Origin of the sequence: Faecalibacter bovis, from assembly GCF_017948305.1 — a bacterium.
Classification (GTDB): domain Bacteria; phylum Bacteroidota; class Bacteroidia; order Flavobacteriales; family Weeksellaceae; genus Empedobacter; species Empedobacter bovis.
Genome location: NZ_CP072842.1, coordinates 1973186 through 2088528, shown reverse-complemented (window position 1 = coordinate 2088528; position 115343 = coordinate 1973186). Strand labels below are relative to the sequence as shown.

Genomic DNA, 115343 nt, shown 5'->3' with positions numbered 1-115343 from the left:
CTTTAGCTGCATCTCCAGCAATGGTTGCTTCAACACAATGGTTTGAAAGAACTTTAGATGACTCTGCTAACAAACGCTTAGCGATTCCACAAGCTTTCTTAGCGATTGATGCAATTTTAATTATTTGGAATAACATTTTAGATGGATTAGTGGTTTATCCGAAAATCATCGAAAAACATATTATGGAAGAGTTACCATTTATGGCTACTGAATACATAATTATGGAAGGTGTGAAAAATGGTGGTGACCGTCAGGAATTACACGAAATTATTCGTACACACTCGATGGAAGCTGCTAGACAAGTTAAAATGGAAGGTAAACACAATGACTTAATCGAACGTATTATTGCGGATGACGAAGTTAAAATTGACAAGGATAAATTAGTTGAATTACTTGATCCGAAAAACTTTATCGGTTTTGCTGAAGAGCAAACTGAAGATTTCTTAAAAGATTTAGTAGACCCTATCGTCGAAAAATATAAAGAGTTTTTAGGTACTAACACAGACCTAAAGGTTTAAAATTAACAACAAACTACGTGAGGAACACAAAAAAAGCATCTCTTTCGAGATGCTTTTCTATTATATTAAAATTCAAGTTTTTTAAATTTGTAAAATAAATTCAGACTAATTGATGATGTTTCACCTTTCATATACTCGCCTACGTCAAATTTAGAATTTATATTATATCTAGCTTTAACACCAATATTCTTCCATTGATATCCTGCACCTAAACTAAAAGAAGAAATATTATCAATATCTGTTTTACTAGATTCTGAATACACCACTTCTGTATAATTAGAATTAGCTAAATCTAATTTAATATTATAAAATGCTCCTACAAATAATTTATGATCTGTATCATTCATGACATAATATTGTAAACCAAGAGGAATTTCAATAATCTTACGTTCAACCGCTAATCCAAATCGAGAATTTGCTTGAACATCTTGACGTTTGAAGTGAAAATAATTAGCTTCCATCGCTAACGCATAACGATTCTGTAAAAATGGAAATTGATATTCCGCGTTAATACCAAAAGTTGGAGATACCGCTGAAAAATTATGAGAAGCTTCATAAACAGGATAATTAACATAATTTTTCTCTGAACGAATTCCTGCTTGAATTCCAAATTCAATTTTATTTTTTGTAATTACATCTTGCCTATGCTGAAATTCACCATTTGTAATACAAGAATTATAATCAATAAAATATTTTTCTAACGAATTTTTACTGTAGTTTACTTTGTTCAAATTCACATCACCACAATAAACATTAGATCTTAATTGATTCTTAAATTGTTCATTTTTTTTTGTTGTAGTTTGATTATCTCTATATATTTTATAAATTAATGGTTTAATATCACCATCTTCTTTACTAAAAAAATATGTAATAGTTGTGTTATTATCATGTACATATAATTTAGAAGGCCCATTTACGGTAGTTTTTAGAAAGGTAGAAATTTCAACCCATTCTGGTTGTTTGATTTCTGAAATTCGATTATAAAATTGGCTCGATTTATCAATATTCCCATTATAGCTTACGTAGTTAATCCCATTGTCTAAACCAAACTCTTTGATTGTTTTTGGTGTATATTTTTTAATTTCCCCATTATGTTTAACCTCAATCTCATTTGGATTCCTTGCCCAATCTTGATAAGATATTTCAACTGGAATAGTTTTGTTATTTAAATCAATAATATATCCTTTTTCATATTTATTTTGAGCAGCTAATGGAAATGTAACTAAAGTAAGTAGTAAGTAAAATTTTTTATTCATTTGTAAGGTTATAAATTACTATTAATATATAAATCAAAAATATGTTCAATTTCTGGATTTATACTTCTTGTTACAAAATCCATAGGTTGTGGCGCATTATGCATTAAAATATCACCTTTTGGTGAGATGATGATAAAACGTGGAATAAATTTAACTTTATAATCTAATCCAAAGCTACTGCTGGTAACACCTGCATACAATTGCTCTCCAGACATTTCTTCATCCTTAACCATTCTTATCCATTTCTCTTTGTTTTTTTCAGGATCTATAGATACACTAAGAAATACAATTCCTTTATCGCTATATTTTTTTTCTAATTCTTTTATTGCTGGTATTTGAACACGGCATGGCCCGCACCATGTTGCCCAAATGTCCATGTAGATTAATTTACCTTTATAATCACTTAAAGATTTCTTTACACCATTATTATCGAACAACGTAAAATTAGGAGCTTTTTCTAAGGCGATGTCTTCAAATTTCGTGTCGTTTTCAATATGTACTGAATTTACATTTTCAATATTTTCATCAATTAAATCTTTCGTTTCAGTAGTATTACAACTTATAAAAAATATAAACATAATACCTCCAATAAGTAAATTCTTCATGATCCAAATATACATAATCTGGCATTATCATATAATTAACGCCTCAAAACTTGACAAAGGGGTATCTGAGATTGTATATTTGTAAAAAAATTTGCGATTATGAAAATGAAAACCTCCGATTTCGATTTTAATTTACCTGAAGAATTATTAGCGGAACACCCAGCTGAAAATAGAGATGAAGCTCGTTTAATGGTTGTTCACCGTGATACCGGAGAAATTGAACATAGATTATTCAAAGACGTAATCGAATACTTCGACGAAGGTGATGTTATGATTCGTAACAACACAAAAGTTTTTCCTGCTCGTTTAATGGGTAATAAAGAGAAAACTGGGGCTAATATCGAAGTTTTCTTATTAAGAGAATTAGATGCAGAGACTCGTTTATGGGATGTTTTAGTAGATCCAGCTCGTAAAATTCGTATCGGAAACAAATTATTTTTCGATAATGACGATACATTAGTTGCGGAAGTTGTTGATAATACTACTTCTCGTGGACGTACTTTACGTTTCTTATTTGATGGATCTTACGAAGAATTTCGTGCAAAATTAAAAGAACTTGGAGAAACTCCACTTCCTAAATATATTTTACGTGACGTTGAACCAGAAGATGCAGAGCGTTACCAAACAATCTACGCAAAACACGAAGGTGCTGTTGCAGCTCCAACGGCTGGTTTACACTTCTCTAAACACTTATTAAAACGTTTAGAAATTAAAGGTGTTGATTTTGCTGAATTAACTTTACATATTGGTTTAGGTACTTTTATCCCAGTTGAGGTTGAAGATTTATCTAAACATAAAATGGAATCTGAGCAGGTAATTATCCCTCAAGAATCTGTTGATTTAGTTAATAATGCAATTGACAATAAAAAGAAAGTTTGTGCTATTGGTACAACAACAATGCGTTCTATTGAGTCTTCTGTTTCTGCAGATGGTCATTTAAATGCATACGATGGTTGGACAAACAAATTTATCCACCCACCATACGATTTCTCTATTGCAAACTGTATGATTACGAATTTCCATACGCCAAAATCTACTTTAATTATGATGATTTCAGCTTTTGCTGGTCACGATTTAACGATGAAAGCGTACAACGAAGCGGTAAAAGAAGGATACAAGTTCTATTCTTACGGTGATGCAATGTTAATCTTATAATCTAAGATTTGGATACAAAAAAAGACATAAGAAGATTATCACAATCTGAAATTGAAGAATACTTCAAATCAATTGGAGAAAAATCATTCCGTGCAAAACAAGTGTACGAATGGTTATGGAAAAAAAATGCGCATCAATTTGATGACATGACGAATATTTCTAAAGCTTTACGCGAACAATTAGGAAATTCTTTCCAAATCCAACCCGTTGAAGTGGATCTTTTACAAAAATCAAACGACGGTACCATCAAGAATGCAGTTAAGCTTCATGATGGGAACGTTGTTGAATCTGTATTAATTCCTACAGATACAAGAACTACTGCTTGTGTATCATCTCAAGTTGGTTGTAGTTTAGATTGTACGTTTTGTGCAACTGCGCAAATTAAGCGTATGCGAAATCTAACAGCTGCTGAAATTGTAGATCAAGTAGTTATTATTGACGAAGAAAGTAAACGTTATTTTAACCGACCTTTAAGTAATATTGTTTTTATGGGGATGGGTGAACCTTTATTAAATTATAATGAAGTAATTTCAGCCATCAAAAAAATTACATTACCCGAAGGTTTAGGAATGGCTCCTCGTAGAATTACAGTATCAACTTCTGGAATTCCGAAGATGATTGAGAAACTAGCCGATGAAGATTTACGTGTGAATCTAGCAGTATCTTTACATTCTGCTCGTGAAGAAGTTCGTAATGTTATTATGCCATTCTCTGTTAAATTTCCGTTGACTGATTTAATTGAATCTTTACAATATTGGTATCAACAAACTGGTCTTCGAATTACTTTCGAATACATTGTTTGGGGAGGCGTTAACGATAAAAAAGAGGATATTGATGCCTTAGTTAAATTTTGTAAAAAAGTTCCATCTAAAGTAAATATCATTGAATATAATTCGATTGATGATGGTATTTACAAACAAGCTTCCGATAAAGCTATCGACGATTATATCAAAGCATTAGAAAGCAATAATATTGTTGTTAATGTAAGACGTAGTCGAGGAAAAGATATTGATGCAGCTTGTGGTCAATTAGCCAATAAAACAGGCGATAATTAATCAAAGTAAATAATGAAATTTATACCTACACTCCTATCTATTTTAGTATTCTTACAATTAAGTTGCGCACAACAAACAATGGTAAAAGATACCATTTCTATTGATGATATAAAACTTAATTCTGTTGAATTACCTAAGCAATTAGACGAAATTTCAGCTTTAGCATACGAAGATCAAGATAAGAGTGTAGTTTCTTTTTGGGGACTTAATGATAGTGGGAATGGATCTGATTTAATCCGTTTTGATCAAAGTGGAAAAATCATTCAAACTATAACAATAGATAATGCTCCAAATATTGATTGGGAAGAAATTGCAATGGACGAAACGCGTCTATTCTTCGCCGATTTCGGAAATAATTTAGGTAAAAGACAAGACCTATCTATTTACTACATTTACCGAAAAGACATTGATCTAAATAAAACAAACCAAAACTTAGTTGCCAAGAAAATTGAGTTTTTCTATCCAGAACAAACCACATTTGGATACAAAAATTTAACTACAAATTGGGATGCTGAAGCTTTCTTTATCTACAACGATAAGATTCATATCTTAACCAAAGAATGGGGAAATAAAGCTACAACACACTATGTAATTCCAATTGATTCTTCTACAAAACATGCGGCTAAAAAATTAGAAGCATATCAAACTGATTTTATGGTTACTGGTGCGCATATCAGCACAAATAAAGCGAATATAGGTTTGTATTTAATCGGTTATACTTTAGAAACTATTGCAATCTTACAATGGTTTGATTTACCTAATGATAATTCGGATTTTATATTTTCTAAGAGCAATAAAACAATTACTTTACCATTAGGTTTTACTACACAATTAGGACAATTAGAAGGAATTTCATTATCTTCACACGATCAAAATCAAATCTGTATAAGTGGGGAAGAATTTAAGTTTAAAGGTTTTCATGCCAAACAAATACTTCACTGCTTCAAGAATTTCACAAATTAAAATTAAATTCCATTGAGTAACACAGTAGACTTAATTAAAGCTCCCATTGCTGAGGAGATGAAGTTGTTTGAAAACAAGTTCTTCGAATCCATGAAGAGTAACGTCTCGCTTCTCGATCGTATCACTCATTACATCGTTCGCCGCAAAGGAAAACAAATGCGACCAATGTTTGTTTTTTTATCTGCCAAAATGTTGGGCGAAATGCAAGATAAAACATATCGTGCGGCATCATTCATCGAATTAATTCACACTGCAACATTGGTTCACGATGATGTGGTAGATGATAGCCAATTACGCCGTGGGTTTTTCTCGCTAAACGCTATTTGGAAAAATAAAGTTGCTGTTTTAGTTGGTGATTATTTACTTTCTAAAACTTTAATTATATCTACTAAAAATAAAGATTTCGATTTATTAGAAGTAGTTTCTGTTGCAATTCAAGAACTTTCTGAAGGAGAACTTTTACAATTAGAAAAAGCACGCAAATTAGATATTACGGAAGACGTTTATTACGAAATCATTCGTATGAAAACTGCAACACTTATTGCGGCTTGTTGTAAAGCCGGTGCGTTATCAGTTGGTGTAGACGAAGAAACAGCAAATAAAATGCATCGCTTTGGTGAATTAGTTGGAATTGCTTTTCAGATTAAAGATGATTTATTTGATTATACAACTTCAAATGCAATCGGAAAACCTGTCGGAATCGATATTAAAGAACAAAAAATGACTTTACCTCTTATTTATTCATTAAATAAAGTAAGTGATAAAGATCGTAAATGGTTAATCAATTCGGTTAAGCGCTATAATAACGATAAAAAACGTGTTCGTGAAGTTATTGAATTTGTAAAAGCTAACGGAGGAATTGAGTATACAAGAAATATGATGCAGAAATATGCGAATGATGCATTAGATATCTTAAAAGAGATGCCAGACAACGAATATCGTAAATCATTAGAATTATTAGTAAATTACGTGATGACAAGAGATAAATAAAACAATCAATTATAATTTTAAAGCTCAACTTTTTAGTTGGGCTTTTTTAATGAATAAATATATTACTTTTACAAACATAACAGATTATCAGTTAATAAAATGATATATAAACTTATAATTATAAGTACGGGACTATTTTTACATTCTTGTAAAATTGATTATAAACATATTAAAGAAAAAGAATTAAATTATTCATTAAATATAATTTCTAATAAAAACTATAAAGATGATAGATTCCAGCCTCCTTTTTTTTCAATTGTAGGAAAAAATCCAGAAACAAATAAAATAGATACGTTTGAGGATGGAAGATGGTTTTCTAGTATTAGTGATTCAATAGAAATAGGAGACACTGTTTATAAAAAGAAAGGAGATAATTTCTTTTTAATTAAAAAAAAGAACCTTATTTTAAAAGTAAAAGATAAATCAAATAAAAAAGGAGAATTTATTGAAATACTAAACAGATAGATCAAAATATTTTTTAAAAATTTATACCACAATACACACCAAAGACCATAATTATGACATTAAGATATATCCTATTAGGATTAGATTACGATACTTACATTAAAAACGATAATGAATTTCAATATCATACTCGTTTTATAAGTAACTATTTTTCAAAAGCAATTAGAAAATATAAATTTGATACTAATGGTATATTTAATATGATTTCCATTGCCTTGTTACCTGATAATAAAAAAGAAAAAACTAAAATAACAGCAATAAATGTACTTGAAACCTATTTGCCATTTGACCAAAAGCGTTATGTACAAATAAAAGGAACAGAGGATTGTAGTTATTATTTGGAATTGTTGGAACAAGGTTTTAAAAAGGCTTCGGAATTTAAACCAATACCATTGGATACACTTTTAAATTTAATTGAGGAATTTAAAAAAGGAGGGTGTAAAAATGAATGGTTACATAAGAAAAAACGTTTTAAAGAGAAAGATTTAGAGGTTGTTTTGACTTGTGAGTTTACTACAAATTATTTTCAGTTGATAGCAACAATAAATCAAATATCAACTAAAAAAGAATTAACTAAAGGGCTTGTAATTAAAACAAAACCAGATGAAATCCATTTTGACAAAATGTTTAAGGATATTTTGATAGATGATAATTTTATTATCATCACAGACGCAAGCGATAGTGCAAGAGTGTTAATCAATATTGAAGATGCAAAAAAAAGCTTTTTTAATAGAATGTTTGCACCTTACATTTATAGTGACAACTATACACAAGAAGAAAATTTAAAATATGAAACTACTCATAATGAAGTAATAAAAATATTATCTTATGATGGAAGTGGTTATTGAAATACAAGAAGATAAAGAGATAAAAGAAATTTCTTACATTATATAATCAATAATAGCACTAAAGGTAATGTATCAGATATGTATTGCAAATTAAATAATTTAAAATACCACAATTAGCTAATTAGTCTGTCATTCTGAACGAAGTATATACAAGTAAAAAAGTTATTCAAGTGCTTAAATGATAGATTAATCATTTTAAATGTATCGAGAAATTAGACATTAAATATTGTCAAGCTGAACACGTTTCAGCTTCGCATACAACTTTATTACACCATACAGTTAAAAACGTATCACATTAAACTCAAAACGTATTACGTAAAGTATAAACACAAAAAATCCCCAACCAATTAAATGATTGAGGATTCTTTTTAAAAACTGGCGGCGACCTACTCTCCCGCAATAGCAGTACCATCGGCGCTGAAAGGCTTAACTTCTCTGTTCGGAATGGGAAGAGGTGAGCCCTTTCGCTATAACCACCCTAATTTCTTAGATATTTTTAATTAGGTTTAATTCCTAATATATTATCAACATTATTAGATACTTGAATACAAGTGTTTGTTTTATTTATTTTGATACAATCCAGTACACAATTCAAATAAGATTAACTAACCTTCTCTATGACGGTTAAATTAATATTTGAAAAAGTTTATGGGTAATTAGTACTACTCGACTATGACATCACTGCCTTTACATCTATAGCCTATCAACGTGGTAGTCTGCCACGACCCTTTAAAGAAGTCTAATCTTGCGGCGAGTTTCGCACTTATATGCTTTCAGTGCTTATCTCATCCAAACGTAGCTACTCAGCGGTGCACCTGGCGGCACAACTGATACACCAGAGGTTTGTTCAACACGGTCCTCTCGTACTAGAGTCAAGTCCGCTCAAACTTCTAACGATCACAACAGATAGAGACCGAACTGTCTCACGACGTTCTGAACCCAGCTCGCGTGCCACTTTAATGGGCGAACAGCCCAACCCTTGGGACCTTCTCCAGCCCCAGGATGTGACGAGCCGACATCGAGGTGCCGAACCTCCCCGTCGATGTGAGCTCTTGGGGGAGACTAGCCTGTTATCCCCGGAGTACCTTTTATCCTTTGAGCGATGGCCCTTCCATACGGAACCACCGGATCACTATGTCCTGCTTTCGCACCTGCTCGGCTTGTTGGCCTCACAGTCAAGCACCCTTATGCCATTACACTCTACGCACGGTTACCAAGCGTGCTGAGGGTACCTTTGAAAGCCTCCGTTACTCTTTTGGAGGCGACCACCCCAGTCAAACTACCCACCATGCACTGTCCTCCCGAAGGGAGTTAGGCTCCAAGTAAATAAAGGGTGGTATTTCAACAATGACTCCACAACACCTAGCGATGCTGCTTCATAGTCTCCCACCTATCCTACACATTATTTACCCGAAGTCAATACAAAGCTATAGTAAAGGTTCACAGGGTCTTTTCGTCCCGTTGCGATTAACCGGCATCTTCACCGATACTACAATTTCACCGAGCTCATGGTTGAGACAGTGCCCAGATCGTTACACCATTCGTGCAGGTCGGAACTTACCCGACAAGGAATTTCGCTACCTTAGGACCGTTATAGTTACGGCCGCCGTTTACTGGGGCTTCAGTTAAGAGCTTCGCCGAAGCTAACCCCCTTCCTTAACCTTCCAGCACCGGGCAGGTGTCAGACCCTATACGTCATCTTTCGATTTTGCAGAGTCCTGTGTTTTTGATAAACAGTCGCCTGGGCCTTTTTACTGCGGCTGACATTACTGCCAGCGTCTCTTCTCCCGAAGTTACGAGACTATTTTGCCTAATTCCTTAACCATGACTCACTCGAGCGCCTTAGGATACTCTCCTCGACCACCTGTGTCGGTTTACGGTACGGGCTGCTTCTCTCGCTATTTCTAGGGACAATGTTCAGTGGATTATCACGCCACCCGAAGGCTTTGTGTACTATCCTTAGTTTACCTAAGTTCAACGTACTATTCCGTCAGTACGCACCACCTACGATCATCCGTCACTTTTGTTGAGAGCAGGTACGGGAATATTAACCCGTTTGCCATCCACTACCCCCTTCGGGTTCGTGTTAGGTCCCGACTAACCCTAAGCTGATTAGCATAGCTTAGGAAACCTTAGTCTTACGGCGAATAAGTTTCTCACTTATTTTATCGTTACTCATGCCTACATTTTCTTTTCTATAAACTCCACCACCCATTACCAGGTGACTTCGACGTCGATAGAATGCTCCCCTACCAGTAGTACTAATGTACTAATCCATAGCTTCGGTAATATGCTTATGCCCGATTATTATCCATGCCGGATCGCTCGACTAGTGAGCTGTTACGCACTCGTTAAATGAATAGCTGCTTCCAAGCTAACATCCTAGCTGTCTATGCAATCCAACCGCGTTTTTTCAACTTAGCATATATTTGGGGACCTTAGCTGATGGTCTGGGTTCTTTCCCTCTCGGACATGGACCTTAGCACCCATGCCCTCACTGCCTAGAAACATATATTAGCATTCGGAGTTTGTCAGGAATTGGTAGGCGGTGAAGCCCCCGCATCCAATCAGTAGCTCTACCTCTAATATACTTCACTAAACGCTGCACCTAAATGCATTTCGGGGAGTACGAGCTATTTCCCAGTTTGATTGGCCTTTCACCCCTACCCACAGGTCATCCGAAGACTTTTCAACGTCAACCGGTTCGGTCCTCCACTTTGTGTTACCAAAGCTTCAACCTGCCCATGGGTAGATCACAAGGTTTCGCGTCTAATACCACTGACTGCATCGCCCTATTCAGACTCGCTTTCGCTTCGGCTCCGTACCTGAAGTACTTAACCTTGCCAGTGACATTAACTCGTAGGCTCATTATGCAAAAGGCACGCCGTCACACTTTCGTGCTCCGACCGCTTGTAGGCGTACGGTTTCAGGTTCTATTTCAACTATCTATTCGATATGCTTTTCACCTTTCCTTCACAGTACTAGTTCACTATCGGTCTTTGAGGAGTATTTAGCCTTGGAAGATGGTCCTCCCATATTCGGACAGAATTTCTCGTGTTCCGCCTTACTCGTTATCAACTATATAACCTTTTCGCTTACAGGACTATCACCCTCTTCGGTTAACCTTTCCAGGTTATTCTGCTAAAATTATAAAGTCTTTAGGGCTAATCCGCGTTCGCTCGCCACTACTTACGGAATCTCAATTGATTTCTTTTCCTATTGGTACTTAGATGTTTCAGTTCCCAACGTTCGCTCTCACTTACGTGAGTGACATGTCTTCAACATGCCGGGTTGTCCCATTCGGAAATCTACGGATTAATGCGTATGTGCCGCTCCCCGTAGCTTATCGCAGCTTATCACGTCCTTCATCGCCTCTCAAAGCCTAGGCATCCGCCGTACGCCCTTAGTAACTTTTTTCATAATTTAACCGTCATATTAATGAGCGGTTATGTTAATCTTACTCGTTTTTTGTTTAATTGTATACCTTCAATGCCGAATTAAATCGTTTATTTATTTAATTCTATATTGCTTTGATTAATTTCTTAATCTCTGTTTGATTGTATGTCGTTAACAATTTTCTTGTTATCTTTTTCTAATAATGTCAATGAACTCTTCTGCTTTTCACGAAGTTCGAATTTCGAGTTTCGTTTATAGCTTGGTGGAGAATATCGGAGTCGAACCGATGACCTCTTGCGTGCAAGGCAAGCGCTCTAGCCAGCTGAGCTAATCCCCCTCTTTATTTCTATTAGTAGTCTCAGGCAGACTCGAACTGCCGACCTCTACATTATCAGTGTAGCGCTCTAACCAGCTGAGCTATGAGACTCTTTAATACTCTTAAAGAGTGGTCTTTGTAATATATATCTTTGAAATCAAATCCGACAGTAAATAAAACCGAATAAAACAGTCAATCTTCTAATTTAATAGAAGAAAATTCGTCGTTCTCTAAAAATGAGATGTTCCAGCCGCACCTTCCGGTACGGCTACCTTGTTACGACTTAGCCCTAGTTACCAGTTTTACCCTAGGCAGCTCCTGTTACGGTCACCGACTTCAGGTACCCCCAGCTTCCATGGCTTGACGGGCGGTGTGTACAAGGCCCGGGAACGTATTCACCGCATCATGGCTGATATGCGATTACTAGCGATTCCAGCTTCATAGAGTCGAGTTGCAGACTCCAATCCGAACTGAGATAAGTTTTCGAGATTCGCATCTTGTTGCCAAGTAGCTGCCCTCTGTACTTACCATTGTAGCACGTGTGTAGCCCAAGACGTAAGGGCCGTGATGACTTGACGTCGTCCCCACCTTCCTCTCAACTTGCGTTGGCAGTCTCATTAGAGTCCCCGTCTTTAAACGCTGGCAACTAATGATAGGGGTTGCGCTCGTTGCAGGACTTAACCTAACACCTCACGGCACGAGCTGACGACAGCCATGCAGCACCTTGCATTCTGTCCGAAGAAATATCTGTTTCCAAATACGTCATTATGCATTTAAGCCTTGGTAAGGTTCCTCGCGTATCATCGAATTAAACCACATGCTCCACCGCTTGTGCGGGCCCCCGTCAATTCCTTTGAGTTTCATTCTTGCGAACGTACTCCCCAGGTGGGATACTTATAACTTTCGCTTAGCCACTGAATCCGAAAATCCAACAGCAAGTATCCATCGTTTACGGCGTGGACTACCAGGGTATCTAATCCTGTTCGCTCCCCACGCTTTCGTCCATCAGCGTCAGTTGAGGCTTAGTGACCTGCCTTCGCAATTGGTGTTCTGCGTAATATCTAAGCATTTCACCGCTACACTACACATTCCAGCCACTGCAACCTCACTCAAGACCAACAGTATCAATGGCAGTTCCATCGTTAAGCGATGGGCTTTCACCACTGACTTATTGGTCCGCCTACGGACCCTTTAAACCCAATAAATCCGGATAACGCTTGCACCCTCCGTATTACCGCGGCTGCTGGCACGGAGTTAGCCGGTGCTTATTCATATGGTACCTTCAGCTACTCACACGTAAGTAGGTTTATCCCCATATAAAAGAAGTTTACAACCCATAAGGCCGTCATCCTTCACGCGGGATGGCTGGATCAGGCTTTCACCCATTGTCCAATATTCCTCACTGCTGCCTCCCGTAGGAGTCTGGTCCGTGTCTCAGTACCAGTGTGGGGGTTCACCCTCTCAGGCCCCCTAAAGATCGTTGACTTGGTGAGCCGTTACCTCACCAACTATCTAATCTTACGCATGCCTATCCTACTGCGATAAATCTTTCAAGTGTATCTGATGCCAGAATCACTGTTATAAGGTATTAATCTTCTTTTCAAAAGGCTATCCCTTTCAGTAGGGCAAGTTGCATACGCGTTACGCACCCGTGCGCCGGTCTCTCTGTAGCAAGCTACAAATACCCCTCGGCTTGCATGTGTTAAGCCTCCCGCTAGCGTTCATCCTGAGCCAGGATCAAACTCTCCATTGTAAATAAATATTGTTTGAAGCGTTAGCTTCTATGTTTTACAACTTCGAATTTCCTTTAGCTCTATTATTTAAGGATTGACCGTTAATTTATATTCGGCTTTTATTTCTTCTGTCTATATTGTAATTTCAAATGAACTTCTCGTTTCAAGCAAACTTCTTTCGTTGTTTGCGGTTGCAAAGGTAAGACTTATTTTTAAACTAAAAAATCTTTTTTGAATAAATTTTAAAGTTTTTATTTTTGTTTACTTCTTCGCGATTTCAAGTTTCAATACTACTCGTCTTTCGTATTGAGAGTGCAAATATAAGACAAGATAATTCAGCTTTCCAAATCGTTTTATGAATTATTTTCAGTTTTATCCTTAACTAACTGAACAGAAGCGAAATATTTTTTGAATTAAATTTAGATATGTGTTTTGGTGTAGCTTTTCCTGTAGAATTAGGTAGTTTTCTAAATTATATATAGTATACTTTCATTTTTGTCTTGACACAAAACATTTGAAATTAAAAGGAGAAGCCACAGTGTGGCTTAGGTAAAATAATTACAAACAGTATAATCTTATTTATATATCAATACTTTTTTCTTGATAAAAAAGTATTCAAAAAAGTCAAGACTGTAAATCATTTTCGCTAAAAAACCTCTTGATTACGGGAATGAATTAGATGTCATTTTATTTCTGAAAGATTAATTGATACCTCTGAATAAAAAACTAGTAATTATATAATTAAGATGCAATTCTGAAACGAGTTCAGAATGACGAAATGGAATGAATATATAAAGTTGTAACATTATTTAAGAAGTTTTTTGCTTGGATATAGCTTTAAATATTATAATGATTAAAGAAACATATGTTCATTTTTTTCGTCAAAAAAACGAACCAAAAAAGACATTGCTAAAATCTTCGACTAAAACTAAATTGATTTCGAGGAATGATTTAAATGATTCGCTATCGCTCACTAAATCATTCTTATCTCTACATCAATTTAGTTTCTTAACGTTTACGATTTTCAGGCAATATTTTTCATAATGCAGAAGATTTATAAATAAGATTTTACTATCGTATTAATTATTACGATGCGATTCTGAAACGAGTTCAGAATGACGAAATGGAGATAAATATGTAAAGTAAAAATGGAAGTGATAGCTGGAATTGATTATTTTGTAATGGATGCTTCTTTAAAAAGCAGACGTTACAAAATACTTTGGAGAACGGACTCGTGAAAATGAGTTGCGAAGCAATGAAGGTTTTAAAATAAAAGAATCAAAACTATATTCATTAAATATAAATGACAGAATTGTATATTTACGAAAACACAAAATAATGTACAAAGCAAAATATCCACAAAGAATAATTTGTTTAACAGAAGAAGGAACTGAAATTTTATACTCAATAGGTGAACAAAATCGTTTAGTTGGGATTAGCGGATTTACATACCGACCGCCACAAGCAAGAAAGGAAAAACCAAAAGTATCTACTTTTTTAGATGCTAAATTTGATGAAATTATTGCTCTAAAGCCTGATTTGGTAATTGGTTACTCGGATTTACAGGCTGATTTAGCAGCAGAATTAATACGAAGAGGAATTGATGTCTATATTTTTAATCATCATACTGTTGAAGGAATTTTAGATATGATTTTGAAATTTACATCATTAATAGGGTGTAAACAAAAAGGCTTGAAATTGATTGATCAATATAACCGAAATTTAGATTCAGCCAATGAAATTGGAGCAAATTTAGATTTTAAACCAAAAGTACACTTTGAAGAATGGTATGAGCCGATCATGTCTGGATCGACTTGGGTGATGGAGCTGATTGAAATTTGTGGTGGAGATTTATGTTTCCCTGAATTAAAAAAAGAGTTTCATGCGAAGAACAGAATTGTGCTTGAAGATCAAGTAGTGCATGCAAATCCTGATTTGATAATTGGATCTTGGTGTGGGAAAATGTTTAAGCCTGAAATTGTAAAGACTCGTGTTGGATTTTCTGAAATTAACGCGATAAAAAATAATCAATTATTCGAAATCAAATCAGAATTTATTTTACAACCCGGAGCAGCCGCTTTATCTGATGGATTGCTACAATTACAAAAGATAATTAGTGAATGTAGCAAATTTTATTCGCGAATTTAAATCGATATAAAAGAATAAAGGAACCCAAATTGGATTCCTTTTTTTTATTTAAAAAATCATGTTTACTTCACGTTCTAAAGTAACACCAAATTTTGATTGAACATCTTGAATAATATTTTCAGACAAATCGTAAATTTCTTTTCCGGTTGCATTTCCATAATTCACCAATACTAACGCTTGTTTATCATGAACACCCGCATCTCCGAAGCGTTTTCCCTTCCAACCAGCTTGTTCTATTAACCAACCAGCCGCTAATTTAACGCCATTTTCTGCTGGATAATTCACAATTGTAGGATGTTGAGCAAAAACTTTTTCAAATTCCGAATTAGAAATTACAGGATTTTTAAAGAAACTTCCCGAATTACCAATTTGAGCTGGATCTGGCAATTTTGATTCACGAATACGAATTATTGCTGCTGAAACATCTTGAATTGTAGGATTTGAAATTCCTTCAACCTCTAATTCTTGCTGAATCGCTCCATAAGAAGTTTTTAATTGATGATTGCGTTTCGATAACCTAAATGTCACAGAAACCAAAACATATTGACCTTTAAGCTCGTTTTTGAATACAGATTCTCTATAACCGAACTTACACTCTTCATTACTAAAAATTCGCTCATCACCCGTTTCCAAAGATAAAGCTTGCACTTCCACAATTGTATCCTTCGCCTCTACTCCATACGCACCGATATTCTGAATAGGAGCTGTACCTACATTTCCAGGAATTAAAGATAGATTCTCTAATCCTCCGAAATTTTGAGTTAAAGTCCATTGAATAAACTGATGCCAATTCTCACTTCCTTGTGCTTTTACTTCTACATAATCATCATTTTCATTGATAATTTCAATTCCTTTCAGATTAAGTTTTAAAGCCAATCCATTAAAATCATTTACAAAAAGCATGTTACTTCCACCACCAATAAACAAAATAGGTAAATTGTTTTGACGACGAAAAACTAGTGCTTTCTTTAATTCGGTGAAATTAGAAACTTCGGCAAAATATTTTGCCTTCGCATCAACTCCGAAAGTATTGTATAATTTTAAAGAATAATTTTCGATGATATTCATCCTTCAATATTTTTATAAGCATTGTTTAGTTAAATTTTCAACCAAACAATGCTAATTTCATTTTGTAAATTATCTTGTTGTACCAGGATACTGCTCTAAAGCTTCTTTTAAAATTTCAACTGAACGAATTAAATCTTCAGATTTTAAAACATAAGCTAAACGAACTTCTTGTAATCCTGAATTTGGAGTACTATAGAAACCAGCACCTGGCGCTAACATTACTGTTTCTCCGTTAGAGTTGAAAGATTCTAATAACCAAATTGCAAATTTTTCTGCATTATCTACTGGTAATTGAATCATACAATAAAATGCACCTTTTGGATTAGGAACTACAACACCTGGAATTTCTTTTAGTCCATTTACTAAAACATCACGACGTTTTAAGTATTCCGCACGACAATCTTCGAAATAAGTTCCAACATTATTATGAGCTAAAGTTGCCATATATTGAGACAATTCAACCGGACTTAAACGAGCTTGAGCAAAACGCATTGCAACACCCATGAAATCTTGATTACGTGTAACAATAGCACCCGAACGAGCACCACATAAAGAAAAACGTTTAGATTCAGAATCAATTACGATTGCATGATTTTTCAGTTCAGGAAAACTTAAAATTGAAGTAAAAGGCTCTTCTGTATATAAATATTCAGCATACACTTCATCAGCAATTAAATAGATATCATGCTCTAAAACAATATCACGTAATTGCTCTAATTCCTCTTTCGAGTAAACATAACCTGTTGGATTTCCTGGATTACAAATTAAAATCGCTCTAGTTTTATCTGTAATTTTCTTCGCAAATTCTTCTACTGGTGGTAAACCAAAGTTATTTTCAATAGAAGATGGAACTGGAACAATATTTACATCATTTTCACATGTAAATCCATTGTAATTTGCATAAAATGGTTCTGGAATAATAATTTCGTCACCAGGATTTGCAATAATTCCGAAGATAAATAATAAAGCTTCTGATCCACCTAAAGTTGCAATAAAATCAGACGAAGTAACATCGATCCCTCTATTATTATAATAATTTGCTAATGCTTCTCTATACTCTAAAGTTCCTTCAGAATGCGTATAAGAAATTATATTAGAAGGAAAATTCTTTAACCCTTCTAATACTGCTTTAGGAGACTCAATGTCTGGTTGTCCAATGTTTAAATGATAAACTTTTGTACCTCTTTGTTTTGCTGCATCTGCGTAAGGAACTAACTTACGAATTGGTGACGCAGGCATGTTTTGTGATTTATTTGATAAAACTAACATTTTTAAAATAATTTGTTGTTTGCTTACCTTATTTGGTATTGTTTTTGTAATTTTAGGTTGTAAATATACAATTCGTTTAATCTATAAAAAAAACTTTATTATGAGTAAATCAAATAATGCCGTAAAATTATTAGCAGGTTTAGCTATCGGTACAGCAATTGGAGCAGTAGTTGGATTATTATATGCACCTGAATCTGGAGCTGACACAAGAAAAAAATTAAAAAAAGAAGCTGATAAATTAAAGAAAGAAGCTGATAAATATGCTGGAGATTTTTCTGAAAAAGCGAAAAAAGCAAAAGCTGAATTAGAAGTTAAACTTGAAGAAATTAAAGCTAAATTAGCTGAGCAAAAAGACGAGTTAATTGCAAAAGCTGAGGAAGTTTCAGGTAAAGCTAAAGACAAGGCTAAAGATGTAAAAGACGAATTCCAAGAAAACGTTGGAGTTTAATAAATAATTTTTGTAATCTAATTTTTTCATTTCTAGCCATACTCTATTATGTTTTCAGACTTAAAATCATATGTTAATCAGCGAATAACGTTAACAAAATACGAATTTGTTGACTCTATGAGCAATATGTTCGCAAGTGGTATTTTTGCAATCATTGTAGCCGCTGCGTTTCTATTTTTAATCCTTTTAGGAAGCTTAGCTACTGGTTTTTTGTTAGGTGATTATTTTAATAATTATGGATATGGATTTTTAGCTGTTACAGGTTTATATTTTTTATTTCTAATACTTTGTCTGATTTTTAGAAAAAATCTTAAAAACTTACTTGCTGATATCGCTGTAGAAAGTGCTATGATTGCAATGTCTAACCAAGATGAAGATGATGATGAAGAATAATCAGAAACCGATTAAAAATCTTAATGATTTAAGGTTAGCAAAAAAACGTTTAAAAGCTGAAATTAGAATTTCAGAAAAAGCGAATGATAATTCTGTCGTGAACAAAGCATTTGGACTTGTTTCTAACTTTACAAGAGATCAAAATTTTGCATCGAGTAAAGTTGAATCTGCATTGCATTGGATTGGAGATAAAGCTAGTAACAAATATCCGATGAGAGGTTTTAGTAAAATTCTTGTTTCAGGATTAATTGTAATTGCTGTTCCAATTATTACAGAAAAAATTCAGGATTACATCAAGAAAAAATTATAAAATATTTTGAATAAAAAAGGCACTCATTTAGAGTGCCTTTTTTATTTATATCATTTCTTTAAATTCATTAAATGCTAACTCAAAATCTTCTAATGGAATAAAATGTCCAAGATCTTCATTAATACATAAAGTAACCTTATTTGTTTCTAGATTTATTTTATTAAAAAAATCTAATTGTAAATCCGAATTAACAATTTCATCTTTTAAACCTACCAAAACATATATTTGACTTTTAGGTTTTAATTCCCAAGCTTTATTCGGTATGTATTTTTTAACTTGATCTAAGACTGTAACAGCTGGGTTTAACACTAAACAAGGTACTTCTAACAATAGCGCTAAGTGATAAATTAACAACCCTCCTAAACTTGTACCAGAAACGAAGTCCAAATTTTTATCTTTAAATTGATCGTATAAACTATATAATATTTCCGGCTCATTGTCATAATCAATATTTGGTGCGTAAATAGTTCCGTAATTTCCTAAGAAATTTTTCTTTTCATCAGTTACATACCCTTGATACCCGTGTAAATATATCCCGTTTAACTTTTTACTATTCATAAAAAAAATCCATAATCTTGATGATTATGGATTTTAAATGTATGAATTTTAATCTAATTAAGCTTCTTGTTCTTCTGCTTGTTCTTCAGATTTCTTCGCATTAGGTAATTCACCTTTAAATAAGAATGAAATGATTTCTTTATTAACCGTATCTAACATACGTTGGAAAATCATGAAAGATTCTTGTTTGTAAATTACTAATGGATCTTTTTGCTCGTAAACCGCATTCTGAGATGTACGACGTAAATCATCAACATCACGTAAATGCTCTTTCCAGTTGTCATCAATTAACGATAAAACAATAGATTTTTCGAAATCTTTAGTAATCGTTTTACCTTTTGATTCGTAAGCTTCTTTCAAATCACAAACAACTGTCATTTGACGGATACCATCTGTAAACGGAACTTGGATACGAGAGAACATGTGACCTTGATTTTCATAAACACCCGCAATAACAGGGAATGCCGTTTCAGCAACATATTCCATTCTAGCTTTGTAATCAGCTAATGCAGCTTGATAAACAATATCTAATAATTCTTTAGCTGAAGTCGATTTAAAAGTTGCTTCATCAACAGGAGTTCCCATTGTAAAGTATTTAATTAAATCTAATTCGAAACGACCAAAATCTTCAAATTCTTTATTTTCTTTAACGATTGAAGCAGCAACATCGTAAATCATGTTTGCAATATCAACCTCTAAACGATCTCCAAATAACGCATTACGACGACGTTTGTAAATTACTTCACGTTGCTTATTCATAACGTCATCATATTCTAATAAACGTTTACGAACACCGTAGTTATTTTCCTCAACTTTCTTCTGAGCACGTTCGATAGATTTTGTAATCATTGAATGTTCGATTACTTCACCATCTTTGTGTCCCATACGATCCATTAATTTTGCAATTCTTTCAGAACCGAATAAACGCATTAATGAATCCTCTAAAGAGATATAAAATTGAGAAGATCCTGGATCACCTTGACGACCTGCACGACCACGTAACTGACGATCGACACGACGAGAATCATGACGCTCTGTACCAATAATTGCTAAACCTCCTAAGTCTTTAACTTCTTGCGTTAACTTAATATCGGTACCACGACCTGCCATATTAGTTGCAATAGTTACCGCACCTGGCTGACCAGCTTCTGTTACAATATCTGCTTCTTTCTTATGTAATTTCGCATTTAAAACGTTGTGTTGAATTCCACGTAATTTTAATGCTTTAGATAATAACTCAGACACCTCTACATTCGTTGTTCCAACTAATACTGGACGTCTGTCTTCTTGAGATAACTTAGTAATTTCTTCGATTACAGCTTTATATTTCTCACGATTAGTTTTAAATACAACATCGTTTCTATCATGACGTAAAATTGGACGGTTTGTTGGAATAGAAACAACATCTAATTTGTAAATTTCCCAGAACTCACCAGCCTCCGTTTCAGCAGTACCAGTCATACCTCCTAACTTGTTGTACATACGGAAATAATTCTGTAATGTAACAGTTGCGAAAGTTTGTGTAGCCGCTTCAATTTTTACATTTTCTTTGGCCTCAATCGCTTGGTGTAATCCATCAGAATAACGACGACCATCCATGATACGACCAGTCGATTCGTCAACGATTTTTACTTCACCATCAACTACAACATATTCATTATCTTTTTCAAATAAAGTATATGCTTTTAATAATTGAGACATTGTATGGATACGCTCAGATTTAATAGAGAAATCACGGAAGAATTCTTCTTTCATTAAAGCAATTTCTTCTTTTGCTTTTCCAGAATTTTCAATCTCGGCAATATTAGTAGATACATCAGGTAAAATGAAGAAATTTTCATCTTCCATACCTTTAGATAAATACTCGATTCCTTTATCTGTTAAATCTGATTGATTTGATTTTTCATCAATTGTAAAATATAAGTGTTGATCCACTTTAGGCATTTCACGATTATTATCTTGAATGAAATACGCTTCTGTTTTTTGTAACTGCGCACGGATTCCATCTTGAGATAAGAATTTAATTAAAGGTTTATATTTTGGTAAACCACGATAAACTTGGTATAATTTAAACCCACCTTCTTTTAAATCACCTGCTTTAAATAATGCTTTAGCTTCATTTAATACTTTACCTAACATTTCACGTTGAATGTGGTATAAAGTATCAATTTTTGGTCTTAAAACATCAAATTCGTGACGATCTCCTTGAGGAACTGGACCAGAAATAATTAATGGTGTACGAGCATCATCAATTAATACAGAATCCACCTCATCGACAATAGCAAAATTTAACTCACGTTGTACTAAAGCACTTGGTTCGTTTGCCATATTGTCACGTAAATAATCAAAACCAAACTCGTTATTCGTACCATAAACGATATCAGATGCATAAGCATTTCTACGTCCAGCAGAATTAGGTTGGTGATTATCAATACAATCAACAGTTAAACCATGGAAATTAAATATTGGTCGCATCCACGCCATATCACGTTTTGCTAAGTAATCATTTACTGTTACTAAGTGAACTCCACGACCTGTTAATGCATTTAAATAGATTGGCAATGTAGCCACCAAAGTTTTACCCTCCCCTGTTTGCATCTCTGCAATTTTACCAAGGTGTAAAGCAGAACCTCCGATGAACTGTACATCATAGTGTGCCATATCCCATTTTACTTTACGACCTGCAGCATCCCATTCGTTGTACCAAATAGCAGTGTTTTCGTCTTTTAAGGTAACGTAGTCAACACCTAAATTAGCAAGTTGTTTATCGTAATCAGAAGCAGTAACTTCTAATTGTGCATTATTTGTAAAACGCTTACCTGTTTCGCGTAAAACCGCGAAAGCTTCTGGTAAAATATCAATTAAGATTTTTTCCTCTATTTGGTAAGCTTCTTTATTTATTTTATCAATTTGAGCGTATAAAGCTTCTTTTTCAGTAAAATCAGAAGTAGCTTCAACTTTTTCTTTCAACTCATTAATTTGAGCTGTAAAATCAACAGTAGCCTCTTTTAATTTTTGTTGGAAACTTTTTGTTTTCCCTCTAAGTTCGTCAATAGTTAACGCCTCCAAAGCAGGACCAAAACTATTGGCTAAATCTACGTATTTACGTAATTCTTTTACATCTTTTTCATTCTTATTACCTAAGAATCCCTGTAAAATTTTATTAATAATATTCATATTGTAGCTCGTTCTTATCCAAACCACTAAAGGAACAAACCTTTATTAGTTTTCGATGTAAATATACATCAACTATGTTTTATATAGATGTTATAGAATTGAAAAAAGCCCCAACTTGGGCTTTTTTATATTAATATTCGTCTTCGTTCCAAAGGAAATCGTCATCCGTTGGATAGTCAGCCCAAATTTCTTCAATACTTTCGTAAGAATCTCCTTCATCTTCGATAGATTGTAAGTTTTCCACTACCTCTAATGGAGCTCCAGTACGAATTGCGTAATCAATTAATTCATCTTTTGTTGCTGGCCATGGTGCATCACTTAAGTAAGATGCCAATTCTAAAGTCCAATACATAGTTATATCTTTTTATTATTAGTAGAGACTATTTAACTCTCTATTATCGATTCAAAACCCGAAAATTCCAAATCAAATAATTTGCCAAAGTCAAACTGTCAGTCTTTTCTTTAAATTTATCCTTTTTTCTTAGATTTATTTATCTATTTTTAGCAACTAAATATAAGAAAATGGACACGAATATAACAAAATTATTTTCAATAAAACACCCAATTATTCAAGGAGGAATGATTTGGAATAGTGGTTGGCGTTTAGCTTCTGCTGTTAGTAACGCGGGAGGACTAGGTTTAATCGGTGCTGGAAGCATGTATCCGGACGTTCTTAAAGAACACATTATCAAATGTAAAGCCGCTACTGATAAGCCTTTCGGAGTTAACGTACCAATGTTATATCCTAATTTAGAAGAAATCATAGAAATTATAATTGAACAGGGCGTAAAAACAGTATTCACGTCAGCAGGAAACCCAAAAATTTGGACAGAAACGTTGCAAAAAGAAGGAATAACTGTTGCACATGTTGTAAGTAGCACCAAATTTGCTCAAAAATGTGCCGATGCAGGTGTAGATGCTGTCGTGGCAGAAGGGTTTGAAGCTGGTGGACATAATGGCAGAGATGAGACGACCACTTTATGTCTTATTCCTAATGTAAGAAAGCAAATAGATATTCCATTGATTGCTGCGGGCGGAATTGCAACCGGATCACAAATGTTAGCAGCTATGGCTTTAGGTGCAGATGGAGTACAAATAGGATCGCGTTTTGCTGCTACTGTTGAATCTTCTGCTTGTGATGCTTTCAAAAATGAAATTGTTAAAGCACAAGAAGGTGATACTATGCTTACTTTAAAAGAATTAGCTCCAGTTCGTTTGATTAAAAATCAATTTTATAACGAAGTGCAGGATTTATACATCAAAGGAACAACGGCTGAAGAATTAAAAAATCATTTAGGAAGAGGGCGTTCGAAAAAGGGAATGTTTGAAGGTGATTTAGTCAATGGAGAATTAGAAATTGGACAAGTTTCAGCCTTAATTGATTCGATTCCTACTGTGCAAGAAGTTTTTGATGAATTAATTTTAGATTTTGATAAAGCCAGAGAGTTAATTAATAAATTATAATTCATTAAAATAAACTAATTTTATAAGGATGTCATAAATGGCATCCTTTTTTAATTTAAACCTATGAAAGCTGAAGAAAATTATATAGAAATTAATAAAAATTCATGGAACACTAAAACTGAATTTCATCTAAAATCTGAATTTTATGACATGGAAAATTTCAGAAAAGGTAAAAGTTCTTTGAATGAAATTGAGCAAGAACTTTTAGGCGAATTAAAAGGAAAAAAAATACTTCATTTACAATGTCATTTCGGTCAAGATACAATTTCCTTGCAAAAATTAGGCGCAAATGTTACGGGTGTAGATTTATCTGATAAAGCAATTAATTATGCAAAAGAAATTGCTAAAGAGCTAAATGCTGAAGCTGAATTTATATGTTGTGACATCTACGATTTACCAAACCATTTACATCAGAAATTTGATTTGGTTTTTACCAGTTATGGCGTGATTGGATGGTTACCTGATTTGGACAAATGGGCGAACATTATTTCGCATTTTCTAAAACCTGAAGGAAAATTAGTTTTTGTCGAATTTCATCCAGTGGTTTGGATGTTTGATGATAATTTTGATAAAATTGGTTATAATTATTTTAACCGAGGCGCAATAAAAGAATCTTTTGAAGGAACGTATGCCGATAGAGAAGCGCCAATAAAACAGGAATATGTTATGTGGAATCATGGTATTACTGAAGTTTTGAACAGTTTAATCAAAAATGGATTAGAAATAAACCTATTTAATGAATATGATTATTCGCCTTATAACTGCTTTCAGCACACGATTGAATTTGAACCAAAAAAATTCAGAATTAAACATTTAGAAAATAAAATTCCAATGGTTTATGCCATTCAAGCTACAAAAAAATAACAATGAAAAATATACTTATTCTTACATTTTTAATCTTATCTCCTATTCTACTTCAGGCGCAAAGAATTGAAAAACATAATGCTGGAGAAATAATAAATTGGAAAGAATTTGAAATTAATAATAACAAATGGGGAACGTATAAAATTAAAAAAGGCACCTACGATCAAACCATTTATTTGGAAAATGATCAGCCTGGTTGGAAATGGAAAACTCCTGGAAAATCTTATGGCGTTTTGGGTTATCCGATGATATTTTTAGGAACTAGTGCATGGAACAATTTAGTAAATGTAAACACTGAGAATTATTTTAAAAATTTAAATGAGATTAAAACGTTTGAAGTTAAATATGATACTAAATTAATTGTTAATGATAAGAAATATAATCTAGCATTTGATTTTTGGCTTCACAATTCTCCAAAAGTTGCATTTGAAACTATTGACACCGAAGTAATGATTTGGGAAGATTACAATAAATTTAATCCCTTTGGAAAAAAACAAGGAAAACTTACAACTTCTACTGGTCAATACGAAGTATATGCTGGTAAAATCTTTAAAAAAGAATTGAATAAAGGTTGGAATTATATCGCATTCCTTCGCCTGAATAAACGTAAAAGCGGAAAGTTGAATTTAATGGAATTTATAACTTATATGAAGGAAAATAATATGATTAAAAACAATCATTATTTGTCTTCGTTTGAATTTGGAACTGAGATTTTAACCTCAACTGGCGAAATAAAAATAGTTGAGTATAACGTAAACATTGAATAAAAAAGGGTGCTTGAATTCAAGCACCTATTTTCACTAACTGACTATGAATTGTCTGAAATTAAATCTAATCTTAAACAGTAGATTTACAATCATTTCGACATAAAAAAAGCTGTCAAAACTGACAGCTTTTTATTTAAATTCTTCCTTGTTCTTTTAATTTCCAATAACGCAGTAATCCGTTAACTGACATCCAACTTGGATTTGCATATTCATAAGTTTGAATTTCTTCGTCAGATAATCCTTTTTCTTTGAATTGATTTTTCGTATAATTCATAAAAAGTGGAACTATTGTATCCGCTGGAACTTGATCATCATAAAATGGTTTGATGTAGTTTGCCCAATCGTGTAGTATCAATTCTAAATCATTCAATAATTCAATAGGATTTTCTTGGCGATCAAAATGTGTTAAATACAATGCTGTTGGATTTTTACTCTTAATTTTTTCAATAGATTCTTTCCAAAGCTTAATATTAATATCTGGCGGAGGACAAGGTGGAACCACCGGACCTTTACCGATTCTAACACCTGCTACATCGCCTGTAAAAATTACATCATCTATTTGATATGCGTTATGATGCACAGCATGACCAGGCGTATACAACACATCGATCACAACATCGCCAAACTCAATTTTATTTCCATCCGCAACACCAACTAATTGATCTTCAGGAATAGGTTTCATCTCTCCCCACAAACGATTCATATCATCTCCGTAAATCTGAGCAGCAGAATTCCATAACTTTTCAGGATGGTGTAAATGTGGAACACCTATTGGATGTACAAAAATTGTAGCGCCATGTTCAGCAAATTTCCAAGCTGCACCTGCATGATCAAAATGAATATGTGTAACCAAAACATTTTCAATATCACTTAGTTGAAAACCAAGATTTTCAATCCCTTTTTGTAAAGTATCGAAAGTTGACATCGGACCGGTTTCAATCAAAATAGGACCTTGAGCAGTTTCTATTAAATAAGCAGCAATCGAATGATCCTCTTGCTGAAAATTTAAATCAATTGTGTGTATTTGTGGCATTTTATAATATTTCTTCTATGGTATATTCTACTCCGTTAAATTCTAATGTATCACCTTTAATATTTCCTTCCAAAGATTTATAAATCGGTGCATTTGTACTAATCCCAACAAATTTTACTCCATCAAGTTCAAACTGTTGAAAAGCTAAACCGATTACCATATTTACTTTATTTGTAAATACTACATTTCCTTCAGTAATTCCTGGAACTAATTCTGGTTTTAGTATTATAAATGATTCTAATTCTTTCTTAGCTTCATCTAATCTTATTTTAGTTGCAAAAGCATCATCTGTCGAACGACTTTGTTGTACTAAATCATCAACCTCAACACTTGAATCTTCATCCAAATCCAAACTTTCTGTTTGCATTTTATGAGTTTCTTCTAAAGTTTTTATTTCTTCTTCCCTTAGGTAAATCAAATGATCAATAACATCTTTTCTTGTAAACTTTTTACTCATTTTATCAGGTTTTAATTTAGCTCAATTTACAAAATAAAAAAGACTCTTAGCTATAATTCTAAGAGTCTTGATATATTAAAATAAGTTTAAATTAGATTATTGAGCAAAACTGTATCTTGCACCACCAGCGGCAAACAATGATAACATTCTAGTTTTTTGTCCGTTTGTAAACATGTTCATTCCACGATCATCAGTATAATCCATATAATTCATTGTCATTTCGACTGGCGAACCTGAACAAGTACTGTAATGAGGATAAGTTGGAACTCCGTAATTTGCAGTATTATGAGTTGGAGTATCTGCTACTAAATCAGTTCCACATGTTGCATCACCCCAAATGTGACGTAAATTTAACCAATGACCAACTTCGTGCGTTGCAGTTCTACCCAAATTGAATGGATAAGTTGCAGTACCAGTTGTTCCTAAATATTTAGAATCTACCACTACACCATCAGTTGAAGAAGAACCTCCAGGAAATTGAGCATAACCTAAGATTCCATTTCCAATGGTACAAACCCAAAGATTCAGCTTTGTAGTTGGCGTTAATGGTGTTAAACCAGTTGATTTCTTCATTAAATCTGTTGTTCCCCAAGAGGTACGATTTACATACTTACGTCGTACTTGATCTAACTCAAATCGGATACCGACATTTGCTTTAACTCCTGAGAAAATAGTTGGGACAGATGAAAAATCAGAATTCTGAGCATTAAAATCTTTATTTAAAACATCTATTTGAGATTGAATTTGTGTAACTGAAATATTTTCTGCAGTCGTTCTGTATAAAACATTAACAACAACTGGAATTACAATTTGACCGTTAACTAATCGAGCTTCGGATAAATCAAAATTATTTGCAAACTCATCTATTTGTTGCATACGAGCAGCTAAAGATGGATCGGCAGCTAATTGTTCTTTAAAAACTTCATCTGTTGCACAACCACGACGAGCTAAATCTTCAACTGTATCTGTTGGCTGATCGATCACAGATGCATCGTCTTCAGAACAAGCTGTAAAAAACAAAACAGCTGATAATAAAAAAATTAATTTCTTCATAATTAGTAATTTATTAGTGTTAAACACTTAAAATTAACAAATAATTTTGAAACTGTATTATATTTATTTTAATATTTTACCGAAATGTTTAAAATTAATTTAAAGAAATATCAATTATTATGCTTTTTTAATAACCAAAACCCTCTATTAATAAAGACTTGTCAAATTTTAGGATAAAAAAAACACTCAATAAATTGAGTGTTCGATATCTTTAAACGATAAATTACTTTTTCACTTTAATTGTACAACCAATTGCAACAGTCGAAGTAACTTTTATTGGTTTATTTCCTAATAATGCATTAACCGCATCTTCTACATAACGCTCCGATACATCATTCGCGTCCTCATAGTTATTATCAATCGCACCGATATATTTTACAATATTTTTATCTTTTTCCTTTTGTAGCAAAAATACATGTGGCGTTTTTGTTGCTCCATATTGAGGATAAATCTTTTGACCTTCATCTAATAAATAAGGGAAAGTAAATCCTTTTTCTTTGGCACGAATTTTCATTTCTTCGAAACCATCCTGTGGCTGAACTTCAGGATCATTCGGATTAATTGCAATTACTGGATAACCTTGTTTTTTATATTTTTTGTCTAATGCAACGATTCTATCTTCGTATGCTTTTGAATAAGGACAATGATTACAGGTAAAAATTACGATGAAACCTTTTGCATCTTTAAAATCTTTCAGAGATACAAATTTGTTATCAATATTTTTCAGACTAAAATCTGTTGCCACATCCCCAACCTTGTATTGCGCGTTTACTGCAACACCAAACAAGATAAGACAAGTTGTAATAAATAATTGAATATACTTTTTCATATTAATGTGATGTTTTAAAAACTTTAATATTTTCTTCTAATTCAGATTTGCTCATTTCCTGACCAACGAAATGAACTTTTTCTCCGTTTTGGTAAAAAACTGTTACTGGTATATTTCCTGTCCAAGATTTATCAATTGCCGGAATCCATTCGTTCATACGTTTGTTATCATCTAATAAAACAACTTCAGCATTAATTTTAAAATCATTAATAAACTGCTTTACTTTATCTAATTGCTTGACACGATCCATAGAAACAAACAAAAATTTTATTTTTGAATTGTCTTTATTTTGTTCATCAACTTCAACAAAGTGTGGCATTTCTTCCACGCAAGGTCCGCACCAAGTCGCCCAGAAATTTACAATAATTAACTGATCTGTAGGTTGTTTTACCATCTCAAATAACTCTTCATATTTAATCACTTTTACATCTTGTGCATTGATTTGATTAAAACTTAAAATGGCAAGTAGTGAGAATATTTTTAAAAAATTCATTTTGATTATAATTTGAAAATAAAAGTAAGGTTTTTTAAAAAAATAGGATGAGGATTTTACTGATTTTAACTCAATTTTTGTAATTCCGTCTAAATTAACGAATTTTGTAAAAAATTGTTGACTTGTACTCAAAAGAAGAAGCTTTTCAGAAAAAAAAGGATTTTTGGGTTTCGTATGGTGGATATATGAAACTACAAATGAATGCAGAAGGAGAACGCATTAACTGGATTAATTATAAAACTGGTGTAAAAGGAATTTACTTTCGAACGAATGTAGATAGAAAATTTGCTGAAGTTATGATTCAAGTTGATCATCCGGATCCAGATTTTAGACAAATGATTTGGGAACAATTAGAAGAATACGAAATTGTTTTGCAAGGTTATCTTGGTGAAGATTGGATTTGGACTGCACAGGATTTTGACGATGATGGAAAAGAGATTTCTACCATTAAAATCAGACTAGAAAATGTGAGTATTTTTAGAGATACAGATTGGCCAACAATCATTACTTTCTTAAAAGAACGTATGATTAATTTGGATGAGTTTTGGTGTGATCACAAAGAAAGTTTCGAAATATTTAAATAAAAAAAAGCTCGGTAAAACCCGAGCTTTTTTATTTATTCAATAACACATTCTATTATTTCTATTGATATTAATTCGTTTGCTTCATTTACTAATTCATCTACAAATTCATTAGAAAGACTCAGCGATTTTAAATATTCTTCTTTCAGTAAAATGTCTTTTACTAAAATGCATCCTGCATCCATTAAAACTTTTTGTTGATCTTTGGTTAAAGATGTTAAACAAGTAATTGGATAAATTGCAAGATTATCAATTAGATATTTTAAACTCATTTTATCTGGATAATTCCACGAAATCATACCTATTTTATAATATTCGGCCCAATCGATAGAATCTGTTGTTAAGTACGCATTGGTTATTAAAAAACCTTTTGTTGGTTGTAACGTTTTATTGAAGTAGGTATATTCTTTATCCCTCACATCAATCATTCTCGACATGAAATACATTGGTGTCGTTACGCTGATTTTCGCGTCAATATCATTTCTAAATTTACATTCACAAAAAAATAAAACATCGTCTTTCTGTGCAACTACATCAATTTCGTGCGTAACAGCATTTCCCTGAACCGTTTGTCCATTAACGGCATTAAAACCGACTGTTTCCATTAATCTTTTGATGTATTTTTCAAAATAATATCCTTCTGGACCTAAATCGCGAAGCGCTTTTTTCAAACTATAACGAGCAGCATACGAACTTCTATATTTTTTTAAACTTTCAAATGCTAAGTTGTACAAATCTTGTGTTTTTATTCCATCGTAAATTTGTGGACTCATTAATTCAAACACTTCTTCCACTTCATCCTTGGTAGCTCCGGATTTAGTTAATGAAATTTTTAAGGCTTTAGGATTATAATCAACTAATTCTCCATTGAATTTAGATACTTTCATATTGTTTATTTAGGAAGATTAAATTTAGATAATTATTCGATTATTATACAGTAAAATGCATAATTAATAATAAATCTTATCTTTGCACAACCAAAAAATTAAATACATGAAATTAGATACTCTTTTACAGGAACGAAGCGGAAATCAATGTGAATTAAGCGGAGAAACTGAAAATCTAAAAATTTACGAAGTCCAGCCAGATGCTACGAGCAATCCTGATCGTATCGTTTTAATCACAGAAAAATGTTTAGCACAAATTGAAAAAAGAGAAGAATTGGATGCTGCTTTTTGGGAGCCAATTTTATTATCTTCTATGTGGAGCGAAGTTCCAGGTGTACAAGTTTTATCTTGGCGAATGCTAAATCGTTTTCGTAATGAAAGCTGGGCTGCTGATGCGATAGATATGATGTATTTAGATGATGAAATGTTAGAATACGCAAAAGCTTCTGGTGATCATATTGGTGATGGAGCTGTACAATTACACAAAGATTGCAACGGAAATATTTTAGCGAATGGTGATACAGTTACATTAACGAAAGATTTAGATGTAAAAGGTTCGTCATTAAATGCTAAAATTGGAACTGCTGTTCGTAATATTCGTTTAGTACATGACAACCACGAACAAATTGAAGGAAAAGTTGAAGGACAATCTATTGTGATTTTAACTAAATATGTAAAAAAACAAGCATAATTACGCTTCATATATATAAAAAGGGAATCTTTATGATTCCCTTTTTTATTGATTTAAACTAAATTTATCAAGTGATAATTTTAAACAAAGTTGACTTCCTTCACTCATTCCTTTATCTAAATATTCTTCGCCATTTTTTTCCTCGTCTTTCATTACATAATACGAATACATTAAACCATAACCGTCTGGATTATTAAGATCTATAACACGTTGTGCGATATTTTTTAACTGATCAAACTCTATTGCATTTTTATCTACTGTTTGGTAATCGTGATTTAATAATTGAAGTGTGAGATAGGAGAAATTTTGAATGCAACCTAAATCAAATCCTTCATCGCAAAGCATTTTATTTTCAAGATTAATCTGTTCAAAATGCAAGGGCAAAAGTCCATCATCCATTAATTTTGAAAGTTTTGATTGCGAATTATTTAAATAAAATCGTTTTAACCAATAGGCGCGTTGACTAGGTTCAAAAGTTATATCGTCATTCTTTTCAGCTTTCGAAACCAATTTTAGATTCTCGTTCTTTTGCCATTTGGTAATTCCTTTTATATTTCTTTTTTCAATCAAATAAATTGAAACATTCATATCTACAAATACAAACAAACTGTCGTTTTCATGGTAATATTCGGCTGGAATTTCTTTATTAATTACTGATTTTCCATTGCCAAATAGCTCGATTCGATTGTATGTATATTTTGAATTTCCTGCATAAATACCTTTAAGATCGTTACGCGGTTGAGCCGAAGCATTCGAAAAAAAACAAATAAACAATAGTAGAAGAACAGATAAAAAATATTTCATATTTAACTATATTTCAATTAAATATAAAAAAAGAGAATCAAATAAGATTCTCTTTCTATCATTAATTTTCAATATCATCTTTTATATCTTCAACTAATTGATCAATTTCTAGACTGAAACAAAGATTACATCCTTTTTCTAATCCTATATTTTTATAATAATTGAATTTTTCGTTATCACGTAAATACAAATAATAATTCGCTAATAAACCGTAACCTTCTGCATTGCCTAAATCAATAATCTTATGTCCTAAATATTCAAGATTTTTGTCTGGATTAACGATTAAATTTTCAATTTCGTTGGTATCAAAAATTTTTGTAACTCCACCTAAATTCTCCGAAAATTTCAAAATAAACACTTGCACGCAAGCCAAATCAAAATCTTGTTCGCATGCTACATTATTCTTTATGATGAGATCATTTATAAATTGATTATAATCTAAATTTTCGTCAAAAACTTGATTAAATGTATTTTTAAAGTTAATATCATAATAATTGGCTAATAATTGTGCTCTTTTATTTGCTGTAGGAGAATCTTGAGTATAGACGAACGACTTACTATCACTTTTAAAGATTTCATCATTAATCCAATATCCGATACCTTTAAGTGAATTATTTTTATGCTTTTTTAAAATAAATTGTGTACGATCAACAAAAATCACAATAGAATCGTTGCGTTCAAAATAATCATATAAATTAGAATCAGAAATCTTTACTTTTCCTTTTCCATCAAAATCTAATGTAGAATAAAGAGATTTTTTAGATGTATTTTTAAACAATCCTGACAAAGTGTTAGTAGGATTTTGGCCAAATGAAAGCAAGGCTATTTGGCATAAAATAATTGAGAGTATTTTTTTCATAATTTTTTGGTAGGTTTCAATAAAGATAATAAATAAAAAAAGTCGCTCAGAAAACTGAGCGACAAATTGAAATAATAGATTATATAGATGGAATTACTCCCATTCTTCTTTGATCTGAACTTCATCGTAATCAGCTTTCATTTCAGCTTCATAATCGATTGGTTCTCCTTTTGTGAACTTTTTAATTAAACTATCAAATATAGAATAAACAACTGGTACAATAATTAAAGTTAAGAATAAAGATGAAATTAAACCACCAATAATTACCCATGCTAAACCATTGTTCATTTCCGCTCCAGCTCCTTTAGCTAATGCAATAGGAATCATACCAAAAACCATGGCGATAGTAGTCATTAAGATTGGACGTAAACGCGCATGATTTGCTTGTAAAAGTGCATTGTAAGTAGATTCTCCAGCTTCTTTACGTTGATTTGTAAAATCGACAAGTAAGATGGCATTTTTACACACTAATCCGATTAACATAATCATACCCAGAATCGTAAATACGTTTAAGGAATTCGCTGTTAAGGCTAAGATTACAAATACACCAATTAACGATAATGGAATAGAAAATAATACGACGAATGGATACACGAATGAGTCATACAATGCAACCATTACCAAATAAACTAAGATAATTGCAGCTAATAACGCGATTCCTAACGTACCAAATCCTTCCGTTTGATTTTCCATATCTCCACCCCAAACGTAATCGACACCAGCAGGTTTATCCAGTTTTTCAATTTCTGCCATCCACTCATTTGCAACATCACCAATTGCACGTCCAACTACTTGCGATTCGATAGAAACTGCAGCAGTTTTATCACGACGTTCTAATAACGATGGACCTGAACCTTGAAGTACATTCGCAAATTGACTTAATTTAATTTGCTGACCTGCATTATTTACAAAAATAATATTCTTAACATCCTCAATTGAACGACGATTAAAATCATCAAATTGGATATTGATATCATATTCATACGCTCCATCACGATATTTACCATCAGTATTACCTGAGAAAGCTGTTTGCATCGTAAGACCAACCGTTTGTAAGTTTAATCCTAAAGCAGACATTTTATCACGATCTACAGAAACTGTAATTTCAGGATTTCCATCTTCAGAAGTTAATTCTGGTTCAGAAGAACCTGGGATCGTTTTCAAAATATCTAAAGCTTGAGTTGCAAATTTCGCAGCAGCTTCGTAATCTGTACCAGTAACCGTTAGTAATAACGGAGCTCTTTCAGCACCTACTAAACCAACTGGAACAGTTTTAATTTTAACTCCTACAAATTTATCCTGTAACTCCCTTTTCATTTTAGCTGCATAGATAGATGAATTATCTTCACGTTCCGATTTATCCGTCAAAATAACATCAATCTCAGCTTGGTATGCAGTTGATTGAGAAGCTCCCATTCCACCAGATTGTTGACCAACCGTTGTAATCATATCAACAATTTCCGGTTTATCACGTAAATAACGTTCAATCTGAATAGTTTTTTGATTTGTTTGCTCGATAGAAGCATCTTTGGGTAATTCAATCTGAACTAAAAATTCTCCTTTATCAATTTTAGGGAAAAATCCAGTTCCGACATAACCAAGAGGAACTAACATAAAAGAGGCAATCAATAACGCAACTGCACCAACGATTGAGGCAATTTTTGTGAACGTATTTTTTAAACACCATTTTAATAAATCAGAAACCCAATTTGTAAATGAATTTAATACGCCTTCAAACCAAAGAATAAATCGCTCAAATAAATTTTTTCCTGTTAGATGTTCTAATTTACCAAAACGAGATGACAACCATGGTACAATAGTAAACGATGATAATAAAGATAACATCGTAGCAATAACAACTGTAACACAAAATTGACCAATGATACCAGCTACTAATCCTGTTGATAATGCAATTGGTAAGAATACAACAACAATAACTAAAGTAATGGCAGTTACAGTAAATCCAATTTCGGCAGCACCATCATAAGACGCACGAATACGAGATTTTCCCATTTCCATGTGTCGGTAAATATTTTCTAATACAACAATGGCATCATCCACCAGAATACCTACAACTAAAGATAATCCTAATAAAGTCATTAAATTTAGCGTATATCCTAATAATTCCATTCCGATAAATGTCGCAATTAACGAAGCCGGAATAGCAACCATTACAATAAAGGCATTACGAATACTGTGTAAGAATAATAACATTACAACAGCAACTAATACAATAGCTAAAACTAAATCGAATACAACAGAGTTTGCTGCGTTTAATGTAAAGATAGAAGTATCATTCATGATACGAATCTTAACACCTTCTGCTTTGAACTGTTTTTCGATGTCCTTCGTTGCTTTTTGTACTAATGAAGAAACCTCAACCGCATTTGCATCAGACTGTTTTACAACCTGGAAAATAATTGATGGTTCTTGATTCAGACGAGCAACTTTTTCTACTTCTCGCTGAGAATCATAAACTAAAGCAACATCTGATAAACGAACCTGAATTCCTTGATTTGTTGTTAAAACTAATCCATTTAATTCCTCTACTGATTTGTATTTTCCAGATAAACGAATTATCGTTGAATTTTCTCTTGTTTTGATATTTCCTGTAGGGAAATCTAAGTTTGATGTTAAGATTGCTTGCTGAACCTGAGGCACAGATAAACCATAACCTTCTAATTTTTTAGCATCTAAACGAACTTGAATTTCACGTTCTTGTCCACCAATTAAGTTAACTTGTGCAACACCTTTTACACGCGCCAAAACTGGTTCTATTTTCTTATCTAATAAATCATAAAGATCCTTATCATTCAATTTATCAGACGAAACACCCGCCGTAATAATAGGTAAATCAGACATAGAGAATTTACTTAACGAAGGTGTTTCTACATCTTCAGGTAAATCGGAAATGATCTGATTAATTTTACGTTGTGCGTCATTCAAAGAATAATCAGCATCCGCGTCAGAGTTTAACGTAATCATAACGATTGATAAACTCTCATACGATTTAGATTCTACTTTTTTTACATTTTCTAAGGACGAAACTGCGTCCTCTATTTTTTTAGTAACCGAGTTTTCTACCTCACCCGGAGAAGCTCCAGGGTAGATTGTAGAAACCGTTACCACGTTAACATCGAATTTTGGGATTAATTCATACCCTAAACTCGAATAACTTAGTAAACCACCTAAAGTTAATATCGTAAATAATACGATAATCAGCGTAGGTCGTTTGATCGATATTTCAGCTAATTTCATTCAATATTATTTTACAACTTTAACTTTTTCTCCGTCTGTTAAGTTAATTTGACCAGCAGTTACAACTTCAGCACTTTGTTTTAAACCTGATAAAATTTCAACATAATCACCAACTACTCGACCAGAAACAACTTTAGTTAATTTGGAAACTCCATTTTCTACCACAAAAACTGTATTTGATGAAACTCCGTTAACGAAAGCTTTTGCTGGAATAACTGGTAATGCTTTAGTAACTGTAGGATCTTCAGACGTAGAAAATACTGCCGTACCGTACATACCAGCTTTTAACTTATTATTATTAGAAACTTCAATTTCTACTGGGAAACTTAAAGAAGCGTCTGCTTTTGGCGCAATAAATGTAATTTTTCCTACAAATTCATCATCAGGTAATACAGATGCTGTAACCTTTACATTTTGACCAATACGTAAGTTTACAATTTCAGATTCATTAACTGAAACTTTTAATTTTAAACGTGATACATTTACAATATCAAACATCTGAGCACCTGGATTTACAACAGATCCTGGCTCGATATAGCGCTTGTTTACAATTCCTGCAATTGTAGCTTTTACGTTTGTATCGCGAACACGAACACCTTGAGCTTCTACAGCTGCACGAGCATTCTTTAATTGTAAACGAGAATGATCTACTTGTTGTTTTGTAACACCACCTGTTTTATATGCATTTTCGTATCGTTGATTATCAATGATTGCATTTTGTAAATTATTTTGTGCTTGTGACATGTCAATTTCGATTGCGTCTTTTTTAATCGTCGCTAACGTTTGACCAACGCGTACATAATCACCTTCATCTACTAAAACACGCACAATTCTACCCGACATTTCTGAAGGAAAAGTCATTTCCTGAATTGGCTCAAAGTTACCATTAACAGAAAAATCAGCAGATAAATCTTTATATTCTAATTTTGCTGTATTTACAGTAATTTCTTCAATTTTAGAAGCAACAATTGCAACTTCCTCATCTTGTTTTGCTTTGTTTTTTGTAATGATGTAATATCCACCACCTAATAGCGCAATTGCAGCTACAATCCAAAGTAAAGTTTTAACTAATTTCATTCGTATATAAATTCGTAGGTATTATTGTAAAATAGTATTTAATTCTCCTTTTGCTTTTAATAAAGCAACTTCCGCAACTTTATATTCTAATAATACATTAGAATAATTGTTTTTGGCTTCTGTGTAAGCCTGTTCAGCATCTAAGACTTCCGTTAAAGGCGCTAAACCATGTTGGTAATTAGCTTGCGTATTATTAAAAACTTTACGAGCTAATTCAACATTTTCTTCTTGATTTTTTAAATTGACAATTAAATTTTCGATTTGCGTTTTCGCATTATGATATTCTAAATCTAAACCTAAAATCATATCTTTAATATCAATATCTAATGCATCAATATCTAATTGTGCTTGTGCAATTTTTGCTTTAGTAGAGCCTCCTGTAAAAATTGGAACTTTAACTTGTAAAGCAACATTTGCTACATCAGACCAATAAGTAGATTTATGAATTGGGAAATTTTCACCAAAACCATTGATACCATAGTTTGCAGCTAAACCAACAGTTGGATATAAAGCCGCTTTAGTCGCTTCAAGATTATATCCTAAAAGTTCTTTCTGTTTTAGAACAGCAGCAACTTCTGTACGTTTTGTATAATCAAACTTATCTTCTAATAAATATTCATTAATCTTTACATCTTCGCCAACTAATTCAATTTCAGTTTCGATAGGCATTCCCATATAAAATTTCAATGCATTTTCTTGTAACTGAACTGCATTAACAATTTGCTGACGAGCAGATTGAATATTTACCAATCCAACCTTAGTACGATCCAAGTCAATTTCTTTGGCTAAACCATTGTCGTATAAACTTTGAATGATGGCTTTTACCTTATTTGTATTTTCGTAAGAAGCGTCAATGTTTTGTAATTTTTGCTCCGTTACAAAAACTTGATAATAAGCTGTAGAAACGCGTTCTATAATTTGTTCGTCTGTCAACTGAGAATTGATTTGATAAAATTCTCGTGTTGATTTTGCCGCTTTCAGACCTGTAAAAACACGTTGATCAAATAAGGCTTGATATAAAGAAACTGTCGCATTTGTGTTCCATGGTTGTCCCATACGAATAACCATTAATTGATCATTCATTTGTAATGCAGATTCCTGAATAATTGCATTGTATTGTACATTACCAGACGCCGAAATTTGTGGCAATGCTCCAGCTTTCGCTTCTTTTATTTGTAAATCTCCACGCTTAATTTCATTTTTTGCTTTCAAAGCATCAGCTTTGTTTTTTAATGCAAAATCGATTGCTTCTTTCAACGTTAAAGTTTGTTGAGCAGAAACTGTTTGAAAAAACGCCAAGAGAACCGCAACTCCTATCCATCGCAATTTTGAGGATATACTGGTTATTTTCATATAATTTACTTTCTTTATTTTTTAAATAATGTTCGAATGATAATTTCTTTTCTGTCTTTCAAAATACGTTTATAATCAGTATCTGAAATTTTTAAATTCAGTTGAATCAACGGGCGCATCGCCATCGGAAAATTCACCAAAGAGATCATATTCAATAAAAACTGAATAGGTTCCATCCTATCAATCAAACCTTGTTCCATTGCATCTTCTACGTTTTTAAAAAATGCTTTTGCATGCTCATCAACGTACTCGCGTCTAAAATGAATCCCTTGATTGATCTGAGAAACTAAGTACGTTTCCAAATAAGGATAATCAATATTCATTTGAAAGCAATGGTCGATAAAATTTGAAATTTTTGTTTTAAAATCATCTTCAGACAACATAATCGAGTTCGTTTTCTCCACCTCCATTAGTTTCGCGTCTTCAAAAACAATTTTAAATAAGTTGTTGCGAGAACGGAAATAGTAATTAATCAATGTACGATTAACTCCTGCCGCATCTGCAATTTCTTGAGTTGTTGCATTGAATTTACCTTCTTTAAAAAATAAATTCTTTGCAGTTTCTTTTATAATATGCTCAGTTTGATCTTTTTTCTCCACGTCTACATTTTAAAATTTGACAAAAATGTTAGACAAAAGTATTAACTATTTAAGATTTGACAAAATTGTCAAATGAATTTTAACAAAATAATCTAATGATTTACTTTATGAATAGTATTTTTGTAGAATGAAAGACTTATTTGGACAAGCGATTCTGGATTACCAAACGGATAATAATCCTGAAAATTTATATACAGAAACTTCAATCTCTGAATTAGATGTCATGCCCATTGATTATTTATTTAGAGATTTTGATGAAATGCCAACTTTTGAACAAAAAGCACTAACATTAGCAAAAGGAAACGTTTTGGATGTGGGCGCAGGAGCTGGCTCGCATGCTTTGTATTTACAACAGAAAGGTTTAAATGTTAAAGCTATTGATATTTCTCCGAAAGCAATAGAAGCATGTAAATTGAGAGGTGTAGAAAATGTAGAAGCCATTAATCTTTTAGATTTACCAACGGATGAAAAATTTGATACCATTCTTATTTTGATGAACGGAACAGGAATTTTTCAGAATTTATTTGTCATTGGTGCCTATTTAGAAAAATTAAAATCACTCTTACATCCAGCAGGTCAAATAATAATTGATGGAACAGATATTATTTACATGTTTGATGACGATGACGATGGTGGTAAATGGATTCCTGGTGATAAGAATTATTACGGTGAAGTAGATTTTATAGTTCATTATAAAGGGATGCAAGACGAGCCGATAGAATGGTTATATTTAGATTTTGATACTTTAAAAAATGCATGTGATCATCACAGTTTAGAGTGTAAAAGAATTTTAAAAGAAGATTATTCTTATTTAGCAAAAATTACAATCAAATAAGCGTTAAACATTAGTTCAACGCTTTTTTTATAGGCAAATAGTACCTCTTGTACAAAGAATAATTCTTAATTTAGTGACATTAAATCCAACCCAAAATTTATATGGAAGAACACTTGCCAAAACTGATTATCGATTTAGGCCTAATATTAGGTATTGGTGCAATTACCACATTAATCTTCAAACGAATCAATCAACCATTAGTCTTAGGGTATATCATCGCTGGATTTTTGGTTGGTCCACATTTCCAATACATTCCTACTGTTGCCGATGAACATAGTGTTGAAATTTGGGCAAAAATTGGAGTGATCTTCCTTTTATTCAGTTTAGGGTTAGAATTCAGTTTCAAAAAACTGCTCAACGTTGGTGGAAGTGCATCGATAACCGCCCTCGTAGAAATCGCATGTATTGTAACTCTTGGATATTTTGTAGGACAATGGATGGGCTGGAAACCGATGGATAGTATTTTTCTTGGTGGTTTATTAGCCAGTTCCTCTACAACCATTATTATTAGAGCGTTTGACGAATTAGGATTGAAACGAAAAAAGTTTGCGAACGTTGTTTTCGGAATCTTAATTGTAGAAGATATCGTTGTTATTTTATTAATGGTCATGCTTTCTACAATGGCTGTAAGTCAGCAGTTTGATGGTGGAGAAATGCTGAGTTCGTTAATTAAACTTGGCTTCTTTTTAGCCGTTTGGTTTTTGGGTGGTATTTTTATCATTCCTTCTTTTTTACGATCAATCAAAAAATATTTAGACGAAGAAACCTTACTAATTCTTTCAATCGGATTATGTTTAGGAATGGTTTATATTGCTGATAGTGTAGGATTTTCAATAGAATTAGGAGCATTTGTGATGGGTTCTATATTAGCTGAAACAGTGTATGCTGAAAAAATTGAGCATACTTTACAATCCGTTAAAACATTATTTGCTACGATCTTCTTTGTATCTATTGGTATGATGATTGACCCTGCTTCTATGTTAGAACATAAGTGGGCAATTTTAATCGTAACGTTATTAACTATTTTTGGTAAATTAATTTTCACGTCACTTGGTGCATTATTATCCGGACAACCATTAAAACAATCGGTACAAGTTGGTATGAGTATGGCACAGATTGGCGAATTTGCCTTTATTGTGGCTGGACTTGGTTTATCATTAGGTGTTACGAGCGACTTCCTCTTCCCTGTTGCCGTAGGTGTATCTGCAATAACAACTTTTACAACTCCATATTTGATAAAATCATCAGATACAGTTTATCAATATTTAGACAAAAATTTACCGAAAAAGTTTTTACAAACTATAGATCGATATTCATCAGATACACAACACATAAAAGATGAAAATCAATGGAAAATAATTATAGAAAAAACCATTAAAAACTTAGCGCTTAATTCTATTATCATAATTGCAATTACAGCGTTTACAAAGAATTATATTTTAATGTTATTGTATGATAATGTAAGTTATTTCCTTGCAAATTTCATCACTATGATACTTACTTTAACCATATGTGCACCATTTCTTTGGGCATTGATAGGTAACCGAGTATCTAAAACATTAGTTTCACAATTTTGGTACGAATCAAAATTTAATCGTGCGCCAATAATCGGTATTTTTACCTTAAGAGTCATCTTTATTTTAGCTTTAATTATATTCATTTATTACCAATTTTTCTCTAGTAAAATCGCAGTTATTATTCCGATAGTAATTCTTTTAGGGCTTTTATATTTACTTTCTAAACATTTTAATAAAGTTTATGACATCATTGAAAATCGATTTATTTTTAATCTGAATGAACGTGAAATTATAGAAGAAAAAAGATTACAAGCAAAGAAAGAAAATTATCAATATACGTGGGATAATACACACATTTCTGATATGGAAGTTCCACGACATGCTAACTTTATTGGTGTTCCTTTGGGTGAATTAAATTGGCGAACTAAATTCCACATCAATATTGCGTATATCAAACGAGGCGACCGAATTATACAAATGCCAAATAGTGAATCTGTTCTTTATCCTTTAGATGAAATCGGAATTATTGGTACAGATGAACAAATTCAGAAGTTTGAAAATTACCTTAAAATTATTGGCGAATCAGTGCCAACTATTACTGAAGATACGAAGGATCACATCAACATTACAATGGATAAAGTTGTAATTCCTGATAATGTTCCTGAAATTCAGTACCAAGACATTGGATGGATAAAAGATGCTAGTTTTGGTATTGTTGTTTCGTTGGAGCGAAATGGTGAAATTAGTTTTAATCCAGATCGCGATGTTATTATTGAACCGGGAGATTATTTAACTATTGTTTCGGATAAAAAGAAATTGAAACAATTTATAAAACAATATAATTTAAAATAACGTCATAATTTTGCATCCATGCTTCGTAAGATCATACATATAGACATGGATGCTTTTTATGCCTCTGTAGAACAGCGCGACTTCCCCGAATTAAGAGGGAAATGCATTGCTGTTGGTGGATCTGCAGAACGTGGTGTGGTAGCAACTGCAAGTTACGAAGCCAGAAAATACGGCGTAAAATCGGCCATGTCTTCTGTAATTGCTAAAAGAAAATGCCCCAAATTAATTTTTGTTAAACCTCGATTTGAAGTGTACAAAGAAGTTTCGAATCAGATTCGTGATATTTTTAAAGAATATACCGATTTGGTTGAACCTTTGTCTTTGGACGAAGCATATTTAGACGTAACTGAAAATAAATTCAACATTGCTATTGCTACTGATATCGCATTAGAAATTAAACAAAAAATTAAGGAACGAACTAATCTGACAGCTTCTGCAGGAGTTTCTTACAATAAATTTTTGGCAAAAATTGCATCTGATTATCAGAAACCTGATGGATTATTTGTGATAACTCCTAAAATGGCTGAACAATTTATTGAACAATTACCTATAAATAAATTTTTCGGAATCGGAAAAGTTACAGCCGAACGTATGGCAAATATGGGCATACACACCGGTTTTGATCTGAAAAAACTCTCGATGGAAAAGATGATTAAAGAGTTTGGCAAATCAGGCTCTTATTATTATAACATTGTACGTGGTGAAGATTTTCGGGCTGTAAATCCTGATCGAATCAGGAAATCTGTAGGTTCTGAAAATACTTTTTCGAATGACATTTCTCAAATTCATGAAATGCAAACTCACATTGCTTCCCAAACAGATGAAGTGTGGGAATGGTGCCAAAATAATTTAATATTTGGACGTACAGTTACTGTAAAAATGAAGTTTGAAGATTTTACAATTGTGAGCCGAAGTAAATCATCAATCTATCCTATCACAAACGAAAAAGTCTACCGAAAATTGGTTTTAGAATTATTAGAAGAATGTTATCAAATAGGTCGAAAAGTTAGATTATTAGGAGTTTCAGTTTCTAATTTAACTGATTTTAAAACTTCTGAAGGTCGCCAACTTGAATTAGATTTTGAACAAGAAAATTTATAAACGATCCAAAGGAGATTGAATTTTTTGAATTGATTTTCTGGAAACATGAGTGTAAGTAAGAGTTGTTTTGATGCTATTATGACCTAATAATTGTTGTATTAAAATAACATCTGTACCACTCTCTAACAGATGTGTTGCAAAAGAATGACGCAAACTATGTACACCAACTTTTTTACGTGATTTGGATAATTCTAATCCATTTTTAAAAATCATTTGTATAGAACGCGTACTCATTTGATTGCCAAAACGATTTTCAAACAAATATTCCTTAGGTTTATATACAACATAATATTCGCGTAATTCCAACAACAAGGTTTCAGGCAAAATAACAATCCTATCTTTTTTCCCTTTCGCCCCTTTTATATGCACCAGCATCGTGTCGCTATCCAAATCCTCAATCTTAAGATTCACCGCTTCACTCACTCTTAATCCCATACCATAAATAGATTTCAGAATCATTTGATGCTTTAAATTCGTAGTCAAATTTATTATCTGTCTTACCTCATTTACAGAAAGTACTTTGGGCAAAAGATTAGGTTTTTTAGGACGAGGAATATCAAAAAACATACGATTAAGATGCAAAACCTGTTCGTAATAAAACTTTATTGCATTCATTCTCGAATTAATTGTAAATTCTGATAATTCTAAATCTTGCGCACAATAAACCAAGTAACGTCGAATTAAATCAGTCGTAATTTCTTGTGGATTATATTGTGTAAACATCTGCAAAAATGCAATAAATTCGTTGGCATAAGTTTTTAACGTATTTGGACTGTATGATTTTAACTTTAAAGTTTGAATGTATCTATCAAATTCAATTTTATGTTCTTTGGTTAAATTATTTGCATTCTGAAACTCGATTATTTCTAGCCCGATGGATTGGCGATTTCGGTTAAGATCTGGAACGTACCAAGATTTTTGAGTATTCGAATATTTTACACTAATTATGTTACGCAAAGGATCGATTGAATATTTTTTATAATCAAATAAAATCCAAATCACTTTTTTGTTTTTGTGTTCACCAGAAACAAATTTATAATTAGAAAAATCGATACTCATAGATTGCCGAAGTTGTATTTACGAACATAATCATCAATTACTATAAAGTTAATTAATAACCGGTCATCGTACTAATAATAAGCATTTAAGATTATTTAATTTTATTTGCATACCACAAAAATGTTCGTATATTTGAGTGTTACCTGCAAGCTTTACCAAGAAAATCGCTTAAAATATATCAATGAAAATAGGAAAGAAATTCAAAGAGCTAGTATATAAAGAGTATTTTTTCTTTATTGACAATTATAAAAAATATAGTGACTTCAATACACTTGGACTTTATCGTTCACTTATAGAAAATGAAAATTTAAATATCAATGAGAAAATTCAGCTACGAGAATATGCTCATAAAACATTTATCAAATCATTTAAATTTTTACAACTTAAAGATCCTATAACATTTTTTGAAGTTTCTACTTTAGGCGAGGAGTTGACGAATGGTGACAAGGAAAAATTCTGGAATGATATCAAAACAAATCAAGAAAAAATTCTTTCAGATAAGCGAATTAAACATAGAAATTTCGGAACATATTCAAAACACAGCTGTCCATATGACGATTGTATTTGGCAAGGAGTTATGATTAAACAAGGTTCTGGTTTAGCTTGGAGCAGTATGACATTTTTCAGTGATAAAAATAATTATCATCAAAAAATAAAATCTGATAAAAGAAAATCTGAACGAAAAAATAAAAAAATAATTATTGAAAAGGAATTAGAAAACTGATAAAAGCCAGCAGGTAACATTGTATTGCCAAAAGCGGGGCTAAAGTGCTAAATTCAAAGTTTGTGCTTCTATCTCCGCCAAAAACGAATTTTATTCGTTTTTTATTTTTAAATTTAACTCATAAAAATTCGTTTTGGCTCGCCTCAGTGCAAAATCGAAACTTTAGGCTTCGATTTCCCCGCCTTCGGCAATACCCAAAACGTTAGCTGCAATCGCGCCAGACTATCCCAATTTACTTACAGCATGAAAAAAATAATAACTTTCATTCTAATATTAAACTTTATTTCTTGCAATAAGAGTGAAAAAAATGAAACAAATATCAATCTTGATTTATCTCAAAATCAATCTGAAATCATTACTATGAATTCAATTTCTCAAGATTATGATTCAATTATAGATCGTGTTAAAGTTTATGGAGATAAAGAAGCTTATTCAGAACTATTTTATCATTTAAAAGATACCAATTTCGAGGGAAGAACTGATACTTTAATGTTTTATTCAAAAATTATGGCTTTAAAGTTTAATTATGAAAAAGCATATATCGATTATTTAGATGCCGTAACCGAAAAATATAAGATTGAAAAAAACATTGATGATTATTCAACAATTAATCTTTCAAATTTAAAAACAACTGAAAAAAATGAAATAATTGAATGGCTTAAAATTATGTTAGAAAATAAAATAATTTCTAATATTCAATATGATGAAGTTATCAAATAATGCGACAGCAGCTAACATAGTATTTAGCAAAAAACGGGCTGAAAGTAAACTTTCATCCCATCTTTTTCCACTCGCAAAATTGCTTTTCTTAAAACTTTCAATTAATTTAGTTTCAGCCAAGCAATTTGCTTGAACGGACGAACTTGAGCTTTCGTTCAACTTCTCTTCCGTTCTTCGCAAATACTCGGCTCGTTGTACGCAATTATCCCAACTCTCAATAAATGGTTTTTACAAATATTGAAATACAATATATTTACTTAGAATTACTTAAATCTGAAAAAGAGATTGAAGAAATTTTAAATTATCCTTCAAAATTTCCATCTAAAATAATTGAAAGTTTATCTATTAAAATCGCGCATAATTATTGAAAAAAAGACTTAGATTATTCCACTGCTAATGACTTAATTTCAAATCTATTTGGATATTATTTAACGAATGAAAATTTCTTCAAAAATTATACTTTCCCTGAGGTTTCTTGGGAAATTTTTTATGCTTTTGATGCGGGAGAATATCATCATAAAGGAGATGATAAAGAAGTAAATCCAGTAGAAAAATATACTAATATTGAAATTGAAAATATTTTAAAAAAGTCCGAGATTATTAAATAAACTGCGTACAACATAGTATTTAGCGAAAAAACGGGCTGAAAGTAAACTTTCATCCTATATTTTTCCGCTCGCAAAATTGCTTTTCTAAAAACTTCACCTTAAATTAGTTTTAGAAAAGAGCAATTTGCTTGAACGGACGAACTTGAACTTCGTTCAATTTCTCCCCGTTCTTCGCAAATACTCGGCTCGTTATACGACAGCTTTAAATAACGTTTCGTCAAATTGAAAATAAAGAAATGAACGAATTGAAAATTTATAAATCTGAAATTGAAGAATTAGGATTTACAACAATTGAAAATATATATTCTACGGAAGAAGTTCAGAAAATTATCGAGACAATTAATCAAGTTGATACTTCAAAAGATACATTTAGAAAATCAAACGATTTATTTGCAATTCGTCAATTTTTAAAAAAAGTACCAGAAACTCAAAAGTTGATTTTCAACGAAAAACTTCAAAAAGTGATTTCAGAACTTTTCGGAAAAAACTATTTCGTAATTAAAAGTATTTACTTTGATAAACCTGAAACTTCAAATTGGTACGTTTCTTATCATCAAGACTTGACAATTTCGGTTGACAAAAAAATAGAACTTGATAATTTTAAATTTTGGACAACTAAACAAAATCAATTTGCAGTCCAACCTCCTATCGAAATCTTGGAAAATATTTATACAATTAGAATCCATTTAGACGATACAGATGAAAATAATGGTGCTTTAAAAGTGATTGAAAAATCGCATTTAAAGAAAATTTATCGACCTGAAAATATTGATTGGAAAACCGAAAAAGAAACAACCTGTAACGTAAATAAAGGTGGAATAATGATTATGAAACCACTTACATTACATAGTTCTAGTCGTACGACAAACAATAAAAAAAGAAGAGTAATTCACATAGAATTGTCAGACACAAATTTACCAAACGGACTTAATTGGTCTGAAAAATTAAATTAAAAAGCCGTCGTATAACACCAGTTTGGCAAAATAGCGAGTTAAGTCAAAATTTAAAGTCTAAACTTTTTTTGTCGCAATCGCTATTTTTATTTTTTAATTTGTTAAATTTAAAAAAATAAAAATGCGTTGCTCAGTTTTGGCAAATTTGAAGTTTATGCTAATTATGTTCGCTACTTCGCCAAGCTGCGGCACGTTAGCAGAAATTGTAATTTTATACTATCGAAAAAATATTACAACTTTTTTTGATTATAGAAAATAAAATTAACATTGCTAAAAATTGAAATTATAATCATTTTATGAATTTTGTAGCTATTTTGAATTATATAAAATATATATTTATATTTCTGTTGACAATGAGATTTATTCTAGATTTTCAACAAATAATTAATTTTAGAATTTCTTCACTACAAATATTATCAATCATACTATTCATTTTTACATTTAGAAATAAATTTACTTGGTATTTTGGAATAATTTTCTTTGTATTTGCCACTATATATTATTTCTCGGAAGAAAGACTGATGTCATCTTGGTATAAAGATTATGAATATTTAACTCCAATAATTGAAATATTTAGAATATTTCACCCTTTAAAACCAATGAAATTTGAAATAGTTTTAAGAATAATACCATTAATTTCATATTCTATTTTTATTATTTTATTTTTAAATAAAAAAGTTCGAAAACTATATAACTTATAATACAACTTCTGCTAACATATTATTTCGCAAAAAACGGGCTGAAGGCTTACATTTTTATCCATTATTTTCCACTCGCAAAATTGCTTTTCTAAAAACTTTAATATAATTTAGTTTCAGCCAAGCAATTTGCTTGAACGGACGAACTTGAACTTACGTTCAACTTCTCTCCCGTTCTTCGCAAATACTCGGCTCGTTAGCTGTAATTTTTCAATCAATTACTATCAAAAAATGAGAAAAATATATATCCTAAGTATTATTTTAACTTTTATCAGTTGTGAAGGATTCATTAGAACAAATGATCCTTTAGAAAGTTACAAATATTGGGCTGGAGATGAACCTCCTAAAGAAATAAACTTGATAAACGGAGAATATTTACAAACACCTCATTTTACACTTGAATATCAATTATTTTTACAATTCAAATCTAATGGAGATTGGTTTAATGAATTCATAAAATATAATAACCTTAAGATTGATACAATAAATAACGATTGGAAAAGTGGTCTAGATTTACCAAAATGGTTTAACCCTAGTAAAGACTTTATAAAATATTCACGAAATCAACACGATGAATTTGACCGTTCAAGGTATTTTGTAAATCCTAAGAATGGTATGTGCTATATTTTTGAGACATTTGGAATGTAAAAAACTACAGCTAACATAGTATTTTTCAAAAAACGGGCTGAAAGTAAACTTTCATCCCATCATTTTCCGCCCGCAAAATTGCTTTTCTTAAAACAATAAACTAATTTAGTTTCAGAAAAGAGCAATTTGCTTGAACGCACGAACTTGAGCTTCCGCTCAATTTCTCTCCCGTTCTTCGCAAATACTCGGCTCGTTGTACGCAATTTTACCAAAACTCGTCATTTATACAAAATGTCAATAATTTTAGAATTTCTTGGATATATTTTTGTTGAAATAATTTTCGAAGGAATAATTATTGGAACTTATAAATTGATTAAAAAAGGAATTTCTAAATTGAAAAACTCTAAATGAAATTATTTCCAATACACATTTTAATAAAAGATTGTTCTTTTTTTATCCTTTATTTGATTTTAATGAAGTACAATCTTACAAATGAAACTTACTTACCAGAAACTATAAGTGATTTTCCCGGAGCACCAAAAATGACATTTGGTAACATCATTTCAGCAACATTATTTTATAATTGGATTCCAATAATAATTAGCATAATCATTTATTATCCAATTGTATTACTTGTAAGAAAAGTTTTACCGATTGAAAATATAAAGCAAATTTTAATCATTGGTATCTTACTATCATTGACAACTCCATTTATTTATATTTTTGGTTACAATGTGGACTTAAATACAATGAAAAAAGCAGAAATCATTTCGTGGATCATAACTTTTATTCTATCAATTTCAACTTACTATTTTCTAAACAAACCGAATTTTAAAACAGTTAACAATTAAAAACTGCGTACAACATCGGCTTGGCAAAATGCGGGGTTAAGTACAAAATTGAACTTTTCACCTTTTTAGCCGCCAAAAGCTGTTTGCTTTTGTTTTTTTATTAAATTTACCAAAAGGCTCACAGCTTTGGCTACGTCTCGAACTGAATTGAACTTTCGCTCAATTCAAGCCCGCACTTCGCCAAGCCGCGGCCCGTTATCTGCAAGTTCTCCAAAGCACACGTAAAAACAATGCTAAAAAAAATTATAAATATATTTGCAACTTTATTTGGTTTATTATTGTTTTCAATTTTAACATATATCTTCTACAATAATGCTTCTAAAAATTTGTCTGAATATTCGGAATTTGAAAATAAAGTAATTGATAAAGGAATTACAAAATCAGAAAATAATAAAGATATATTTTACTTACAACTTTCAAATATCGAAGAAAGGTTCTCAATATATTTGATTACACAGAATTATAAAAAACTAAATAATCAAATAAATATTAATGACAACGTAAAAGTATATTTTGAAGATACAAATTCTGTAAAAAATAGATATTTAGAGATAATTCAACTTGAAAAAGAAAATCAAATTTTAATTAATCATAACAAGCATAAATTTATTTATTATAGTTTATCATTTATATGTTTGTTAGTAAATAATTATATTTTATTAATGCTTATACATTATTTAAAGTATGGAAAATTTGACAATCCAATTCCTCCAATCTTTAAAAGAACCTGCAGATAACATAGTATTTCGCAAAAAACGGGCTGAAAGTTTACTTTCAGCCCATCTTTTTCCGCTCGCAAAATTGCTTTTATTAAAACTTCACCTTAAATTAGTTTTAGAAAAGAGCAATTTACTTGAACGCACGAACTTGAACTTCGTTCAATTTCTCTCCCGTTCTTCGCAAATACTCGGCTCGTTAGCTGCAAGCATTTAAAAAAAAAATTATGAAAAAAATATTAACATTAACAATATTATTTTTGTCTGTTTCAATTTACTCACAAAACAGATATGAACTTAATGATGAAGGTAACGATAAAATATTTTTATCAGATTCAATTTCAAAAATGGCAAACGAAAATTTAATTTCAGATAAACCCATTGTTGTTATAGATGGTATTCCTTATAGATATCAAGATTTAGAAACCAAAAAATTAGAATTATACAAGGATGAAATTATTTCAATAATTCCAATAGATAAACAAAAAGGAATTAATATTTATGGAAAATTTGGTGAATCAGGAGTCGTAATTATAACAACTAATCGAATAAAAGAGTAAATGCCATCAGCTAACATAGTATTTAGCAAAAAACGGGCTGAAAGTAAACTTTCACCCCATCTTTTTCCGCTCGCAAAATTGCTTTTCTAAAAACTTCAACTTAAATTAGTTTTAGAAAAGAGCAATTTGCTTGAACGCACGAACTTGAACTTCGTTCAATTTCTCTCCCGTTCTTCGCAAATACTCGGCTCGTTAGCCGTCATATATAAAAAAATCACTTAAAATAAAAATCAGTATTGAAGAATTCTAAATTCATTTGTATTATTTTACAAATAAGTTTTTTAATAATATTAAATTCTTGTATTAATTATATTCCGTGTAGAGGTCAAGAATATACAATTGAAAACATTAATTATCAGCAGCTATCATTAAAAATAGATGATTATTTTAAATCTAATCCTAACTTAGAAATTAAATTAGAAGAATCTAATTCTCAAAATCCTTGGAAAGTTGATAAGATAATTTATTGGAATGATTTAAATATAAGAGTTCATTTTTATATACATAAAGGTGATCAAAATACTAATCAATCACCTACAATTACATTTACGCATATTGGAGATAAAGAATTCAAGAGTTATAAAGATATAAATTCGAAAGAAATAAGTAAAGAACTTAATCAAACATATCTCAAAAAATTCGAAAATGACGTCTTAAATAAACTTGGAGTAAATTGGAAATCAAATATATGTTTTTAAAATAAATATATACGAACGGCTAACATAGTATTTGCGAAAAAACGGGCTGAAGGCTAACTTTTTTGTCAATATTTTCCATTCGCAAAATTGCTTATCAAAAAACTTTTTTCTAATTTAGTTTCAGCCAAGCAAATTGCTTGAACGGACGAACTTGAACTTCATTCAATTTCTCTCCCGTTCTTCGCAAATACTCGGCTCGTTAGTAGCAAGGCGGACAAACACACAACCAAATTTCACTATTTAGAGAAAATGATTTTACAATAAATAGGTAAATCAAAAACAATGAGAAGAAAATTAACTTTATTATTAGCTCTTGTATTAACAATATACTCTTGTAACAATGATTCTCAACATAACGAAAAAGCATCTAATGTCCACCAAAATTCAGATTTAAGCAAACTTAAAAAAAGGGCAATTGTCAACCTTGACAGTTGTCAATGGAACAAGGAACTATTGCAACAAGACATTGAAAGTTACTCTAAATATTCAGAGATTTTTGAACAATACCCATTAAACAATTATGCCTTTCCTGTTGCTGATTATGACTATGCTGTTTATTCAAATCCTTTTACGATTAAGTATGATTCACTTATTTTCAAAGGTATTCAGGTTGGAGAATATATAAATCCTGACTCTGATAGTATCGTTACCAAAATGACACTTATTGTTTTAACTAATGACAACCAGACAGAACCAGAAACATTTGTTAGTTCACGTAACTTCCCTTATCTGACCGCAGAAGGCACCTTCAATTTACCTATGCAAAATTTTGCTTGGGTTTTTCAAGCAACTCCAGATGGATTTTCAAGTTTATTTTTCAGTATGAAACTATTCGATTTACGATTTGGGCAGACAATAGTTATATATCCTAAAAAAGACAAATCATTTTTATACGAACAATTAGAAGAATCACCTGATCGTTATTCAAAATTTGAAAATTATACTATAAGTATTATGAAAAATAAAAAGCACTTGATACGTTTGAAACAACTGCAATAAACAATCGCCCAGCTACTAACACGGTATTGCCAAAAGCGGGGCTAAAGTGAATAACTCAACATCTGCCCTACTATTCCGCCAAAAACGAATTTTATTCGTTTTTTATTTTTAAATTTAACTCATAAAAATTCGTTTTGGCTCGCCTCGGTGTAGAATTTAAGCTTTCATCCATAAATTCCCCGCCTTCGGCAATACCCGAAACGTTAGCTGCAAGCATTTAAAAAAAAAATTATGAAAAAAATATTAACATTAACAATATTATTTTTGTCTGTTTCAATTTACTCACAAAACAGATATGAACTTAATGATGAAGGTAACGATAAAATATTTTTATCAGATTCAATTTCAAAAATGGCAAACGAAAATTTAATTTCAGATAAACCCATTGTTGTTATAGATGGTATTCCTTATAGATATCAAGATTTAGAAACCAAAAAATTAGAATTATACAAGGATGAAATTATTTCAATAATTCCAATAGATAAACAAAAAGGAATTAATATTTATGGAAAATTTGGTGAATCAGGAGTCGTAATTATAACAACTAATCGAATAAAAGAGTAAATGCCATCAGCTAACATAGTATTTAGCAAAAAACGGGCTGAAAGTAAACTTTCACCCCATCTTTTTCCGCTCGCAAAATTGCTTTTCTAAAAACTTCAACTTAAATTAGTTTTAGAAAAGAGCAATTTGCTTGAACGCACGAACTTGAACTTCGTTCAATTTCTCTCCCGTTCTTCGCAAATACTCGGCTCGTTAGGTGATATTCCTAAAAACTACATATGAAAGATTACAATGACTTTTGGGAGGACAATTATTACAATCATCCTAAGTTAACTGATGAAATGATTGAATTGGCTGAAAGAAAATTAAATATTAAACTTCCTCAAACCTACATTAATTTGCTGAAAATAATGAATGGAGGTTATACGAAAGGTTTTGCTTTTCCAATGAATGAAAAAACTAGTTGGTCGGAAAACCATATTCCATTGGATACTTTAAATGGAATTGTTATTGATGAGAATATTAAGACTGCTCAAAATTTACTTGACACTGAATACATGACTAATGAATGGGGACTTCCTGAAAAACAAGTATTATTATCAGGTAATGGGCATTACTGGGTAACTTTGGACTACAGAAATAATTCCAATCCTAGCATAAGATGGATTGATGTTGAAATGGATGAAGACATACACATTGCAAATAACTTTGATGAATTTTTAAATGGACTTGTTTCTGATGAATTTTATGATGATATAAATGACGATGAATAAAAGAACATCACCTAACATAGTATTTGCGAAAAACGGGCTGAAAGTAAACTTTCATCCCATCTTTTTCCGCTCGCAAAATTGCTTTTCTTAAAACAATAAACTAATTTAGTTTCAGCCAAGCAATTTGCTTGAACGCACGAACTTGAACTTCGTTCAAGTTCTCTTCCGTTCTTCGCAAATACTAGGCTCGTTGGCTGTAATGCAACAACCCACACCCTAAGACAATCTTTTCTTTTATGAATGACTGGGACTTTTCATTTTTTGACAAATTTTCTTATGTATTTATTGCTGTTTTATTAATAGTAATCTTGTACATTGTTATTAAAAATAAACGTATTCGAAATATTATTAAAATCTTATTATTTTCTCTAATTGTTTATAGCTTATTTATAATAGTTCAATTCAATATAAATATTGCGGAAAGAGACAATCAACGAGAAATTAATATAGATAAACTGGAAAATGAAAACCGCAATAAAACATATTGGGGAATTCAAAAAAACAAATTCAAATATGAAAATCTTAATACATTTTTTTTTGATAGCAATTTAATAAGTAGCTACAAACAACTAACTCCGTCAGTCGACCGTTTTTTAACTAATAAACTCTCTGGAAAAATCTATTTATATTCTTGGCAAAATAGGAATGACACTACGGATGAATTCACAGTTATTGAAGATAATGGAGAACAAGGTCTCAAAATCTATTACATCATTTTTGATAAAAACAATACTTTAATTTCTTACAATTCAATCGGAGGTATTGGAAGAGAAGGTATTTTCATATTCGAACATTCTTCAGAAATCAAAAACAAAGATTCTTTATTGACCAAAAGTTCAATTACTCAGTGGTGGGATTTGGAGAATAATAAAAAAATGGAAAATCCTAAAGGCGATACCATTTTCTCATATCTTCTTATTGACTCAAATCAACAATTTAAAGAAGTGAAATTTAAAGAATCAAAATCATTAAATTACCAATAAATATAAACCATGCACTACAGCCAACAAGGGTTTGGCGCAATGGCGGGTAAAGTCTAAAATTGAAAGTTTCGGCTTTCTATTTCGCAAAAAGCCAATTATATTGACTTTTTTCTTAAATTTAGTAAATAATAAAAAGCTGTTGCTTTGGGTTAGTGCAAAATTGAAAGTTTTGGCTTTCTAATCCGCCACTATCGCCAAGCCGCGGCCCGTTGTACGCTATATGAAAAACACACTACGCATAATACTAATAGGAATTTCACTTATGGGACTTTTTAGCTTTTTCAAAAAAGAAGATAAAGCAGAGGTAAATCCAGCTTCTAAATCAATTTTAGGAATGGTTCTTTTAGAAGAAAATAATTCTTTTAAAATTAAAGAATTTACCGATGAACTTCAGAACAAATGGAAATTAAAAATTGATAATATTGAAACCAGCGATGAAGCATCCGTTTTAGTTATTCAAGGTTATAATATTGCCATCGCAGTAATACCAAACAAAATTCCAAATAATGAAGTTGAACAGACAGCTGAATACAATTACTTTTGGCAAAATGGTGTTAAAGAATCATCAAAACATAAAGGACATATTATTGTATCTATTATGAATGCTGGTAAAGACCCAATTCAAGAAAATATTCTCTATTGTAAATTACTTTCTTCGGTTTTAAATAACAGTGATTCAAATGGCGTATATATTGGAGGAAGAACTTTAGTTTTAAGTAAAGATTTTTACCAATCTAACGTAGAATTAATGTCCGATCAGAATTTACCTATTTATAATTGGATTTATATAGGAATACGTAATGAAAATGGAAAGAATTCTGTTTATACCTATGGTTTAAAAGACTTCGGCAAAAAAGAAATGGAAATCATTAATTCAAAAAATTCCATTGAAGACATTAGTGAAATGCTTTATAATTTATCTCATTATGTTTTAGCTTATAATGTAAACTTGAAGAGTGGGGAAACGATTGGTTTATCAGCTGAACAGAAAATAAAAATAACTGAATCTAAAGGTAAATTTTTAAACGAAAAAACACTTAAAATCGAATATTAAATACATACAGCGTACAACATCGGCTTGGCAAAATGCGGGGTTAAGTGCAAAATTGAACTTCTCGCCTTTTTACCCGCCAAAAGCTGTTTGCTTTTGTTTTTTTATTAAATTTACCAAAAGGCTCACAGCTTTGGCTACGTTTCGGTCTGAATTGAACTTTCGCTCAATTCAAGCCCGCACTTCGCCAAGCCGCGGCCCGTTAGCTGTAATTTTTCAATCAATTACTATCAAAAAATGAGAAAAATATATATCCTAAGTATTATTTTAACTTTTATCAGTTGTGAAGGATTCATTAGAACAAATGATCCTTTAGAAAGTTACAAATATTGGGCTGGAGATGAACCTCCTAAAGAAATAAACTTGATAAACGGAGAATATTTACAAACACCTCATTTTACACTTGAATATCAATTATTTTTACAATTCAAATCTAATGGAGATTGGTTTAATGAATTCATAAAATATAATAACCTTAAGATTGATACAATAAATAACGATTGGAAAAGTGGTCTAGATTTACCAAAATGGTTTAACCCTAGTAAAGACTTTATAAAATATTCACGAAATCAACACGATGAATTTGACCGTTCAAGGTATTTTGTAAATCCTAAGAATGGTATGTGCTATATTTTTGAGACATTTGGAATGTAAAAAACTACAGCTAACATAGTATTTTTCAAAAAACGGGCTGAAAGTAAACTTTCATCCCATCATTTTCCGCCCGCAAAATTGCTTTTCTTAAAACAATAAACTAATTTAGTTTCAGAAAAGAGCAATTTGCTTGAACGCACGAACTTGAGCTTCCGCTCAATTTCTCTCCCGTTCTTCGCAAATACTCGGCTCGTTATGTGCAATACTACCAAAACTTCCTTAAAAAAAATCTTGCAATGAATGATAATATTCGAAACTTTTTACTTAAAATTTGTCCTGAAATCTTAGAAGGAGAATTTTCTCAAAAAAGTATAATGGAATATATTCAAACTGTGAAAATATTGGAAATTGAATTCACTGGAAATGGTTGCTTTATTAATTTAGATTCCGAAAACTCAAATTTTGAAATGGAAATAATAAATAAAATGCACAATCAAAATGAATTAAATTTCGACGGACTTGAATTAATTAATAAAGATAAAAACTTATTATGCGAAATACGCATATTAATTATACAACAAAAAATTAATCTCATAGAAATATGGAATAAGTTGGGATCTAATTTTACAGAAATTCCATCTGAATATGAATTAAATAAAAATTGGTAATAAAGTACTGCACATAACATACTATTTGCGAAAAAACGGGCTGAAAGTAAACTTTTTTGTCATAATTTTCCACTCGCAAAATTGCTTTTCTAAAAACAATACACTAATTTAGTTTTAGCCTAGCAATTTGCTTGAACGGACGAACTTGAACTTCGTTCAATTTCTCTCCCGTTCTTCGCAAATACTCGGCTCGTTAGTAGCAATAAAACAACTAATTCACGTTAAAAAATATGACCGCAGATAATGTAAATTGGCGTATTATAACTATACATTTTATAGCAACAATACTTATAATTTTTGCTACAATTCAAATTTCTATTTTAACTGACACTAATTTAATTATGGAATTTGAAAATAATCAACTTAATGGAAACATTGATTCAAAACGGATTCTTAATTTCCTTTTATGGTATAATCTATCAGAATTTATAGGATTATTAATTGCTTTTTCAATTTCATTATTCGTAGTAATAAAAAATAAGAAGCACTGGATTAATAGTGTAATTGTTCTAATAATTACTCTTTTTTTTAGTAAAATTGGATTTTTTGAAATAAATAGTGTAAAATCTATTTTTTACTTCCCTATTCAATTAATGCCTAATTTAAATTTCATATACAATTTTTCAATTAACGCCATTATTTTAATTGTTATTAGTATGATTATACTATTTAATAAAAAAATATTAAAATAGTTTTACTGCTACTAACATCGTATTTGCGAAAAAACGGGTTGAAGGCTAACTTTTTTGTCAATATTTTCCGCTCGCAAAATTGCTTATCTTAAAACAATACACTAAATTAGTTTCAGCCAAGCAATTTGCTTGAACGGACGAACTTGAACTTCGTTCAATTTCTCTCCCGTTCTTCGCAAATACTCGGCTCGTTGGCAGTAATTTTAGAAACGACCCGAAATGAAAGTAACAAGACAAAATTTAATAGAACTTTGCGACAGTTTTTTAGAAAATAAAATTGACAAAACCGCAATTCAAAATTTTGCTTGGACTGCAATTAGCGATGATGATTTCGAATGGGACGAAGACGAAATTATTTCAGACACAATTTTTGAGTGGGATAACGAAGACATTAATTTTGAAATTAACAAAACAAATATTTCACTTTGGAAAAAACGTTTATTGACTGAAAAAGACGATTTGCTAATACATAATAATTGGAATGTACACATTGAAGCACAAAAAGAAATTTGCGATAAAAGCAACTCAACTTGGAAACCAATCAATAAGAAATTAAATATCGGAGTTTCTACAAACCTTGAAAAAGACCCAATTAATGGACTAAGACATCCAGCAGAAAAAGGAACAACGGGTTGGTTTATATGGACAGGCGAATATTCCGAAGCAGACGATTTTTTCCAACCAATATGTGCAGAAGATTTGCTACAAAAAAGACCAGAAATAATTAAGTATTTAGGACTTGACGTTGGATTTAGATTTTTATCTGACAGTAAAGGTTACGAAGATATTTGGTATGACGAAAAACTTAAAAACATATAAGAACGAATAAAAAAACTACTGCCAACAAGGGTTTTGCAATAGTGGGGCGAAACTGCAAAGTTCAACAGTAGTTCTTCGATTTAACTTTTGTACAAAATTGAAGATTTGTGCTTCGATTGCCCCACCATCGCAAAGCCCCGAAACGTTAGCGGCAAGCAATCAAAAACGTCTCCCAAAAATTAAAGGCTGAAGAAATGAACATTTTACAAGTTATAGCTAGAAGAATAATTAAAACATCATTTAATCTTTCAGTTTGGACAATTGAACAATTTCATGATGTTGACGTGTATGAACAGAAAATAAAAGACATGAAACAGCTACCTAATGGAACACTGGGTAAAGATATTGCCAATTGTCTTGAAGAGCATAAATTACGTTTAGTTCCTAATTATGAAAGCCATGATTTGAAACACGTTTTATTAGATTTCAAAATGACACCAGTTGATGAAATAAGAATGCAAGCATTTATGATTGGAAACGGAAATTATTCTATTCCAAGTTTCGCAATTTTTATTTTCGGTGCTTTACTTCTACCCGACTTATGGAAAAAATTTTATAAAGATTACATAAATGGAAAGAATTCAAAACCCATAAAAAATTGGACGATTGAAGATTATGCACACTGTAAAACTTCGTCATTAAGAGAACTTGTTTTTAATTATTCATCAGAAAATAAAACAACATTTGAAATGAAAAATTTGATAAAATTTGGCTCATATTTAGCGATAGTCTTGGGAACTTTTGGAATGATATTTTGTCTTCCGTTTTTATTTTCTTCAAATATGGCTGATTTAGTTGGGGCAGGTTTCCCATTTGTTGGAGGAGCTATCATTGCTAGTGCAGGACTAATTTCTTTATCTAACATAACAAAGCAAACTAAATTACAAACAGGAAATATTGCCAGCCGCTAACAAGGGTTTGGCGCAATGGCGGGTTAAGGCTAAAATTAAAGTTTCGGCTTTCTATTCCGCAAAAAGCCAATTATATTGACTTTTTTTGTAAATTTATTCAATTAATTGGCTTTTGCTTACTGTGTCTCTAAATTGAAACTTTTCGCTTCAATTTCCGCCACTGACGCCAAGCCCCAAAACGTTGTGCGTCATTTTCAGAAAATGTCGGTTAATATTAAATTTTGTGGTGTTTAATGAAAAAATGGTATTTAATAATTATTGGAATAATAGCAATTGCTGCAATAGTCGGAATTATTAAAATCCTTTCTTATACTTCCAAACTTGAAAAATCTTTAAGCTCAGAACATTCACTAAACGAACAGAATTTAATTATTTTAAAAGAATCATCTTCACCAAATAATATGTATAAATATTATGAATATCAATTTGATAATGGAGGATTAGGATATTCAAGGCTCTTTTGGTCAGTTATAAAAAATGACAACAAAGAACATAATCTTGAAAACGGAATTTTACCTAATGGATATAAAGTAATTGGTTGGACAGAAAATAACGAACTAATTTTAGAGAAATGGGAACCGTATTATGATCCACAACCAAAGTATATTCTTGAAAATAAATCAAAGCATAAAGGAATAAAAATAAACATTGTAGAATAAAAACGAACGCACAACAAAGCCTTGGCGAAATGCGGGGTTAAGTGCAAAGTTGAACTTTTCTGCATATTAAGTCGCCAAAAGCCAATTTTATTGGCTTTTTAGTTATATTAGCAAATAGAAATTGGCTTTGGCTTAGTTTCGGTCTGAATTGAACTTCCGCTCAATTCAAGCCCGCACTTGCGCCAAGCCTCGAAACGTTAGCAGAAATGCTTAGATCAAAATTCTTTACAAATGAAATCTATATTTTCGATTATATTATTTTTAATTTTACAGAATTCTTATTCGCAAAAAAAATTCCAAATTATTTATTTAAATAATGATTATAATACTTCAATAATTGCAGATAAAAATGGAAAAGTAATTAAGAAACTTGACAATGAAATTTACGGTATTAATTATAGACCTGAAACTTTAGGATATTTTTCAATATTTTCTATTAAAAATGATAGTGGTTGGACTGCGATTAATATCAAGGGTGAAAAACTTTTCAAAGTTCTAAATACAGAATTTGGAACTCCTAGTCCAGATAATTTAATTGAAAATAAAATTAGAATTGTAGATGAAAATGGAAAAATAGGTTTTGCAAATAATAAAGGAAAAATAATTATTCCACCTAAATTTGAACAAGCTTCTAGCTTTCATAATGGTAAAGCAATAATTGGAAGTAAATGCAAAAATATTCCACTGTTAGAACATTCAAGTGAAACGGACTGTCAACATCATTATACAAATTGTGAAGAAAACGGCTACATAAACAATAAAGGAAAAATCATTCAAATGGGTAACTTTTCCTTTGAAGAAATAGCGAATAAAATCAATTGGAAAGACAATGAATAAAAAGCACTTCTGCTAACATAGTATTTCGCAAAAAACGGGCTGAAGGCTAACTTTTTTGTCAATATTTTCCGCTCGCAAAATTGCTTTTCTTAAAACAATATACTAATTTAGTTTCAGCCAAGCAATTTGCTTGAACGGACGAACTTGAACTTGCGTTCAATTTCTCTCCCGTTCTACGCAAATACTCGGCTCGTTAGCTGCAACCAATAAAGACGACAACCTAATAAAAAGAATTTAGAAGTTGGAACAAAAGACTAAACAAATAAAGCAATTGACAGAGCATCTTTTAGAAAAGTACGGTTCAGAAAATATTCTCGTAACGGACTATTGGGACGCTGACAATACAGCAATTGGACTTGCAGACAAAACAAAAAAATATACAGTTTATATAACTAACTACGGAAGACCTGAAAATGTGTTTTATGTTTCGCTGGAAAACCCAACAACAACAGAAGATTTTCCATATACACCCGGAGGGGAATTTGATAATTTGTCTGCGGAAGAAGTTGAAAAAATTCTTATTAAACATTTAAAACTCACAGAATGACAGCCGAGGATATTAGAGACATAATAAATAGTGAAATAATAGCGGAACCCGATATAAATAATGTATTTGGACTTGATTTAACAAAGTGTTTGATCGAGCCTACAAAACAGAAATATAAAAACGCTAATGGCTCTATTGATGTTTACGAATTATGGACTGTGCTTGAAGAAACAGAAGACGGAAATGGCTACAAAATTTATTTTGACGAAGAAACTAAAATGTTTGGACTTGCAATAAATTCTGACAAAGACGAGTTGATTGACATCGGAATTTATGGGACATTTTTGCAAACATTATATTCGATGTGATATTTGGCAGCAGCTAACACGGTATTGCCAAAAGCGGGGCTGAAGTGCTAAATTCAACTTCTGCCCTACTATTCCGCCAAAAACGAATTTTATTCGTTTTTTATTTTTAAATTTAACTCATAAAAATTCGTTTTGGCTTGCCTCGGTACAAAATCGAAACTTTCAGCTTCGATTTCCCCGCCTTCGGCAATACCCAAAACGTTATCTGCAATCACAAAAAAAACAAACATAAATAGAAAATCTATGAAATTCAGTGAAAAAATTATAATAATTTTTGTGATTCATCTTTCAATATTTAGTTTTTGTCAAAGCGTTAAATTGAATAAAGAAAATGTTTTAAAAGTTTTCAAGAGTACAATTAAACAGCCCAATAAAAATCTAATTGATACAAGTTCAAATCCTTGGTTTACAGACAATACTGAAAATAAATATTATACAAGTGAATTTATTGAATTTAAAAATGCAAGAAGTTTTAAAAGAGATTATTGCAAAATAATTAATTGGAATTTTCACAAAAATGACGCTTTTATTCTTGGCGATGCAAATTATTGTTCTGAACCACCTACTCAAAAGGTTTCAAAGGCTGAAAATTATATCGAAATAAAATTAAGTAATGAAAAAGATAACTTAATACTACAACTTTTTAATCAAAAAAAATTGATAGATAAATTCAGAATAATTGAATTGCAAAAGGTTGATTCTAAATACGAAAAAAATGAATTTGATTTTATTTTAAAACTGCAAAGGATTAAATAAATTGCGACTGCAGATAACAAAGTATTTCGCAAAATACGGTCTGAAAAGTAAACTTTCATTCCATTCTTTTCCACTCGCAAAATTGCTTTTCTTAAAACAATAAACTAATTTAGTTTCAGAAAAGAGCAATTTGCTTGAACCGACGAACTTGAACTTCGTTCAAATTCTCTCCCGTTCTTCGCAAATACTCGGCTCGTTAGCTACAATGTTAAAACAACCCCTTAAATAAATGAAAAATCTTATTCTACTCTTATTTACTTCTTTATTTCTAATTTCATGTGCGACGGCACCATCAGCTCTAATTCCACAATCATTTACTTCAAATTCTGATGATGGAATGATTGTAGGCACAATTGCATTTGAAAATAAAAAGCCAATTTTTAATCAATATTTTTTTCATTATTTAGGAGAAAATGACAAATCAATATCTTCTGGTAAAATGATAACTATTAGACCAAAACAAATGGTCGCTATGAAATTCAAACCAGATTTTTTCGATGAAAACAAAGCTGTATATTATTTCTCAATAACTGAAGTGCAGGGCAAATATAGATTTGCAACTTTACGTTTACATGAAAACGGAGGTTACATACAATCTCATGGACAAGTTCCAATAAATATAGATTTTAAAATAGAAAAAGGGAAAGTTAAATACCTTGGTGAGATTTATTTCAATTATAGAGATGGTATTCTAAAACTTAATGATAAAAAAGAAAGGGATATACCAAAATTTAAAGAAAAATATCCTAATTTAAACATCACTGAATAACACTGTAGCTAACAGCGGTTTTAAGAAATTGGGGGTTGAGGCATAATGGAACGATCTTTTTGTATATTTGGCTTCAGTCCTAATGGTTTGGTTTAGGAGCAAAAATCCCCAACTTCTTAAAGCCGGCGGGACGTTAGCTGTAATTTTTCAATCAATTACTATCAAAAAATGAGAAAAATATATATCCTAAGTATTATTTTAACTTTTATCAGTTGTGAAGGATTCATTAGAACAAATGATCCTTTAGAAAGTTACAAATATTGGGCTGGAGATGAACCTCCTAAAGAAATAAACTTGATAAACGGAGAATATTTACAAACACCTCATTTTACACTTGAATATCAATTATTTTTACAATTCAAATCTAATGGAGATTGGTTTAATGAATTCATAAAATATAATAACCTTAAGATTGATACAATAAATAACGATTGGAAAAGTGGTCTAGATTTACCAAAATGGTTTAACCCTAGTAAAGACTTTATAAAATATTCACGAAATCAACACGATGAATTTGACCGTTCAAGGTATTTTGTAAATCCTAAGAATGGTATGTGCTATATTTTTGAGACATTTGGAATGTAAAAAACTACAGCTAACATAGTATTTTTCAAAAAACGGGCTGAAAGTAAACTTTCATCCCATCATTTTCCGCCCGCAAAATTGCTTTTCTTAAAACAATAAACTAATTTAGTTTCAGAAAAGAGCAATTTGCTTGAACGCACGAACTTGAGCTTCCGCTCAATTTCTCTCCCGTTCTTCGCAAATACTCGGCTCGTTAGCAGAAAGTTTTCACCAACAAAACGCAGAAATGAAATCCGAAATAAAATATATTGAACTCAAATCAGGATTTAATGATAATGGCCCAGCTTGGATTGGACTTGTTTCATTTTCAAAAAGTAGAAAAACCATCTATTTTGACGGAAAAGCATTTCAAACATTAAATGGAAATGGATTTGCAGGGAATTTTTTTGATATTGAAAACGGAAACGAATATTGGATTTCTGGAGTAAAGAAAAATCAAAGCGATAGGCATAAATTCGGTGGAGGAAAAATTTTCATCGAAAAACGAATTCTAAATGAATATCTTAAAATTATTGGTGCTCAAACTTTAAATTTAAGTTGCTATGAACTTATTGATATTATCGAGGAAATTCCAATTTCAAAATTTAATGAAATGGAAAATCAAAAATATGAATCTGACACACAAATTACTGATGATAAAAGATTTCTAAAACCGAGCGAAATGAACGACGAAGAATTAGAGTATTTTATTGATTATTATCACGAGGATTCTATAAACGGAAGATATTTAAAAGGTCGAAAATTGTCACGAAACAAAATGAATGAATTGTTGGCTGAAAAGGAATTACGGAAACAAAAAACCTTCTGCTAACAAAGCCTTGGCGAAATGCGGGATTAAGTGTAAAGTTGAACTTTTGTGCTTATTCAGTCGCCAAAAGCCAATTTTATTGGCTTTTATTTTTAAATTAGCAAATAGAAATTGGCTTTGGCTTAGTTTCGGTCTGAATTGAACTTTCGCTCAATTCAAGCCCGCACTTGCGCCAAGCCTCGAAACGTTATGTGCAATATATATAAACGTAAAATCTGAATCAAAAAGAGATGAAAGTTGGACTTCACGCAAATATGGTTGACATGCAAACAGACAAAATCGGTTCTGCATTAAGAGATGTCTTTACAATTCTTTGCGAAAGATTGAGTGGTAATTATGGTGGGGCAATCGAACATTTATGGATAGATTTTGAACTTATTGAAAGCCATGCAAAACTTGATGGTAAACCAAGATACCCTTTTAGATTTGCTAAACGTGTGTCAGGGCGTTCCAATTTCGGACTGCCCCCATCGCCAGACAATTTCAACGTAGGACACTTTAGTGTTCGTCCGGACTTTCATCGACTACTTACTATTTCAAGAGATGAAGTAATTCCTTATTGTTTAAATTTAATTTACAAAGAACTTATTGTATTAAAAACCAAGGAGAAAAAGTTGGGCGGATTTGATTCAGAATTATTCAGAAAAAGATTCGTGGACGAGTGTATGCGACTTGGTTATAAAATAAACCCTAACTGAAATGAATACTGCACATAACATCGGCTTGGCAAAATGCGGGGTTAAGTGCAAAATTGAACTTCTCGCCTATTTATCCGCAAAAGCTGTTTTACTTTTGTTTTTTTATTAAATTTACCAAAAGCCACAGCTTTTGCTTCGTTCGGTACTGAATTGAACTTTCGCTCAATCCAAGCCCGCACTTCGCCAAGCCGCGGCTCGTTATGCGACATCCTATCAAAACACTATGCAAAAAACATTAACATTACTTTTTTTCGTTTTTTCAATTTCAATTTTCAGCCAAGAATACTTGAATAAAATTGAAAATTATGACATACAATTATATAAACATTTAGATAGTTTAACAGTTGAAAATAAGATTTCTGTTGAAGATTATTTTAAGTTTTCGAAACCTTTTTCTAAATGGGATATAAGACCAATCAAATATGAAAAAATATGGGCATTAGATTCAATTAGAATATCTAGTGAAATTCCTAACTTCTTTTGGGGTGGTTTTTCACAACGCTATGAATTCACTGAAAAACAAGCAGGAGACAAACCCAATGAATTTCTAGATAAAGGATTAATTGATGAAAATTCTAATATTAATTTTTTGAAAAATAATATTGAGAAATTTAATATTTTATGTTCACTTGTTGAAAAAAGTAAGAATACAATATTTCTTAACCAACCATCTATACAGCGAATAGATAATGTTTTCAAAGAGAATAATATTTATTGGTCTTACATAATTCCCGAAAAATCGCCTTTTCCAATCTCAACCAAATCTAAAATTGAGAAGAAATATAATTTTACTTCTAAGCAAATACAAATTTTAGATAAAATGGAAGAGATAAATATTTATTCAATTGTAAAAACAGAAAAAGGAATTTTCTTATTACTAGATGGATTTACAGACAACTCTTATGGTTTTTATTATTCGTTTAAAAATACAATGGAAAGAGATAATCATCTTTTCGAAATAATGAAAGAGCAGAAAATAAATGAACAATTTTTCTATTATATCGCAAATTAGGACGTCGCATAACATAGTATTCGCGAAAAACGGGCTGAAGGAACACTTATTTTTTATTCATTTTTCCAACGAAAATTGCTTTTCTTAAAACAATATACTAATTTAGTTTTAGCCAAGCAATTTGCTTGAACGCACGAACTTGAGCTTTCGCTCAAATTCTCTCCCGTTCTTCGCAAATACTAGGCTCGTTATCGGAAATTAAAAAACAAAATTGTCTTGAGATGAGTAATTTACACATTCCTTCAAAATATGAAATTAAATACTCATTAAAAAGTTTGTCGCTAAACATACTGTGGAATTTAATTGCCGTAATATTAGGGATTTACTTATTAACAAAAACAGAATTAGATTTTAAAGAATTAGAAATACGTAATTTTTTTATTTTAGGTATTTCACTTTATCTAATCATTTCGTTTGGTAAAAAAATTATTGGAGAAATTTTAAAAATAAAAAGTCAAATCGTAATTTCTAAAGATGGAATTAAAATTGACAAAACTAATTATAGTTGGCATTCAATTGCTAACATAAAAATAATTTCTAAAAAAGAATACACAAGTAAATACAAATTTGAATACGAAGAAAACTATTTAACCTTTAAATTTAATCGGAAAGATTTTGAAATAAAGATTGATAATTATGAAATATCAAAAGAAAAATTAAATAAAATTATTCAATCATTTAAAAATGAAAAATTTAGCTTTAATAAACAGAATGTTTTTTTAGAAATTCCAGACTTTGAAACATTTTTAGAATTCGATGAACAAGATGCTGAAAAGTCATTGAAAAAACTATTTAAGATAGCCAAACAAAATAAAGAAGAACTTGAAAAATTCTGTGAATCTGAAATTTATACTGAAACAGAAAAAATTGAATTCGTTTATTATGCTCTTTCCGAAAAATTCTCAGAATGGGAAAATTTCTTAATAAGTGAATTTAAAAGAATATTTGAACTAGCTATATTAGATAATTCGTTTGAAAAACTAAATCCTTTGCTTGAAAATATATTACCAGAAGATTGTAATTCAAACTCAACTCAAAGAATAATCCAATATCTTTTTAATAAATTAATCGAAGGTAACTTGGTTGTAAAACTACAAGCATTAGATTTCTTAAATTATTGGATTGACGAAAATTCTATAAAGAATTATCCCGAAATAATTAGAAAATTAAAAGAATTGTCTGAGGAGGATAATTGGAAAATCCGTTGGAATTCTATAAAAATCTTAAAAGAAAATAAAATCGAATATAAATATAATTTCTTCGATGATATGCGAGCTAAAATTCAAAATCCCTATGAAATTTAACTTCCGATAACATGGGTTTGGCGCAATGGCGGATTAAGGCTAAAATTAAAGTTTTAGCTTTCTATTCCGCAAAAAGCCAATTACATTGACTTTTTTTTGTAAATTTATTCAATTAATTGGCTTTTGCTTACCGTGTCGCTAAATTGAAACTTTTCGCTTCAATTTCCACCACTGACGCCAAGCCCAGAAACGTTAGCTGCAAGCATTAAAAAAATTACATATGAACTTTGATTTTGCTGAAAAAATAAATTATGAACTTGAAAAGTTAAATTTTGAGAATGCAATAACTATTGCAAAAAAACATTTAAATGAAATTAACCAAACTTCATTTCATAAAATATTAGAGCATTCATTTACAAATAATGTGGAAGATTGTATTAAATGGATCGATTCTTTTTATAAGAAAATCTCTAAGCACTCAGAAATAAAAGCATTCTATTTTGAATTAAACGAATTTGATATAAATACTGAAAAGTGGTATATACAATGTTTTGCTTTTGAATTTGATGGCGGCTATAATCCTGAAGATATGGAATGGTTATCAGATTGCAATCCTGAAATAATGACTAAGGAAGAATTTGTTTTAACTGGTCTTGAAGATTTTCAGAATTTATTTGAAAACTTAATTGAAAATGACGATGTTTCTCAAGAGTTGCAAGATGCAAGAGATTGGACTGAGCAAATCATTATTTCAAAGTTTATGCAATTTATATATCAAGTACATTTAACTGCTAAAAATAATAATTTAGAATGGGCTAATATTCCATTTTATTTTACCGAACATGAATATGATTTCATCATTCAGTCTAAATAATAAATGCCAGCAGCTAACATATTATTTGCGAAAAACGGGCTGAAAGTAAACTTTCATCCCATCTTTTTCCACTCGCAAAATTACTTTTCTTAAAACAATAAACTAATTTAGTTTCAGAAAAGAGCAATTTGCTTGAACGTACGAACTTGAACTTCGTTCAATTTCTCTCCCGTTCTTCGCAAATACTCGGCTCGTTGTACGACATTTTTCCTCGAATAAAACCAAAACTTCTTTTATGATTTTTAGCAATAAAAAACTTATCGAAAATATTTTAATTATAACAGCTGTTATATATTCTGCCTTTTTCACAAACAAAATGAATCATATTGAAGAAAATGAAAAGATTAGAATAGAATTATTAACTGATCAAAATAAATCCTATAAAACAATATTAGAATCTAAAAATTTAAGTGAAAACGAAATTAAGAAACATAAAAACATTATTCTTATTTGTCAATCTAAATTGGATAAATTAGAACCTATTTCAAATAACTATTATTTATATTTTCTAATGATAATTTTAGGATTGTTTATTTTTTATGTTAGTTTAAATAAACTATATCCTGAAAATAAACGTCGTACAACATAGTATTTAGCAAAAAACGGGCTGAAAGTAAACTTTCATCCCATCTTTTTCCACTCGCAAAATTGCTTTTCTAAAAACTTTCAATTAATTTAGTTTTAGCCAAGCAATTTGCTTGAACGCTCGAACTTGAACTTCGTTTAAATTCTCCCCGTTCTTCGCAAATACTCGGCTCGTTAGCAGAAATTTTATGAAAACCGTACTACAAATAATAATACTTTCTATTTTTATTATTTCTTGCAAGCAAGGAAATTACAAATATGAAATTTCTGATTTTAGACAAGAATTACAACCCTCATTAAAAATTCTTTCAAAAGAAAATTCACTCCCATCAAAAGACACAATCGCAAGGAATTTTCTTGAAGAAAATGCAACAAAAGATGAATTAACAAAATTAATGGATTCTAAAAATCCTTTGTTAAGAATTATTGCCTATAGAACTATAGTTAATAAAGAAGAATCTCAATATTACGATTTGTTAATTGGTCATTTATCTGATACAGCAAGAGTAAAATACTGGGTTTATGAAGATGTTTTAGATTACAAACAAGTTTCTGATTTGATGATTCGCAAAGCACACGACAGAAATGGCTTGTCACAAATTCAAAAAAAGAAATTGGTTGAGAAAGTTTTGTTAGAACATCCTTATTTAGATATTTCAACTTGGATGATTCAAGACATTGAACCAAATGAAAAATATTATAATCTAATCAAGCAAAGAGCAGAAAAAAGAGGAAAAAATTGTGGAGAACAACTTTCAGCTTGTTATGCTTTGAGTAAATTCAAAAAAAATGAAGATATTAATTTCCTCTATAAAGTTTTTGAAGAAAATTTAGAAAAAGGAGATTGTATAATATGGATTTTTAGAAGTATTGAAAAATTTCCAAATGAAAAATTGTACCCACTTTTAGAAAATTACTTTAATAAAAATATAAAAGGAAAGCTTACTCAAAATGAAAATATTTTTGATGATATTTTATATTTTTCAAGAGCTGTTGCTTCTTATAAAAACGAAAAAGCTATAAAAATTCTAAAATATATTGAACAAAATAACACATATATAAATAAGCCATATTGGCCACCAGCGAATAAAGAATATGTTTATAAAGCTTTGCTAATTAATTACGATCCTATATATGATGATTTTATAAAGAAAATTCAAAAAGAATTTGACAAGGATGAACTAAATCGTATTGGATATTCTAAGCGAGAACTATTAGAATTTAATGAAAAATCGGAATGGTAAAAAAACTTCTGCTAACATAGTATTTCGCGAAAAACGGGCTGAAAGTAAACTTTCATCCCATCTTTTTCCGCTCGCAAAATTGCTTTTCTAAAAACTTCAACTTAAATTAGTTTTAGAAAAGAGCAATTTGCTTGAACGCACGAACTTGAACTTCGTTCAAGTTCTCTCCCGTTCTTCGCAAATACTAGGCTCGTTGTGTGCAATTTTTCGAAAACTTACGCTTTATTTTAATGAATCAAAAAGAATATAACTTTAAATACTCAAAAAGTCTATTAAACTTCGAATTTTTGTCGGTTATTATTACGTTTGGATTATCTGCATATTTATATTTTGAAAAAGAAAATAAAACTTTAGCAATCATTCTTCTAATAATTGGAATAAGCAATTCAATTTACTATATAACAAGAATAACAAATAAAAAAATCCAATTAAAAATTAATTCTAAAGGAATATATTTAAAAAATAAATTTATTTCGTGGAATGCAATAGATGAAATTCAGATTGATAGAAATTATTCAGGAAATATTTCATCAGAATTTTTAACAATTATTACAAAATCAGGAAAAGATTATAATTTAGAAATATCTGAATTAAATGTGAACTCGAAAAAACTAAAACTAATAATTTCTAACTTTAAAAAATAAAAACTGCACACAACATAGTATTTCGCAAAAAATCGGGCTGAAGGCTAACTTTTTATCCATTATTTTCCGCTCGCAAAATTGCTTTTCTTAAAACTTTAAATTAATTTAGTTTCAGCCAAGCAATTTACTTGAACGGACGAACTTGAGCTTTCGCTCAAATTCTCTCCCGTTCTTCGCAAATACTCGGCTCGTTATGTGTAATGCTATGAAAACCGTCCTTATAATAATTTTCTTAACTATTTCATCTCAAATCGTAAATGCTCAAAATAGAGTTTTTAAGATTGAAAAATTCAGTAATAATGAGATTAAGGAAACAAAAATTGACACAATAAACGCTAAACAAATAATTGACTTGAATTTTTATCGTAAAAACTTCTCTAAGCCATATTTATTTCCCACTGAGTTTACAAATCTTAAATATAAAAATGAAGTTGTAGTAAACTGGAATAGTGAAAAGACAGAGAAAGATTTTAAACAAAATTGGACATACACGTTTACATTTGATGAAAATTCGAGAGTTGTAAAATATGAATATTCTGGATGTTTAGTTTGTAGCCAATTACCTTACGAAACGCTAATAAAATACGATAAAAATAAGCGACCAATTGAGCTTATTGAATCTTATAAAACTTTAAAATCAGTAGAATCATCAAAAAATAATTCGCTACATAATTTAACGTCTAAAGTCTATAAAATTGAATACAATGAAAGAAATGAAGTGAGAACTTTACTACTTTACAACTCTGAATATCTGATTGAAAAAATTGAACTTATAAATTAGCACTACACATAACATCGTATTATCCAAAGTTTCTTTGCAAAGTCTTTATTTTAGTGGGTTGATTACTCATTTTATAGCATTTGGTACAACATAAGTACAACAATTGAAAAAGTATGTTTTAAGTCTTTGTTGAGCATAGATTTTAAGCCAAAAAAAACGAAACTTTAACATTTGATCTGGGCTTAAAAATGGGAAATTCGAGCATATAATCCGACTTTATTTAACTGAGCAGTACGATTCATCAACTGATATTCTGCTAATTTTGAACAATAATAATCTCTTGATGCTTTTGCATATCCATTTTGAAGCAACAATTCATTTAAACATTCGCCTGATTCCAGAATAACATAACCTAATTGCCTATGATAAAAATCGTAGGCATTTTTTATTTCTGTAAGTATGGTTATACTATCTCCAACACTCAAAACGTTAGTTATGTAATTTCTTGCCTCTCATCCTAACTCAATCAACAAACTTGCAGGAAGATGTGTTTTTTCTTCATCTGATTTTAATTTTCTATTCATTCGGATTTCTGGTGCATCTATTCCGTATAATCTGATTTCTTTTTCTTCTTTCGAAAAGGCGTGTTTCACAACCAAAGTATCTGCATCTTTGATTTCTAATACATTATAAAATGTTTCCACGTAATAAGGTTCTTTAGCACTGTATTTCATTGTATTGCAATTAGTTACATATTGTCTATACAAATTTAATCAACCAACTTTGTAATACGATTAATATCAATTGTTTAACTAAAAAATTTATTGTTATGGCAAGACAAAAAGGTTTGATGAAATACATCGGTACGATTGGAGATGTACGTCATTTCAAAATTAAAGGGCAACCAGGTTTTTATGCCGGTTTAGTTGGTGGTCCTACTGCTCAGCAAGTGAAAACTGCGCCTGAGTTTGAACGTACTCGTGAAAATATGAATGAGTTTGGTGGTTGTGCTAAGGCAGGGAAATCACTTCGTACTGCTCTATCACAAGTAATGAGTAAAATGGCAGATAGCCAAGTTACAGGTAGATTAACTTCGGTGATGAAGAAAATCAATTTGGAAGATGGTACTGAAGCCAGAGGTTACAGAAAAGTTGAAATTTCTACTCAACGTCAATATTTAATAGGCTTTGAGTTTGACAAACGTCTTTCGATTAATGGTGTTTTTAATGCACCTTACGATGTAGAGCATAACGTAGACAGAAACGAAGCTGATTTTATAATTGCTGCTTTTAATCCTGCTGAATTGGTTTCTGCTCCTGCAGGATCTACACATTTCCGATTGATTAATGCATTGGCTGTATTAGCTGATTTCTCTTTCAATCCTACGACTGGAAATTATGAAGCTGATGATCCTATTAATAACGAATTGAATGTTGTTACGTACTCGGATTATATTCCGTTAAACACTCCGTATGCCGGAGATACGATTTCGGCAGCTTTACCAGGTGCGCCAACTTTAGGAAATAATGTAACGGTTGTACAATGTATTGGTATTGAGTTTTTCCAAGAAGTCAACGGAAACTATTATCCTTTCGCCTCTGGAAACTGCTTGAAAATCGAAGATGCTTTTTAAGCTGTTAATTGGTTAAAGAGTCTTTTCGATTTGAAAAGGCTCTTTTTTGTTTCACTTTAATTGAATGAATGATGAGAGTAAAAATTGTGCGTGTGGCTCAAGGAAAGCAAAGTACGTTGAGTCATTTATACATTGATGGAATCTTTCAAAGTTACCTTTTGGAAGATAAAATACGAGCCGATAAAATTCCAAACCAAACTGCAATTCCTACAGGTGATTTTAAATTGATTGTCAATTCTTGGGGCGGTATGAATACTAAGTATAGAAATCTGATGGGTAAAGTCCACGAAGGTATGATTGAAATCGATCAGCTTCCGAATTTTGATTATGTGTACATCCATATCGGAAATACCTATTTACAAACAGCAGGATGTCCGTTGACTGGGTTTGGTTTTGAATTGATCAATGGTGATTATCAAGTTACCCATAGTCGTAAAGCTTATGATGTGGTTTATCCGAAACTTTTGAAGATTGCCAAAAGCAAAGAAAATCAAATTCGGATTGAGAATAATTTTCAATTCTAAAATCAGAAGCTATGGAAAATGAATTGGTTTTAAATGTCCTTTTTGGTTCAGTTTCAAGTTTATTATTGGCTGTGGTTGCCTACTTTATTAAGCAATTACACTCCGATTTTAAGAAAATGGAAAAGGATATTACAGAAGTAAAAACGATGGCTTTATTAATCAAAACCGAATTTAAAAACAGTTATGATTTACTCAGCCAACGTGTCGAATATTTAGAATCAAGAATTACAACTCTTGAAATGTTGAATCTTAAAAATAAACGTGATGAAAAAGGATAGTTTAAATTTAGTTGAACGAGTAACCAATGAAACGCCTAAATGGTTTAAAATCGTTCGTAATGTCGGATTAGCTTTAACTGCGATTAGCGGAACTCTTTTAGCTGCTCCGGTTGTTCTTCCGGCTACTGTTATTACAGTTGCAGGATATTTGGCTTTAGGTGGTGCAATTGCCAGTGCTGTTGCTCAAACTGCTGTCAAAATTGATGAAGCTGATAATGATTCTAACAAAAAATAGTCTTATAAGACCTTGATAGGACCTTCAGGACTTTTTGAAATCTCATCGTATTGGTGAGATTTTTTTATGCGTGATCACTGCACCCAATTATTTATAGAGGTGGAATATGTACGCTTTATCTCCCAATCGAAGTTGAAATATTGTCGAAAAAGTGGAATCGGAATGAGGAAATCGAAGAAGTGGTTTTGGTTCAAATCCAATGTTTTTTGAAAAGAAAAAAAGAGAAAAAAAAGAAAGCCATTCTTTCAGGAATGGGCGTTTTAAAGGCAAGGTTTTCGAGCAAAATACGACCCGAATGGGTGGAGATTTTGTGAGAAACCCAAAGGGCTTGACCTTGACGTAAAACGACCACTAACTAACTTTGCTATCTTTTTTGTGAATTTTGTTGTGTCTATTCCGGAAAGAACGCACTGGGGCAACTCGCGCAGGTGAAGAAAAGCAAATCAACTTCAAAATAAGGTGGCGAGGGATTGTAGCTGAACATCCCTTTAGGGTGTTTTGCTATACCGAGCCAATTGGTGTGGGCTAATGAGCTATCAAGCAGCACAAAAGTGAGGGGTTACGAATTGCTTTGCAATGGAGTACCGAACGATGTGATGCGACTAGCGGTTTAGCGCAATACACCAATGTGCCTTACTAAAAAACTTTTGCTTTTTCTGAACCTGCAACCGCTTTCTTGGGTGGCGGGGGTGCGTGGCATTTCCTATTGACAAACAAGCATTTTTGTGTGTAACGAAAAGCCGTTAAAAAATGGGCTTGACTGAAAGGAAAGCTTATTTTAGGCTTGGTTTTGCGGAGTTGGGTGAATAAAGCGGAACGCAGTGCAATGAAAGTAAATTTTTTGCTTACTGAAATGGAACGAAGTGAAGCGAAATGAACCTAACGGAGTAAATCGTTGCACAAAAATGATTGTGGCAATACTGCTACTTCATCAAAACCAAAATACGGTTTTTGAAAACGGATGTTCGTGTTTAGAACGAAATAAGCCTATTTGCAAAATCAATTGAATATAGGGCAACAGCGAAAGTTATTGCGGTTAATGTCCCGGGCAGCTTTGCGAAGTATCCCGTTAGGGTATTGCGCAAAACTGGAATTAACCGCAGTTGCTTTTTTGTTGTTGTCCTATGCACTTACCAACTTTGCAAATAGGCGTATTAGTTTGACTGATTATCAATAACTACCTGATGTAGTATTTTGGTTTTGATAACCTTGTAATTAATTTTTCAAGAAAATCAAATAGGGTTCCGAATACTCATCCCAGATAAATGAATTTAATTCTGCGTTGAATTTTAATGATTCTTTGTACAAATCTATGCTTAGGGAAGATGTACAATGAAATTGCTTATTTAATTCGTATAAACCTTGCTTGGGTCTATTGAGTATATTAGCTTCAATAAACATTGGTATAACGCTATATAATCCAATTTCAGTGGCTCTATTTCCACCATATACATTGGAAATGCTTTTAGAAATCGTTTCTGTATTGACTAGGTCTTGTACCGCTAAATATTTCCCGAATGTTCGTAATACGTCAAATGAAAACGGAAACGATGCATTTAATAAAGCAATTAATATTAAGTTTCGGTCATCTTTTCTTTTCAAAACATTCAAAATCTCTTCTTTATGTTGATCTACATAAGGTATTAAGGGATTTTTTAAAATTATTTTATTGATGATTCGTAATGACTTTTTAATTCTATTCTCTCCTGTAAAATCAAGGTGTAATTGTTCTAAGATATATTGCTCATCATACTCCCCACCAAGATAGCTCTGTAATGCAACATGCAAAGCATCTAAAGGTATACGCTGATTGATATCTATGGATTTACTCTTCATTATTTTTAATTTCTATAAATGGAATAAGCACTTCTAAAACATGTGCTCCTCCATGCGTTACTAAAGTATCTTTGTTAGAGAAACTTAGGTTATTTTTAAAATAGAGTGCATTCTCTTCAGATACTACAAAATTTATAAGTTCTGGGTTATTATTGAATAGTTCATCTTTTAACCAGGTATCTGTATATTCAATATGTCTTTCGCTTCGACTACCTGATTTATTGGTACCTAATTTTTCCTTCCCCACTAATGATCTCCAAGATTTAGCTTCTATATTGCCGTGATCGGTTGTCAAAAATACTTTAAAATTGTTTTTTATTAATAGCTCTATGTCATTAAATAGTGATGTTTTCTCTATCCAATTCATTGTCAAATCATATAAATCCTTATAATCATCGGAACTGTGCATTTTATCGTCTAACTCTTTATATACAACCGCAATTTTAGAATAGTTTAGGTTATTTTCTTCTAAGCTTTCACTATGAAAATAGGTGATTTGATGCTTAGGAATTCCCTTTGATATCCAATAGTTCTCCCACATTTTTCTTTCATTTGCAGGAGCCTGTTTATATTCTACTAAAGGATTAGATCCTCTGAAAATTGCTTGTCTTGAAAGTTGTGTAATAGAAGGAATCCAGGAATAAATGGTTTGCTCAGCAGCTTCAACATCTAACTTTTCTTTCAGCAATACATATTGCCAATAGGCTAATCCATCGACTACAATTAATGCTATTTTGTCCTTTATATAATTAAAAGCTAAGTGATCTAAAACTTTAGATACTATTTTAGGTTTCTTTACAGCACTCGAATTTTTAATGTGCTTATAATTCACTTCCAATTCTACTTGGAAAGATTCATTTACTTCTGTAATTAATTCGGCATACTTATTTAAAGTTCCCTTTTTGATTGTTCTTTTGATTAACTCAGCTATATCACGTGCAATGGTATTCCAATTAATGGGTGTATCTGCTAGTGTTTCTTTAATAATTTCAACTAATTGATTTTCTTGTTCGTCCTCGTTTTCTATAAGGCTTTCTGAACGTAATTTTTCAATTAATTTTATAGTATCTGCTTTATTTAATGGAACAAAAACTTCTTGCTTGAATAGCTTATTCAATAATTTACTATCCAAATCCTTTATGGATGGTACATGTAAAAAATTGAAATAATGCTCTAAAGACCATATTAATGCAGACGAATTTGCTATAATATCTGGTAAAAAACCATTATTATCGTCACTGATTAAAACACAATATTCTTCCTCATTTCTTAATTCATATTGGATGCGTAACTCTAAATTGGATCCACATACTACATCAATACCAAAATTCTTTAAAGCAGCAATGATATCTTTACGTTTTAAAAATCCATCAGAATTTTCGACACGAAGAACTTTTGAATGGTAAGATTTTAAATCCTTTGCGATTTGGTATATGAAATTATTCTCCATCTATGCGTATTGTCATCAATAATTTAGAACCAGGAATAACATTACGATATTCTTTCATTTTTGATAACCAGTTGTTGTGTTCTTGGTCTAATCGTTTCAGTTTTGATTCTCTAATGTTTTCAATTCCTATTTTCTCTATTCTTCTTTTTTGTACGTTGTAAGCGTTCTCTTTATTTTTTAATTTTTTATCCAAATTTTCAATTAATTCCGCCTCTAATTTTTTGAATGTTTCGTATAATACCTCATTCACTTTATTTTGGATATCTTGCCAATTCTCAGAGTGTAAAGTAGATTGAAACGAAAAATTATCGTTTAAGCCCATTAATCTTGACCAAATATCGTTGGCATAAGCCGTATATTGTTTGCCATTATCTGCCACAAAACAACTGATGTAATCTAACTTTTGATCTAATTGATTTTTAGCACTTACTTGCCATAAACTCCAATACCCTGAAGTTTCATCTGATTCTTTCGATTTTACAACAGGAATTCCTTTATCGATAGAAAATTCAGAAAGTTGATTTAATAAACTTCTTACAGTGTCATGTTGTAAGGTAATATGCTCTACATCTGGATTATTTAAAGCTACTTCTGGATCAAAAGTAATTTTCTTCTTTTGCCCATTTTCTCCTAAAATAGCATAGCCTAAAGTCGTTGTGGTATAAGAAGTTCCTTTTATTTGCGCATAAGTGGTATATAAATTTTCTAACCAAATAGGCAATGGACTGTGTTTTACATCCGCTGCTTTTTTATATTCAATTTCTTCTTCTTGAACTAAAGGTAAAATGCCTTCTGTTGATTTAAACTCTTTTAATTTACTTTTAATCTCATGCATCCATTTATCACTTGCAAAATCAAATCGTTCTGGATTTAATAAACTTTGTAAATACAATTGATTGACCTTTTTCATATCAATTGCTGAATCCAATACATCCGATGATTTATCAATCCCAAATTGTTCTAAAATATTGGTAAGCTTCTCTTCAATTACCTCATAAACTCTTTGGTCTACACTGTTGTTGGTTAGTAAATTGAAGGCTTGTACAGGATGTTTTTGTCCAATACGGTCTACACGACCAATACGTTGTTCGATCATCATGGGATTCCAAGGTAAATCGTAATTGAAAATCACGTGGCAAAATTGCATGTTCAACGATTCCCCTGCAGCATCTGTTGCTATAAGAATTTGTTTATCTGCTTTAAAGGAAACCAGCGCTCGTTTACGTTCATCTAAATCTTGGCCTCCGTTTATAAATGCCACTTGATATCCTTTTTTAGAAAAGATATCCACTAACATTTTTTGAGTCGTTCTAAATTCTGTAAACACCAAAATCTTAAGATTGGTGTCGTTTTTTTCCTGTTGTAAGGCTTCAAATTTCATTAAAAGCGCTTCTGCTTTGGCATCAATTTCTGTTGCTAAACACTCTTTTGCTTGAGTGATTAATTGAACTAAAATCGCTTCTTCATCTTCTAAACCTTCTGAAGCATTAAAATAGATTCCTTCAAAATCTAAGTCGATTAATTCTTCTTCAGTAGCCGTTTCATAATCATCAGACCAATCGTTATCTGCCTCTAACAAATTATTTTGCAAACGGTATAATCTCTTTTCCATTGCAGATAGAATGGCTAAAGTAGAACTGCTTACCAAACGTTGGAAAAGAATCATAATTAAGCCTGTTGCTTTATTCTTAGTACGTTTAGCGGTATTGAATCCTTTAATGACATATTGGGTTACGGCTTCGTACAATGCCATTTGTTTGGCATGTTTGTTTATATCCAGCAACACATCCAATTTGTAGGTAAATCGTTCGTTGAACAATTTATTCCCTTCGTAATCAACTGCATTTCTTTTTTCTGTACGAATCACGTATTGTTCAAGTTCTGAAATTTCCGGTAAACCATCACCAGCAAAGGCATCTGGATCTAATAATTGTAAAATACGTCTGAAATGATCTGCTTTCCCTCTATGTGGGGTTGCCGTTAATAACAAAACATTTGGTACAGCATTGCACAATTCTTGCGCCAATACATACCTTGAAACTAAGGCATTGGCTCCACCCATTTTGTGTGCTTCGTCTATAATCACCAAATCGAAATCCGCATTCAGAACCGCATCCATACGGTAACGGTTGTATTCGTCTATGCGCTCTTGTGTCCAGCCTTGTCTACGGTCTAATGGTTTTAACGCATCGGTAGAAACAATGACTTGGTGGTGTTGACGCCAAAAGTTAAACTCTTCATCGGCGTTGATGTTTGAAAAAGTACGTGCTAAAGAAGTAATCATTTCTGAATCGTAGATATGGAAAACCTCGTTAAAATGCTCTTTTAACTCGGCTTGCCATTGCAGCATAGAGGATTTGGGAACGATAACCAATACCCGTTTGATTTCGCCTCTAAGTTTTAATTCCTTCAGGATTAGTCCTGTTTCTATGGTTTTTCCCATACCCACTTCATCTGCTAGCATGAAACGATTTTGTTCGGCTTGCATTACTTTCTCTAACACTAAGATTTGATGTGGCAAAGGCACCAAACTGCTTTCGTAAGGTGCAAGGATATTTTTCTTGGCAACCTCATCTTTTATCTTAGCCGCCAAAGCCACATAACGAATATGTGGCAGGTGGATGGTTTTCTCGTCTTCTTGTAGTTCTTGAAAAGGAACTTCTATGAATGTATTATTTTCTAAAAGACGTATCCAGGCAATTTTATGCCCGAATACCTCTTTTGTTCCTATGAGTTCGCATGGTTGGTTTTGATACAGCATTGTAGAATTTAGATTTTAGCAGCAGCAATATCGTAGAATTGTAATAAGACTTCGTCTTCCATTAATAGGTTATTTGGAATGCGATCGCCTATGGTTACTATCGTTTTAAAATCTTTGTCTTGGTAGCATTGTTTGAACCCTACACGTAGCGCTTCTACACGTACTTCTTTTAGCTTCCCTTTTGGTTTGGCTGCTTCTGTTTTATAGTCTTCGAATATTTTTAATAAACGTTTGTTTCTTAGTTTCTCTAAATCGGCTTCGTTTTCTGCATCCGGTACATACCATTTCCCCGTATCGTCTTTTAAGAAGTTTTCTTCTAATATTTGGCGCATTTCTGGCAAGCTATCTCCTTTGCGCATGTTACCCGCTACTTCGCGCATCCATAATGGATGTAAATCTGATTCTGTTCTACGCTCTTTCTCTAACAATTGGCGTAACCAATAAACGGCATCTTGTTCTGAACCGACAAATAAACTCATTTGGATGAACTCTGGAACTTCTGCTTTTTTGCGCTCGTATTCTTCCACTTGCTCTTGGGTAAAGTACATGCCATCGCGCTCTACAAAACGTTCTTTTAAACCTTCTTGGAATTTACCTGCATCGATAGGCACAGGAAGTGAACGTTGTACATAAAAGGCAATTAAACGGTCGAATAAAATTTTGGCACTACGCTCTACTACTGCTGTTGTCGCATTGTCTTTGACCAAATGGATTGGTAAATGTGCTAAATGCTCCTCTACAAAATCCCAAACACCCATTGAAGAATGTTGCGATTTTTGGAATTTGGTATCGAACTCAGAAGACGGTTTATAACATGAGATAACTAAGTCTTGTTTTACCGCAGTTGTATATGTCATAGATTTTATTCCTCCGTGTTTTTTGTCTAAGGCCGCAACATTAGCAACAACAAATCCAGCATTTACTAATGCCGTTTGAATACCGTTCCATACCGCCGCAGAAGTATTAGAAAACTCAACCGTCATCCATTTTCCCGGTTTTAATATTCTATAATAATCTTTAAAACAATCGATCATTAACTTTTGATACTCTAATGTTGACTTATTCTGTGTTGAATTTTCAATTGCCTCTGGTTTATTATCTGTAAAAACACCTAACCAAGATTCCCAAATATAATTTAACTCAGAATACATAATATTAGCGCCAAAAGGAGGATCTGTGAATATATAATCAATAGAATTATCCTTAATTTGATTAGATTGAGCAGGATTTGTTGATGTAATTACACCTGAATTATCCCATGAAAAGTTAGGGATTTTAGATTTGATTAAATCAAAAAAGTTTTGTTCAACATATTCACTAGAAATATATAAAGTACCACTTAGAGGTCCATTAACTTCACCATGCGGGGTTCTTGGTTTCAAAACATATCTATTCAATTTTGTCAGGTTTCTAGATAAAATACTAGTTGCAACAAACTTTTCTTGCAAATGAAGTTGTGACCATATTTCAGATATTAAAATCAAATTTCGTTTTGTGTAAAAATCTGAAACACGATTAATCCCATTGTGAACACCCGCTCGCCAAGTATCACCCCATTGAGTGCCTTTACCTAAAAAAATATAATCTGGATACCAATTTGAAATTTTTAAATTTGAAATTTTATTTATTATTTCTAAATCATATGTTTCTGTTTTTTTAAAATACCTTTTTTTATTAAAAGTATAATTTATTAAAACTGGATTATAAGATTTAATTCTAATAGCTTCACCAATGTTTCTATCAAATACTGTTTCTGTTTTGGATACACAATTTTCTTTTTTTAATAGCGATTGACATTTAGGACAATTAAACTCCTTTTTCATTCTTCCGTTAACTGTATCTGCTGTCTCATCCCATAACGTAATTTCATGATTACAATCCGGACATTGCACCACTTCGCTCCATACAATAAAGTTTATTCTCCCTGTTGCTCCATTTGTATGTTTTGTTTCATACATCCAGCTGTATTTATCATTCAGTTTTTCTAATTTATCTAAAATTGATTTTTCAATTAGACTTGTTTGATACTTACTATTTAAATTCGCTGAAATAAAAGTTGCTGCTGGTGCTAAATCTGAAACAACCGCATTTCTTTTCCCCCAAATAGGATACTGTTTATGTACAGAGAAATATTCTTGATTTAATTTATTTTTTAAATCTGCATCAGGATTTTCACATTGACTTGCTGCCACACCGGTCATTCCTGTCCCTGCAAACCCATCAAACACCACATCACCCGGTTGTGTATAATGCAATAAATAACGCATAATGGCCGGATGTGGCACTTTTGTATGATAAGTATGTAATGTATAAAATGGATTATTTTTTCCTTCACTTACATCCGCAGCATAGGGTTCAGTCACTTCAAAATCAGGTACACGTTTGCCTTCTTTTTCTAACTGTTTTTTCTCCTCTTCCCATTCTGCAATAAAATCGTTGATCCATGGATTGGGGCAAGCGGTATAAAATGGCGGATCGGATAGGTTGATGATGTCATCATCTTCCCCAATCGGGAATCCTTCTATCTCTTTTAGTTCTGGTAATTTTTTGAGTAACTCTTCACGGAAATATGCACGTCTTTCCTCGTCGTTGGCAAATGTTTGGCCTAAGACGGTTACTGGACCATTTGTATGTTGATCTTCTTTTTGGAATAAATCTAATGTCATGTGTAAGAATTTGGTTATTGGTTATTCGTTAGCATCTTCATTGGAGAAATTACAGGAATGATGATGTTATGGATGCCATGGTTGGCTAATTTTTCGAAAAGAATACCTCTTGTAGTAGAAAGCGCAATGCCTAAAATGGTTGCAATAATGGTTGCAGAAAATTTAGGTAATCCGTTCTCTTTGATGGTATAAAAGTCTTCTAAATTTTCGATATGAAAATGATAATCCATGTCTAATTGCAATAATTGCTCTTCCGAATTATTTCGAAAAGAGCAACTAATGTCTAATTTCAGCCGTTTATCTTCTAAATTGTGCATTAAACGATGTGCAATATTCAGTTTATGATCGGCTGTATTTTTAAAAGCTTGCGTATTGATATTAAACTCACGAATTTCCAGGTGAAATAAGTGAATTTTATCCGCATCTATTGTTGGTTTATTTTCCATGTTACAAGGCAATTTCGTAAGCTTGATCTGCGTAAGATTCTTGGTAGTCGTTTACCTTTTGTACATAGTCTTCCGCACCTTTGATCGTACCCAAATACACGTATTCGTATTGTTTGATTGGCTCGGTATGTACTAAACAAATACCTAACGCTTGCTCCATTTTGATGATGCTTTTTAGCGTTAAGTTGTGCATACCCGAAAGCCATTTAGATACTTCGGATGGTGTTTTATCCATAGCTTTTGCTAAGTCTTGGGATTTCCATCCTTTAGCTTCCATTGCAACACGTACTTTTTCGGTAATTGCTAAGTTTTTCTCAACGAACTTATCAATTTCTGGATCACCGTATTGGTCTAACCAATCTGATATGATGTTGTTTTTTTTCATTTTTTACCAATTTAGTTCAAAATCATCGTCAACAATGATGTCTGTGAGTTCATCATTTAATTTTATTCCATGACCAAATGATTTCTCTAACAATTCAGTTAATTTATTCGCTAATCGAAAATGTGGTCTAACATTATCACAGTCTTGCGCTGTTGCTGCCGTTTTGATATCCCCATTAAATAAGAACACTACATGTTCATTCACTCTAAATGTATACAGTCTAAGATTGTTGGTTTCACCAGACTGTGACTCATCATCCCATTCAACAAATGTTGGTTGCCAGTTTGGATTTACAGGTGGTAAAGCAGATGCATCAGCCGTTTCGGCTTCATTTCTAAAATATTCCAATTTTGCTGCATATCTATTACCAATCCATTTTATCCAACTCATAATATGATTGAACTTTTCATAGTTATGCTTGGAATGTTTAGTGATGAATTTTTCAAATAACGAAACATCTCCATCTTCTTCCAAACATATAGAGTAATACTCTACCAATCGATATGAATTTATATGTTTAATTTTAGCAAAGTTATTCACTTATAAGTTAATTAGCAAGTAAAATTCACTTTAAAGTGAATTTTACTTAATAATGATTCTGATTTTATCTCTTTCTTTCCCTTTTGCAAGACCATCCACATAAGCTTTAAACTTTTCGATAGCTTCGTCTGGCGTTAATGGTTTTGTAAAGGAAGATTTTAATTCATCGTAACCGATTTCAACCTTCTCTAATCCTTTATGCAAATTGGTAATGGCATTGCGGATGCTTAACGCATTCGACTTTGAAAGTTGTACCGCACCCGATTTGAATTGGTTTAGAATATCTTGCTCCGTCTCATCTAATAAACTGATTTTCTTTTTCACCATCGGATCTTCTAAAATTTCCAATAGCGATTGATTCCATTGTTCAAGAATATTTGATAGTTCTTGTTTTAATCGTTTTACAGAAGTCTCTTTAACATTGATGTACTCATGCGGATTGAAATCATGGAAAGGAACATTCAGCACAGCTTCTTTATTGACTTTGCTATCTGCTACTTGTAATTTATTAATTTGCTCCATCCATTTAAAGTATGGAGAAGACGAAATATAATCTGCCTCTTTTAAGATTTGAACGATTGCATGTTCATCCGAATCTAAAATGGCCATTTTATCGGTATGTTCTCTTTGACTGATTCTACATTTTAAATACTGCTCCAAATACCAATTGGCATATTTTTCTTTTAAAGCAGAAAGCTCTTGTTTGTATTGTACTAAAGTTGCTTTGTCATTTTCTTGAACAATCTGAGGCAATTTATTTAAATGCACGTTTACTTCGTTCTTTAAACTTTCCTCTGTAATGTATTGCTTGGCTTGTTGTACATAAGAAACTTCTTGATCCAAATCAGTGATTTGATTTAATAATTTTTGTACCTCAAGCACTTGCTCTTTATAAGGCATTAAGCGTGCAATATCTTCTGTAGAAAAAGCAAAGTTTTTCATTTTTGCTTCAGAAGTATAGTTTTGTAGCTTGTCGCAAAATCCGCTGAATGCTGTAAAGTTTTGACGGTATTTAGATGCTTGATCTGGGCTTATGATTTCAATACCTTTATATACATACCCATTCTGAATTTTACTTAATAAAGCAACGGTTTTTTTCGCTAGATCTGATGAAGCTTGTACTAAATGAGTGTAAGTTGATGGATCACTTAAATGTCCGCTTAAATCTCGTCCTACAATCCCAATAAACATTTCTTTAATTGCTGCAAGATTTAAACCTTTTGGTCTTTTTACATGCGTAAAGCTCCAAAAATCTTCTTTTTGGATGGTCTTTAAATCGTTTAAGTTTGTTGAATTAATCACTTTACCCGAATGTAATGTAATTTCTAACTCGCCTAAAGCGGCTAAAGTAGCCAAGACCACAAATTCTAATTCAGCTTCAATTTTAAAATCTTTCGATAACCATAAATCAACGCTTTTTTCTACATATTCAATGATTTCATCACGATTTAAAACCTTATCGTCTCCTTTATCTTTTAATAACTTTACGATAGATTGAGCATAAGGTGAGTGGCTATAATCTAAACGACCTGGTACCCATAAACCAAGACCTGCTAAAAGACCTTCTCCATCTCTATTTAATTGTTCTGGATTGGCAATTTTAGTTAAAGCTTGCTTTATTAATTTATCGTAATTGTCTTTAGTTATTGGCGTATTTAATTGACTAAACTTAGGAAAGTTTGGTCTTTCGTCGTTAAACCAAGGCTCGAATACAATAGAAGCCACAGTAGAGAAAATCTGCTCCTTAGAAGCACCTTGCCCCGGTAAAGGATAACCGTTAAGTGGTAATTCTTTTCCTTGGTATTCTACCTGCGTAATTTGAACAAACTCTTGGTTAAAAATATCTCTCGCTTTTTTATTTAATTCATCAATTTTTTGACGGTAAATAGGTTTTTGCGAACTATCTGCTCTTACTTCTAGCGCTAAAGCTGCACCATATAAAGTGATGTACTCTTTGAATTCTTTCGAAATGTTATCGAAAGTAAAATAGACTTCATCCTCTTCGTTATTTTTGATTTTTTTAGTATCATCAAAAATTGGCATAAAATACATATAGAAATGTTGTCGCGGATGTGTCGTTGATTTCTCATTTGGATTACCAAAAAAGATGTATCCGTCGCGATAGATTTTATGCGACTGCCATTCGATGGCATGTGACCAAATTTTAAACCCCGTTCTGTAGGTATCATAATCAAGTGGAAGGTTTACTTCTAAGAATTTAAAGAAGCATTCATCCTTTTGATTATCAGACATTATCGCTGCATAATCTTTGATTTTTTGATCGAAATTAATTCCCCCTTCAATTCTAAGATGAAACTCTCCGTTGTCATTATTCTTATCGAAATATTGACCAGAAGTTGCTGTAATGATTTGGTTTGCTGCAGAATCAATGATATCGATTAAGAAATCTCTATCAAAAGCATTTTTATCTGTTAAACATAAATCATCTACCAATAATTCGGTATTGGTCCCATTTTGCTTTTGTAATTCGTGTTGAATAATTTTAATGGCACAAGCATTGGTAATTCTTGTCGCAATATCTTTTTTAGAACTCCTTACCCCAGTGAAGTAGGTCTCGATTTTATCGTAAATCGTATCAGTTACTTCCTTCACTTTTCTGATATCTGGTTCAGACATCATAGATTGATCATTCGATATATCTTTCCAGTATTGATCATAGGTCAATAAACCAGGATTATCTGATGGTATCTCTTGATCTAATAAATCTTTGAATTGGTTGGATAATGTTTTTAAAATTTCTCGTTGACTTTTACCAATTCTAATTTTTTCAAAATTTTCGAAATAACTTGGGTGTACAGGGAATAAATCTATATAATGCTCTGTACGGGCATGCATATCCGTAAAGAATAGTAAAAATTTATCCAGATGTTTCTTAATCTTTTGTTTTTGATGTTCGTCTTTACGTAATAAACGATTTTTTACAATGAAAGACACATCATCTTTTGTGATTAAAATATCTTTGTATCGATCATTTACCTTTTGTAACATTTCTGATTGAAACTGAAACTCTGGAGAATGATAAATCATTTCTTGTACCCCGAAAATGAATTTAAATTTTGACTTATCACAAGCCTGACCTAACGCTTGAAGAACTGCTAAGTCTTGACTTAAATCTTGTGAGCCCGAACGACCTTTAAGGTAAGCAAGCATCTCATCTATTACGATAAGAAGTCCTTTATCTGGGAACTTCTCTTCGTATTCTGCCATCATCAACTGAAGCTTTTCTAAAAATGATTTAGCTCCAAGACTTTCGAAAGAAAATGATACCCCAATTGATTCTAAATACTCCTCTAATTTGTATGTTACAATCTCCCATAAGGAAATCGTATGTCCTAATTCGAATCGTAGAACATTAAATTTACCTGCAATCTTTTTTAGTTCATCTTTTGCTTTTTCGTCCTGAACCAATTCCACTAACGATTCGTCTTCAGCAATCAAAGAAACTAAGGACATGGTATGAGATTTACCGGTACCGTAGTTACCTACAACTTGTAAACCGAAGCTTTCTTCTGTATATTCTAAATCTAGATTACGTACCATCAAAGGAATAAGTATATCTTTGAAGGTAGATGAGAAAACGAATGTTTTTACAAGATTCTGTTGGTATGCTGATTCATTAGTTCTGTTGAACTTAACAACTTCTGTTATGGGTTCAAAACTAATTAGTTCATTGTATTTCATATTACGATGTGGCTTATGTTATTTAAGTCTATTTTATGGTTATCATTTTTTGTTAGGAAATAAAGTTGATTGGTATCAATTTCTCCTTCCCATTTTAATATCAATGTATTGTTTTGAGAATAATCTGATAAAAATTTTTCTACGTTAAATTTCAATTCAGGTTCAAGGAGTAATCCGATATTTTCAATTGCAATTGTTTCACCGAATTCCTTATGTTGTATTTTGTTTTTTACTATAATATCATCAAGTAATTGATTGATTTTGAAAACTATCTTTCTTTTATCTGTATTACTTAATTCCAATGCTAATAATTTCCCAATATCCATCCAATTTATTTCTTCCAGATTGAAATGGTTTTTACTAATTATCAACCGATTTCTAGGATATGAATTTAAAAAACTAACTATTTTATCTTTACAAGTATTCATGGAGGATAATAGAAAATGTTAAAATTCAAATATATTAAAATGAAAGCAATTTAAAACATAATAATTAACATAATAATGTACTATTTAATATAGTTGTTCATTAGATATTTAATACAATTAAAATCTATATTTAGATATTAAGTAACCTAAGTAACCAAATTTCGGCAAAAACATTTTTTTGTTTTTTGAGGTTTAGAAAAAACTGTTTCAAACGAAGATATTAATGCAATAAGGAGAACTATGCGTTCTCCTTTACTTTGATTTTAGCTTATGTTTCTAGTTTTTTATTTTGATGATTTTACAATTTTTTCTTTTGGTCAAATTTGGTTACTTTCCTTACTCGGTGTAATTCGGTGTTTAACTGAGTATTAAAATGAAATTTTAACGTTTTTTGAGTATTTAAAAAGTAAGGAAAAGTAAGGGGATTTTTGCTCATAGTATTGAGATTTTAGATGTTAGATATTAGAATTATTTGTTTTATAATATTTATTTTTATTGATCCAAAACGAAACAAAATTGTTTACTTTCATTTTTGTCTTGACACAAAAACGAAACAAAAAAGTCAAGGCTATAAAACGATTAACCTAAAAATGAATATTGATTCGGGAATAAATTAAATCGCTCCTTTCAGTCGGTAATTTATTCTTATCCTTCTCAATATTCATTTTCTTAACGGTATCGTTTTAGATGCCGAATTTATTTTTCTTCCAATGTTTTGTTCTCTTTCTGGACTTGATCGTATTCTAATTCTTTGACTGCATAGACATATGATCCATTTTTAGAAATCCTCATAAAACCGTGTTTCTTCAATGCTTTACCTAATTGGTTTACTGTTCCGCTATTGATATTAATGTTACTGAAAAAAACTAACCTTGTAGCTATTTGGGTTGCATTTAAAAAGGCATTTGCTGTTTCTTTATCGGCTTTCTCAAACCAGGTTAATAGCAATTCTTCTTCTGGGGATTTGATTTGGTATTGCTCGTTGTTTTGGTTAATGTTTTTAATTTCTTCGTTGTTGAACCAATATCTAAATCCTTCATCGATTAGATGCAATGCTTGTTTGTAACAGTTATCAAGATTTATGTTGTGATGGTATTCGATGTGTTCAACTTCAAAGCATAAAAAACGACGAGAACCAGTCGTGTCATTTAAGAATTGTGCAGTATTTACACTTCCCGCAAATGATGCTCTACGTGGTAATGTTTCGTTGTTATGTCCGTATGCTTTTCTCATTCGGATATGGGATTTCGTAATGATTTCTTTTAATGATCCAATCTCTGTTTTGTTTAAGTTTTCTAGCTCGTCTAAGTTGATTAACATACATTCAGCTAAATGAATTAGTGTGTCTTTGTTGTTGGGATTAATCGTGCCTGAAAACAAATAATCCTTTAATGGTTTTGGTACTAACTTTTCCATCCAAGTAGTTTTACCTATTCCTTGTTTCCCACTAAACACAATAACTGTTTGATTGACTACTTTTTCATTGGTTACACAAGCCACCATTGCAACAAACCATTTTTTGAAGCACTCTAACCATAAATCTTGATTAGTCGTTGTTATGGTATTGGCTAATTCAGTAATATAATCTACTTCTTGATTTATCTCTGGCAACGTAGAAAAATACTCTTTGAATGGATCAAATTGTTCCACATAATCCGACATCAATAAATAGCGTAATCCTTGAATGCTGCATTTTACTTTTGCTTTTAATACTTCTCGCAAAATTGAATTTTCTACAAAGTCAGTTATTGGCTTATACATTTGGTTGCGAACCTTTTTGTATTCGAGCTTTCCTGTTACCATGTTGTACCTAAAGTTGTATCGTTTATTTAGGAACATTTCTAGTCTTTCTATGGCAGCAGGTTTTTCTTCGTCGTCATCGACTTCTTCCTCGTTTGTTGTACTACTTTTCGGATTTGTCTTTTCCTTTGTTTTTGGTGTTTTATACTCCTTATCTGTACCAAATTCGTGTGTATTGTTGTACGCACTTTTTACTGCATTCATTACTTCGATTTCGTTGTAATTGTAATCGGATAAAATGAAACCTAATGCTTCTGCATAACTGATTCCTTTTCGGTTTAGGTTACACGCTAATTGATGTACAAAGTTATTTCTGTTTCCTTCGATGTAATCCATTTTCTGTTTTGTGAATCTGACGCAATGATCGTATAATAGATCTGGAGTATTGAGATTTGAGATATTAGATTCTGCACTTCGGCTTCGCTCAGTGACCAGATAGTTTTGATTAGATTTCTCGACAAGCTCGAAATGACAAGACGAATGAGTTTCTGCACTTCGGCTTCGCTCAGTGACTAGAAATATATCTGCGTTTGGGTTGAAAAAGATTTCTGGATCGTAGGAGTAGAAGCATAGCCTGGTAATGTCTTTACCGGATTTATCGATTTCGATTTCTAACTCTTTTTCGTAAAATTCCTTGATAATGTTGTACGTGTTTTTGTGTTCGTCTTGATTGGTTGAAACCTTGATGAATAGCTTTAATCCGTTGTTTGATGGACTGATAAATGCAACAAATGTTGTACTTAATTCAATAGCTTTTTGTTTGATTTCTGCTAACTTATTTTTCTCTACTTTATCAATATCCAGTACGATTATTTGATTGTAATTTTGGAGGTAGTCTAATTTTCTACCTCCCTTGAATGTTGCACTTGGTGTAAAAGCAAGTAATGATTTCTTTGCTTTTTCGTATGGTTCCATCTTTCCTTGTTCTAAGGATTTACGCAAATACAAGATTTGACTTTTGTATGCGCCTTCTTTGATTTCTGTTACGATTTGCTCAACTGGTATTGTGTTGATTACCTCGTTGAAGTTTTGGAATAGGGTGAATTTCATATTTTGTTGTATTATGTATTATGTAAAAAGTAAAATGAATTGTTCTTTGTTTTCATTTTTATTCATGGCTTTATTATTTTATGAATAATGTATTCATGAATCCTATGGATTTGACTTGACACAAAAACGAATCGAAATATCATATATTCATTTTGGCTTGATCCAAAACGAATCAAAAAATCAAGGCTTTAATTCTCGACGGTCAATCTTCATTTCGCTTCACTAAAATGTTTAAATCACTCCTTTCAGTCGGTAAACATTTTTACGTTTCACTTAATGGATTGACACTCGTCTGCGAATTGTTATGCCAGGTTATTGCTCTTAATTTTTAGCGTTTGTTAGTGAATGATTTGTTCTTTGTTTTCATTTTGTCTTGTAAACAAAAAACACTTTGATTTTAGATGATAAGCTTCTGTTAAATAAAAACTATCTGTTCATTTTGGCTTGATCCAAAACGAACCAAAAAATCAAGGCTTCAATTCTCGACGGTCAATCATCATTTCGCTTCACTAAAATGTTTAAATCACTCCTTTCAGTCGGTAAACATTTTTACGTTTCACTTAATGGATTGACACTCGTCTGCGAATTGTTATGCCAGTTTAATTTAGATGCCGATACTCTAATTTTTAGCGTTTGTTAGTGAATGATTTGTTGTAGTGTTCATTCAATAACTTTTCGACATCAGACATTTTGTAGTAGATTTTGTTTCCTACTTGACAGAATGAAACCTTTCCTTCATCTCTCCACGTTTGAGCAGTACGTTTTGAGATTTTCATTAGCATTAGAAACTCTTGGTTATCCATAAATGTTTCTTGTTTGGCTGCTAATGCTTTGTTTAATTTTTTAGTGATTTCTTCTAATTGGAATACGATCGCATCGTATTGTTCTTTTGTTAAAATGATTGCTTCCATTTTCTGATTTGTTTAAGATTATGGAACAAATGAAGTATAGAAAAAAAAGTCCGTTAGTCCTGAAATGGTCTTGTCAGGACCCTTTTTTTTTGAATGGCTGATGGATAAAGGCTTTTGATTTTTGAAGTTGAACGTGTGAACAGGACTTTTTGGACCAAAAAAAATCCTAACTGGGATAGTTAGGATTGTGAATGTTATAGTAATTTATCTACATCAATACGTTTTGCGTTATTCGGTCGTTTTTCTTCTCGTGAAGGTGTGAGTATGGTTTTGACCGTTTCAATGCTTAATTTATTTCCGTCTTTGTCTACAAAAGAATAGGCAATCATCTTAGCGATGTCGTTTACATTCCCATCTAAATAATTTTTACCATTATTAAACAACTCTCGGTTTAATTGGTAAAAGATATCAACCAACTGATTGACGTTTCCGTTGAATTGTAGTTTGTTGAAGCTACTTTTTTCAATTTGACTGTCTTTTAATTCTTCTTTAATTAATCTTGTATTTTGTAATTGACTGATTTTCTTTTCGCATTGGTATGCATAATCATTCAATTTGGGATTGATGAAATGAATATTGGCTTGTTCGTATTCGTATTTTTCGTTGGTTAGAAATAGAATTTTTTCACAATAATCCTCTATCAAATCAACATCTTTACTCGTTTTTGTGAATGAAAAATAACGTTCTTCTGATTCGGCATTGATAAATCTTGGTGCTGGTCTATCGTCGTCTTTAATCTCTATTGGCTTTGTTAATGAACTTCTTACAAATTCTGCTGTTGTAATGATTTTCATTAGTTTAGTTCTATTCCTCTCTTTTTTGAACAAGGATTCATTGACAGAAACTAACTTTTCAAACTTATTGATCCAGTGCAATTTATCCTTAACATAAATTAAATGATGTTTGATAAAATCAGCAATTTCAGAATGAGAAATCTCAAATACTTTGTCAATTAATGCTTGACAATACCCGTCATTTGTAAGAGGTTGCACCTCTATAATATCAAATTCTTCCGACTTTACATTGTGTAAAGCAACCTTCGTCAATTCTTTGAATTGTACAGCTTCTTTTATCAAATACGCCATAGTAGATTAAGTTTTAGTCATTAAACATTTTTTAAGGTAATTTAATGTAAATTAAAACTTTACAATGACAAAACGTGTCGCGAAAGACATTATTTACTTTCTTATTCGATGTATTGCTCTATTCTTTATAATATATCCTTTTCAGCCACAAACTAGCTTTTACTAAAAGTATTAATACAGGAACTTCGACCAACGGACCAATAACTCCTACAAAAGCTTGTGGGGAGTGAATACCAAATATCGCAATAGATACTGCAATGGCTAATTCGAAGTTATTACCTGTTGCTGTAAATGAAATAGATGCATTTTTATCATAAGGAACCTTCATTGCTTTATTGATAAAGAAACTGATAAAGAACATTAGCACAAAATAGATTATTAACGGTATAGCAATTTTAACTACATCCATTGGTAATTCAATTATTTTATCACCTTTTAGGCTAAACATTACTACAATTGTAAACAATAATGCATAAAGAGTAATGGGTGATATTTTGGGTACGAATACACGATTGTACCATTCTATACCTTTCTTTTTAATTAGCGTGTATCTCGTGATAAAACCTATTAAAAATGGAATACCTAAATAGATCATTACACTTTGTGTAACTTCTATCATTGAAACCGAAACATTAAAATTAGCTAAGCCTAATTTGCTTGGTAATATGTTGATGAATAACCAAACTAAAAAACTATAACTTAAGACTTGAAAAATACTATTTAATGCGACTAACATTGCTGTGTATTCTCTATTAGCTTTCGCTAAATCGCTCCAAACAATTACCATTGCAATACATCGTGCTAAGCCAATTAAGATTAATCCCGACATATAATCAGGTTCGTCGTGAAGAAATAGAACAGCCAAACCAAACATTAAAACTGTACCAATTATCCAGTTTAAGATTAAGGATATTCCGATTACTTTTTTGTTTTTAAATACTTGTGGTAATAGAGAATAATCTACTTTGGCTAAAGGTGGAAACATCATTATTATCAACCCTAAAGCTAAAGGAATATTGGTTGTGCCAATGCTCATACGCTCTATTAAAACAGACATATTGGGAAAGATATAGCCAATTGTAACACCTAAAACCATTGCGATAAAAATCCATAAGGTTAGGTATCTATCAAGGAATTTTAGTTTTGGTTGCATCGTTTATTTAGTGATTTGTGAAAATATGTACATCATTTCAGTTGCGATTTGAAAACTGCGTTGTTTGTAAACTTCGGTTTGTTCGGTTGTATCATCCGAAATTTTAGGATCTTCGTAAGTAATGGGAATTCGCTTTTCAGCACCGGATATAAAAGGACAACCTTCATCTGCTTGGGAGCAAGTTAGAATCGCTGCGAAATTTGAAATGGGATTGAATGCATCATTATATTTCTTAGAAAAACCGATAATTGGTGAACTATTCTCATCATATTTTATCGCATAAATAGGATTATTACTATCTGTAATTTTAAAGATTTGAAAACCTTGATTGCTTAGCGTTTCAATTACTTTTGGAAACAATGCTGTTTCTTCTGTACCCCCTGAATAACAGTGTACATTATCTATATTATAGAATGATGCTGAAGTTTGCGCCCAAACCTGTGATAAATGACTTCTTCGAGAATTGTGTGTACAAATAAAGTTGAGATTTATAGCTTCCTTACGATTGACTTTTTCTTGAATGTAATCTATTAAAGGTTGTAAAATGTTTTTGCGATCATTACTGATATTTTCAAAATGAAATTGCTCTACAGTTTTTAATATTGTTGAGTACATATTTTTAATTAATCTTTAAGTGTTTAGATAAAAAATCTTGAATTTCTAAAATTGTTTGTTTTGCGGTTCTGTTTACCCCAATTAAAGATGCAGATGCATAACCTGTCCAATTACCATAGCCTACAAACCATAAACCTTCAATATCTAAAGACTTAGTTTCATTGGTTTTTGCAATACCTTTTTCATCTAGTTGTATTAGTGATTTTAGGAATGTAGTATCGTAACCGAAGCCTGTACACCAAATAATTGCATCAAAATCTTCTTGTTCGCCGTTATCCCAAATTACTCCTTTGTCGTAAAACTCACGGAATGTACCACTAGAAATTAACACTCCTCTTTCACGAGCTTCTTTTACAGGTGGAACCATAACAATACTGGCTAAATTGTAATTTGATGCATCAAATGTTTTTCCTTCTAATTCTGCTTTATATCTTGCGTTGGCAATTTTAAACAGATAATAGCCGTCCACTTCATCGGGTAGAAATTCAGGTGTTTTTTTTGTTGACCATTTTACTGTCGTATTTTTTGATACTTCAGCAACAATTTGAGCACCAGAATTACCTTCTCCAACAACCAATGTTTTTAAACCATTAAAATCTTCGGGGTTTTTATATTTACTTGAATGTATTTGAACACCTTTGTAATTTTCTATTCCCTTTAAATTCGGAATGAAAGGATTTCCCCACGTTCCTGTAGCAGAAATAACTGTTTTGGTTTTAAAAAAACTTTCTTGCGTGTGAACTTGAAAAAAATCTCCATTTTTTTTAATTTCAACAACTTCACTATTTCTTTTCACATTAAGTTGATAATATTGCTCGTATTGTCCTAAATAATGTATAACCTCTTGTTTTGTAGGGAATTTATTTTCAGAATTTGGCATTATCAATCCAGGTAACGAGCTATAATCTGCTGGAGAAAATAGGGTTAAACTATCCCAAGTATGGAGCCAAGCCCCGCCTGAAGTATTTTGCTTATCCAAAATAATATACTTCAGTTTTGCACGTCTTAGATAATATCCACAAGCTAATGCACTTTGCCCGCCTCCAATAACTATAACATCAAATATTTCATCCATTGAATTGTTTTTATCTGATTTATGCATTCACAAATTAATACTTTTACGTTTCTATAAATTCTTATCTATATTAATACCGTTTACTGTTTGATAATCCTTGTTTATCGATTTCTACAACTCCTAAAAAATTATCATTGGTAATTGTTATAATATTTATGGTTACAATATTTAGCAACACCCCGAATTTGGTGTACAAGAAGATGATTGGATTTCTGACAATTTCACTTTTGGTTTTTCTGAAGGAATACCGCAAGCATCTTCCGCTAAACAAGCTGTTTTTTTATTCTTTAAAATGAAATGTTTTCCATTAAATTCAAGATCGTATTTACCAATGGTAGTCGATTGATATTCTACTTCAATCTCTGAGTCTTCAATTCCTAATTTGTTTTCGGATAGGCGAATAATGTTTAATAATTTACCGGGTTTTAAACGATGTTCGTAATCGTCTGCATTCCATAGTTGAAAGTTTACTACTTTTTCGTTTCTAATAACTCCACCACAATCAATAAACTTCTTTGTGATTTCTCCCACTTCTGTCACGTGGAAATGTTCTGGTACGAAAGTACCATCCTCTAATTGAAATTCAACATTCTCTAATGTTGGTAAAATTTCTTTGATTTCTGAAAGTTTCATATACTTTAATTATTATTTATTAATCGCAATATTACGATGATTGATTGTAAATAAATGCTTTAACAGCATTTATTTATAGGTATATATTGATCAAAAAACATTGAAAATTCTTTTTGAATCGATTCCCAAACTTTTTCATCAATACAATAACAAACCGATTTTCCTTCGATAGAACCTTGAATAATTCCGATACTTTTCAATTCTTTTAAATGTTGAGAAATAGTAGCTTGTGCTAAACCTAATTCATCCACCAAATCCGTACAGATACACGCATTTTGCTTGATAATATGTTGAATAATAGCCACACGAGCAGGATGTCCTAATACTTTGAATAAAGTAGCTAGTTTATTTTGTTCGCCTGTAAATATTTCTGTTTTAGTTGTTCCCATTATTGATTTATTATCATTGCAATATTACGATATGTTTTATAAATACTAAAATTATTTAATATTAATTATTCAATATACTGCTCTACTGCTTTATCTAATTCTTTGTTTACGATTTTGGCATAAAAAAAATTCTGTTAAGTTTTACAACCCAACAGAATTCTATCTTATTTATATCTTAAAAATTGATTATTTAATCGTAATGAAAACGGCACTTTGCTATTAATATCTGACCGTCTTCGTACTTGTAAATTAAACGATGTTCTTCATCTATTCTACGTGACCAAAACCCTGAATATTTATGTTTTAATGGCTCTGGTTTCCCTATACCAGTAAAAGGAGTACGTGAAATATCTTTCAATAAATCATTGATACGTTTTACTTTTTTCTTATCGGTTTTTTGCCAAAATAAATAATCTTCCCAAGATTCATCTACGAAAATATATTTCATCTATTCCTCGATTAATTCTCTTTCAAAAGATTGGTTACTTTTTAATTTTTCAATGGCAGCATCTAATCTTGATTCATTGATACGAGAAGATAATTCGTAATTTGTAGCCATTAAAGAATTGTACTCTTCTAATGACATTACCACAATACCTGAATCTTTCCCTCTGTTGATGATTAAGGTTTCAAAATTCTTCGAAACTCTATCTAAGTAAGATTTAATATCTTTTCTGAAATCTGAAACACTTGCTATTATCATAATCTTGTATTTTATTATGTACAAAATTAAGTACAATATTTTGATTTACAAAATCTATTTTAGGTAATGGTTTGATAATAAGTAAATCTTATTCAATGTATTGCTCAACCGCTTTGTCTAATTCTTCGTTGACGATTTTCGCATAGATTTGTGTTGTTCCGATATCTGAATGATCTAAAAGTTTAGAAACGTACTCAATACGCATACCGTTAGCTAAGGCTTGGGTTGCAAATGTATGTCGGCTTAAATGAAAAGATAATGAGAATGGAAATTCTAATTCTTTGCCCATTCTACGCAATTTCTGACCACATAAAACATTTTTGCTACCGATTACTTTTAGTTGGTATTCGTTGGATTGTTCGAAGAAATTAGCTTCTGAAATGATTGGAAAAATAAAATCATCTGGTTCGGAAGTTTCTTTTTTGTATTTGTTTAAAATCTCTAAAGCAGATTGACCTACCTTGAATTGATGTGAACGTTTAGTTTTACGGATGTTTAATCTGATACGTTGTTCGTTTTCATCATAGTTTTTCCATTGTAAGGTAACGACATCACTAAAACGCAATCCTCCGGCATAACAAGAAAAAATAAACATATCTCTGAAATACGTATCTGTTTGACCAAATGAACTCTTGTGATTTTTTAGCTGCTCGATTTGTTCTTTGTTTAAAAACAGTCTTGTACTCTTGTCTTTTTTGATTCGTACACTCGCAAATGGATAGGTATTTAAATTGATGATCTCTTCACGAATAGCATCTTTAAACATTATGGCTAAAATGTTCAATGAATAACGAATTGTAGTATTTCCGTTTTTTAGTTTGTTGCTTAGGTAATTGACATAATCATTTAAAGTGGTTACTGTGATGTCATCAAAATAGATTTCGTTATGTCCGATAAACTCCTCGAATTTCTTTACATAGTTTTTGTAATTCTTATACGTTCTTGGTGATACACTACCTTTAATACGCTCACAACGCTCATAAGAGTACTCAAAAAAGTTTTTAATATCTTTTCCTTTTATAGCTTCTTTTAATCGCTTAGCGGAGATATTTCCACGCTTACGCTCGTTATCGGCAACCATTGCTTCTGCATCTGCTATCTTTTGAGATAAGAAAGCATTCATTCTCGTTGAATTGGGATAATTGCGTTTTACTTTTTGTTTGACATCATCCCATTCGTTTTCTTTCAACTTTACTCCAGTTGCTATAAACTTTGTTTTACGATCCTTGATTAATCGGATATACAATGGACTGTGTCCTGTTTTATCTTCTTGGTTGGTGCGAAGTACTAATTTGATTGAAGCCATTGGAAATTGTATTATGGGTTAAAAATCTACTTTTCTAAACGAATGCAAACAAGTGAAATATTTTTGTAACTTGCTGATGCAAACGAATGTAACGTGATTCTAAGGTACAACAATTGGTACAACAAATCAAGGATTTCAATGCGTTTGAGTACTTCAAATTGAAACTTTAACAATCGTTAAACCCTTATAAATAGGCAATTTAGAGAAAAATCGTTCAACAGATTTTAGTTTTTGGATAACATCGTATTGGCAAAATGCGGGGAGAAGTAAAAAGTTGAACTACTCTACTTTTTTATCCGCCGCTGCTTTTCATATTGTTTTTTTGTTTAATTTAGACAATCTGAAAAAGCATCGGCTACGCTTGGTCGAAAATTGAACTAAAGTTCATTTTTAGCCCGCACTTCGCCAATACTTTTTCCGTTGTGGGCAATTTAAAATTAGAACTATGAATCATAAATTTTTTCTTCTATTCATTTTAATTTTATTGTTTGAAGGATGTCAAATACAAAAGTCAAATTTCAATAACGATTTTAATTGGACTATAGATTTTCCTGTCGAATATAATAGAGTATCGAATACAGATTGGCTGGAAAAAGTGCAACAAAGTGGAGAATTAATTGAAAAATATAATAATGTAGAATTTAAAAATCAATCAGTACCAATTTTTATTTTTAAAAGTAAGTCTGACTACTTTGAATCTACAAGAACTAAATATGAAGGTTCTCGAGAGAATTACATTAATTATCTGACAGAAAATTTTCAACTTCAAATTCAACCTCTCAAAGATGAAATCCCTGAAATCAAAATAGATTACGCTGTCGATACTATAAGTATTAGTAATTTGGAGTTTTTTTATCAAAAGTCAACAATCATATATCCAAACGGTGCGAAAAGAACCTTAGAGTCATTTAATCGATTGTTTGAAGATAATAACGAATTGTCAATAAATATAATATATGTAGATAAAGAATTTGGAGATAAATTCAAATTTGCTTTATTAAACTCAAGCTTTGAAAAATAAACTGCCCACAACAAAGCCTTGGCGAAATGCGGGGTTAACTGCAAAGTTGAACTTATGTGCTTATTAAATCGCCAAAAGCCAATTTTATTGGCTTTTTAATTATATTAGCAAATAGAAATTGGCTTTGGCTCAGTTTCGGTCTGAATTGAACTTTCGCTCAATTCAAGCCCGCACTATCGCCAAGCCTCGAAACGTTGTACGCAAGCATAAAAACAGACCATATGGACAAATTATCATTTAACGACGAAATTGAATTTAACGAAAACCATGTTATATCAAAGGTTATTGTTGAAACTTCATTTTCAAAAGAAATACGAATTCTTATAAAAAGTGGACAGGTTATGAAAGAGCATAAGACGCCTTTCCCAATTATAATTCACATAATACAGGGAAATTTAAAATTAGGTGTGCAAAGCGAAATGTATGATATGAAAGATGGCGATATTATTGCATTGGATGGTAACATTCCTCACAATTTAATAGCAGTTGAAGATTCAATTGTACGCCTAACTCTATCAAAACATGATAAAGTAGAAAGAGTTAAAAGTGTTCTTGAAAACTAAATTGATTCGCAATGAGACAAATTGATAACAGAAGCGACATAAATATTTTAGTGAATAGTTTTTATTCAAAAGTAAAAGTAGACGAACTATTGGGGCCAATTTTTAATGCTCACATTTCAGATGATAAGTGGCCAGAGCATCTTGACAAATTGACTGATTTTTGGGAAACTAATTTATTTGGAGTTGCAAAATTCAAAGGAAACCCAACGCAAAAGCATATCAATGTTGACAAAAATTTAAATTATAGCATTGAACAAAAGCATTTTGGGAGATGGTTGCAAATTTGGTTTGAGACTATTGACGAACTTTATGAAGGAGAATATGCCGACAAAGCTAAAAACTCTGCTCGAAAAATGTCGACAGGACAATATTTGGCTATTTGGCAACAACGACCAGAAAATATAATAGAATACTAAAATGCCTGCGTACAACAGCAGTTTGGCAAAATGCGGGGTTAAGTGCAAAATTGAACTTCTCGCCTTTTTATCCGCCAAAAGCTGTTTGCTTTTGTTTTTTTATTAAATTTACCAAAAGGCTCACAGCTTTGGCTACGTTTCGGTCTGAATTGAACTTTCGCTCAATTCAAGCCCACACTTCGCCAAGCCGCGGCTCGTTAGCTGTAATTGTACCAAACAACCGTGTTAAAAGAAGAATTCAAAACATTTTGGAAAGAAAATTTCAAGGAAACAATTCCTTTGAATTTTACATTTAGAACAACCTATCCTAACAGATGGCTAAGAATCCATAGCTTACCTAATTCTAAAAGATACCCAGAAAATGAAACTGAATTAGCAATAGTTTTAAACAGACAAAATTTGGTTATATCAGATATTTTTAATGAAAATGAACATATTTATATTGTAAGATCAGAATTTTATATTGAAAATATAGAAGAATTCGACCTAAATCAAGAATTTAATTTTGAAGAAATAGACATTCTTAATCTAAAAGAATTTTTTAATGATGAATATGACTCGGATGACAAACTGAGTGTACAAGTTTCTAAAACAAATTGGAAAAAAAATTATTTTAATAATTTACTTGAAGACATTGCAAATGATGTTTCAATGATTTTCTTTGTTTCTATTAATGAACCAACAATATTTGCTCCCTATGATGGTGGAATGGACATAATTTACCAAAACGAATTTAAAAGAAATCACTTTAAAGAAAAATATAGAGATTATTTATCTGAAAGAATAGATGGATTATAAAAATTACAACTACAGCTAACATTGTATTTGCGAAAAAACGGGCTGAAAGTATACTTTCATCCTATCTTTTTCCGCTCGCAAAATTGCTTTTCTTAAAACTTCAACTTAAATTAGTTTTAGAAAAGAGCAATTTGCTTGAACGGACGAACTTGAGCTTTCGCTCAATTTCTCTCCCATTCTTCGCAAATACTCGGCTCGTTGTATGTAATTATCAAAACAACTCATGAAATTAATATATACTTTTATTATAAGCTTATTCATCATAAGTTGTAATAAAAATTCTGAAATCGAATATCAATTCGATAACGACTACATTTTTAATGACTTTAAGAAAGAATTTATTTCTTATGATTTAAATAATATAAACGATTCTATTTCTGAAAGAAAAACTTTATACAAAGATAAATTAATAAGAACTGACACATTACTTTCTAAAAATCAAAAAAGTAAATTTATTGGTTGGACAAAATTTTACGATACTATTGAAAATTCAAATACAGAAAAATTTATTGAAAACTTCAGGTTTAAAAATAATATTATAAAGTTTAACCAATTAATTGTTAAAGAAAATGACACAATTAATTATTCTAAAAGCTTTTTCTATAAATTTCATGGTAATAAAATTGTATTTTATCTTCCAGAAGAAATGAAATTTTCTAGAAATTCAAATAATGAAATTCTATTTTTTTTACTTGACGATATTGAAAATCCATCTGTAAATCTTCCACAATTATTCAAACAAAAAAGTGAAGAATTAAACTTTTTGACTATTCATGAAAAATCTAATTATTCAGAAGCTGAATATATTATAGATCCAGAAAAAAAAGATCTTAAAGGTATTTTTGTATATTTTGAATATGAGCCAAAAACTTTTGACATTAGTACTTATTCTATACTTCATATAAAAAGATAACTACATACAACATAGTATTTCGCAAAAAACGGGCTGAAAGTAAACTTTCATCATATCTTTTTCCACTCGCAAAATTGCTTTTCTTAAAACTTTAATCTAATTTAGTTTTAGCCAAGCAATTTGCTTGAACGGACGAACTTGAGCTTTCGCTCAAATTCTCTCCCGTTCTTCGCAAATACTCGGCTCGTTGTGTGCAATTTTACAGACCCATAACTTGACAACAAATGAATAAACTATCATTCAATATATTACCAAGCCCAGAAAGTAATGACCACGAGATAAGAATATTAATTGACGACAAAGACTTTTTAGGCAACGACTATTTAGGTCTCGATCCACCTTCATTTTTCAGTCAGGACAACCTTGACAAAGATGGTGAAATAATGATTGGACGATGTACTTGTGGTGTTGAAGGCTGCGGGGACTTTCAATTGACAGTTGTAATTAAGCAAGACAACGTTTTATGGACAAACAACAATGGTCTAAATTTGATTTTTGAAAAGCAATACTATAACCACTCAATTGAAACTGCTAAAAATGATTATAGTTGGGAAGACATCAACAGAAAAGTGGAACGACTGACAACGAATATTCTTAAAAATTCGCAGACAAAAGACAGTTACATTTTTAATTGGGCATCAGCAAGGATAAACGAAAGACAAATTACTTTGAGTTATAATAAAAATGGTAATCAGAAATTATTTAATATAGTTTGGGACGGACAATCAGAAAATAAAGTTGAAGAGAATGCTAAACAATTTTTGAAAGACACATTAGAAGTGGGATAAAAACTGCACACAACATAGTATTGCCAAAAGCGGGGCTAAAGTGCCAAATTCAAAGTTTGTACTTCTATCGCCGCCAAAAACGAATTATATTCGTTTTTATTTTTTAAATTTACTTCATATAAATTCGTTTTGGCTCGCCTCGGTGCAAAATCGAAACTTCCAGCTTCGATTTCCCCGCCTTCGGCAATACCCAAAACGTTAGCTGCAAGCATTAAAAAAATTACATATGAACTTTGATTTTGCTGAAAAAATAAATTATGAACTTGAAAAGTTAAATTTTGAGAATGCAATAACTATTGCAAAAAAACATTTAAATGAAATTAACCAAACTTCATTTCATAAAATATTAGAGCATTCATTTACAAATAATGTGGAAGATTGTATTAAATGGATCGATTCTTTTTATAAGAAAATCTCTAAGCACTCAGAAATAAAAGCATTCTATTTTGAATTAAACGAATTTGATATAAATACTGAAAAGTGGTATATACAATGTTTTGCTTTTGAATTTGATGGCGGCTATAATCCTGAAGATATGGAATGGTTATCAGATTGCAATCCTGAAATAATGACTAAGGAAGAATTTGTTTTAACTGGTCTTGAAGATTTTCAGAATTTATTTGAAAACTTAATTGAAAATGACGATGTTTCTCAAGAGTTGCAAGATGCAAGAGATTGGACTGAGCAAATCATTATTTCAAAGTTTATGCAATTTATATATCAAGTACATTTAACTGCTAAAAATAATAATTTAGAATGGGCTAATATTCCATTTTATTTTACCGAACATGAATATGATTTCATCATTCAGTCTAAATAATAAATGCCAGCAGCTAACATATTATTTGCGAAAAACGGGCTGAAAGTAAACTTTCATCCCATCTTTTTCCACTCGCAAAATTACTTTTCTTAAAACAATAAACTAATTTAGTTTCAGAAAAGAGCAATTTGCTTGAACGTACGAACTTGAACTTCGTTCAAATTCTCCCCGTTCTTCGCAAATACTCGGCTCGTTATCTGCAATCACAAAAAAAACAAACATAAATAGAAAATCTATGAAATTCAGTGAAAAAATTATAATAATTTTTGTGATTCATCTTTCAATATTTAGTTTTTGTCAAAGCGTTAAATTGAATAAAGAAAATGTTTTAAAAGTTTTCAAGAGTACAATTAAACAGCCCAATAAAAATCTAATTGATACAAGTTCAAATCCTTGGTTTACAGACAATACTGAAAATAAATATTATACAAGTGAATTTATTGAATTTAAAAATGCAAGAAGTTTTAAAAGAGATTATTGCAAAATAATTAATTGGAATTTTCACAAAAATGACGCTTTTATTCTTGGCGATGCAAATTATTGTTCTGAACCACCTACTCAAAAGGTTTCAAAGGCTGAAAATTATATCGAAATAAAATTAAGTAATGAAAAAGATAACTTAATACTACAACTTTTTAATCAAAAAAAATTGATAGATAAATTCAGAATAATTGAATTGCAAAAGGTTGATTCTAAATACGAAAAAAATGAATTTGATTTTATTTTAAAACTGCAAAGGATTAAATAAATTGCGACTGCAGATAACAAAGTATTTCGCAAAATACGGTCTGAAAAGTAAACTTTCATTCCATTCTTTTCCACTCGCAAAATTGCTTTTCTTAAAACAATAAACTAATTTAGTTTCAGAAAAGAGCAATTTGCTTGAACCGACGAACTTGAACTTCGTTCAAATTCTCTCCCGTTCTTCGCAAATACTCGGCTCGTTATGTGATATACTTAATAAATTGGTGGTTTAGGTTTTTCAATTGGTTGGTAATGTGTAGCGTATCTATGAATCGGTAATTTATCATCATCAAACAAACGACCTCTAAACAAGTCTATATTACTTGAATTATAAAGCCAAAATATTTCTGTTGTAAATTCTAAATCATCAGTAATAATATTCCAACCGTTGTTATCCTCAATACCTTTTAACTGTGGTGGCCTCATATAATCACAAACCATTCCTTCTCCAGGTTCATATCCACATACTTTAATCCAACCATCTTTATCCATTCCATGTTTTTTCGCCATATCGTATGTCCAATGGTTAGCCCAATTATTTTTATTTAATCCATCAGCGTTATCCTAAGCTTCTTTTATTTTTTCTTCTTTAGTCATTTAGTTAATTAATTTTTGTGTTTTAAAATAAGTACATCACATAACAAGTATTTAGCGAAACTACGGTTTGAAATCACTTACCGTATTAGTTTTATTTACTCCGTAGTTCGCTAACACCGAACCGTTGTACGCAATTTTTCCAAACATGACATTTGAAGATATAAAATCAAAATATTCTGAACGAGAACCAGCGTTCCCACCGAATTATCCTGAACCCAATGAAACGGACTTGAATAAACTAATTGAAAAATATAAATGTCAGTTTCCGAAATCATTTATCGAATTTCAACTAAAATATTGCAAAGAAATTCCGATCGGAAATTTTGCTTTTGATGGATTTGGTTTTGCAAATAGCTTACTTGAACCTTATATGAGTTTAGAAGAAGTATTAAAAGATTATGCAGAATTAAAATTACCCGAATATCTAACACCTTTCAAACAAGATAATGGAGATTTTTGGTGTTTTGATAATAGAAGTTCTAAATCTGAATATCCTATTGTGATTTTTGACCATAACTCAAACGCTATTGAATCTAACCCAAATTATAAATGGAGAAATTTCATAGATTGGATTGACAAAACTATGGAAGATGAATATTAAATAAACTGCGTACAACAAAGTATTTCGCAAAAAACGGTCTGAAAGTAAACTTTCATCCCATTCTTTTCCGCTCGCAAAATTGCTTTTCTTAAAACTTTAATCTAATTTAGTTTCAGAAAAGAGCAATTTGCTTGAACGCACGAACTTGAACTTCGTTCAATTTCTCTCCCGTTCTTCGCAAATACTCGGCTCGTTGTGTGCAAGGCTAACGCGGGTTCAAAAAACTAATGCAACACTATAAATTATTAATTTAGTGTTGTTATGAGCCAAAATTATACAAGATTAACCCTACAAGAACGATTTAAAATTGAGAAATATTTAGATCAAAAACTTTCCATTTCATCCATTGCTGTTTTATTAAATCGAAACAAAAGCACTATCTCAAGAGAAGTGAAAAAATTCAAAAAAAGTTGTTATGATGCTTTTATTTCACATCAAATTGCCTTTGAAATTTCAATGAATAAAAACTATGGGAGAAGTAAAATTTTAAGTAATAAAAAGCTCTTAAAAATTGTGCATTCTAAACTCAAAAAAAGATGGTCGCCTGAACAAATTTCCATATTTTTAAAACATAATTTTCCACACAATAATGCAATGAATGTAAGCCACGAAACTATTTATTTTTATATCTATTTGCACAGTAAAAGTCACCTAAAAAAGGAACTAATTGATTCGCTAAGACAAAAGAAAAAAACTAGAGGACCTGCTCGCTCGAATGAATCGAAAGACATTAAAATTAAAGATCGTATTTCTATTGATGAAAGACCTCAAGAAGTCATAGGTAGAGAGATTCCTGGACATTGGGAAGGTGATTTAATTATCGGTAAAGATCATAAATCGGCCATTGGAACCTTGGTGGAAAGATCTACTCGGGCGGTTATTTTAGTGCATCTAAAAGACAAAAACGCAGAGACTGTTCGAAAGGCTTTTGAAAAGGAATTTAAGAAACTACCAATGCTGATGAAAAAGTCTTTGACATACGATAACGGTACTGAAATGGCGCAGCATAAATTATTCACCAAAAACACGAAAGTACAAGTCTATTTTACTCATCCGTATTCGCCTTGGGAAAGACCTACAAATGAAAATACAAATGGCATTTTAAGAGATTATTTTCCCAAAGGAACTGACCTCTCAGTTCACTCTGAAAAAGAACTCAAAAAAGTGCAAAGGGAACTTAATCAAAGACCTCGAAAAGTTCTTGATGGATATTCGCCAGCACAAGTTTTTAATCGAATGATTATTCAACATATCAAATAATCAAAATTTTTACTATTTTTATACAAACGTTGCATTAGCAACTTGAAACCCCCATGAGAAAATTTATTTTAATCAATTTAATATTTTTTAGTTTTAGTTTCAATAGTTGTTTAAAAGTCAATGAAAAATTGGTTGAAAATAGAATTTCTAATAAACAAGAAAATATTACTAATAAACATATAGATGTTTCTACTAATTCAACGAATATTGATAGTTTGTTTTCAAAATATCCAGCTACGAATTAAACTGAAAAATTAGTAAATCCAAAATTTCAAAATAGTCGTTTTAGGACTAACGAAGAATATGTGAAATTTATAACTGATGAAATAAAGAAAACGAATAAAACAAACTTAGCTGGTAATTATACAGGGATTACCAATAATTGTGGGTTAGGTTGTCTATCACTCTTTATAATTAATCGAGAAACCGGACAAATATTAGAAGACTTACCACAAGAACTAAACGAAGAAAATAATGGAATTGAATTTAGACGAGATAGTAAATTAATAATAAAAAATTCTAATTCTTTAAATAATCATACTGATTCAATATTTAAACCTGAATACTTTTTAATAGAAAATAATATTGTAAAAAAAATAAACATCATCTAACAAAATATTTCACAAAATTGCTTTTATAAAAACATCAACCTAAATTAGACTGTAAACTATTGATATTGATCAAATGAATTATAACTTACAACAAGAATTCAGTAATTTATTAGCAAAATATTCAGACAATAAAATATTAGAAGCTGAGTATTGGGAAGAAATTGAAAAAGCATATTCTCAAAAAAATAGATATTATCACAATCTATCTCATCTTGATAATATGATAGATGAATTACAAAACGCAAAGGCTGAAATTTACAATTGGGATTCTATTTTATTTTCTATTTTCTATCACGATATCATCTACAAAAGCACATCAAAAGATAATGAGGAAAAAAGTGCAAATATTGCTGCGAATAGATTAGTTAAAATTAATGTAGATGCTACTCAAATTGATCAAATATATCAACAAATTTTAGCGACAAAATCTCATTCAAAATCCATCGATTCAGATACTAATTATTTACTTGATGCAGATTTATCAATTCTTGGTAAAAATTGGAATCAGTATGAAAAATATGTAAATCAAATCAGGAAAGAATATTCAATTTATCCTGATTTAATCTACAAACCTGGAAGAAAAAAAGTATTAGAGCATTTTCTAACGTTTGAAGAAATTTATAAAACAGAATATTTTAAAGAAAAGTTTGAAAAACAAGCACGTGAAAATATTTTGAAGGAAATTAATCTTTTGTAATAATTTACAACATCGTGTTAAAAAAACTAAATTTTCTCTCAAATTTTCATTATTTTCAATAAATATTTAATCAGAATTATCAGTGCACAAATCGTTAGAAGAATACTTATTAAACAATGACATAAAATTTACTAAAACAGAAAAAAAATGGTTCAATTCTAACGCCTATTTCCCATTAGTAACATTTGAAATTCATCAAGAAAATAACAATGCTTTGATTAAACATACGTTAGTGTTCAAAGAATCTGAGTTTTCTAAACCAAATTTTATAAATTCTTCTGACAATTTAACTTCAAGAATAACTGTTCAATCTAAAATTATTTTAAAGGATTCTAAGATTGAGAATTTTAAAATTGAGCATACAAATTATTTCAAAAAGATATTTCAAAAAGATGTAAACTATAAAGTAGCTACTAATGATAAAATTTTAGAAAAGAAATTGCTTGAAAACGATTCAGTTCAATCATTTTTTAAAATGTTTAATGATGATCCAGAATTTGACCCAATAATAACAGGGAAAAAAGAAAGCGATAATTTTAAGGTTGAAATTAATTTTATGTGTAGAAATTTTGATGAGAACTATATTTCATTATTTAATGTATAAATTTGATGTAACAAATGCAACATTTACTTTATACACCTAGTTGCTATATTTAATAAATCGAACAACTTCTCTCAAATAACTCCATTTAAATCCCTGAAAACAAAGTAGTTCGCATTATATTCACGAAAAAGTACTATATAATAAAAATAGCTTAATTCCTAGATTTGTTCCACAACTAATTAAATCTATAAAGAAGAATTTATTATTTATTTCAGTATTATTTTCAAGCTATGGCTTTTCCCAAGTTGGAGTTAATACTTCTGATCCGAAAGCTACTTTAGATGTCGTTGCTTCGGCTACTTCTCCTACAAGTATTGATGGATTAATTGCACCACGTTTAACAAGAGCCGAACTTACAGCAAAAGGCGAAAATCTATATGGTGATAACCAAAAAGGTCCTATTGTATATATTACAGATGTTTCTGGAGGTAATTTTACAGGGCAGCGTATAAATATTCAAGCTGTCGGATATTATTATTTTGATGGAAGTGTATGGAAAAATATGCAAATTGAACCTTGGAATATATCAAATTCAGCTAATCCAGCAAACGCTAATAATCAGAGTATTTACCAAAATGGCCGCGTTGGTATTGGCGATTTTACAAATAGAACTATGGAAGCTGGTTTACATATTAGACCAAATCCAGAATCATAAACTTTTGCCGAAGATAATTTTATTATTGAATCTACAAACAATACAACTAGTAATGATGGAGCTTTAACGTTTAGACCTTCAAAGTTCGAAAATGGTGTTATTAGCAATGTTAGAAATGGTGACTCATTAGGTACAATTGGATTCGCTGGTTATGCAAATAACACTTTTTATAATCGTGCAAATATTTCAACATCCATTACAGGTGATGTAAATGGTACAAGTATACCTACTTCTTTAACTTTTAGTACTGGAATTACGGATATTTTAGAAAGGATGAGAATTTCACCTACTGGTAATGTGGGTATTGGAACAATAGATCCACTTATAAAATTACATGTGGTTGGGAATTCATTCACAACTCAAAATATTGGTTTAGGAAGCAAATTATATTTCAATAACGAAAATTTAGCAACACCAACTGTATATATTCACAAACTAAATTCAAGTGAACCAAATATTGAATCATATGGTGCTTTTAATATCAGAAACCCTAGTGAAACAACTACAACTCATAATCTACGTATTTTTGATAGGCCGAATGATACTACTCCATCATTTGCAATCAATAAATCTGGTGTACTTTTACTAGGTAGTGGAGGTACAAGTAGTCCTGATGTGAGAATATCTAGAGGAGGTCCAAACTGGGTGAGATTTCAAAATACAATGCTAACAATATCTCGTGATGTAAACGAACCTATTAGTTCACCAGGTTTACGATTTTCAAGACAGGATTTACACTCAACAAGTAATCCTTACGCTAATTTTGAAATTATGATGTCAGGAAAATTGCGTTGGGGTGATGCATTAAGCGTTCCTGATTTATCTTTAGAGAGAAATCCTGATGGATTCTTAAAATTAGAAGGTGTTAAATATGATGGTGCTACAGGTGTAAGGTATTTAACGTACGACACAACTGATAAGTTAATTAAAATGACTAGCATTCCTCCTACTTCTCCTAGATGGGAAATAATTGATTCAGAATCCAGAGAAATGATTGATAGTTTAAATACTAAAATAACATCGCTAGAAGATAAAATTCGTGATCTTGAACTTAAAATAGAAAGGTTAATTGATAGACAAAATCCATAAATAAGGAATTAAACATCAATCGATACATATAGAAATATTACGTGTTATTATTCATATTGAATTTTAAATTAAATTTGAATTGGCTCCAAAATTTTAGGCTCTTTTGGGGCTTTTTAAAATGACCAAAATCTGCGTCTATTTTAAAAGCATAAAACCTTCAAAAATGAATTGTTCATCAACTATATTTTAAGAAGAATAAATCGATTTAAAACAAAAAAAAACCGAGTTTTTCAACTCGGTTTTTTTATCTTATTTAATCAGCATCGTAGATTAATACTCGTTTTGCTAATTTATTTGGCCCATTTAAAAAAGCTATATGATCTGGATGTTTTTGATATTTTTCAAAGTCTTCCATCGTTTCGAATGCAGCGAATAATGAAAATGAGTAAGATGCATCAATTACATCTCTTTCTATCGCAGCAGGAGTTCCTACATGAAAAAAAGCTGATGGCGCAATTGGTTCTAAATCCAATAATGCTTGATGAAATAATTTCACTTCTTCATCAGTTGCATCATCTTTTAACCAAAATAATACGTGGTGTGCTAACATAGTTTTCTTATTTTATTTAGTAAGCAATTTGCATTTTTACCTTCTTGTTCTTCACTTTTTGTCCATTCAATTTCTTCAATAACTCAGGAACTTTTTTACGATTAATCGCAACATAAGAAGTTGTATCTTTTACCTCAATAATACCAACATCATTCTTATCTAATTCTCCTTTTTTGAACAAAAATCCAACAATATCTACTTTATTGACTTTGTCTTTTTTACCTGCAGAAATATAAATGGTTTGATAAGGCGTACGAGCCGGAATTGGATATTCGCCCGAAATATCTTCAACTTCTAATTTCTTATCTACAAAAGGAAAATTTTCTTCGTTACTAATTACCAAATAAACTGTCCCTTTCGCTTTCATACGAGCTGTACGACCGTTACGGTGAATAAAAGCATCTTCTTTTGGTGGCAATTGGTAATGGATAATTGTATCAACTTCTGGAATATCTAATCCACGCGCAGCTAAATCTGTCGTAATTAAAACACGAACCGAATCATTTCTAAATTTTAATAACGCACGTTCACGCTCATCTTGTTCCATTCCACCATGAAAACTTTCACGAGCAATTCCCATTTCTCGTAATAAATCGCTGATACGTGTTACTGCATCACGGTGATTACAGAAAATCAACATTCGTTGGTTACCTAACTTACAAATCAATTTGAATAATGAATCTAATTTCTCTTCAGAAATTGTGTTAATCTGTTTCATCTTCAAATTAGGTTTAACTTCTTTATTCTTTAAGAAATTAATTACTTTATGATTTTCTAACCCTGCAAAATCAGGAATATCTTTCATTTCAGTAGCTGAAGTTAAAATGCGATGTTGCAAATTCTTCATCTCAAAAATGATTGATGACATATCAGATTGAAATCCAAATTCTAATGCTTTATCAAACTCATCTAAAACTAAAGTTTTAATTGTAGTTGGATCAAAATTTTCGTTGCGTAAATGATATGCAATTCTACCAGGCGTACCAACTAAAACAGCAGGCGCTTCTAATAAATTATTTTGTTCAATCTTCGTATTATGACCTCCATAACAACATGTTACTTTAAAACCTGTTTTCATTGATTTGAAAACTTCTTCAATTTGTAAAGCTAACTCACGAGCCGGAACCATAATCAACGTTTGAACACCTTTTACATTCGGATCTAAATCTCTTAAAACTGGAAATAAGAAACCTAATGTTTTACCAGAACCTGTTGGTGATAATAAAATAATATCTTGATTATCTCCCGAAAATTCGAAAGCATTACGCTGCATCGCGTTCATGTCCTCGATGCCTAAATTTTTATATATTTCTTGGAATTGCATTAATTATTAAGTATTTGCATTAATTGTATTTTTAATATAATTACGATTTACAATAATTATGAACTATTGGTCAATTATCAAAAAATACAAAACGCTCAGTTGTCCTGAACGCTACTGCAAATATAAGCAATTATAAAACAAGGTTGATGTTTAGATTTTGAACTCTTGGTTCAAATTATTATCATGCGGAATGAATTGACGAGTTAGATTAAATATTAGTTAAATCTTTAAAATACTCACATTTTATAATTAGGTATTGATACATTTGGAAGTTTGTTAAATACATAAACAATTATGAAAATAAAAACGACTTTTATATCTTCATTATTCGTGCTGATTACTTTTACATCTTGCTCGAATGAAAAAGAATCGACTGAGTTGATTGGAGATGTCGCATCAATTTTAAATACAGTAAATGAAATCTCAGGAGAGTCTGAAAAAGAAAATTCTGAAGAAAATAATAATGAAAATGAATCTTCAGAAGAAATTTCTACTAATGGAAATGAAGATGTTGATCAATTACTAAATGAATATGAATCATACATTAATGAGTATTCAAAATTAGCTGAAATAGCTGAAAGTGGAGATCCTACATTACTTTTAGAATATGCTACAAAATTGGATAAAGCAAAAGAATTAAAAGAAATGATTCAACAAGCAAAAGAAGAAAATAATTTGACTGATGAACAAATTTCAAGATTAATTAAGCTTCAATCTCAAGTAAAAGAATTAGCTCAATAAGCTATTATAATTCAGTTTAAAATATCAAATAAAAAAGCCCACAAAATGTGGGCTTCTTTATTTAAAAATATTTTCAATTTCAGTTTTATAATTTTCAGCGATTACTTTACGTTTTTTCTTTAACGTTGGTGTTAATTCGCCATTTTCAATCGTGAATTCATTCGGAATAATTACACATTTTTTTAATTGTTCCCAGTTTCCAAAGAACTTGTTTGCATTACGAACCTCTTGATTGATTTTCTTTTGAATTTCTGCATGTTTTAAAAACTCAGTTTTCGATAAAGAAACAATTTCTGGAGACGCATCCTGAGCCCATTCTTTTAAACTTACATAATTCGGAACAATTAAAGCTGAAGGAAATTTTTCTCCATCACCCACAACCATCGCTTGTTCGATGAATTTAGATTCTGTTAATTTATTTTCAATCGGAGCTGGAACAACA

Annotated in this window: 119 protein-coding genes, 2 tRNA genes and 3 rRNA genes (2 of these 124 running past the window's edge); 73 read left to right on the top strand and 51 right to left on the bottom strand. The window is 31.3% G+C overall.

Going from position 1 to position 115343, the window contains the following annotated elements; all coding sequences use genetic code 11:
* Positions 1–518, top strand: partial view of an adenylosuccinate lyase gene (purB, locus tag J9309_RS10075; protein WP_230475755.1) — the 3' portion only. 910 nt of this gene lie to the left of the window's left edge; only the last 518 of its 1428 coding nucleotides appear in the window; its start codon lies off the left edge, out of view; the stop codon is at positions 516–518.
* A gap of 65 nt (positions 519–583) precedes the next feature.
* On the opposite strand, the gene J9309_RS10070 is transcribed toward purB, so the two are convergent.
* Together J9309_RS10070 and J9309_RS10065 are read right to left on the bottom strand one after the other, a co-directional pair.
* The gene (locus J9309_RS10070; protein ID WP_230475754.1) at positions 584–1774 is read right to left on the bottom strand and encodes a PorT family protein; all 1191 of its coding nucleotides are present in this window, start codon (positions 1772–1774) and stop codon (positions 584–586) included.
* A gap of 8 nt (positions 1775–1782) precedes the next feature.
* Positions 1783–2379 carry a TlpA family protein disulfide reductase gene (locus tag J9309_RS10065; RefSeq protein ID WP_230475753.1) on the bottom strand — a complete coding sequence of 199 codons (597 nt, stop codon included), beginning with the start codon at positions 2377–2379 and terminating at the stop codon, positions 1783–1785.
* 105 nt (positions 2380–2484) lie between these two features.
* On the opposite strand from J9309_RS10065, the gene queA reads away from it, so the two are divergent.
* The 6 genes from queA (at position 2485) to J9309_RS10035 (ending at position 7855) form a co-directional block, all read left to right on the top strand.
* Positions 2485–3534: a tRNA preQ1(34) S-adenosylmethionine ribosyltransferase-isomerase QueA gene (queA, locus tag J9309_RS10060; RefSeq protein ID WP_230477864.1), complete on the top strand. Its 1050-nt coding sequence runs from the start codon at positions 2485–2487 to the stop codon at positions 3532–3534.
* A gap of 8 nt (positions 3535–3542) precedes the next feature.
* Positions 3543–4589, top strand: coding sequence for a 23S rRNA (adenine(2503)-C(2))-methyltransferase RlmN (rlmN, locus tag J9309_RS10055; RefSeq protein ID WP_230475752.1), 1047 nt, complete (start codon positions 3543–3545; stop codon positions 4587–4589).
* A 12-nt stretch (positions 4590–4601) separates the two neighbouring features.
* Complete coding sequence (locus tag J9309_RS10050) at positions 4602–5552, top strand: hypothetical protein (protein ID WP_230475751.1); 951 nt, start codon at positions 4602–4604, stop codon at positions 5550–5552.
* A 12-nt stretch (positions 5553–5564) separates the two neighbouring features.
* Positions 5565–6542: a polyprenyl synthetase family protein gene (locus tag J9309_RS10045; RefSeq protein WP_230475750.1), complete on the top strand. Its 978-nt coding sequence runs from the start codon at positions 5565–5567 to the stop codon at positions 6540–6542.
* A 99-nt stretch (positions 6543–6641) separates the two neighbouring features.
* A complete protein-coding gene (locus tag J9309_RS10040) occupies positions 6642–7007 on the top strand; it encodes a hypothetical protein (protein ID WP_230475749.1) in 366 nt (121 codons plus the stop codon).
* 53 nt (positions 7008–7060) lie between these two features.
* Positions 7061–7855, top strand: a complete 795-nt coding sequence (locus J9309_RS10035; protein ID WP_230475748.1) for a hypothetical protein — start codon at positions 7061–7063, stop codon at positions 7853–7855.
* Positions 7856–8228: 373 nt separating this feature from the next.
* Here J9309_RS10035 and rrf read toward each other — a convergent pair.
* The 5 genes from rrf to J9309_RS10010 form a co-directional block, all read right to left on the bottom strand.
* Positions 8229–8336: ribosomal RNA gene (gene rrf, locus J9309_RS10030) — 5S ribosomal RNA — on the bottom strand.
* Between the two features lie 155 nt (positions 8337–8491).
* A 23S ribosomal RNA gene (locus tag J9309_RS10025) occupies positions 8492–11272 on the bottom strand.
* Positions 11273–11511: 239 nt separating this feature from the next.
* Positions 11512–11588 (bottom strand) — tRNA-Ala (locus J9309_RS10020).
* Between the two features lie 16 nt (positions 11589–11604).
* Positions 11605–11678 (bottom strand) — tRNA-Ile (locus tag J9309_RS10015).
* 123 nt (positions 11679–11801) lie between these two features.
* A 16S ribosomal RNA gene (locus J9309_RS10010) occupies positions 11802–13320 on the bottom strand.
* Together the 16S, 23S and 5S rRNA genes with 2 tRNA genes alongside form the textbook arrangement of a ribosomal RNA operon.
* A 1318-nt stretch (positions 13321–14638) precedes the next feature.
* Between J9309_RS10010 and J9309_RS10005 the strand changes: the two genes are divergently transcribed.
* Positions 14639–15448 (top strand): ABC transporter substrate-binding protein, encoded by an 810-nt coding sequence (locus tag J9309_RS10005; protein WP_230475747.1) that lies wholly within the window; start codon positions 14639–14641, stop codon positions 15446–15448.
* 48 nt (positions 15449–15496) lie between these two features.
* Here J9309_RS10005 and murB read toward each other — a convergent pair whose 3' ends face one another.
* Both murB and J9309_RS09995 read right to left on the bottom strand, forming a co-directional pair.
* On the bottom strand, positions 15497–16516 hold the full coding sequence (gene murB, locus J9309_RS10000; RefSeq protein WP_230475746.1) for a UDP-N-acetylmuramate dehydrogenase: 1020 nt from the start codon (positions 16514–16516) through the stop codon (positions 15497–15499).
* Positions 16517–16585: 69 nt separating this feature from the next.
* Positions 16586–17785 (bottom strand): pyridoxal phosphate-dependent aminotransferase, encoded by a 1200-nt coding sequence (locus tag J9309_RS09995; RefSeq protein ID WP_230475745.1) that lies wholly within the window; start codon positions 17783–17785, stop codon positions 16586–16588.
* A gap of 100 nt (positions 17786–17885) precedes the next feature.
* Here J9309_RS09995 and J9309_RS09990 point away from each other — a divergent pair, with 100 nt between their 5' ends.
* From J9309_RS09990 to J9309_RS09980, 3 genes are read left to right on the top strand one after another with little or no spacing between them, the layout of a single operon-like run.
* Complete coding sequence (locus tag J9309_RS09990; RefSeq protein WP_230475744.1) at positions 17886–18233, top strand: YtxH domain-containing protein; 348 nt, start codon at positions 17886–17888, stop codon at positions 18231–18233.
* 48 nt (positions 18234–18281) lie between these two features.
* Positions 18282–18626 carry a phage holin family protein gene (locus tag J9309_RS09985; protein ID WP_230475743.1) on the top strand — a complete coding sequence of 115 codons (345 nt, stop codon included), beginning with the start codon at positions 18282–18284 and terminating at the stop codon, positions 18624–18626.
* Positions 18610–18936: a hypothetical protein gene (locus J9309_RS09980; RefSeq protein WP_230475742.1), complete on the top strand. Its 327-nt coding sequence runs from the start codon at positions 18610–18612 to the stop codon at positions 18934–18936. The genes J9309_RS09985 and J9309_RS09980 overlap by 17 nt, the downstream gene beginning before the upstream one ends.
* A gap of 45 nt (positions 18937–18981) precedes the next feature.
* On the opposite strand, the gene J9309_RS09975 is transcribed toward J9309_RS09980, so the two are convergent.
* From J9309_RS09975 to J9309_RS09965, 3 genes are all read right to left on the bottom strand, one after another.
* A complete protein-coding gene (locus J9309_RS09975; protein ID WP_230475741.1) occupies positions 18982–19494 on the bottom strand; it encodes a hypothetical protein in 513 nt (170 codons plus the stop codon).
* A gap of 57 nt (positions 19495–19551) precedes the next feature.
* Positions 19552–22671 (bottom strand): preprotein translocase subunit SecA, encoded by a 3120-nt coding sequence (secA, locus tag J9309_RS09970; protein WP_230475740.1) that lies wholly within the window; start codon positions 22669–22671, stop codon positions 19552–19554.
* Positions 22672–22801: 130 nt separating this feature from the next.
* The gene (locus J9309_RS09965) at positions 22802–23023 is read right to left on the bottom strand and encodes a DUF2795 domain-containing protein (RefSeq protein WP_019976296.1); all 222 of its coding nucleotides are present in this window, start codon (positions 23021–23023) and stop codon (positions 22802–22804) included.
* 170 nt (positions 23024–23193) lie between these two features.
* Between J9309_RS09965 and J9309_RS09960 the strand changes: the two genes are divergently transcribed.
* The 3 genes from J9309_RS09960 to J9309_RS09950 all read left to right on the top strand — a co-directional run bounded on the left by J9309_RS09960 (position 23194) and on the right by J9309_RS09950 (position 25766).
* Positions 23194–24135, top strand: a complete 942-nt coding sequence (locus J9309_RS09960; protein ID WP_230475739.1) for an NAD(P)H-dependent flavin oxidoreductase — start codon at positions 23194–23196, stop codon at positions 24133–24135.
* A gap of 63 nt (positions 24136–24198) precedes the next feature.
* On the top strand, positions 24199–24999 hold the full coding sequence (locus J9309_RS09955) for a class I SAM-dependent methyltransferase (protein ID WP_230475738.1): 801 nt from the start codon (positions 24199–24201) through the stop codon (positions 24997–24999).
* A 2-nt stretch (positions 25000–25001) separates the two neighbouring features.
* Positions 25002–25766: a GH12 family glycosyl hydrolase domain-containing protein gene (locus J9309_RS09950; RefSeq protein ID WP_230475737.1), complete on the top strand. Its 765-nt coding sequence runs from the start codon at positions 25002–25004 to the stop codon at positions 25764–25766.
* 133 nt (positions 25767–25899) lie between these two features.
* Here J9309_RS09950 and J9309_RS09945 read toward each other — a convergent pair whose 3' ends face one another.
* The 5 genes from J9309_RS09945 to J9309_RS09925 all read right to left on the bottom strand — a co-directional run bounded on the left by J9309_RS09945 (position 25900) and on the right by J9309_RS09925 (position 29631).
* The gene (locus J9309_RS09945) at positions 25900–26799 is read right to left on the bottom strand and encodes an MBL fold metallo-hydrolase (RefSeq protein ID WP_230475736.1); all 900 of its coding nucleotides are present in this window, start codon (positions 26797–26799) and stop codon (positions 25900–25902) included.
* A 1-nt stretch (position 26800) separates the two neighbouring features.
* The gene (locus tag J9309_RS09940) at positions 26801–27256 is read right to left on the bottom strand and encodes a hypothetical protein (RefSeq protein ID WP_230475735.1); all 456 of its coding nucleotides are present in this window, start codon (positions 27254–27256) and stop codon (positions 26801–26803) included.
* Between the two features lie 96 nt (positions 27257–27352).
* Positions 27353–28309, bottom strand: a complete 957-nt coding sequence (locus tag J9309_RS09935; protein ID WP_230475734.1) for a zinc metalloprotease — start codon at positions 28307–28309, stop codon at positions 27353–27355.
* A 223-nt stretch (positions 28310–28532) separates the two neighbouring features.
* Positions 28533–29138, bottom strand: a complete 606-nt coding sequence (locus J9309_RS09930) for a thioredoxin family protein (RefSeq protein WP_230475733.1) — start codon at positions 29136–29138, stop codon at positions 28533–28535.
* 1 nt (position 29139) lies between these two features.
* A complete protein-coding gene (locus tag J9309_RS09925; RefSeq protein WP_230475732.1) occupies positions 29140–29631 on the bottom strand; it encodes a TlpA family protein disulfide reductase in 492 nt (163 codons plus the stop codon).
* A gap of 122 nt (positions 29632–29753) precedes the next feature.
* On the opposite strand from J9309_RS09925, the gene J9309_RS09920 reads away from it, so the two are divergent.
* Complete coding sequence (locus J9309_RS09920; protein ID WP_230475731.1) at positions 29754–30215, top strand: DUF4268 domain-containing protein; 462 nt, start codon at positions 29754–29756, stop codon at positions 30213–30215.
* 32 nt (positions 30216–30247) lie between these two features.
* On the opposite strand, the gene J9309_RS09915 is transcribed toward J9309_RS09920, so the two are convergent.
* On the bottom strand, positions 30248–31099 hold the full coding sequence (locus J9309_RS09915; RefSeq protein WP_230475730.1) for a PDDEXK family nuclease: 852 nt from the start codon (positions 31097–31099) through the stop codon (positions 30248–30250).
* A 106-nt stretch (positions 31100–31205) separates the two neighbouring features.
* Here J9309_RS09915 and J9309_RS09910 point away from each other — a divergent pair, with 106 nt between their 5' ends.
* On the top strand, positions 31206–31790 hold the full coding sequence (locus tag J9309_RS09910) for a PhnA domain-containing protein (RefSeq protein WP_230475729.1): 585 nt from the start codon (positions 31206–31208) through the stop codon (positions 31788–31790).
* A 45-nt stretch (positions 31791–31835) separates the two neighbouring features.
* Here J9309_RS09910 and J9309_RS09905 read toward each other — a convergent pair whose 3' ends face one another.
* The 6 genes from J9309_RS09905 to J9309_RS09880 form a co-directional block, all read right to left on the bottom strand.
* Entirely contained in the window at positions 31836–32594 is a 759-nt protein-coding gene (locus tag J9309_RS09905) for a hypothetical protein (RefSeq protein ID WP_230475728.1), read from the bottom strand.
* Between the two features lie 61 nt (positions 32595–32655).
* The gene (locus tag J9309_RS09900) at positions 32656–33453 is read right to left on the bottom strand and encodes a hypothetical protein (RefSeq protein WP_230475727.1); all 798 of its coding nucleotides are present in this window, start codon (positions 33451–33453) and stop codon (positions 32656–32658) included.
* A gap of 93 nt (positions 33454–33546) precedes the next feature.
* Complete coding sequence (locus J9309_RS09895) at positions 33547–36711, bottom strand: efflux RND transporter permease subunit (RefSeq protein WP_230475726.1); 3165 nt, start codon at positions 36709–36711, stop codon at positions 33547–33549.
* Between the two features lie 6 nt (positions 36712–36717).
* The gene (locus J9309_RS09890) at positions 36718–37788 is read right to left on the bottom strand and encodes an efflux RND transporter periplasmic adaptor subunit (RefSeq protein ID WP_230475725.1); all 1071 of its coding nucleotides are present in this window, start codon (positions 37786–37788) and stop codon (positions 36718–36720) included.
* 21 nt (positions 37789–37809) lie between these two features.
* Positions 37810–39114 carry a TolC family protein gene (locus tag J9309_RS09885; protein ID WP_230475724.1) on the bottom strand — a complete coding sequence of 435 codons (1305 nt, stop codon included), beginning with the start codon at positions 39112–39114 and terminating at the stop codon, positions 37810–37812.
* A gap of 41 nt (positions 39115–39155) precedes the next feature.
* Positions 39156–39740 (bottom strand): TetR/AcrR family transcriptional regulator, encoded by a 585-nt coding sequence (locus tag J9309_RS09880; RefSeq protein ID WP_230475723.1) that lies wholly within the window; start codon positions 39738–39740, stop codon positions 39156–39158.
* 127 nt (positions 39741–39867) lie between these two features.
* Between J9309_RS09880 and J9309_RS09875 the strand changes: the two genes are divergently transcribed.
* From J9309_RS09875 to dinB, 3 genes are all read left to right on the top strand, one after another.
* Positions 39868–40575 (top strand): class I SAM-dependent methyltransferase, encoded by a 708-nt coding sequence (locus J9309_RS09875; RefSeq protein WP_230475722.1) that lies wholly within the window; start codon positions 39868–39870, stop codon positions 40573–40575.
* A 101-nt stretch (positions 40576–40676) separates the two neighbouring features.
* Positions 40677–42944 (top strand): cation:proton antiporter, encoded by a 2268-nt coding sequence (locus J9309_RS09870; protein WP_230475721.1) that lies wholly within the window; start codon positions 40677–40679, stop codon positions 42942–42944.
* An 18-nt stretch (positions 42945–42962) separates the two neighbouring features.
* Positions 42963–44045, top strand: a complete 1083-nt coding sequence (dinB, locus tag J9309_RS09865; protein ID WP_230475720.1) for a DNA polymerase IV — start codon at positions 42963–42965, stop codon at positions 44043–44045.
* Here dinB and J9309_RS09860 read toward each other — a convergent pair.
* Positions 44040–45104 carry a tyrosine-type recombinase/integrase gene (locus tag J9309_RS09860; RefSeq protein ID WP_230475719.1) on the bottom strand — a complete coding sequence of 355 codons (1065 nt, stop codon included), beginning with the start codon at positions 45102–45104 and terminating at the stop codon, positions 44040–44042. The two genes, dinB and J9309_RS09860, sit on opposite strands and share 6 nt — an antisense overlap.
* A 181-nt stretch (positions 45105–45285) precedes the next feature.
* Between J9309_RS09860 and J9309_RS09855 the strand changes: the two genes are divergently transcribed.
* From J9309_RS09855 to J9309_RS09695, 33 genes are all read left to right on the top strand, one after another.
* A complete protein-coding gene (locus J9309_RS09855; RefSeq protein ID WP_230475718.1) occupies positions 45286–45828 on the top strand; it encodes a hypothetical protein in 543 nt (180 codons plus the stop codon).
* A 360-nt stretch (positions 45829–46188) separates the two neighbouring features.
* Positions 46189–46548, top strand: a complete 360-nt coding sequence (locus tag J9309_RS09850) for a hypothetical protein (protein WP_230475717.1) — start codon at positions 46189–46191, stop codon at positions 46546–46548.
* A gap of 844 nt (positions 46549–47392) precedes the next feature.
* A complete protein-coding gene (locus J9309_RS09845) occupies positions 47393–48109 on the top strand; it encodes a phytanoyl-CoA dioxygenase family protein (RefSeq protein ID WP_230475716.1) in 717 nt (238 codons plus the stop codon).
* 929 nt (positions 48110–49038) lie between these two features.
* Positions 49039–49455 carry a hypothetical protein gene (locus J9309_RS09840; protein WP_230475700.1) on the top strand — a complete coding sequence of 139 codons (417 nt, stop codon included), beginning with the start codon at positions 49039–49041 and terminating at the stop codon, positions 49453–49455.
* Between the two features lie 413 nt (positions 49456–49868).
* A complete protein-coding gene (locus tag J9309_RS09835; protein WP_230475715.1) occupies positions 49869–50246 on the top strand; it encodes a hypothetical protein in 378 nt (125 codons plus the stop codon).
* Between the two features lie 230 nt (positions 50247–50476).
* The gene (locus J9309_RS09830; protein ID WP_230475714.1) at positions 50477–50983 is read left to right on the top strand and encodes a hypothetical protein; all 507 of its coding nucleotides are present in this window, start codon (positions 50477–50479) and stop codon (positions 50981–50983) included.
* Positions 50984–51189: 206 nt separating this feature from the next.
* Positions 51190–51522 carry a hypothetical protein gene (locus tag J9309_RS09825; protein ID WP_230475712.1) on the top strand — a complete coding sequence of 111 codons (333 nt, stop codon included), beginning with the start codon at positions 51190–51192 and terminating at the stop codon, positions 51520–51522.
* Between the two features lie 236 nt (positions 51523–51758).
* Positions 51759–52220, top strand: coding sequence for a hypothetical protein (locus J9309_RS09820; protein ID WP_194183958.1), 462 nt, complete (start codon positions 51759–51761; stop codon positions 52218–52220).
* Positions 52221–52502: 282 nt separating this feature from the next.
* Positions 52503–53219, top strand: a complete 717-nt coding sequence (locus J9309_RS09815; protein WP_230475713.1) for a hypothetical protein — start codon at positions 52503–52505, stop codon at positions 53217–53219.
* 231 nt (positions 53220–53450) lie between these two features.
* Positions 53451–53783 carry a hypothetical protein gene (locus tag J9309_RS09810; protein ID WP_230475712.1) on the top strand — a complete coding sequence of 111 codons (333 nt, stop codon included), beginning with the start codon at positions 53451–53453 and terminating at the stop codon, positions 53781–53783.
* A 218-nt stretch (positions 53784–54001) separates the two neighbouring features.
* Positions 54002–54496 (top strand): SMI1/KNR4 family protein, encoded by a 495-nt coding sequence (locus tag J9309_RS09805; RefSeq protein WP_230475711.1) that lies wholly within the window; start codon positions 54002–54004, stop codon positions 54494–54496.
* A gap of 236 nt (positions 54497–54732) precedes the next feature.
* The gene (locus J9309_RS09800) at positions 54733–55479 is read left to right on the top strand and encodes a hypothetical protein (RefSeq protein WP_230475710.1); all 747 of its coding nucleotides are present in this window, start codon (positions 54733–54735) and stop codon (positions 55477–55479) included.
* 220 nt (positions 55480–55699) lie between these two features.
* The gene (locus J9309_RS09795; protein ID WP_230475709.1) at positions 55700–56533 is read left to right on the top strand and encodes a DUF4261 domain-containing protein; all 834 of its coding nucleotides are present in this window, start codon (positions 55700–55702) and stop codon (positions 56531–56533) included.
* Between the two features lie 234 nt (positions 56534–56767).
* A complete protein-coding gene (locus tag J9309_RS09790) occupies positions 56768–57184 on the top strand; it encodes a hypothetical protein (RefSeq protein WP_230475700.1) in 417 nt (138 codons plus the stop codon).
* Positions 57185–57420: 236 nt separating this feature from the next.
* Complete coding sequence (locus J9309_RS09785) at positions 57421–57792, top strand: hypothetical protein (protein WP_230475708.1); 372 nt, start codon at positions 57421–57423, stop codon at positions 57790–57792.
* Between the two features lie 911 nt (positions 57793–58703).
* Positions 58704–59303, top strand: a complete 600-nt coding sequence (locus tag J9309_RS09780) for an immunity protein Imm33 domain-containing protein (protein WP_230475707.1) — start codon at positions 58704–58706, stop codon at positions 59301–59303.
* A 194-nt stretch (positions 59304–59497) separates the two neighbouring features.
* Entirely contained in the window at positions 59498–60214 is a 717-nt protein-coding gene (locus J9309_RS09775; RefSeq protein WP_230475706.1) for a hypothetical protein, read from the top strand.
* A gap of 233 nt (positions 60215–60447) precedes the next feature.
* The gene (locus J9309_RS09770) at positions 60448–60873 is read left to right on the top strand and encodes a hypothetical protein (protein WP_230475705.1); all 426 of its coding nucleotides are present in this window, start codon (positions 60448–60450) and stop codon (positions 60871–60873) included.
* A gap of 231 nt (positions 60874–61104) precedes the next feature.
* Positions 61105–61710: a WG repeat-containing protein gene (locus J9309_RS09765; RefSeq protein ID WP_230475704.1), complete on the top strand. Its 606-nt coding sequence runs from the start codon at positions 61105–61107 to the stop codon at positions 61708–61710.
* A 241-nt stretch (positions 61711–61951) separates the two neighbouring features.
* Complete coding sequence (locus J9309_RS09760; protein WP_230475703.1) at positions 61952–62257, top strand: HhH-GDP family DNA glycosylase; 306 nt, start codon at positions 61952–61954, stop codon at positions 62255–62257.
* Positions 62254–62565, top strand: coding sequence for a hypothetical protein (locus J9309_RS09755; RefSeq protein ID WP_230475702.1), 312 nt, complete (start codon positions 62254–62256; stop codon positions 62563–62565). The genes J9309_RS09760 and J9309_RS09755 overlap by 4 nt, the downstream gene beginning before the upstream one ends.
* A gap of 318 nt (positions 62566–62883) precedes the next feature.
* Complete coding sequence (locus tag J9309_RS09750) at positions 62884–63321, top strand: hypothetical protein (protein ID WP_230475661.1); 438 nt, start codon at positions 62884–62886, stop codon at positions 63319–63321.
* 229 nt (positions 63322–63550) lie between these two features.
* Complete coding sequence (locus J9309_RS09745; protein ID WP_230475701.1) at positions 63551–64090, top strand: hypothetical protein; 540 nt, start codon at positions 63551–63553, stop codon at positions 64088–64090.
* 168 nt (positions 64091–64258) lie between these two features.
* A complete protein-coding gene (locus J9309_RS09740; RefSeq protein WP_230475700.1) occupies positions 64259–64675 on the top strand; it encodes a hypothetical protein in 417 nt (138 codons plus the stop codon).
* A 226-nt stretch (positions 64676–64901) separates the two neighbouring features.
* Positions 64902–65486 carry a hypothetical protein gene (locus tag J9309_RS09735; RefSeq protein WP_230475699.1) on the top strand — a complete coding sequence of 195 codons (585 nt, stop codon included), beginning with the start codon at positions 64902–64904 and terminating at the stop codon, positions 65484–65486.
* A 227-nt stretch (positions 65487–65713) separates the two neighbouring features.
* On the top strand, positions 65714–66181 hold the full coding sequence (locus J9309_RS09730) for a hypothetical protein (protein ID WP_230475698.1): 468 nt from the start codon (positions 65714–65716) through the stop codon (positions 66179–66181).
* 223 nt (positions 66182–66404) lie between these two features.
* Positions 66405–67193, top strand: coding sequence for a hypothetical protein (locus J9309_RS09725; RefSeq protein WP_230475697.1), 789 nt, complete (start codon positions 66405–66407; stop codon positions 67191–67193).
* A gap of 221 nt (positions 67194–67414) precedes the next feature.
* Positions 67415–68497: a hypothetical protein gene (locus J9309_RS09720; protein ID WP_230475696.1), complete on the top strand. Its 1083-nt coding sequence runs from the start codon at positions 67415–67417 to the stop codon at positions 68495–68497.
* A gap of 220 nt (positions 68498–68717) precedes the next feature.
* A complete protein-coding gene (locus J9309_RS09715; RefSeq protein WP_230475662.1) occupies positions 68718–69311 on the top strand; it encodes a hypothetical protein in 594 nt (197 codons plus the stop codon).
* A 316-nt stretch (positions 69312–69627) separates the two neighbouring features.
* Positions 69628–69900 carry a hypothetical protein gene (locus J9309_RS09710; RefSeq protein WP_230475695.1) on the top strand — a complete coding sequence of 91 codons (273 nt, stop codon included), beginning with the start codon at positions 69628–69630 and terminating at the stop codon, positions 69898–69900.
* 184 nt (positions 69901–70084) lie between these two features.
* On the top strand, positions 70085–71140 hold the full coding sequence (locus tag J9309_RS09705) for a hypothetical protein (RefSeq protein ID WP_230475694.1): 1056 nt from the start codon (positions 70085–70087) through the stop codon (positions 71138–71140).
* A gap of 230 nt (positions 71141–71370) precedes the next feature.
* Positions 71371–71784 carry a hypothetical protein gene (locus J9309_RS09700; protein WP_230475693.1) on the top strand — a complete coding sequence of 138 codons (414 nt, stop codon included), beginning with the start codon at positions 71371–71373 and terminating at the stop codon, positions 71782–71784.
* 205 nt (positions 71785–71989) lie between these two features.
* Positions 71990–72565, top strand: coding sequence for a hypothetical protein (locus tag J9309_RS09695; protein ID WP_230475692.1), 576 nt, complete (start codon positions 71990–71992; stop codon positions 72563–72565).
* A gap of 182 nt (positions 72566–72747) precedes the next feature.
* Here J9309_RS09695 and J9309_RS09690 read toward each other — a convergent pair whose 3' ends face one another.
* On the bottom strand, positions 72748–73002 hold the full coding sequence (locus J9309_RS09690; RefSeq protein ID WP_317192145.1) for a thermonuclease family protein: 255 nt from the start codon (positions 73000–73002) through the stop codon (positions 72748–72750).
* A 15-nt stretch (positions 73003–73017) separates the two neighbouring features.
* Entirely contained in the window at positions 73018–73239 is a 222-nt protein-coding gene (locus J9309_RS09685) for a hypothetical protein (RefSeq protein ID WP_230475690.1), read from the bottom strand.
* A gap of 95 nt (positions 73240–73334) precedes the next feature.
* On the opposite strand from J9309_RS09685, the gene J9309_RS09680 reads away from it, so the two are divergent.
* The 4 genes from J9309_RS09680 (at position 73335) to J9309_RS09665 (ending at position 75175) form a co-directional block, all read left to right on the top strand.
* Entirely contained in the window at positions 73335–74138 is an 804-nt protein-coding gene (locus tag J9309_RS09680; protein ID WP_230475689.1) for a hypothetical protein, read from the top strand.
* Positions 74139–74206: 68 nt separating this feature from the next.
* Entirely contained in the window at positions 74207–74662 is a 456-nt protein-coding gene (locus J9309_RS09675) for a DUF5675 family protein (RefSeq protein WP_230475688.1), read from the top strand.
* Positions 74663–74673: 11 nt separating this feature from the next.
* Positions 74674–74940 (top strand): hypothetical protein, encoded by a 267-nt coding sequence (locus J9309_RS09670; RefSeq protein ID WP_068599396.1) that lies wholly within the window; start codon positions 74674–74676, stop codon positions 74938–74940.
* The gene (locus tag J9309_RS09665; protein ID WP_230475687.1) at positions 74927–75175 is read left to right on the top strand and encodes a hypothetical protein; all 249 of its coding nucleotides are present in this window, start codon (positions 74927–74929) and stop codon (positions 75173–75175) included. The genes J9309_RS09670 and J9309_RS09665 overlap by 14 nt, the downstream gene beginning before the upstream one ends.
* A gap of 1215 nt (positions 75176–76390) precedes the next feature.
* Here the strand turns inward: J9309_RS09665 and J9309_RS09660 are convergent.
* The 20 genes from J9309_RS09660 to J9309_RS09565 form a co-directional block, all read right to left on the bottom strand.
* On the bottom strand, positions 76391–77011 hold the full coding sequence (locus J9309_RS09660) for a hypothetical protein (RefSeq protein WP_230475686.1): 621 nt from the start codon (positions 77009–77011) through the stop codon (positions 76391–76393).
* Complete coding sequence (locus tag J9309_RS09655; protein WP_230475685.1) at positions 77001–78461, bottom strand: PglZ domain-containing protein; 1461 nt, start codon at positions 78459–78461, stop codon at positions 77001–77003. Before J9309_RS09655 ends, J9309_RS09660 begins: the two co-directional genes overlap by 11 nt.
* Positions 78451–81222, bottom strand: a complete 2772-nt coding sequence (locus J9309_RS09650) for a helicase-related protein (protein ID WP_230475684.1) — start codon at positions 81220–81222, stop codon at positions 78451–78453. Before J9309_RS09650 ends, J9309_RS09655 begins: the two co-directional genes overlap by 11 nt.
* Positions 81223–81230: 8 nt before the next feature.
* Positions 81231–83888, bottom strand: coding sequence for a DNA methyltransferase (locus tag J9309_RS09645; RefSeq protein ID WP_230475683.1), 2658 nt, complete (start codon positions 83886–83888; stop codon positions 81231–81233).
* 14 nt (positions 83889–83902) lie between these two features.
* The gene (locus J9309_RS09640; RefSeq protein ID WP_230475682.1) at positions 83903–84334 is read right to left on the bottom strand and encodes a hypothetical protein; all 432 of its coding nucleotides are present in this window, start codon (positions 84332–84334) and stop codon (positions 83903–83905) included.
* Position 84335: 1 nt separating this feature from the next.
* On the bottom strand, positions 84336–84719 hold the full coding sequence (locus J9309_RS09635) for a helix-turn-helix domain-containing protein (protein WP_230475681.1): 384 nt from the start codon (positions 84717–84719) through the stop codon (positions 84336–84338).
* Positions 84720–84722: 3 nt separating this feature from the next.
* The gene (locus tag J9309_RS09630) at positions 84723–85217 is read right to left on the bottom strand and encodes a hypothetical protein (protein WP_230475680.1); all 495 of its coding nucleotides are present in this window, start codon (positions 85215–85217) and stop codon (positions 84723–84725) included.
* An 84-nt stretch (positions 85218–85301) separates the two neighbouring features.
* A complete protein-coding gene (locus tag J9309_RS09625; RefSeq protein ID WP_230475679.1) occupies positions 85302–88961 on the bottom strand; it encodes a DUF6079 family protein in 3660 nt (1219 codons plus the stop codon).
* On the bottom strand, positions 88958–89287 hold the full coding sequence (locus J9309_RS09620; protein WP_230475678.1) for a hypothetical protein: 330 nt from the start codon (positions 89285–89287) through the stop codon (positions 88958–88960). The genes J9309_RS09625 and J9309_RS09620 overlap by 4 nt, the downstream gene beginning before the upstream one ends.
* Positions 89288–90085: 798 nt before the next feature.
* Positions 90086–92239 carry a VapE domain-containing protein gene (locus J9309_RS09615; RefSeq protein ID WP_230475677.1) on the bottom strand — a complete coding sequence of 718 codons (2154 nt, stop codon included), beginning with the start codon at positions 92237–92239 and terminating at the stop codon, positions 90086–90088.
* Positions 92240–92865: 626 nt separating this feature from the next.
* A complete protein-coding gene (locus J9309_RS09610) occupies positions 92866–93150 on the bottom strand; it encodes a helix-turn-helix domain-containing protein (protein ID WP_230475676.1) in 285 nt (94 codons plus the stop codon).
* A gap of 194 nt (positions 93151–93344) precedes the next feature.
* On the bottom strand, positions 93345–94235 hold the full coding sequence (locus J9309_RS09605) for a hypothetical protein (protein ID WP_230475675.1): 891 nt from the start codon (positions 94233–94235) through the stop codon (positions 93345–93347).
* 118 nt (positions 94236–94353) lie between these two features.
* Entirely contained in the window at positions 94354–95388 is a 1035-nt protein-coding gene (gene arsB / locus J9309_RS09600) for an ACR3 family arsenite efflux transporter (RefSeq protein WP_230475674.1), read from the bottom strand.
* 3 nt (positions 95389–95391) lie between these two features.
* Positions 95392–96003, bottom strand: coding sequence for a low molecular weight phosphatase family protein (locus tag J9309_RS09595; protein WP_230475673.1), 612 nt, complete (start codon positions 96001–96003; stop codon positions 95392–95394).
* A 4-nt stretch (positions 96004–96007) separates the two neighbouring features.
* The gene (locus J9309_RS09590) at positions 96008–97078 is read right to left on the bottom strand and encodes an ArsO family NAD(P)H-dependent flavin-containing monooxygenase (RefSeq protein ID WP_115001976.1); all 1071 of its coding nucleotides are present in this window, start codon (positions 97076–97078) and stop codon (positions 96008–96010) included.
* A 168-nt stretch (positions 97079–97246) separates the two neighbouring features.
* The gene (locus J9309_RS09585; protein ID WP_230475672.1) at positions 97247–97711 is read right to left on the bottom strand and encodes a DUF6428 family protein; all 465 of its coding nucleotides are present in this window, start codon (positions 97709–97711) and stop codon (positions 97247–97249) included.
* A 59-nt stretch (positions 97712–97770) separates the two neighbouring features.
* Positions 97771–98100, bottom strand: coding sequence for an ArsR/SmtB family transcription factor (locus J9309_RS09580; protein WP_230475671.1), 330 nt, complete (start codon positions 98098–98100; stop codon positions 97771–97773).
* A 190-nt stretch (positions 98101–98290) separates the two neighbouring features.
* Positions 98291–98548: a Txe/YoeB family addiction module toxin gene (locus J9309_RS09575; RefSeq protein ID WP_114999210.1), complete on the bottom strand. Its 258-nt coding sequence runs from the start codon at positions 98546–98548 to the stop codon at positions 98291–98293.
* Complete coding sequence (locus tag J9309_RS09570; protein ID WP_230475670.1) at positions 98549–98803, bottom strand: type II toxin-antitoxin system Phd/YefM family antitoxin; 255 nt, start codon at positions 98801–98803, stop codon at positions 98549–98551.
* An 88-nt stretch (positions 98804–98891) separates the two neighbouring features.
* Positions 98892–100109: a site-specific integrase gene (locus J9309_RS09565; RefSeq protein WP_230475669.1), complete on the bottom strand. Its 1218-nt coding sequence runs from the start codon at positions 100107–100109 to the stop codon at positions 98892–98894.
* A 445-nt stretch (positions 100110–100554) separates the two neighbouring features.
* On the opposite strand from J9309_RS09565, the gene J9309_RS09560 reads away from it, so the two are divergent.
* From J9309_RS09560 to J9309_RS09525, 8 genes are all read left to right on the top strand, one after another.
* Complete coding sequence (locus J9309_RS09560) at positions 100555–101130, top strand: hypothetical protein (protein WP_230475668.1); 576 nt, start codon at positions 100555–100557, stop codon at positions 101128–101130.
* Between the two features lie 221 nt (positions 101131–101351).
* On the top strand, positions 101352–101693 hold the full coding sequence (locus J9309_RS09555; RefSeq protein WP_230475667.1) for a cupin domain-containing protein: 342 nt from the start codon (positions 101352–101354) through the stop codon (positions 101691–101693).
* 11 nt (positions 101694–101704) lie between these two features.
* Positions 101705–102109 carry a group III truncated hemoglobin gene (locus tag J9309_RS09550; protein ID WP_230475666.1) on the top strand — a complete coding sequence of 135 codons (405 nt, stop codon included), beginning with the start codon at positions 101705–101707 and terminating at the stop codon, positions 102107–102109.
* 222 nt (positions 102110–102331) lie between these two features.
* Positions 102332–102907 (top strand): DUF3885 domain-containing protein, encoded by a 576-nt coding sequence (locus tag J9309_RS09545; RefSeq protein WP_230475665.1) that lies wholly within the window; start codon positions 102332–102334, stop codon positions 102905–102907.
* A 223-nt stretch (positions 102908–103130) separates the two neighbouring features.
* Positions 103131–103820 carry a hypothetical protein gene (locus J9309_RS09540; protein WP_230475664.1) on the top strand — a complete coding sequence of 230 codons (690 nt, stop codon included), beginning with the start codon at positions 103131–103133 and terminating at the stop codon, positions 103818–103820.
* A gap of 224 nt (positions 103821–104044) precedes the next feature.
* Positions 104045–104608 carry a hypothetical protein gene (locus J9309_RS09535; RefSeq protein WP_230475663.1) on the top strand — a complete coding sequence of 188 codons (564 nt, stop codon included), beginning with the start codon at positions 104045–104047 and terminating at the stop codon, positions 104606–104608.
* Positions 104609–104834: 226 nt separating this feature from the next.
* On the top strand, positions 104835–105428 hold the full coding sequence (locus J9309_RS09530) for a hypothetical protein (RefSeq protein ID WP_230475662.1): 594 nt from the start codon (positions 104835–104837) through the stop codon (positions 105426–105428).
* Between the two features lie 310 nt (positions 105429–105738).
* The gene (locus tag J9309_RS09525; RefSeq protein WP_230475661.1) at positions 105739–106176 is read left to right on the top strand and encodes a hypothetical protein; all 438 of its coding nucleotides are present in this window, start codon (positions 105739–105741) and stop codon (positions 106174–106176) included.
* Between the two features lie 209 nt (positions 106177–106385).
* Here J9309_RS09525 and J9309_RS09520 read toward each other — a convergent pair whose 3' ends face one another.
* Positions 106386–106682 carry a hypothetical protein gene (locus J9309_RS09520; protein ID WP_230475660.1) on the bottom strand — a complete coding sequence of 99 codons (297 nt, stop codon included), beginning with the start codon at positions 106680–106682 and terminating at the stop codon, positions 106386–106388.
* Positions 106683–106914: 232 nt separating this feature from the next.
* Between J9309_RS09520 and J9309_RS09515 the strand changes: the two genes are divergently transcribed.
* The 8 genes from J9309_RS09515 to J9309_RS09480 all read left to right on the top strand — a co-directional run bounded on the left by J9309_RS09515 (position 106915) and on the right by J9309_RS09480 (position 112286).
* Positions 106915–107370: an SMI1/KNR4 family protein gene (locus J9309_RS09515; protein WP_230475659.1), complete on the top strand. Its 456-nt coding sequence runs from the start codon at positions 106915–106917 to the stop codon at positions 107368–107370.
* A gap of 261 nt (positions 107371–107631) precedes the next feature.
* Positions 107632–108630 carry an IS30 family transposase gene (locus tag J9309_RS09510; RefSeq protein WP_230475658.1) on the top strand — a complete coding sequence of 333 codons (999 nt, stop codon included), beginning with the start codon at positions 107632–107634 and terminating at the stop codon, positions 108628–108630.
* 53 nt (positions 108631–108683) lie between these two features.
* Positions 108684–108875 (top strand): hypothetical protein, encoded by a 192-nt coding sequence (locus tag J9309_RS09505; protein ID WP_230475657.1) that lies wholly within the window; start codon positions 108684–108686, stop codon positions 108873–108875.
* A 60-nt stretch (positions 108876–108935) separates the two neighbouring features.
* The gene (locus J9309_RS09500) at positions 108936–109241 is read left to right on the top strand and encodes a hypothetical protein (RefSeq protein ID WP_230475655.1); all 306 of its coding nucleotides are present in this window, start codon (positions 108936–108938) and stop codon (positions 109239–109241) included.
* Positions 109242–109314: 73 nt separating this feature from the next.
* Complete coding sequence (locus J9309_RS09495; protein ID WP_230475654.1) at positions 109315–109938, top strand: HD domain-containing protein; 624 nt, start codon at positions 109315–109317, stop codon at positions 109936–109938.
* 82 nt (positions 109939–110020) lie between these two features.
* A complete protein-coding gene (locus J9309_RS09490; RefSeq protein WP_230475653.1) occupies positions 110021–110542 on the top strand; it encodes a hypothetical protein in 522 nt (173 codons plus the stop codon).
* A 502-nt stretch (positions 110543–111044) separates the two neighbouring features.
* Entirely contained in the window at positions 111045–111197 is a 153-nt protein-coding gene (locus J9309_RS09485; RefSeq protein ID WP_230475652.1) for a hypothetical protein, read from the top strand.
* A gap of 273 nt (positions 111198–111470) precedes the next feature.
* Entirely contained in the window at positions 111471–112286 is an 816-nt protein-coding gene (locus J9309_RS09480) for a hypothetical protein (protein WP_230475651.1), read from the top strand.
* A 253-nt stretch (positions 112287–112539) separates the two neighbouring features.
* Here J9309_RS09480 and J9309_RS09475 read toward each other — a convergent pair whose 3' ends face one another.
* Together J9309_RS09475 and J9309_RS09470 are read right to left on the bottom strand one after the other, a co-directional pair.
* Positions 112540–112836 carry a Dabb family protein gene (locus J9309_RS09475; protein ID WP_230475649.1) on the bottom strand — a complete coding sequence of 99 codons (297 nt, stop codon included), beginning with the start codon at positions 112834–112836 and terminating at the stop codon, positions 112540–112542.
* A 16-nt stretch (positions 112837–112852) separates the two neighbouring features.
* The gene (locus tag J9309_RS09470) at positions 112853–114160 is read right to left on the bottom strand and encodes a DEAD/DEAH box helicase (protein ID WP_230475647.1); all 1308 of its coding nucleotides are present in this window, start codon (positions 114158–114160) and stop codon (positions 112853–112855) included.
* A gap of 294 nt (positions 114161–114454) precedes the next feature.
* Between J9309_RS09470 and J9309_RS09465 the strand changes: the two genes are divergently transcribed.
* The gene (locus tag J9309_RS09465) at positions 114455–114901 is read left to right on the top strand and encodes a DUF6591 domain-containing protein (RefSeq protein WP_230475646.1); all 447 of its coding nucleotides are present in this window, start codon (positions 114455–114457) and stop codon (positions 114899–114901) included.
* Positions 114902–114958: 57 nt separating this feature from the next.
* Here the strand turns inward: J9309_RS09465 and J9309_RS09460 are convergent, their stop codons facing one another.
* Positions 114959–115343: the final stretch of an AMP-dependent synthetase/ligase gene (locus J9309_RS09460; protein ID WP_230475644.1), read on the bottom strand. It continues 1388 nt past the right edge of the window; 385 of the gene's 1773 nt are visible here — the last part of the coding sequence; the start codon falls outside the window, past its right edge; it ends in the stop codon at positions 114959–114961.

Coding starts and splice junctions, on each gene's coding strand:
- J9309_RS10070 (WP_230475754.1), bottom strand. CDS start 1,774: ATGAATAAAAAATTTTACTTACTACTTACTTTAGTTACATTTCCATTA.
- J9309_RS10065 (WP_230475753.1), bottom strand. CDS start 2,379: ATGAAGAATTTACTTATTGGAGGTATTATGTTTATATTTTTTATAAGT.
- queA (WP_230477864.1), top strand. CDS start 2,485: ATGAAAACCTCCGATTTCGATTTTAATTTACCTGAAGAATTATTAGCG.
- J9309_RS10050 (WP_230475751.1), top strand. CDS start 4,602: ATGAAATTTATACCTACACTCCTATCTATTTTAGTATTCTTACAATTA.
- J9309_RS10040 (WP_230475749.1), top strand. CDS start 6,642: ATGATATATAAACTTATAATTATAAGTACGGGACTATTTTTACATTCT.
- J9309_RS10035 (WP_230475748.1), top strand. CDS start 7,061: ATGACATTAAGATATATCCTATTAGGATTAGATTACGATACTTACATT.
- J9309_RS10005 (WP_230475747.1), top strand. CDS start 14,639: ATGTACAAAGCAAAATATCCACAAAGAATAATTTGTTTAACAGAAGAA.
- murB (WP_230475746.1), bottom strand. CDS start 16,516: ATGAATATCATCGAAAATTATTCTTTAAAATTATACAATACTTTCGGA.
- J9309_RS09995 (WP_230475745.1), bottom strand. CDS start 17,785: ATGTTAGTTTTATCAAATAAATCACAAAACATGCCTGCGTCACCAATT.
- J9309_RS09990 (WP_230475744.1), top strand. CDS start 17,886: ATGAGTAAATCAAATAATGCCGTAAAATTATTAGCAGGTTTAGCTATC.
- J9309_RS09985 (WP_230475743.1), top strand. CDS start 18,282: ATGTTTTCAGACTTAAAATCATATGTTAATCAGCGAATAACGTTAACA.
- J9309_RS09980 (WP_230475742.1), top strand. CDS start 18,610: ATGATGATGAAGAATAATCAGAAACCGATTAAAAATCTTAATGATTTA.
- J9309_RS09975 (WP_230475741.1), bottom strand. CDS start 19,494: ATGAATAGTAAAAAGTTAAACGGGATATATTTACACGGGTATCAAGGG.
- secA (WP_230475740.1), bottom strand. CDS start 22,671: ATGAATATTATTAATAAAATTTTACAGGGATTCTTAGGTAATAAGAAT.
- J9309_RS09965 (WP_019976296.1), bottom strand. CDS start 23,023: ATGTATTGGACTTTAGAATTGGCATCTTACTTAAGTGATGCACCATGG.
- J9309_RS09960 (WP_230475739.1), top strand. CDS start 23,194: ATGGACACGAATATAACAAAATTATTTTCAATAAAACACCCAATTATT.
- J9309_RS09955 (WP_230475738.1), top strand. CDS start 24,199: ATGAAAGCTGAAGAAAATTATATAGAAATTAATAAAAATTCATGGAAC.
- J9309_RS09950 (WP_230475737.1), top strand. CDS start 25,002: ATGAAAAATATACTTATTCTTACATTTTTAATCTTATCTCCTATTCTA.
- J9309_RS09945 (WP_230475736.1), bottom strand. CDS start 26,799: ATGCCACAAATACACACAATTGATTTAAATTTTCAGCAAGAGGATCAT.
- J9309_RS09940 (WP_230475735.1), bottom strand. CDS start 27,256: ATGAGTAAAAAGTTTACAAGAAAAGATGTTATTGATCATTTGATTTAC.
- J9309_RS09935 (WP_230475734.1), bottom strand. CDS start 28,309: ATGAAGAAATTAATTTTTTTATTATCAGCTGTTTTGTTTTTTACAGCT.
- J9309_RS09930 (WP_230475733.1), bottom strand. CDS start 29,138: ATGAAAAAGTATATTCAATTATTTATTACAACTTGTCTTATCTTGTTT.
- J9309_RS09925 (WP_230475732.1), bottom strand. CDS start 29,631: ATGAATTTTTTAAAAATATTCTCACTACTTGCCATTTTAAGTTTTAAT.
- J9309_RS09915 (WP_230475730.1), bottom strand. CDS start 31,099: ATGAAAGTATCTAAATTCAATGGAGAATTAGTTGATTATAATCCTAAA.
- J9309_RS09910 (WP_230475729.1), top strand. CDS start 31,206: ATGAAATTAGATACTCTTTTACAGGAACGAAGCGGAAATCAATGTGAA.
- J9309_RS09905 (WP_230475728.1), bottom strand. CDS start 32,594: ATGAAATATTTTTTATCTGTTCTTCTACTATTGTTTATTTGTTTTTTT.
- J9309_RS09900 (WP_230475727.1), bottom strand. CDS start 33,453: ATGAAAAAAATACTCTCAATTATTTTATGCCAAATAGCCTTGCTTTCA.
- J9309_RS09895 (WP_230475726.1), bottom strand. CDS start 36,711: ATGAAATTAGCTGAAATATCGATCAAACGACCTACGCTGATTATCGTA.
- J9309_RS09890 (WP_230475725.1), bottom strand. CDS start 37,788: ATGAAATTAGTTAAAACTTTACTTTGGATTGTAGCTGCAATTGCGCTA.
- J9309_RS09875 (WP_230475722.1), top strand. CDS start 39,868: ATGAAAGACTTATTTGGACAAGCGATTCTGGATTACCAAACGGATAAT.
- J9309_RS09870 (WP_230475721.1), top strand. CDS start 40,677: ATGGAAGAACACTTGCCAAAACTGATTATCGATTTAGGCCTAATATTA.
- dinB (WP_230475720.1), top strand. CDS start 42,963: ATGCTTCGTAAGATCATACATATAGACATGGATGCTTTTTATGCCTCT.
- J9309_RS09860 (WP_230475719.1), bottom strand. CDS start 45,104: ATGAGTATCGATTTTTCTAATTATAAATTTGTTTCTGGTGAACACAAA.
- J9309_RS09855 (WP_230475718.1), top strand. CDS start 45,286: ATGAAAATAGGAAAGAAATTCAAAGAGCTAGTATATAAAGAGTATTTT.
- J9309_RS09850 (WP_230475717.1), top strand. CDS start 46,189: ATGAATTCAATTTCTCAAGATTATGATTCAATTATAGATCGTGTTAAA.
- J9309_RS09845 (WP_230475716.1), top strand. CDS start 47,393: ATGAACGAATTGAAAATTTATAAATCTGAAATTGAAGAATTAGGATTT.
- J9309_RS09840 (WP_230475700.1), top strand. CDS start 49,039: ATGAGAAAAATATATATCCTAAGTATTATTTTAACTTTTATCAGTTGT.
- J9309_RS09835 (WP_230475715.1), top strand. CDS start 49,869: ATGAAGTACAATCTTACAAATGAAACTTACTTACCAGAAACTATAAGT.
- J9309_RS09830 (WP_230475714.1), top strand. CDS start 50,477: ATGCTAAAAAAAATTATAAATATATTTGCAACTTTATTTGGTTTATTA.
- J9309_RS09825 (WP_230475712.1), top strand. CDS start 51,190: ATGAAAAAAATATTAACATTAACAATATTATTTTTGTCTGTTTCAATT.
- J9309_RS09815 (WP_230475713.1), top strand. CDS start 52,503: ATGAGAAGAAAATTAACTTTATTATTAGCTCTTGTATTAACAATATAC.
- J9309_RS09810 (WP_230475712.1), top strand. CDS start 53,451: ATGAAAAAAATATTAACATTAACAATATTATTTTTGTCTGTTTCAATT.
- J9309_RS09805 (WP_230475711.1), top strand. CDS start 54,002: ATGAAAGATTACAATGACTTTTGGGAGGACAATTATTACAATCATCCT.
- J9309_RS09800 (WP_230475710.1), top strand. CDS start 54,733: ATGAATGACTGGGACTTTTCATTTTTTGACAAATTTTCTTATGTATTT.
- J9309_RS09795 (WP_230475709.1), top strand. CDS start 55,700: ATGAAAAACACACTACGCATAATACTAATAGGAATTTCACTTATGGGA.
- J9309_RS09790 (WP_230475700.1), top strand. CDS start 56,768: ATGAGAAAAATATATATCCTAAGTATTATTTTAACTTTTATCAGTTGT.
- J9309_RS09785 (WP_230475708.1), top strand. CDS start 57,421: ATGAATGATAATATTCGAAACTTTTTACTTAAAATTTGTCCTGAAATC.
- J9309_RS09780 (WP_230475707.1), top strand. CDS start 58,704: ATGAAAGTAACAAGACAAAATTTAATAGAACTTTGCGACAGTTTTTTA.
- J9309_RS09775 (WP_230475706.1), top strand. CDS start 59,498: ATGAACATTTTACAAGTTATAGCTAGAAGAATAATTAAAACATCATTT.
- J9309_RS09770 (WP_230475705.1), top strand. CDS start 60,448: ATGAAAAAATGGTATTTAATAATTATTGGAATAATAGCAATTGCTGCA.
- J9309_RS09765 (WP_230475704.1), top strand. CDS start 61,105: ATGAAATCTATATTTTCGATTATATTATTTTTAATTTTACAGAATTCT.
- J9309_RS09755 (WP_230475702.1), top strand. CDS start 62,254: ATGACAGCCGAGGATATTAGAGACATAATAAATAGTGAAATAATAGCG.
- J9309_RS09745 (WP_230475701.1), top strand. CDS start 63,551: ATGAAAAATCTTATTCTACTCTTATTTACTTCTTTATTTCTAATTTCA.
- J9309_RS09740 (WP_230475700.1), top strand. CDS start 64,259: ATGAGAAAAATATATATCCTAAGTATTATTTTAACTTTTATCAGTTGT.
- J9309_RS09735 (WP_230475699.1), top strand. CDS start 64,902: ATGAAATCCGAAATAAAATATATTGAACTCAAATCAGGATTTAATGAT.
- J9309_RS09730 (WP_230475698.1), top strand. CDS start 65,714: ATGAAAGTTGGACTTCACGCAAATATGGTTGACATGCAAACAGACAAA.
- J9309_RS09725 (WP_230475697.1), top strand. CDS start 66,405: ATGCAAAAAACATTAACATTACTTTTTTTCGTTTTTTCAATTTCAATT.
- J9309_RS09720 (WP_230475696.1), top strand. CDS start 67,415: ATGAGTAATTTACACATTCCTTCAAAATATGAAATTAAATACTCATTA.
- J9309_RS09715 (WP_230475662.1), top strand. CDS start 68,718: ATGAACTTTGATTTTGCTGAAAAAATAAATTATGAACTTGAAAAGTTA.
- J9309_RS09710 (WP_230475695.1), top strand. CDS start 69,628: ATGAATCATATTGAAGAAAATGAAAAGATTAGAATAGAATTATTAACT.
- J9309_RS09705 (WP_230475694.1), top strand. CDS start 70,085: ATGAAAACCGTACTACAAATAATAATACTTTCTATTTTTATTATTTCT.
- J9309_RS09700 (WP_230475693.1), top strand. CDS start 71,371: ATGAATCAAAAAGAATATAACTTTAAATACTCAAAAAGTCTATTAAAC.
- J9309_RS09695 (WP_230475692.1), top strand. CDS start 71,990: ATGAAAACCGTCCTTATAATAATTTTCTTAACTATTTCATCTCAAATC.
- J9309_RS09685 (WP_230475690.1), bottom strand. CDS start 73,239: ATGAAATACAGTGCTAAAGAACCTTATTACGTGGAAACATTTTATAAT.
- J9309_RS09680 (WP_230475689.1), top strand. CDS start 73,335: ATGGCAAGACAAAAAGGTTTGATGAAATACATCGGTACGATTGGAGAT.
- J9309_RS09675 (WP_230475688.1), top strand. CDS start 74,207: ATGATGAGAGTAAAAATTGTGCGTGTGGCTCAAGGAAAGCAAAGTACG.
- J9309_RS09670 (WP_068599396.1), top strand. CDS start 74,674: ATGGAAAATGAATTGGTTTTAAATGTCCTTTTTGGTTCAGTTTCAAGT.
- J9309_RS09665 (WP_230475687.1), top strand. CDS start 74,927: ATGAAAAAGGATAGTTTAAATTTAGTTGAACGAGTAACCAATGAAACG.
- J9309_RS09660 (WP_230475686.1), bottom strand. CDS start 77,011: ATGAAGAGTAAATCCATAGATATCAATCAGCGTATACCTTTAGATGCT.
- J9309_RS09655 (WP_230475685.1), bottom strand. CDS start 78,461: ATGGAGAATAATTTCATATACCAAATCGCAAAGGATTTAAAATCTTAC.
- J9309_RS09650 (WP_230475684.1), bottom strand. CDS start 81,222: ATGCTGTATCAAAACCAACCATGCGAACTCATAGGAACAAAAGAGGTA.
- J9309_RS09645 (WP_230475683.1), bottom strand. CDS start 83,888: ATGACATTAGATTTATTCCAAAAAGAAGATCAACATACAAATGGTCCA.
- J9309_RS09640 (WP_230475682.1), bottom strand. CDS start 84,334: ATGGAAAATAAACCAACAATAGATGCGGATAAAATTCACTTATTTCAC.
- J9309_RS09635 (WP_230475681.1), bottom strand. CDS start 84,719: ATGAAAAAAAACAACATCATATCAGATTGGTTAGACCAATACGGTGAT.
- J9309_RS09625 (WP_230475679.1), bottom strand. CDS start 88,961: ATGAAATACAATGAACTAATTAGTTTTGAACCCATAACAGAAGTTGTT.
- J9309_RS09620 (WP_230475678.1), bottom strand. CDS start 89,287: ATGGATATTGGGAAATTATTAGCATTGGAATTAAGTAATACAGATAAA.
- J9309_RS09615 (WP_230475677.1), bottom strand. CDS start 92,239: ATGAAATTCACCCTATTCCAAAACTTCAACGAGGTAATCAACACAATA.
- J9309_RS09610 (WP_230475676.1), bottom strand. CDS start 93,150: ATGGAAGCAATCATTTTAACAAAAGAACAATACGATGCGATCGTATTC.
- J9309_RS09605 (WP_230475675.1), bottom strand. CDS start 94,235: ATGGCGTATTTGATAAAAGAAGCTGTACAATTCAAAGAATTGACGAAG.
- arsB (WP_230475674.1), bottom strand. CDS start 95,388: ATGCAACCAAAACTAAAATTCCTTGATAGATACCTAACCTTATGGATT.
- J9309_RS09595 (WP_230475673.1), bottom strand. CDS start 96,003: ATGTACTCAACAATATTAAAAACTGTAGAGCAATTTCATTTTGAAAAT.
- J9309_RS09590 (WP_115001976.1), bottom strand. CDS start 97,078: ATGGATGAAATATTTGATGTTATAGTTATTGGAGGCGGGCAAAGTGCA.
- J9309_RS09585 (WP_230475672.1), bottom strand. CDS start 97,711: ATGAAACTTTCAGAAATCAAAGAAATTTTACCAACATTAGAGAATGTT.
- J9309_RS09580 (WP_230475671.1), bottom strand. CDS start 98,100: ATGGGAACAACTAAAACAGAAATATTTACAGGCGAACAAAATAAACTA.
- J9309_RS09575 (WP_114999210.1), bottom strand. CDS start 98,548: ATGAAATATATTTTCGTAGATGAATCTTGGGAAGATTATTTATTTTGG.
- J9309_RS09570 (WP_230475670.1), bottom strand. CDS start 98,803: ATGATAATAGCAAGTGTTTCAGATTTCAGAAAAGATATTAAATCTTAC.
- J9309_RS09565 (WP_230475669.1), bottom strand. CDS start 100,109: ATGGCTTCAATCAAATTAGTACTTCGCACCAACCAAGAAGATAAAACA.
- J9309_RS09560 (WP_230475668.1), top strand. CDS start 100,555: ATGAATCATAAATTTTTTCTTCTATTCATTTTAATTTTATTGTTTGAA.
- J9309_RS09555 (WP_230475667.1), top strand. CDS start 101,352: ATGGACAAATTATCATTTAACGACGAAATTGAATTTAACGAAAACCAT.
- J9309_RS09550 (WP_230475666.1), top strand. CDS start 101,705: ATGAGACAAATTGATAACAGAAGCGACATAAATATTTTAGTGAATAGT.
- J9309_RS09540 (WP_230475664.1), top strand. CDS start 103,131: ATGAAATTAATATATACTTTTATTATAAGCTTATTCATCATAAGTTGT.
- J9309_RS09535 (WP_230475663.1), top strand. CDS start 104,045: ATGAATAAACTATCATTCAATATATTACCAAGCCCAGAAAGTAATGAC.
- J9309_RS09530 (WP_230475662.1), top strand. CDS start 104,835: ATGAACTTTGATTTTGCTGAAAAAATAAATTATGAACTTGAAAAGTTA.
- J9309_RS09520 (WP_230475660.1), bottom strand. CDS start 106,682: ATGGCGAAAAAACATGGAATGGATAAAGATGGTTGGATTAAAGTATGT.
- J9309_RS09515 (WP_230475659.1), top strand. CDS start 106,915: ATGACATTTGAAGATATAAAATCAAAATATTCTGAACGAGAACCAGCG.
- J9309_RS09510 (WP_230475658.1), top strand. CDS start 107,632: ATGAGCCAAAATTATACAAGATTAACCCTACAAGAACGATTTAAAATT.
- J9309_RS09505 (WP_230475657.1), top strand. CDS start 108,684: ATGAGAAAATTTATTTTAATCAATTTAATATTTTTTAGTTTTAGTTTC.
- J9309_RS09495 (WP_230475654.1), top strand. CDS start 109,315: ATGAATTATAACTTACAACAAGAATTCAGTAATTTATTAGCAAAATAT.
- J9309_RS09485 (WP_230475652.1), top strand. CDS start 111,045: ATGCAAATTGAACCTTGGAATATATCAAATTCAGCTAATCCAGCAAAC.
- J9309_RS09480 (WP_230475651.1), top strand. CDS start 111,471: ATGAGAATTTCACCTACTGGTAATGTGGGTATTGGAACAATAGATCCA.
- J9309_RS09475 (WP_230475649.1), bottom strand. CDS start 112,836: ATGTTAGCACACCACGTATTATTTTGGTTAAAAGATGATGCAACTGAT.
- J9309_RS09470 (WP_230475647.1), bottom strand. CDS start 114,160: ATGCAATTCCAAGAAATATATAAAAATTTAGGCATCGAGGACATGAAC.
- J9309_RS09465 (WP_230475646.1), top strand. CDS start 114,455: ATGAAAATAAAAACGACTTTTATATCTTCATTATTCGTGCTGATTACT.